The sequence below is a fragment of the Lamprocystis purpurea DSM 4197 genome (genome assembly GCF_000379525.1).
In the GTDB taxonomy this organism is placed as follows: Bacteria; Pseudomonadota; Gammaproteobacteria; order Chromatiales; family Chromatiaceae; genus Thiodictyon; species Thiodictyon purpureum.
In genome coordinates this window covers 1-82803 of the sequence record NZ_KB902494.1, presented here as the reverse complement: position 1 = coordinate 82803, position 82803 = coordinate 1, and the positions used below count along the sequence as shown (strand labels likewise).

The window sequence follows — 82803 nt, the reverse complement described above, 5'->3', positions numbered from 1 at the left end:
GCAACTGCCGTCCGCCGAGAGCGCCTGGGTCATGAACATCGCCAAGGTCTCCGTCGGGGGAAAGGCCCGCTCACGATGGGCCGGCACTAACGCGGCGACCTGATCCAGCAGCTGCGGGCCGGTCAACAAATTGACGAATCCGCCGGTGTCGATCCGACCGGCCTCCTTAACCCATCTTTAACATGACCCCATTGATAACCACCCCTAGATGGCATCTAACCATCTGACCCTTATGTACACGCCTGCCGAAAATCGCAATGTAGTGCCAAGTTATTCAATAGGGTTAGAGTAAAGCCGGTGCTGGGTGTCGTAGAGTACCGGGATGTACATCCGTCGCACCCATACCACGAACAGCGCCACCGGGGAGCGCTACACCACCCACCGCCTGGTGCAGTCCGAGCGCGTGGGCGGCCGGGTGCGGCAGGTCACCCTGCTGAACCTGGGCCGCCAGTTCACGCTGCCCCAGGAGGAGTGGCCGGCACTCTGTGCGCGGCTGGAGGAGCTGCGCAGCGGCCAGGGGGCCTTGCTGGCCGGCGCCGCGCCCGTCGAACGGGAGGCGCAGCGGCTGCTCGCCCGGCTGTTGGCGCGTCAGGGCGTGGCCCCGCCGACCGGCGGCCCCGCGGGCGGCGATGTGCAGGCGGTCGACATCGACTCGCTGGAACTGAGCCGCCCGCGCAGCGTCGGGGTGGAGTCGGTCGCCCTGTGGGCGATGGCGGAGGTGAATTTTGTCGCGCTGCTCCAGAGCTTGGGGCTGAGCGGCCCGCAACGGGCGCTGATCGTCGGGGCGGTGGTCGGGCGCATGGCCGCGCCGGGCTCGGAACGGGCGACCCACCGCTGGCTGGGTGAGCGCAGTGCGTTGGGGGAATTGCTGGAGGTCGATTTCGCGACCCTCCCCCTGGCCCCGTTCTACCGCGCGGCGGACCTGCTGATGCGGCACCGGACGGTGATCGAGCAGACGGTTTTTACGCGCGTCAGTGACCTGTTCGGGCTGGACTGGACCGTCACCCTCTATGATCTGACCAACACCTTCTTTGAGGGGGCGGCGGCGGGTAACCCCAAGGCCCAGCGCGGACACTCCAAGGAGAAGCGCAGTGACTGCCCGCTGGTGACCCTGGGGCTGGTGCTTGATGGCAGTGGCTTTGTGCGCCGCTCCCAAACCTTCGACGGCGCGGTGACCGAGGGCACGACCCTGGACGGCATGCTGCGGGGATTGGGGGCGCCGCGCGGCGCCCTGGTGGTGATGGATGCCGGGATCGCGACCGCCGACAATATTCTTTGGCTGCGCACCCAGGGCTACCGCTACCTGGTGGTCAGCCGCGAGCGCCAGCGCCAGTTCGATGCCACTGCCGCCACGTCGCTGACGACGGCCAGTGGTGAGGCGCTGGCCATCCAACGGGTGCTTGACGACGACGGCGCGGAAGTGCGGCTGTATTGCTTTTCCGAATGCCGGGCCGGCAAGGAGAAAGGGATCTCCGAGCGCTTCACCCAGCGCTTTGAAACCGCCTTGCAAGCCCTGCATGATGGCTTGGCGCGGCCACGGACCACCAAACAAATCGATAAGCTCTGGGAGCGCATCGGGCGCCTGAAGGCCAAGAGTCACGGGGTCGGTCAACATTACCGCATTGAGATCGATGCGGATGCCACGGGTCAGCTCGCTACGGCGATCCGCTGGGAACGCCAGCCGGTCGCCGGGACCATGCTGACCCACCCCGGGGTCTACTGCCTGCGCACCAATGAATTGACCTGGGACGCCGAGCAACTGTGGCGAACCTACACCATGCTCACCGACCTGGAGGCCGTGTTCCGCTCCCTGAAATCCGAATTGGGCTTGCGCCCGATCGATCACCGCACTGAGGCGCGGGTCGACGGCCACCTGTTTATCTCGGTGCTGGCCTATCAATTCGTGCAACTGATCCGTCGCCGCTTGCGCGCGCACGGCATCAGCGAACGCTGGTCGACCCTGCGCGACATCCTCGCCGGCCAGTGCCGGGTGACCGCCACCTTCCGCCGGGCGGACGGGCGCACCCTGCATGTGCGCAAGGCGACGCGCGCCGAGCCGGCGCAGCTGGCGATCATCCAGTCGCTGGGCAGCGATCCCAGCCCGGGAGGGATACAAAAAATGCTTGTCTGAACCGTCCGGTTTCACAGAATTTTACGAATGTAGTGCCACTGACCGATTTTTTCCGCTGTAAGCGGATGATCTTAAGAGAGAAATAATCTGAGGTGTTAAACTTGGGTTAACTGGCATCCGGGGCTGGGGTCCATTCCTTACGGCGCGATGTCGGCGGTGAGCTGCTGCAAGCGCTGACCCTCGGCCCGAGCCTCGGCCAGTAACCGGTCCCAGTTGTCTGGTGGATGGCCGCTTTCCAGCATCTTGCGGAATACCCGGTAGGCGTCGTTGCCGCTCTCGTAGGCGCGCTTGGTGTCCTCGTCGTTGACCCACGCGAGCACGATCACCTTGCTGGGCGCGTGGTAGCGGAAGAACAGCCGGTATTGCTGGAAGAACTTCGCCCGGAGCCAATGCTTGCGATCGTCGCCAAGGGTGCCGCCCTGGCGGTATTCCCGCCGCGCGGGGTCTTGCGGAATGACGTCGAACGCCAATTTAGTGATCGCCGCCAAGCGCTTGCCGGCGTTCTTCTTCGTGTACCCGAGCGGGTCCTTCCGCTTGAGGGCCTCCACCTGCCGGGCCAGCGCTTCGATCTGTGCGAGGAACAGCGGATGGGCAAAGACCGTCCAGCCGTGAACGACCAAGGGTGTGGGCTCGCCTGCACTCATTCATCGTCTGCCGACAGGGCGGCATCGAGATCGATCTCGACTTCGCCGACCAGCGACCGGAGCCGCTGCACGAGGCCGAAATCCACGGCCTGCAGGCGTTCGGGGTGGTTGGCGATGTCGCGTGCCAGGAACCCCAGAAACTGTCCGAGCACCGGGTCGTCTCCCTCGGAGGACTCGGCGCGGGTCAGCACTACCTCGCCGCCGGGGCGGATGGTGTAATGGATTTTGTCGCGCTTGCCGAGCCGAAGAGCCCGACGCACCGTCTCCGGTACCGTCGTCTGGTAGCGATCGGTCAGCGTGGATTCGGCTTCGAGGGTGGTCGGCATGGCGCGCTCCGGTTAAAGCGTGGGACGCCTCGCATGATAGTGCAGTCGCTTTGCCGTGGCAATGCATATGCATTGTCTGCGAGTGTTGCTATTCTGTTTTTTTGTGAATTCGACGGTCCGCGGAGCGAGCGTCGGGTGGTGGTGACGATCATCGCGGACGCGGGCTTGGAGCGTGCTGCGGGCTAGGTTGGCGATCCGGTCGCCCTCGCGTCTGCGCGGCCTTGGTCCTGCTAACGGCCATGGAAGGAACATCAGCCTCCCGAAACAGAAATGTTCCTCGTGGGAGCGGCGTCCCGCCGCGATGCGGTGCCGCGGTGACCTCTAAGGCTGCGGGTACGCGCCCGGCCCGTCGCGGCGGGACGCCGCTCCCACAGAGTCGCTGCGCGACTTTCACGGTCAAGCCTCCAAAACGCCACGCCCCGGCACTGGCTGGAACGATGATTAAGGCTCTGGTGCCGAATTTTTCGCTGTCGCTCAAATTGAAGCCTGCCGGTGTGCCCCGACGTTTACCATAGGGGCGTCCAAGGTCAGAGGATCCTGGGTGCCGCGGTCTTGCGGTGCCCGATCCGGGCCGCGGACCCGACGAATCGATTGGCGCCCCGAGGGTCCGCCGCGCGAACGCTCGACCGTGCCGTCGACTGCATCGCGGCAGCAATGATCAAGGCTCGTCCTGTCTTTTCCTGTTGATTCATTCGCACTGTCGGCCGGCTGCCACCTGATGATGCGGCGGCCGGCCGGCACTGCCTACAAGGGCGACTATGAAAGTTCCAAAAAGTCTCGAAGCGCTGGTGCGCGACGGTCTTGTCGATGAGGTGATCCGGCCACTGAAGAGCGGCAAAGAGGCCGCGGTCTATGTGGTGTTGTCCGAGGGCGCGGTCCGCTGTGCCAAGGTGTATAAGGAGGCGAATAAGCGCGGTTTTCACAAGCAGGTGTTGTATCGTGAGGGGCGCACGGTGCGCAATAGCCGGCAGGCGCGGGCGATGGAAAAAGGCACGCGGTTCGGACGCAAAGAGCAGGAAGAGGTCTGGCAGAATGCCGAGGTCGATGCCTTGTATCGGCTGGCGGCGGCCGGGGTGCGGGTGCCGCAGCCCTATCATTTCCTCGAAGGCGTGCTGCTGATGGAGTTGATCACCGACGAGGACGGGGTGGCCGCGCCCCGGCTGAATGATCTTGATCTGAACGGTGAGCTGGCGCTGCAGTACCACGACCAACTGATCCGGGAAGTAGTGAAGATGCTCTGTGCCGGTTTGGTGCACGGCGATCTGTCCGAGTTCAATGTGCTGGTCGACGCCCAGGGCCCGGTGATCATCGATCTGCCCCAGGCGATCGATGCCGCGGCGAACAATCATGCGCCCCGGATGCTGGAACGCGATGTCGGCAATCTGGCGCTCTACTTCGGCCAGTTCGCCCCGGAATTGCTGAGCACCAGTTACGGCAAAGAGATCTGGCACCTCTACGAGAGCGGCAAGCTGACGCCTGAATCCAAGCTCACCGGCCATTTCAAAGGCCGCAATCTGGAGGCCGACCTCGAGAGCATCCTGCGCGAGATCAATGATGCGCGGGACGAGGCGCTCGCCCGCAAACACGTTGACTGAGGCTTTACCATGAAAGTCGCGCAGCGACGCCGTGGGAGCGGCGTCCCGCCGCGATGGGGCCGGGCGCGCAGCCGCAGCGTTCGAGGTCACCGCGGCGCCGCATCGCGGCGGGACGCCGCTCCCACGGGGGCCTCGATCATCGTTTCGGCCACCGCGAAGCGGCCAGGGCTCGTAGAAGCGCCATCCTGGCGCTTCAAAGCGGCTGGAAGCCGCTTCTACGGCCGGAACGATGATCAAGATTGCCTTTGGCTTCTCGGTCGTTGTTCCACTTATTTCTGACGCGCGACTTCCCTCAAAACGCTCCGAACGTCAGACCCAGGACGATGATGGTGCCCAGCGCGAGCAGGGTGCCGATCAGCATGACGATGGCGACATCGCGGTAGCTGCCCCGATGGGTGGCGCCGCTGATGGCCAGCAGGGTGACCACGGCACCGTTATGAGGCAGGCTGGAGAGTCCGCCGGCGGCAATGGCCGCGACCCGGTGCATGAGTTCGGGGTCGATGCCGGCCTGCGCCGCCAGGGCGACATAGGTCCCGCCGAGCGCTTTCAAGGAGATCATCAGACCGCCGGCGGCTGAGCCGGTGATTCCGGCGATGACGTTGGTGGCGACCGCCAGCGACACCAGGGGTCCGCCGCCCACCGCCAGAAAGGCCGCGCTGATCAGGGCGAAGGCCGGCAGTGCGGCGATGACCGCGCCGAAGCCCACCACGCTCGCGGTGTTGAGCGACGGCAGCACCGAGGCATTGGCGCCGGCATTGATGGTCTTGCGCAGCACCGGCAGGCGTCGCCGATTGACCAGGACCAGGACCAGAATGGCGGTCAACAGGGCGGTCGCCACGGCCCAGATGCCGCCGACCGCGGCCAGCGAGGTCGCGCCCCAGCGCCGTTCGGCGAGATAGCCGTTCTGCAGCCCCGGCAGCACGGCCAGACTCATCGCCATATTGATCCCCACCACCACCAGCATCGGCAACACGGCCAGCCAGAACGGCGGCAGCGCCTCACTCTGGTGACCGCGGGCGGATTCGGCCAGGTCGAAGGTATCGGTCGTCGTGACCCGCTCGCGCGCCAGTTGGTCGCCGGTGCCGACCGCGGAGGTCGAGGTCGGTCCGTAGCCTTCACCGCGCAACCGGGCGCGGCGGGTGACCCGGCTCAGCCACCAGAGGCCGAAGCTCAACATGATGGCGGCGCCGATCAACCCCAGACCCGGCGCGGCGAAGGGCGTGGTGCCGAAATAGGGCATGGGGATGGCGTTCTGGATCGCCGGGGTGCCGGGCATGGCCGTCATGGTGAAGGTGAAGGCGCCGAGCGCCACCGTCGCCGGGATCAGTCGATGGGGGATGTTCGCCTGGCGGAACAGCGCGTCCGCGACCGGCACCACAACGAAGGCGACCACGAACAGGCTCACCCCGCCATAGGTCAGCAGGGCGCAGGCCAGCACCACGGCCAGCACCGCCCGTTCGCGTCCCAGCCGATCGGTCAGGGTGCGGGCGATGGCCAACGCCGATCCGCTGTCGTCCATCAGCTTGCCGAAGACGGCGCCGAGCAGGAAGATCGGGAAGAACTGCGACACGAAGCCGGCGGCGCCGCCCATGAAGATCTGGGTCCAGGACGCCAGCAGGGGTTGTCCGGCGAAGGCCGAGGCCAGCAGGGCCGCCGCGGGGGCGACCAGCAGGACGCTCCAACCCCGGTAGGCCAACCAGATGAGGAGCGCCAGTCCAGATACGATTCCGAGCAGGCCCAGGGTCTCAGGCGTCATCGGACACCTCGCGCGAAATCCTGATAAGGCGGGGCAGGGGGCGTGGCCGGGAGCGTGACCCGGCGGGACAGGCGGCCGTGACCGGCCGCCGGGTGAGGGGTCGCACGGCAGCGCCGGGCCAATCGAAGGGCTTGGTCAAGATTGAAAACACCATTCCGCAGGGCGGCCGGACACAGGGCCTTGGGCCGCATCAAAGCACGCGAGTTAGCAAGAATGATGCCGTACTTGCTCAGGTTTGTGGTCAGGTGTCGGCGGCCGGAGGCGGTGCGCGGTCAGCCTTGGATTTGTTGGCTCGAAAATGCCTGCGGCTGGGCCGGATGCCGCTTGTGGCGGTGATCGAAAGGCAAGGGCCTTGGCGGTTTTCCGACCGGATTTTGTGGATATACCGACAGTAGGCCGACACGCGGGTGGGAGCGGCCTCCGGCCGCGATGCGGTGCCGCGGTGAACATGCCAATCTTCATGATCCCGCGCGGCCCCGCATCGCGGCCGGAGGCCGCTCCCACGGGAGACGACACTTTTTCTCGTTCCCACGCTCCAGCGTGGGAATGCCGTCCGGCCGCTCCAGCGGCCGGTCGCCTTACGTGATCGCTTATCCGATTACGACAACGACAACGACAACGACAACGACAACGACTGTGTTTGACGTGTTACTTGACGACGAGCGGCGGGCGGTTGAGCCGACAGGCGATCGTGGTGCAGGGGTCAGCCTGCCCGTCGTTCGGGGTCTCGCTCCTGGGAGGCGCGTCGGCCGCCGCGTTGACGGCGCACTGCGGGCCGGACAGGGGCAGAAAGATGTCCGGCTCCAGTGGCGGCAGGCCCAGCATGTCGAGTGTCACGGCGTCCAGAACACCGTCCGTTCTGCGCAGGCCGTTGCGCATTTGAAAGGTGTTGAGCGCGGCAACCGTCGTCTGATCCGCTTTGCCGGCGAACGGCACCTTTTTGTAGTCCACATGCTTTTTGCGTTTCTTGTCGCGCCAGACGGACTTCTTGGTCGGCTGTGTCAGTAGTCCCTGCGTGGCCAGCGCCGACTGCACCGCGGCGAGGTGCGGTGATGCCAGCCGCTGGAACTTTTTTGGCATTTTCTTGATGCGGTTCAGGTCGGGGGCCTGACTCGAAGACGCCTGTTGGCCCGCCTGCAGCGCGGCATACCGGCCGATCCGCTGCCCATAGAGTTCCAGCGCGATCCGCTCGGCCGGCATCAGCAGGTTGACCTGCGCTGGATCATCCGGCGCATCCTTACCGACCTTGGCGCGGAACTTCTGCAGGGCATTGCGGACCTCCGGATGGCTGGTGCTGGTCTCCTGCACTTTCGTCGGGAGCACCTTGAGATGATGCAGCGCGGCCAAAGCCTCCGGTGGGAGTGTCTGCGTGGGTTTGTCCTCGCCCTGGTTGACCAGTGCGGCTAAACGCTGCTTATAGCGGCGCGCTTCGTCCGGGCTGAGCGTGCCGGTGACCAGCGCTTCCGGCAGCAGGACGCTTTGTTCGTTCGCATGGCGAAATTCGACCGCGTCGGTGACCTGATCCGGTTTGAAGGCCCGCTCCGGGAGATCGCCGCCCTTCAGGCTGAAGCCGACGCCATACTTGGCCCGTACCAGCGCCGGCTGGCTCTCGGCCCGGACGCGCTTGGCCAGATGGTCCATGAACTCGGCCCAGGTGTAGGGTTGGCTCTGTCCTTTGCCGTCGCGGTAGAACATGCCCAAATTGCCGGTGACCGTGCCCGAGTTGGCGGGCAGTCCCCATTCCGACGACACGGGCGGCGGTGCTTCGGGAATCGCCGGGTAGACCGGGTAGATCAGGGCGGATTCGGTGGTGATCGCGGATCCGGACTGGAGGGCCGCTTCGGCGTTCATCATGGCGATGATCTGATCCTGTGTCGGCAGCGCTGCCGGAGGTTCCAGCGTGCGCCGCGACCACACCAGCGGCGGCTCGCCGGGAGCCGTGCGCAACCCGGCGGCGGGTCCGGCGACCACCAGCGGCCGGGGTGGCGCGGCGGGCTGTAGTGTCGGTGCCGGCGGCAGGCCGGTGGCGATGGTCGGCTCCGGGTTGGTTTCCGGAGCAGGCGTCGGCGCCTCGACCGGTTTGACACAGAGGGTATCGCGCGCCTCGCCCCGCGCCAGCGCCAGTATCCGTCGGCCCTGCTTTTCGCCCAGAAAATGGAATAGATAATCCTCTTCCGGTGTGGTCGCCCCGTTGTCGACGCTCAGGTAGTGCTTGGCAAAGGCCAACACGGCGAAGTTATGACGCAGGAGCTGCAGTTCCTCATCGTCCGCTCCCCGTTTGCCGTCCACCGTGTCCTGAATCAGGCCCCGAACCTGGGTATCGGTGAAAGGCCCGTCGCTCAAGTCCATCTGGTCTCGGCCCGCTGCCGCATCCGCCGCGCTGGCGGCCAGCAGTTGCGTTCCGAACCGCTTGATGATGCCGTGGAAGGTGGCCGGCTGGAACTGCCAGACCCCGGTCGCCGACCCCAGGCTGCCGTTCTTGAGGGTGGGCCGGACATGATCGTTCCAGGTGCGGGCGCTCTCGTGTTCGCCGGTGGCCAGGGCCTGCCCGAGACTGGCCCCGATCCGTTCGGTCACTTCCAGCAGGATCAGCATCTGCCGGGGGGAGATGTCCTGGGTCCGGTCATAGTTGCGCGACTGGCTGGCGGACAGTGCCCGATAGGCCGTCAGCGTCACCTCCGGCGTGCCCCCGTCCGCTGAATAAACGGCAGAGGTCAGCGGCGGGTCGGCCGCCCAAGCCGACGGAAACACGGCAGCGGCGGCGGCCGTGGCGAGACCGGCGAGGAGTCTGCGTTGGTTAATGACTGTTTACCTGAGTGTCTTGTTCATCAGCCGCATACTTTATGGTGCAGTCGAGTCAAAAAACAACGCAATCCCGCGCGGCGCCATCGCGGCGGGACGCCGCTCCCACGGGAGGGGTGCTTCTACGCATCCTGTGGATGGCCTTGGGTTGTCCGGGCCGGTCAAGCAATTCCACCATATCAGTCTATACTGATCAGGCGGCAGCGTTGCGCGCCGCGAACGTGCATAACCGTATGAAAACCGGACGGGATCACGTCGATGACCGAACTTTCGCTGGCGCGCCAGATGCTCCGATGGGACAGGGCGACCAGGCCGGCCGGGATTCATACATTGGCTGGATGAGCCGCGGGTACCCGGCGACTGATCTGATCGACGGAGCCGAAGTCGGCACCCCACAGACCGTGGGGCCGCTATTCCTCCAAGCGGAAAAGGTGATCGATTTCTGATCCGCGCCGCGGGGGCGCGACTCAGCGCTCCCGCCATCGGGCGATCACATGGTCCAGCGAGAGGCGCCCCGGTCCCCGTGCCATCAGGTAGAGCAGGACCGCTGCCCAGACCCCGTGGGTGGGATAGGCCCCTGGGTAGACCAGGAACTGAATCACCGCCGGCACCGTCGCGGTCCTCGGCGAATCCTGCCAGGTGGCTCTCGCCGACGGCGGCCGGCGGCAACGCGGCGATCAGGTCCCAGGGGTCACGCCCATGGTTGACCGCGCTGACGTAGGCGTTGTTGACATCCAGCAGCAGGCCGCAGCCGGTGCGCTGCACGACCGCGGCAAGAAACTCACCCTCGTCCAGTGTCGATGCGGCGAAGGTGACATAGGTGCTGGGGTTTTCCAACAGCAGCCGGCGATCGAGCCGTTCCTGGACCTGGTCGATGAATGGAGAGCGCGAAGCGCTCGCGGATCTGTGTCAAGTGGCGCAGGAAAAGTCCGCCGGGGACCAGATAGTTCTCGGCGTGGACCTCGAAAAAGTCCAGGGGCGCGCCGGCCCCGCAGCAATTCCAAATTTGGGCGGCATCGCGCGATCCCGGTGGATGCGGCGCGCGCGACCGCTGTGCCGGGCCCCTGACACCGAGCAGCGCGCCTTATCCACCCTACAGCGGAGCCGGTTTTGTAGGGTGGATAAGCGCAGCGCATCCACCATCAGCCTCGCGGCCGGCACGCTGTTGGCGGCGGCCACCCAAATTTGGAACTGCTGCCGGCCCCGAGGATCTCCTGGACATGCATCGGCTTGAGGCCGATACCGACGGCGGTTGGGGGGGTGACCATACCGTTCATTGGGAAATCCTCGGGTGGCGCGCCGGCGGTGCGTCTTACTTCGCCTTGAAGGCAGTGAGTTGGCCGTTGCCGGTGGGTGACTTGGGGGAGGCGGTTTGCTCGCAGGTGCCGGCGGGGACGTATTTCCAGCCGCTGTTGCAGCCGCTGTGGACCCGTGCCCAGGCCGGTGACGAGGCCGCTTATCGGGAGGTGCTGATCCAGATCAGCGGCCGGCGCGAGGCGTTGCACGAGCCGCTGGACGACGTGGCGGAAGCTGCACTGCCCGCGGTTTGGGATGAACTGTCGGTGCAGCGTGACCTGGGGGCGCTGCTGGGCGGGCTCCCGGCAGCCCAACAGGCGGCGATCACCCTGATCAAACTGGAGGGCCTGTCGGTGGCCGAGGCGTCGCAACGCAGCGGAGTCTCGGTCGCGGCACTCAAGGTCCAGGTCCATCGCGGCCTGAAGCGGCTCGCCGAACTGGTGAGGAAGATGCTGCTGCCGTGGGGCCGCGGGTACTGCGCTGATAGTTGGCTACAACGGCTGTGGACTCGCGGCGGCCGGCTCGCCCGCCCCCGGGTCGGCCTCCAGTTTCACGGCGATCCAGGCGGTCAGCGGCATCAGCACCGCCCAGCCGACCGCCAGCACGGCGAGGGCCGCGACGGGGTCGGGAAAGCTCACGGCGCCGAGCCGCATGCCGGCGTAAAACGCGAGCGGTCCGCCGATGGCGCCGAACAGGCTCGCCAGCCACCAGCGTCCGAGCAGCCAGCGCATCGAGACATAGAAGGTGGTGGCGAACCCGGCCCACATGGCGATGATCCACACCGGGGCGAGCCAGGGCAGGATCATGCCCGAGGGGTAGACCAGCAGGCCGAGCCCGGCCAGCAGCCCGTCCCAGAGGGCACCGATCAAGGAAACCACGGTGATGAGGGCGGCATCCCGCCAGGGCGCGGGGCTGCCGGCCAACAGGATAGCCACTGCCCCCGCGGTCACGGCCACACCGACCCAGGGCAGCCCATGAGCGCCGCCGAGGACACAAGCGAACCAGGCGACCTGATACGCGACAAAATTCACGATAACACGAGACGACACGGGAACTCCGGTTAGGGCCACAGTCACTTGCTGAACGACGTGGCGCCGGATCCAACGAAAAGCAACATCTAAACCGCGTCCGGCGCGAAATGCGTAATTTTCATTTTGTGTTCGACCTTGAGGATTAAACCAACCTCGGTGGAGACGCGGTTTAAAATTGGTGGCCTTGGTCATCAACCCGGCCATCGCGCGACCTCACGGCCGCCGGTCCGCACAGCGGACCGTACAGGTCACGGCGTTACCGTGGGGTCCGCTGTGCGGACCGTCCGCGGCCGGCCGGAACGATGATCAAGGCCGCGGCGGTGCTGCACCGGGGGAGTTGGGGGGCCGGCAGCACCTGCGGAAAGTGTTGAAATCCATTCGCCAACAGGTGCATTCTGTCAATCTGCACCGTGCGCCGGCAGCAATTCCAAATTTGGGCGGTACCGCGCGACCTCTGGTGGATGCGGCGCGCGCGACCGCCGTGCCGAGTCCCTGAGACCGAGCGGCGCGCCTTATCTACCCTAGTCGCGCAGCGACCCCGTGGGAGCGGCGTCCCGCCGCGAGGGGGGCCGGGCGCGCAGCCGCAGCGTTCGCGGTCACCGCGGCACCGCATCGCGGCGGGACGCCGCTCCCACGGGGGACTTTTTCCGGGGTGGCTTGATGTTCCTTCCAGGGCTGTGATAGCCATCGGACGTGATAACCGGATGTAGGGGCGGGTTTCAAACCCGCCCCTACACCAAGGCGCTGTCCGGATCTGTGGTGTCTGCGCGCCGGACCGGCTAAAGCCTCGACCTCCGGTCGCCGGAACGATGACCAAGGCCGCATCAACGCCGCCGTCCGGCGTGCCCCCAGGTGACTTCGCTGTCCATCAGCCAGTAGATGAGCCCCAGGGCCAGGATGACCGCCGCGGTCGCCAGGACATACATCGGCTCGATCTTGGCGAAATCGAAGACGATGACCTTCCGGGCGATCGCCATCAGCGCGGTGGCGATCACTAGCTTGACGTGTACCACATCGTCGCGCAGATAGAGTGTGATGTTCATGAAGATTTCGATGGCGATCAACACCGCCAGGAAGGCCCCGAAGGTGACGACGATGTCGTGCGTGCCTAATTCCTCGACCGACGGCAGCAACACCTGGAGATAGAGCACCATGACCACGTCGGCCACGCCCCACAGGATGGTCACGACCATCAAGATCGCCAGCACCCGCACCGCGCCGCGAATGATGAAGTGCAGCACATTGATCATGCGGTCTTCTTCATCGACTCCCAGTTCACTTTGACCGATGGTTTTGAAGCGTTCCTTGCGGAAGTGATTCATGAGGCTCTGCACGATGGCATCGTGCTGCATGAGATAGTCGGGATTGAAGTCCCGCTCGCTAAAGTCACGCAGCCCCTCGACGCCCTGCAACTCCTTGGCGGCGACCCGCTTGAACCCCATGCTCCAGTCCGAGTATTGGCGGCGTTCGATCGTCTTGCGGTGCAGGATCTGCAGGTTGGTGTGGCGCGGGTCTTGGCGGATGCGCTCGATCAGGTCATCGATCACCTGCTCGTCGCCCTCCAGCACTTGCAGGAAGGTCGCGTTGCCGTAGAGCAGCATCCCGGTCACGCCGTTGCCGGCGTTGTGTTCCCGGCAGGATTGTAGCAGCCGCAGCAACTCGTCCGTGTGCATGGGCTCCGTGGCGGAACTGATGTAGGAAATCTGAATCATGGTTTTTCCGTTCGGTGGCGGTGGGTCGCGAGCCGCAACTCTGTTCGGCCTTGATCATAAACCCGGCCACCGCGCGATCTGCACGGTCGTCGGTCCGCACAGCGGACCCTACGGATCGCGGCCTTACCGTAGGGTCCGCTGTGCGGACCGTCCGCGGCCGGCCGAAACGATGATCAAGGCCCTCCGTTCGACTGGTCGGGTTATGGTAGCTTAAGCGTACGCTCAGTTTCCCGAGTTGATTCGGGCCGCCCTGCGAACCGGAGACCCTTGCCAACCATGGATTCCACTCAAGATCTGTCCGAGATCGACCTGACGCAGCCGCTCAGCATCGATGACGCCATGCGCCTCGCGATGAGTCTGCACCATGCCGGCCATCACGTGGAAGCCTTCGAGGTGTATAAGCGGGTGCTGGCCCAGGTGCCTGACCATGCGGACGCCCTGCATTTTCTGGGGGTGCTGGCGCACGATCGGGGGTGCGACGAGGATGCGTTGCGTCTGATGGGCCGCTCGGTCGAACTGATGCCGGAACATGCCGGATTTCGCAGTAACCTGGGTAATCTGTTGCTCGATAACCGACGGTTTGAAGACGCCGAACGGGAGTACCGCGCGGCGCTTGCCCTCGACCCGGATCGCCCGGGCGCGCTTCACAACTACGCGGTGCTGTGCAAGGCGCTTGGCCGTTACGCGGATGCGGAGCGCTGCCTGCTGCGTGCGCTCGAGCTGACCCCGGATTTCAACGAGGCCAGGAATGTCTTGGCCGGTCTTTATTTCCGGCAGGGACGGACCGACGAGGGACTCGCACAGGCGTGCGAGGTCTTGGCGCACGAGCCGAGAAATGCCTTGACACGCGAAATGTTGGGTAACGCCAAATGCCGGTTGGGGCACCCCGAGGAGGCTGCGCAGATTTATCGGGAGTGGCTGGCCGACGAGCCCGATCATCCCAAGGCCCTGCATTACCTTGCCGCCTGTACCGGGCAAGGCGTTCCGGAGCGCGCTTCCGACGCCTATGTGCAGTGTACTTTCGATCGCTTTGCCAATAGCTTCGATTCCCGCTTGGCGCTGCTGGAATACCGCGCGCCCACGCTGGTGGGTGAGGCGGTTGCGGCCTGCGTGGGCGCGCCCGCGGCGGACCTGGCGGTGCTCGATGCCGGCTGCGGGACCGGCTTGTGCGCGCCGCTGCTCAAACCCTATGCCGGGACCCTGACCGGGGTGGACCTCTCCAACGGGATGCTGGACAAGGCGCGTGGGCGCAACCTCTACGATGCGCTGGAGCAGGCGGAGCTCTGCGCCTATATGCAGCAACACCCCGGCGGCTTTGACCTCATTGTTTCGGCCGATACCCTGGTCTATTTCGGAACCCTGGTGGACGCCGTGGCGGCGGCGTCGCGGGCACTGCGCCCGGGCGGCTGGCTGTGCTTCACGGTCGAAGCGCTCGGGGAGGGCGAGCCCGGCGACTATCGGTTACAGCATCACGGCCGGTATGCCCACTCACGGACCTATTTGGCGGCGCTTGCGCAGCGGCAGGGCCTGGTCGTTCTGCGTTTGGAGCCGGTGATTCTGCGCCATGACGCGGGGCAGCCGGTCGCCGGCTGGCTGGCGCTGGTCCAACGACCGGGGAACCGCGCTGCGCTTATCCACCCTACAAAATCTGCGCTGTTGTAGGGTGGATAAGGCGCGCCGCTCGGTGTCAGGGACCCGGCACGTCGGTCGTGCGCGCCGCATCCACCATGGGCTGCACGCGATTTTCAAAACTGGAATTGCTGCACCCGCATAACAGCCCGGAGGTCGAGGTTTCAGCCGGCGCGGCGCCGCGCCTCGATCGCCTCCAGTACGCCATCCCAGAAGCGGATGCGCGCACAGATCGCCTCTTCCGCGGCGGTCTCGGCTTCTTCCAGACGCCGGGGGTCGTCGGCGCACAGCGCGGACAGCAACTCCATGGACAGGGGGCCGTGGAAGTCCTCATCCAGATGGATGTGGCGGTTCAGGTAGTAGTGAAAGGCCGGGGCCTGCTCGGGTCCTAACGCCATGCCCTTGAGAAACTCACGGAACATGCCGGGGATCAGGCGCTCGCGGCCCACCGCGAGGGCGGCAGCCACCACATGGGGCTTGTCCTCGTTGATGAAGCAAAAGGTGGTCTCGCTGAAATAGCGGGCGGGCAGCGGCACCAGATCGGAATAGAGCGCCTTGTCCAGGCCCTGCTCCGCGACCCGGGCGAGGAAGCGCCGGGGCAGGTCGCCGTCCGCGCCGATCTCGTTCATGGCCTCGCAGTAGAACTCGAAATGGCTCGCATGGCGAACGCCGCCGTCGGCCGTCGGGGCGGTGTCCGACTCTTCTTCCAGCACCAACTGGTTGATGAAATAACGCAGGCTGGGGTTGCCGGTGGGCCTCCAGGGCACCTGGACGGGTGCCACATGGCGCTGCAGGTACTTGATCAGGGACATGAAATCCCAGACCGAGAAGCAGTGGTGCTGCATGAAGACCCGCAGGTCCGCGAGATCGCGGATGGCCGCGTAGATCGGATGGGCGTTGAGCTGCTCCTGAAGGGGGCGGATATGCTCAAGGTTCGGTGCGGCCATGGTCGGGCTCCTCGTCAAGCGGTAGATCGCCAAATGCTGATGCGGCATCCTGGTGCGACACTATACGGCCTGTCGGGCAGAAAACCAGCCACCCCCGGTCGTCAACGAAGATCGAAGCGGATGGGAACCCGCATGGGCCAACTGGAGCGGCCGATCGCGGCCGGGATGGGCTTGAAGCGGCCCAACCGGTTGAGTGTCGCAACGGCAGCCTGGTCCAGGTCCGGGTCGCCGGAACTCTTGGCGATCCGCGCCTGGGTGATGCGGCCGTCGGCCATGACGACGAAGGCGACCGTCGCGACTCCGGTCTTGCGGCGTTTACGGGCTTCTTCCGGAAAGCGCTGCTGGCGGCTGATGGCGCGTTGGAGTTCGGCGAGATAGGCGCGCTCCGCCGCGGCGCGTGCGGCGGCGCTGGTCGCGCCGGCGGCCGGCCGCGTCCCTGCACCGGCGGTGCTCCCCTCCGCGGACTTGGACCGGGTGCCGATGCCGCTGCTCGCGGCGGCCGGTGCCGTCTGCTTGCGCGGGGATGCGCCCGGCGTGGACGCGGGGGTGGCGGCCTGGCGCGGGCTGGTCTGGGTCCGCGCGGATTCCGGCGGTTTGGGCCGCGGCTCGGAGGCCGGTTCGGCTGCGGACTTGGCTTCCGGTTTCGGCTTGGGTTCCGGTTTGGGTTTCACTTTTGGCGTCGCTTGCACCGGCTTGGGTTTGGTGCGCTTGGGCTCCTGCCGACGCTTGGGTTCCGCCGGGGGCGGCGGCTTGATGGCGCGCACCGGGGCCGGTTGGACGGATGCGACGGGTGCGGGTTGCAGGGCCGGCGGTGTCGCCGGCGCATCCGCGACTGCCGGGGTCGGCTCCGACGGCGCGGGCGGCAGTGCCGGTGGCGCGGGTTGCGGCGGCGCGGCCTCGGGTTGTTCCGGTGTCGGGGCCGCGTCGGACGGCGCTGCTCCGGTCAGAACAGGGTCATCGGCGCCGTCGGCACCTGCGCCGCCGGGCGCGTCCGCGAAAACGGCCAGGTCCAGATCGATGACGATCACGGGCGGTGTTGGCGGGGGCGTCGGTGCCGTCCGCCGTGCCAGGTGCAGCACAGCCCCGTGGATCAGGACAGAGGCGAGCAGGCCGAATGCGAGGCAGTGTCGGCAGGGGTGGTGCTTGGTCACGGTCGGCGGGTGACGATCGACAGCCGTTCCAGCCCCCGCGCCTTGAGCTGATCCACCACGGCGATGAAAGCGGCGAAGCGGGTCGCGGCGTCGACCCGCAGGACGATCGGGGTCCTGGGTTCGAGTTCGGCGAGTTGCGGCGCCAGGGCACGCAGCCCCGGTGCTCCGACGCCCAAGGGCAGCGATTGGAAGTAGAGTTGGCCGTCGGCGTCGATGGCGATTTCGCGCGGCTCGATGGACTCGGGCGCGCCCTGACTGGCCGCGGTGGGCAGCCGAATCTGCAGGCGCCCCTCGACGATGAAGGTGGCGGTGGTCAGCACGATCGCCAGCAACACCAACATGATGTCGATAAAGGGGATGACGTTGATCTGGTCCATTTTTTTCATCATGGATCGGTGCTCACGGCGGCGTCCGCGGCACGCCGTTGGCGGCCCCAGCGGACCTTGAGAACCTCGACCCGGCGCAGCAAGGCGTTGTAGAAAACGATCGAGGGAATGGCGACCAGCAGGCCCAGGGCCGTCGCCTTGAGTGCCAACGCCAGGCCGACCATGACGGCGGCGGTGTCGAGTGTGCCGCCGTGGCCGATATCATAGAAAGTGATGAGGATGCCGAACACGGTCCCGAGCAGGCCGACATAGGGGGCGTTGGCGCCCACGCTGGCGATCACGGTAAGGTGGCGGGTGAGGTCGAGCTCCAGGTCCTCCAGGTGGTCATAGGCGGCCAGATCGATCCGCGCCAGGTGCAGATAGCGCTCGATCACGAATGCGACGGTCAGGAAACTCATGAATCCGAGGACGCCGATGACGCCCAGGTCCAGATTGGCCTTCAGAAACTCCAAGGGAACGACTCCTCAGCTTGGCTGCTGCCTGGTGGAACGGGAATGAATACCGCCTATCTGCTGGCCCTCGCGGTCGGTCTGCTGAGTGCCCCGCACTGCGTGGGCATGTGCGGCGGTATTGTCGGGGCATTGAGTTTCTCGTTGCCGGTTTGCGTGCGTGAACGGCCGGTACGGTTCGGTGCCTTCTTGCTCGCCTATAACCTGGGCCGCATCCTCTCCTATGCCGCCGCCGGTGCCCTGTTCGGCTGGTTCGGCGCGCTGATGCTGGGTCTGAGCAACTACGCCTGGGCCTACGACGGGTTGCGGGTGCTGGCGGCCGTCATTGTGGTGGGCATCGGGCTCTCGATCGGCGGCTGGCTGCCGCGCATGGCAGCGGTCGAGCGGTTCGGCGAGCCCCTGTGGCGGCGCCTCGAGCCCTGGGGTCGGCGCCTGCTGCCGGTCCGCACCCTCCCGCGCGCGCTGCTCTTCGGTGCGGTCTGGGGCTGGCTGCCGTGCGGTCTGGTCTACGGCATGCTGATCAGCGCCCCGGCCCAGGGCGGTGCCGCGGCCGGTGCACTCTATCTGGCGCTGTTCGGCGTCGGGACCCTGCCGGCGCTGCTCACCACCGGGTTTCTGGCCGGCCGGCTCTATGGTTTGGGACAAAACCGCCGCTTCAAGGTCGCAGCAGGATTCCTGGTGATCGCCCTTGGTTTGGTGACGTTGCATTTCCAGGGATACAATGTGGCCAACTAGCAGTCTGTCGGACTTAGCCCCTAGGGTAAGGGCATGAGTCAACATAAAGGCTTTTTGTTGCTCCACAATCTAACGTAAGGTGATTTCCGCGAGAAATCCAACCCGTAGGAGCCCGCTTGCGGGCGACGGGTGGGGGCACAATGACGCGATTCCGGCAGGTCACGTCGCCCGCAAGCGGGCTCCTACGGAGCTTGATTCTTGATAGCGTCTTATTCGGAAATCGCCGAAAGTCCGACAGGCTGCTAGGCGATGTCTGTCAATCTCCCAAGGTCGCTGGCTCACGAGGTGCGCGATGATCGGTGTTTCCCCCGCTTTCCAACGGATGCGCAATGCCGCGCGGATGGTGGCGGCGACCGATGTCGGTGTGTTGCTGCGCGGCGAACCGGGCAGTGGGCGCGAGACGCTGGCCCGCGAGATCCATGCGCTCAGCCCGCGCGCCCAGGCCCCCTTTGTTTCGTTTCATTGCGCCGGCGCACCCGACGGTGCGTTGGTGACCTGCGTCGGCACGGCGACCGCCGGTGGTGCCGAGGCGGGCGTCACCCTCTACCTGGACGAGGTCGGTGAACTGACCGGCGCGGATCAGGCGCGGCTGCTCCATCTCATCGCCGCCGCGGATCGGACCGCCGCGGCCGATGCCCCGCGGGTGATCGCCGCCTCGACCCTGGATCTGCGCAGCGCGGTAGCCGACGGGCGCTTTCGCCGCGATCTCTACCTGCGTCTGTGTGTGGTCCCGATCGAGGTGCCGCCGCTGCGCGAGCGGGTGCTCGATATTCCGGTCCTGACCGCCCACTTCCTGAGTACCGCGGCGACGCGCCACGGCTTGGACCCATGCCGACTCAACGCCGCCGCCGAGCGGCTGTTGCGTCGGCATTGGTGGCCGGGCAACCTGCGCGAGCTCGCCAATCTGTGCGAACGACTGGTGATTCTGTTTCCCGGCCGGCAGGTGGTGCCGGAGGATTTGCCGCGCGAACTGGTCAGCGGGGAGCCGCCCGCGCAGGCCGTCGCCGACTTCCAGTTGCCGCCCCAGGGGATCGATCTCAATCTGCTGGAGGCGGAACTGATCCGCCAGGCCCTGGCGCTGGCCAGCGGCAACAAGAGCCGTGCCGCCCGGCTGCTGGGATTGACGCGCGACACCCTGTTGTATCGGCTGCAGAAGCATCTGGCGACAGGCTGAACCCGTCGTTCCGACGGCTAGGTGCCGCGCGGATTGAGTTGCTGCCTGGAACCGGTGACAATCCCCGGTCCCGGTTACCCCCTGCCTGTCGACCTCAGTCCGCCCATGATCCAGCTCGGAATCGATCGTCTGCTTACCGACCCGGCCGTGCGTCAACCCCTGCACGGCCGGCGTCTGGCCTTGCTCGGTCATCCCGCCTCGGTCACCGCCCAGGGCCGCCAAAGTCTGGATGCCCTGATGGCCCTGGGTGACCTGCGGATCACCGCCGCCTTCGGCCCCCAGCACGGGATGCGCGGGGACAAGCAGGACAACATGATGGAGACCGCCGATTTCCTGGACCCGCGGCACGGCATTCCGGTCTTCAGTCTCTACGGCGCCGTGCGCTACCCGACCCCGGCGATGCTGGAGCAGTTCGATGTGCTCCTGGTCGATCTGCAGGATATCGGCACCCGCATCTACACTTATGTGACCACCCTGGCGTACTTGATCGACGCCTGTGCCGCGGCCGGCAAATCCCTGTGGGTGCTGGATCGGCCCAATCCCGCGGGCCGGCCGGTCGAGGGCAGCATCCTGGAGCCGGGCTGGGAGAGCTTCGTCGGGGCCGGACCGCTGATCATGCGGCACGGACTCACCCTGGGTGAGCTGGCGCGGTGGTTCGTGTCCAGACGCGGCGGGGATCTGGATCTGCAGGTGGTGTCGATGGACGGCTATCGGCCGGATGCGGCACCGGGTTATGGCTGGCCGCTGGCGGAACTGGCTTGGGTCAACCCGAGCCCCAACGCCTCCAGCCTCAACATGGCGCGCTGCTTTCCGGGCACCGTGCTGGTGGAGGGGACTACGCTCTCGGAAGGGCGCGGGACCACGGTCGCGCTGGAACTGGTCGGCGCCCCGGATATCGATTGCGAGCGCATCCTGGCGCGCATGGAGTCACTCTGTCCCGCCTGGACCGCGGGTGTGCTGATCCGGCCCTGCTGGTTCGAGCCCACCTTCCACAAGCATGTCGGCACCCTGTGTTCCGGGCTCCAGTTGCATACCGACACCGCCGCTTACCGGCACGATCAGTTCCGGCCCTACCGGCTGACCGCGCTGCTGCTGAAGTCGCTGCGTCTGGAATATCCGGACTATCCGCTGTGGCGCGTCTTCCCTTACGAATACGAAACCGAACGTCTGGCCATCGACCTGCTGGCCGGCGGCCCCTTGCTGCGTGAGTGGGTGGATGACCCGCACGCCGCGCCGGGCGACCTGGAACAGCGTCTGGCTGCGGACGAGGCGCGCTGGCTGGATGAGACCCTGGGCCTGCGGATTTATCCCTGAGTGCTTTGGCCTGCGGAGCCGCACGGTGGCACAGTCCGTCGGGGCTTAGGGGCGCCTGTAGGGTGGATAAGCGCAGCGCATCCACCATCCACCTGCCCTCGGTGACTCGGAGGCGCTGGATCTGACCTACAAGACCCCAACCGGCAAGGTCGCTAGCGAGCTGCTCTACCGCCACGATGAGCCCCGTCTGGAGCTGGTTGAACAAGGCCGTCCCTGGAGCTTCGATGGCGATGGCGCCCTGTTCCGCCTGGTGTCGGAGGCGCACCGCATTCGCCTCGCCCACCTGTTCGACCCGGTGCTGGCGGTGCATACCTCCATGGTCGACCCGCTGCCGCACCAGATCATGGATGGAGCTTTCGAGTCTGCTTGGCGAGGTCTTCACCCCGGCCGCGTTGGGCGACCGCATCGAAGAACCCAAGGCGCCTTACGGCGCGGGATCGATCCCGCCGCCCACGCCGTCGCCGCACCAGAAGCTGGTCATCTTTACCGAGCACCGCGACACGCTGAACGACCTGGAGGGCCGCATCACCACCTTGCTCGGACGCAAGGACGCCGTGGTCATCATCCACGGCGGCATCGGTCGGGAGGCGCGCCTCAAGGTCCAGGAGTTCTTCAAGCACGACCCGCAAGTCCAGGTCCTGCTGGCCACCGACGCCGCGGGCGAGGGCATCAACCTCCAGCGCGCCAACCTGATGGGTGCCGAGGAGCTGAAGCTTCAAGAGTCCGCGGGCAAGCCCAACGCCCGACTCAACTCCGGCGAGGCGCGCAAGCGTGCGGACATCCTGCAAGGGCGGCTGCAAGAGCGGCTGGAAGATCTGAAGCTTGAGGCCCAGATCTCGCCGCTACCGCCGGTGGTGCTCGGCGGGGTGCTGGTGGTGCCGTTGGGACTGCTCCGTGCGATGACCGGTGAACGCAGGGGCGGGACGCCCCTGCTCCCAGTGGACACCCAGGCGAGCGCCGCCCGTGCCCGCACCATCGTGATGGACATTGAGCGCCGTCTGGGCTTCGACCCCATCGACCGGGAGTTCGACAAGCTCGGCTACGACATCGAGAGCCGCGTCCCCGGCACCGGGAAGCTGCGCTTTATCGAGGTGAAAGGTCGCGTCTCAGGGGCGCCGACGATTACCGTGACGCGCAACGAGATCCTCTACTCACTCAACAGGCCGGATGATTTCATCCTTGCCATCGTCGAGTTTCTGGACGACGACGGGCACCGGGTCCACTACCTGCGCCGCCCCTTCCAGCGGGAGCCGGATTTCGGCGTGACCAGCGTTAACTACGACTTTGCCGAACTGCCGGCACGCGCCGCAGCACCGGGATGACCCAGAGCAACGGCCCTGGCGTCCGATCCGGATCCCGTTGTATAAAGACGCATAGACGTCTATACGCTTAGGAGGCAACATGACCGAAGCAATCCGTTGGACAATCAAGGTGTCGCAAGACACTGATCGAGCGCTGCGCGGTTTCCTTGGTGCACAAGGCATGAAGAAGGGCGATCTCTCCAAGTTCGTCGAGGACGCGGTGCGTTGGCGGATGCTTGATCGCACGGTTCAGGTCGTGAAGGATCGCAATCAGGACATCGCGCCGGATCTGTTGGAGGCGATGATCGACGAAGCCACGCGCGAGGTCCGGGCGGAGATGCGTCGCCAGGGTCAGTAGCGTTGTCCCATGCGCCTCGTTCTCGATACCAACATCTTACTGTCCGCCTTGATGGTTCGCGGTACGCCACCGGACCGGCTCTATGAAGAATGGCGACATGGGCGCTATCAGCTTGCCTCCGCCGAACAGCAACTTGACGAACTGAGGCGGGTCTCGCGCCGCCCGTTTTTCCAGGAGCGGCTCACGGCGAGCGAGATTGGCCGCATGGTCAATGACATTCGCCGACTCGCCAAGATGTGTTCTCCGTTGCCCGACGTGTCCGCCTCGCCGGACCCGAACGATGATTTCTTGTTGGCCATCGCCCAGGCCGCCGACGCTGACTACCTCGTCACCGGCGACAAGAGCGATCTCCTTGCGCTTGGCTCGCATGGGCGGACGCGAATCGTTTCTGCACGGGCTATGGTGCAGTTGCTTAACCCCTAGATTTCTCGCCGACTTGGGTGGTCAATTACGTCTGGGACACCGAAAACTACTTTCGGGCCTTGGCCGCCACCGGTCACCATCGAGGTCGAGGCCGAGATCCCGGCCGGCGCCTCGGACCATGTGGTGCGTGCGGTCACCGAGAACTGCCGGACCTTGAAATTCACGAGTCAGGGGTTCGAGAAAGAGTAGGCGAGACCAGCGTAAACTACGACTTCGCTGAGCGACTGGCGCAATCCAACACACCGAGCTGACCATGACCGAGCAAGCGCTTTACGAATGGGTTTTTCCTGGTTGATACGGAGGGTGCCGTGGATCAAGGACCGGGGCTGCGCTACCAGCCGTTCTATTGTGAAGAGAACGCCTGGTGGCTGTGCGCCGATCCGGCGCTGGGACCCGGCGCGCGTCATGTCGTCTTCCTGGTCAGTCGGGCCGGGCGCTGTCCGCTGCTGCACCAGCACGCGGCGCCGCCGGGGCGGTTGATCGCCTGGGATTATCATGTGGTGGTGGTGGACGGCCAGGGCCGGGTGTGGGATCAGGATAGCCGGTTGCCGCTGCCGAGTCCGGGAGTCACCTGGCTGGATGCGACCTTTGCCCTGGCCGAGCGGCTGCCGGCGATCTATGCGCCGCGTCTGCGCGTGATTCCAGCCGAGGCCTTTCGTGCGTCCTTTGCCAGCGACCGCCGTCATATGCGCGACCGCCGCGGCCATTTCCAGCATCCGCCGCCGCCTTGGCCGACCATCGGTGAGGGGATGAACCTGGCGCGCTATTTGGACCCGGCGGCGCCCCGTCCGGGGCAGGTGTTCGATCTCGCCGCGGCGCGCCGGTGGCTGTCCGGGCTGGCGTCCTAGTCCCCCGTGGGAGCGGCCTCCGGCCGCGATGCGGTACCGCGGTGAACACCGATGTCGCATGTCGATGGCTGCCGAAACCTGCGGATAGCAAGCCGTTCGATCGGCATCACCTTCGGGCCGCGGGGCGCATCATGATCGACCTCGCCGTTGAAGCTCTGAAGGGGACAGGCGATAGTCGGTGACCGAAGGCCGCGGGCCAGCGGCACGCTTGGGCAGAAACCTGTCCTTCATATTCGTGGTCCCGACCTAGGTCTCATCGGTCCGGTGTCGCCGCGGCGATCGGTGCATCGATGATCGAAACCACCAGTCAGCGGTCGAGCAGCAGTGAGGCGCCGACCGCGATCCTGCGGCGGGCGGCCTCGCCGGCCTTGATCTCCAGGATATAACGCACCGCCGCGGACGCACTGGGGTAGATCGGACAGTTGCGCACGCGACAGGGCGGCACCGCGGGGACGATCTCGAGCAAGGTTCCGTCGATGTCGAAATACAGCAGGTCCAGCGGGATCAGGGTGTTCTTCATCCAGAATTCGGCCCGCCCCGGCGGCTGGACGAACAACATCCCCTGATCAGCCGGCAGGGTTTGGCGGAACATCAGCCCGCGTCGCCGTTCGTCCTCGCGTTGGACGACTTCGACCTGAAAATCCGCTCCGCCGACCTGAACGGTCGCCAGTTCAGTGGCCGACAGACACCTGCTCATCGGCAGCAGTGCCGCAAAGAGCCAGCAGACGACCGGGATTGCACGTCGCCAAGGGCGCAGCGATATCAACAGGTAACGAGTCAGCGCCAAGTCAAATACGCACATAATTTGTGGTGCGAACTGCCGAATTTAGGATGAATGGTCCCCGTGGGAGCGGCGTCCCGCCGCGATGCGGTGCCGCGGTGACCGCGAACGCTGCGGCTGCACGCCCGGCCCCATCGCGGCGGGACGCCGCTCCCACGGGGTCGCTGCGCGACTTTTACGGTAAAGCTTCGGCCTCCGGTCTTCCGGTGGGCAGAACGGCGACCAAGGCCATAACCTCGATGACGACAACGACAACGAGACTGCTTCAATGTTGGCATTGCGGGCAATAGAAACTCGACCGCTGCGCGATGCGCACCTGGCGCAACGGCGCGCCACAGCCTGGACAGGGTTCGCCGGTGCGGCCGTAGACGCGCAGCCAGCGGGCGAAATAGCCGGGGTTGCCGTCTTCCTGGACGAAGTCCCGCAGGGTGGTGCCGCCCTGGACGATGGAGGCATCGAGCACGGTCCGGATGGTCTGCGCGAGGCGCCGGTAACGCTCCAGCCCGACGCGGTGACAGGCGCGTGATGGGTGGATGCCGGCCAGATAGAGCGATTCGCTGGCGTAGATATTCCCCACGCCGACCACGACGCCGGCGTCCATGATGAATGATTTGACCGCGACCTGGCGCTTGCGGCTCAGCCGGTGCAGGTGGTCCCCGTCGAATCCGTCCTCCAGCGGCTCCGGCCCCAGGTCGCGCAGCAGGGCGTGGCGGGTCGCGGCCAGCGCGGGCGGGTCCGGCGTCCAGATCAGCAGCCCGAAGCGGCGGGGGTCATGGAAGCGCAGGGCGCGGCCGTCGGAGAGTGCCAGATCGACATGGTCATGTTTCAGCGGCGGGGTCTCGGCGGGCACCACGCGCAGGCTGCCCGACATGCCCAGATGCAGGATCAGGCTGCCGTCCTCGACCTGGATCAGAATGTACTTGGCCCGCCGCTGCAGCCCCAGAATGGCCTGACCGGTCAGGCGCAGGGCCAGGTCCGGCGGAATGGGCAGGCGCAGCCGCGGCTCGCGCACGATCATCCGCGCGATGCGCCGACCCAGCAGGTGCGGGCGGATGCCGCGCAGGGTGGTCTCGACCTCGGGCAGTTCGGGCACCTCAGGGCCTCCGGGCGGGCGGCGCGAGCAACGGCTGCACCTGCCAGGCCCCGCCGGGGGTGTCGCCGGTTTCCGGCGCGGCGGCTTCGGGGTCGGGCGCGAAGGGATCGACACCGAATCCGGTCGGCGGGTCCTTGTAGAGTTCATCCCCGAAGCCCGCCCGGCCTTCCCCCATGTCGTCCGGACTGAGCCTCACCGATGGCGGTGCCCCAGCGCTATCCGTCGGCACCGGGGCGTCCGGATCCGTCTCGGGTGCAAAGGGGTCGGGCGCCGCCGGAGCGGGCGCGAGCGCTTCGCCGGTCAGGGCTCCGGTATCCGACGGCAAGGTCAGGGACGGCGCTGCCGGGGTCTTGGGTCGAAGGTCCGGCGGTGGTGTCGGCGGGGTCGGATCGATCGCGGTGGGGTCCAGTTCCAGGAGCATGCCGTCGGTCAGGACATAGCGCAGCTTCAGATCCGGCCGACTCCAGCGGCGCCGATCCTCCGAGACCAGGAACCGCAGGGCGTTGCCGTCCGCAAACTTGAATTGCACCGGCTCTCCGGACCAGTCGCCGGTCATGGGCTCGACCCGCTCGGCCGTCAGGCCGATGAGTGACTTCAGCGACTTGGCGGCCAGCGGCACCCCATTGAGCGTGGCGAACAGCGGCGGGTGCGCGTGCGGCAGCAGTGCGCGTGAGCAGTAATCGATCGGCGGCGCGATCAGCAGGTGATGAAATCGGTCATCGATCAGGTGCACCAGCCCGTCCGCCATCACGTAACGGCGCTGACCCAGGGGGTCCAGCCCGCCGAAGGCCAGCGTCAGGCCGTCCAGGCGCAGGCGCAGCTTGATTGGGTCCAGACCCAGTTCATCGAGCGCCGCCGAGGGTGCCGGGAAGCTGCGCAGGACCGGGGCCTGAATAATGGTGAGCAATTGGTCGAGCCGACCCGGATCCGCATCCAGGGTCAAGGGTTCCAGCATGCGCCAGCCGTCGCCGGTGCGCTCCAGACGGATGCGGGGCTCGCCGGTGCGTTCCACCTCGATCAGGCGCAGGTCTGCCGCATCGATTCCCGCCAGGGTCTGGGGGAGACGCGCGCCGGTCAGTTCATGGTGAATGCCCAGCGCCAGGAGGCCGAGCATCAAGGCCAGGAGCAGATTCGCGAGCCAGCGTGCCGCCATGAATTAACCTCTCGAACGCGCCCAGCGTATCGTCAGACCAGCCACCAGAAAGAGGCCGGGCAACAGTATCAGCGTCGTCGTTCCCAGCAGCAGTCGATGGTTGTGGTTCAGGGTGAGGCCCGGCACGGGTTGCGGATGCGGCGGCAGGGCCGGCAGTCCGTCCTCACCGCTGAGCCAGCGCAGCAACTGGAGTCCGAGTGCGCGGTTGCCGTAAGCGCCGAGTTGCGCATTGCTCAGGAAATCCCCGTCGCCCACCACCAACACCCGCTGCACCCGGCCGTCTTCCGGCAGGTTGCGGGTCAGGGCCAGGACCACCGGCAGCGGCCCCGCCTGCTCGCCGATCACCTCGTCGCGGAACACCGTGCCGGTCAGGCGTCCGGTCTCGTTCCAGCTTTGCGCGCTGCTGCTGAGGAATCCGGCGAGGGTCCAGCCCGGCGCGGTGCGGGTCTCGAAGCCAACCGCGCCGGGCAGCAGGGCAGGGGCGCTGAGACCCTCCGCCAGCGCATCGGCCGGGAACTCGGCGATGACGGCGACCGCCGGGGTCGCGGACTCGAACCGCGCCGCGTCGGCGTCCACCAGGATGCCCGGCAGGATGCCGATGCCCAACTGATCGGCCAGTGCTTCAAGGCCGTTCTGTTCACCGGGGTCCAGCAGCCACAGCAGATTGCCGCCCTGATCGAGATAGCGGGCGAGCCGCTCGGTTTCGCCGGGAAAGAGCGCGATCTCCGGATGGGATACCAGGGCCAGATGGGTATTGACCGGGATCTCAGTCACCGTCGTCAGATCCAGGTTACGCAGCAGGTAGCCCCGCTCTTTCAGTTCCTGACCGAAGCGACCCAGGTCCGTCGCTCCCTCGCCGTCGATCTTGCGTTCGCCGTGTCCCTCCAGGACCGCGACCCAGGGTGCTCGCGTGGTCCCCAGCCGGGCGATGGCGGCGCTGATCTCACGCTCGCCGAGCTGACTCAGGGTTTCGCGGCGTCCCCGGTATTCCAGCATGATCTGACCGGCCATGGAGACCTTGGCGTCGCGGGCCTGTTCGGGAAAGCGCTGAGGGTCCACGAAACGCACTTCGAGGTCGGGCCGGGCGTGGCGATAGCGGGCCAGCAGACGGTCGATGGTCTTGCCCAAGGGGTTCTGGGCGTCGCTGAACACGGTCATCCGCAGCGGGGCCTCGAGCCGCGCCAGGATGGCCGCGGACTCCGGAGTCAGGGTATTGCCGTGCGCGCTGGTCCAATCCCAATACCGGTCGTTCTGGGCGATCAGCCAGCCGGCGGCGATCACCGTGGCGAACAGCAGCGCCGCGAAGAGCCCGTCTACAAGGGGCCGCTCGAGGCTCTGGAGTGCCGCCCGCACTATGGGGGTCAGGCGTTTCATGAGAGCCGCCGATTCGCCAGCCGGCGATGGGTCAGGGCGAGAAAAATCCCGGTGAACATCAAAAAATAGGCCAGGTCGCTAAGCCGCACCGCGCCCAGCAGGAACCAGAAGAGATGCTCGTTCCAGGCCAGCCAACCGAAGAGCGACAGCCCCTGGGCGGCGAGATCCTGGGCCCGGCCGATGATCGAGAACAACAGCAGGATGCCGAAGGCGGCGAGCACGGCCGTCCCCGGCTGGGCGCTCAGGCTGGCGGCGTAGAGCCCGACCGCACCGAACAACAGCGCCGCGAGCCAGAGCCCCAGGGTGGCCGCCGCGACCAGCCCCCAGTCCAGGTCGGCGGTGCCGGCCAGCAGAGCCAGGTTCAGCGCCGGCAGCAGACACAACGGCGTCAGCAGCACCGCGATCCCCAGAAACTTGCCCAGCACCACGCTGGAGAGGTGGACCGGCGCCGCTCCCAGCAGGTCGAAGCTGCCGTCCCGGAACTCGGCGCTGAGCATCCGCACGGCGATCAGCGGCGCGGCCAGCATCGCCACCACGGCGGCAATGCCGAAGAGATTGAGCGACAGCTCCTGCGACAGGCTGGCCACCCGCTCATCGGCGCCCAGACCGGTGAAGTCCTCGATCACCTTCAGAAAGACCCAGGCCAGGATCACCTGGCCGGCACCGAGCAGCACCCACAGCAGCGGCGTGAGCAGACCGCCGCGCAACTCACGGGCGGCGATGGTGCCGATCATAGTTGTTCCTCCACCCCGATCAGGTCGAAAAAGACCCGCTCCAGGTCACTGCGCTCAGCCCGCAATTCCCGTAAGCCCAGACCCGCGGCCACCAGTTGCCGCGTCAGTTCCTCCGGGCCTTGATCGGGTGCGAGCATCACCCGAAAGCGATCCTCGCGTAGCGGGTTCGCCTCGGCCACGCAGTCCAGGGCCGCGAGCGCCGCGGCGTCCGCCGGGGGTGCCAGGCGCAGGCGCCAGATCAAGGTCGGCGTGTCCGCCCCCAACTGATCGCCGACCACCAGCCGTCCCTGATGCAGGATCGCCACCCGGTCGCAGACCGCCTGCACCTCGGGCAGGATATGGCTGGAGAAGATCACCCCGCAGTCGCGCGCCAGTTCACGCACCAGGCCGCGGACTTCGCGAATCTGCACCGGGTCCAGTCCGTCGGTGGGTTCGTCCAGGATCAACACCCGCGGCCGGTGCAGGATCGCCTGGGCGATCCCGAGCCGTTGCCGGAACCCCTTGGACAGTCGGGCGATCGGCTGCCGCCCCAAATCCTCCAGACCGCAGCGGCGCAACGCCTCGGCCACCGCGGTACGCACCTCGGTGCGCGGGACCCGATGCAGCCGGGCGCAGAAACGCAGATACTCTTCAACCCGCAGGTCCTGATAGAGCGGCGGGCGCTCCGGCAGATAGCCCAGCAGCCGTTTGGCACCCACCGGGTCGCGCGTCAGATCGCGGCCCGCGATCTCCACCCGCCCGCTGCTCGGCGCCAGATTGCCGCTCAGGATGCGCAGACAGGTCGTCTTGCCCGCCCCGTTGGGGCCGAGCAACCCCAGCACCTCACCGCGCGCCAGCGTCAGGTCGACGCCCGCCAAGGCCGTGTGGCGGCCGAAGCGGCGGGTGAGGTCAGTGACGCGAACCAGGGTTTCCATAACCGACGCACGATACCGCCTGAAGGGCGACTTGCCAAAGGAAAGAATGCAGTCATGTAGTCCATCCGGCCAGGATGCCGGTGGCGATCATGGGCCCTGATGAAGACCGCGAGGTCGACTTGGCCCGGCCGGCCTGCGCCGACCGGCCGCACTGTTCGGCTGGGGCTCCTTGATGCCATCGACGAGACCCCTCTACCGGCAACAGCAGGATCGCAAGGCGTTGAAACGCTTTAACCTCCTGATTTTTTTCTGGTGACACCGCTCCCGCGGTGTCACCCAGGTCTGCGCCGCTTTGCGGCCCGCATTCGCTCTTGCCGCCGGTTTTCAAGTACACCGCGCGCCGCGGATTTCCAGATCGTGCGTGGAGAGGGTGAAGCCGGCACCCTCTCGGGGCGCTGCTGGGCGAGTAGGGTGGTCGGCATCTTTGCCAAAAAAGCTTCGTGATAACCGGACCTAGCAGCCTGTCGGACTTAGCCCCTAGGATTAGGGTATGAGTCAACATAAAGGCTTTTTATTGCTCCACAATCTAACGTAAGGTGATTTCCGCGAAAAATCCANCCCGTAGGAGCCCGCTTGCGGGCGACGGGTGGGGCACAATGACGCGATTCCGGCAGGTCACGTCGCCCGCAAGCGGGCTCCTACGGAGCTTGATTCTTGATAGCGTCTTATTCGGAAATCGCCTAAAGTCCGACAGGCTGCTAGGGGCGGGTTTCAAACCCGCCCCTACACGAAGGCATCGCGGCAACTTGGTGTCGTCGGCAAGCCACCTGAGTCGGGTGTCGACCGGCTGAAGCCTCGACCTCCAGTCTCCTTGCGGCTGAGCCGCGGCCGCAACGCTCATCGACATCCGCTGTCCCGACTACGAAGACCTGGCCCGAGCAGGTCCGTTGCTCTACTGCTGCTGGTCATAGGACCAGGGCAACAGCCCGCTGGTCCAGGTCAGCAGTCCGCGCCCGCCGGGGCTAGGACCGGCACGCGGCCAGGGTGGCCTGGGCCTCGGCCAGGTCCGGGGAGCGCAGTCCGGTGTAGAGTGCGACGGCGCGCTCGGCGTGGCAACGGCCCTCGGCACCGCGGCCCTGGCGGGCCTGTGCCAGTCGCTGGCAGTCCCGCGCGATCAATTCCTTACGTCCGAGCGGCTCGGCCAGGGTCAGGGCCTCACGGGCCAGTCGCTCGGCTGCGGGCCAGTCCTCGCGGTCCAGGGCCAGTAAGGCGAGGCTGCTGGTGCAGACCGCAACACTCGCGGGATGGGGCGGGTCGCGGGCGATGGCTAGGGCCTCGCAGTAATGCCTCTCGGCTTCGTCGTATCGCCCGGCGGCCCGTAGCGCGAAGGCGAGTGAGTTCAGTCCAGCGGTGACGGCGAGACTGTGTGGCGACCGGCCACGATCCAGTTCCAGCGCCTCGCGTAGGGCAGCAATGGCGGCTGGATTGTCCTTTGCAAGCCGATGGCCCTCACCGCGCAGCCGGATCGCGGCCGCCCGTTCGCGGGCACCGGCGTTGGCCTGTTGCCAGTGGGCTGCGGCGTGTCCGGCGCAGTCGACCACGCCCTCGGCGTTGCCGCGCAATAGATGGCAGGTGCCGGCGTTATAGGCCCGCCACCCGGCATTGCCGTGGTCGTCGGCCGCCAAGGCCCGGGACTCCGCGGCAAGGCTCAGCTTCAGCCAGTCGTCCCAGCGGCCGGAGAAGTTGAAAAACCCGCTCAGCGCTCTGCAGAGCCTTTGCAACCGAGGGTTGGCCCCGCCGATCAGCACCGGCAGCGCGGCGGCCAGCTCGGGCCAGGCGGCCTCCAGGATCTGGAAGCGGTCGTGTTGCTGAAAGCCGTTCTCATGGGCCAGCGCATAGGCGCGCCCGGCCAGTCGCTCGCCGGTCGTGGCGACCACCTCCGGGCGCACCCGACGCAGATAGCGGGCGGCCAGGGCCGGCAGCAGCCAGGTGCCGTGGTCGTCGTCGGTGAGCAGCAGTGAGCGGTCGCGGAGATCATCCAGCGCGGTGCGGGCGGCGGTCGCGCTCAGCGTCGTCAGGGGCAGCAGCCAGCGCAGCGGCGCGGGCTCGCTGAAGTGGACCAGCGCGGCGAGCACCGCGGTCTCGTCCGCGGTGAAGCCGTCCACCAGGTCGCCGAAGATGAACGCCAGCGGGTCGTTGTGCCGCTGGGCCTGTTGCAGCCGGTCGATGGCGTCATCGACGCTATGGCAGCGGCCCCGGTCCAGCCCGAGTTGGCCGGCGGTCCAGGTGAGCAGCAGCGGGTTGCCCTCGGTCTCGGCATAGAGCCGGGCGCGGTCCGCAGCATTGAGCCGCCCGACCGGCGGCCAGCGCCGGGCCAGTTCGGCCAGCAGTGCGTCGGCAGCGGCGCGGTCCAATCGGTCGAGTGCGAGCCAGTTGCCGGGGCTTGCGCCGCTCGCACGGCGGCTGGTGACCAAGGCGCGGCAGTCGTCGGGGAGGTTGCGCAATAGGTCGAAGACGCGCTGCCGCTCGGCGGTGTTCAGGGTCTCCAGGTTGTCGATGACCAGCAGCACCCGCTGTCCGGCCAGGGCGTGGCGCACCAGGGTCGCGCGCTCGGCGGGATCGCTGCGGGGGATGTCCTCGCGCGCCAGGGCGCGGCCCAATTCGGCGAGCAGGCTGTCGAAGTCATGCACCGGCTGGTCCGGAAGCCTGCGCACGCCGTCCGGGTCCAGTTCACGGCCCTTGGCGGTGACCCAGAGCTTGAGCGGGAAGCGCTCGGCCGGGGCGCGGTGGGCGGCCTCCAGTGCCAGCGCGGTCTTGCCGATGCCGCCGGGGCCGGCGAGACCCAAGCCCCAGGAGCGATCCGTGGGCTCCAGCGCGGCGGCGATGCGGGCGAGTTCATCCACGCGGCCGAAGAAGGGCTGACGCCGCGGCAGGGTCGAGTGCGGGGCGGGCCGGGGCGGAGGGGGCGTTGGCGTGTCGGCGGGGGCGGCGGGGGTAATCGCTGCCGGATCGGGCCGGCGGCGCTGGGTCAGCGGTTCAGGGTGGGTGCCCTGATCCGGTTTCAAATGGAAGTGGTCGTGGTCTGGGATCAGGCGCCACGGGCCGGTCCTGTTGGTCGCGACACGCGGCCACAGCCGCAGTTCCGGCCCACCCTCGGTGAAAAGGACCTGGCCGGCGCAGTAGCCGTGGGCGCGTTGCAACTGGGGCGGTTCGCCGAAGTGCTCCATGCCGAAGACCGAGCAGCCCTGACACAGCCGCACCGCCTCCGGGTTGGCGCCGCGGCGGATCGTCTCCAACCGCGCCGGGTGCATGTGCCCGAACAGGTGCAGCGCAAAGCGCCCGGCGGGGGCGATCTCGCTGTCGCCTAGGGCTTGGGCCTGCGGGGTCAGCCAGTCCGGACCCTGGTGGGTGAGCAGCAGGCAGAGGTCGTGGTCCGCGTGCCAGCGGTCGATGCCGTCCGGACAGAGTGCGTGGACCTGGCGCGGGTCCCAGACCAGCTTGCCCAGATAGTCGCCGGCACCGAGTTGCAGGAAGGCGGTGTTCAGACCCATGAGCCCGATGCGCCGCTCGCCCTTGGTGATCGTGACGGCCAGGTCGCCGGGGATCTCGCCGGTGGCGAGATCCGCGGGGCGGTGTGGGGCACCGGCCCACCAGTCACGCCAGGCGGCGAAGGCGTGGTTGATGACTCGCCGATAGCTGCCGTTCGGCTGGTCCCAGAACTTGGCGGCGATGCGCGTGAACTGGTCCGGGTCCAGCAGGGCGTCGATGGCCGGATTGTCTTCGGCGGCATTGGGCCGGAACAGATCGTGGTTGCCCGGCACTGCGACCAGCACCGCGTCACCTGAGCCGAGACGGGTCAGTTGCTCCCAGAGCGGCCCCAGCACCTGGTCTTGCAACCCCTGGAACTGGGCCGACTGGCCGGACTGGACCAGGTCGCCGGTGAAGAGCACCGCATCCCAGGGGCCGCAGTGGGCGTGCAGCAGGGCCAGGTCATCCAGGAAGGGCTGGCGCAGGGTCGGCCACAGCCAACCCTGGCCCTTGAGTCCGAAGTGCAGGTCGGTCAGGTGCAGCCAGGCGAAAGTGTCAGCGGGCATGGCGCGGCTCCGGCGAATTCCAAAGGGACAGTCTGTTAAATCTCATGCGGGCGTTGGTGATGATTTCCTTGATGTCGCCAATGCACGAGAACTTGACGTCCAGGCCGCGCTCATCGACGATGCCGGAGCGGACGGGGAGTACCCGGTTTCCTGACCAAGAAATCCGGGTCCGAACAGGTCCGTTTCTCTTTCTGCTGTGGTGGGCTAGCCTCGCGCCAGTATCGACTTGGGAAGATCATGATATGCGCACCCTGGTCTTGCAAAACGTCCCGGATGATTGGTACGGCAGGCTCAGGCAGGCCGCCGACCATCACCGCTTCCTGGCACAGGAGGCCATTGTCGCCCTCCAGTCCGGGCTGGAGGGGGCGGCCGACCAGCCGCGCAGCCTCTCGGTAGAGGAAAGTCTCGATTGGCTCAAGGCCGAGGTCTGGACCTTGCCGGTACTCGATCAGCGCACCGACGACCAGATTCTGGGCTACAACGCCGGTGGCTATTGCGATTGATCTGGCAGTCGACACCAGTGCCCTAACCGCTATCCTGCTCGGCGAGCCGGAGGCTGCCGATCTCTTGGCCGTACTGGCTGCCGCAGCCAGGATAGGCCTGTGTGCACCCAACCGCACCGAACTCTTGCTGGTCATCCAATCGCGGCTCGGCGATAGCGGGGTCGAGTGGGCCAAGCGCCTACTCGCCATGCGAGCGTACCCCATCCGTGGCAAAGGTGCTACTTCAATCATGCCAGTACGTCAATCAACCAATCCCAAGCGCCGCATCGCCGAATCCGGCGCCTTCGGCGAGGAACAGCAGGAGCGTTTGCTCGTGAAGGCCAGGTATATTGGCAGTGCAACACACAAACGACGCCCAGCCGACTATGGCTTCCAGCCTCCGACCAATCCTCGCCCTCACAAGTCCTTGTGCGACGATCTGCGGTCTATTCCTGTGGCGGAAGCACGCAAGCTGTTTGCTGCCGGTGTGCGTAAGGGAATGGTCAGCACTTTCTGCGTCGATGGGTTGCCAAAATATGTTTGGGGCGTCGATGATCACGGCGAAGCCTATGAAGCGAAGTGGGATCGCGATGGCTATCATGGCTACAGACTCGACAAAGAGGGCGAAAAATACCAGCGTGACTGCGTATTGAAGGCATGGAGCGAACGATGAGCACCGAACTCACGATCGGCTTCAATTGGGAGCGTCTTGAAGAGGGGCTTCCCGAGGAGAGGTCCTGCTTCGGTATGCTGCAAGTCTGCTTCGGGCAACTCCTGCTGACGGAGGGCCAGGACGGTTTTATCGACTGCACCCGGCGCGGCCCGCTGGTGTCCGGCTACCATCTAGCCGAGTGGATGGCCTGGAACTGGTGGCGTCTTACACGCGAGCCGCGGCCGGATGTCCCCACATCGGAATGGCACTTCGCGCATTGCCTGGGCACGGTCGGTGCCGGATATCTGTGGCCGAATATCACGATCGCTTCCGACCGGCAGCGGACCCTGCTGATCGCGAAGCCAACCCGACCGCAAGGGTTCAGCGCCTTTCGCTTCACGGCCGACTGGACGGTGGTGTTGCCCACGACCCACTTCGAGTCGGCACTTGATCGGTTCATGGCGCAGATTCAAGGCAAGCTGCGCGCCGATCGGGTCGCGCCGACGAACTTCGACCAGAGATGGACGGAGGTCCTTGCTGAACGGGCCGATCCGGACAGTGCTTCGCAACGGGAATTGGAGGCTGTCCTTGGGTACGATCCGGATGAGGGTGATGCGGGCCAGGTTCAGCAATTGCTTGCGGATGCCGGCGCTCTCGGGCACGACGCCATCATCGAACTCTCGGCTGACCATCGGCCAGGTCGTAGCCTTCCTACTGCTGCCGAGATCAAATCCTGGGCAACTGATTTCGGCAGTTCCACGCGCCCCGCCGACATCCCCCGCATCACGGGCTTGGACCTCAGTGGGCGCGCGACCCAGCCAGCTTGGCGACAGGGCTATCATGCTGCCCGCGCACTGCGTGAACAGCACGGACTGGCGTACGAACCGCTGCCGGACCAGCGTCTTGCCGAGCTTTGTGCGGTTTCACCGCTGATACTGCAACAAGCGACACAATCCAGTCCACTCGCCTTTGCGCTTGATGACGAATCACACGGATCGGCGCGTGTCGCGCTCCGGTCCCACTATCCCACGGGTCGCCGATTCGAGCTGGCGCGCCTGCTTGGCGACCGGATTGCGAGCGGCCTGGATGAGCCTATGATTCCGGCCACCAGATCGCACACCTACCGACAAAAACTCCAGCGTGCATTTGCCGCCGAGCTTCTCTGCCCGTTCGAGGCACTGGAAGCCTTTCTGGACGGCGACTATTCGGAGCAAGCGCGCGAAGACGCCGCTGAGCATTTCAGTGTCTCCGAGCGGACGGTGTGGACCCTGTTGGTCAATAACGGCCGGTTGGAGAAGTATGCGCTGGACGACGATGCAGAGACTTTGGGCGCATCGAGAAAACTTGGTCCATACCAATCCCCAACGCTTTTCGGAGGGCTTTGCTCGATGACGATTTCGATACCCTTTGCGTCCCCCTTGGCGGGACTGTCCGATTTCTTTACGGCATGGCAGGGCCTGCACCTAATAGTCCCGGTGCACCCGGTTGCCGAAGTTGCTCCTGAGCTTGCGGATCGACTTGCTGCGTTCTTTACCGCCTGGACGGAGCTACGTAACGCGTTGCCGAGCGATCAACCCGTGCCAGGCCCATTGGCGCCCCTACTCCAGCGATTTTTTACCGCATGGAAACCGTTGCAGACTGGCGTTGAGCCCCAGCGACCAGCTCCGGTGATTGAGGGGGCGGTGCGGGTAGCCGATATGACGCGCTTCTTCCGGAATTTTGGGCCTGCTTTGCAGGCTCGCGCCGAACACCGTCGGCTGGGTTCCGGCATTAATGTGTGGGAAGCCAGCGGTCTTGGCTGGGACGAACTACGCAACAGTAAGGTACTCGCCTGGCTGCTCGACTGTCGGGGCACACACGGCCAGGGGGCCGGGATTCTCGCTGGCCTGCTCGACTGCATCGCAAGGAAATCCAGCGAGTTTCCTGTATCGGCGAACACTGTACTTCCTTATTGGACCCGGATCGAGCTGTGCCCGTGGGGAGAAAACGGCAGCCGGGTAGATATCGAAGTCGACGGTGATGCCCTGTTGCTCTTCATCGAGGTTAAGATCGGCGCGATGGAAACGACCGACCAACTCGACCGTTATCTAGCGATCGGCAGGGCCAAGGCCCGCGACCGGCCTTGGGGCGTAATCTACCTGACTCGTCACGGGCGATTGCCATTGCGATTCATAGAAGCAGGGGCGAATTTACCGCTGATCCCGATCTCTTGGAGCGATGTAAAAGAGGTACTCGAACAGCAGGTCAGAACACTACCTGACTGCTTCGCGCGACATGTGTTACGGCAGTTGGCCGAGCACATTCATTCATTTCGTTGAGAGCACGGTGAGAAAATGGATAACGAAGAAGCGGCAGCCCTGATCATTAAAAATATCGCCATGATCGAAGAAGCCAATAGGCTGCTTCAAGGTGATCTGAGCGAGAAGGTATTTGGCGCTATTGACCAAACGATTCAGTCATGGATGGACGACTTGGAAGGCTTGGAGTGGGTCGGCAGTTTTGATTTTTGGAATAGTAGGTGGGGTACCTATTTTGGGCCAGAACAATGGAGGACAGGCGATGAAGAGGCGGAGCATTGGATTGCGTCATTCGATTTAGGCGCAATTGGTGATGATGACGGAGAAGAATGGCTTACGGCATTATTGGCAGCGCGTCGGCAAAGAATCGGTTTTCGATTTTCTGTTGACCGCAGTCTCCTAAACGTCAAAATTAAAGCATGGAGAACCTTTGCGAGCGAAAAGAATCAAGAATGCCCGGAGATCGAACAAGGGGGTTTTCAGTTTGAACCAAGAGAAGGCACATGGTTCTTGCCCTGGCAGATCAATGCGGATCTCCTCGCCGAAACCTACGTCAATGACGCTATCGAAGATGCCCTGGATCCACTCAAGGAAGCGCTTGAGCGGATTCATGTCGTGTATCCCATATTCGTCGAACTGGTCGAATCCGCACAGCAGCATTTCGGCGTTGATCAAAATGCCTAACGAAAGGCAAGACTCACTCACGACGGCGAAGCGCGGGCTCAGAAGGGGCAACCCTCCTCGTGAGCCTGACACATGAAGGCCATGGTGCGTCCGGAATTGACCACCAGGTCCACCGCCGCAGAAGACGCTCGGTCCCGACGTAGCGTCTGGCTGTCGATCAACAGGTTCTCGTCGGACAGACCGTCAGGCTCCACGTAGGTGTTTATGCAGGACATGCCTGGAATGATAGTTCTGGGCTCATCAGAAAAATGTCGGAAAGGTGCTGTCGGACTGACGTGCAGAATGCGGCGAATCTCGACATCATCCTGTGCGGTTTGCAGGCTATCTTCGGACGCCAGTGCTTCTTTGAATCCCAAGGCGCGCAGTCCGGTCCAGAGCGGTGAGACCACGATCCAGAGTGCGCCGTGGCGGAGATAGCGATCCAGTTGAGTCTGGAGCGCGGTTGCAAGGGTTGCTTGGCCGCCTGCGAGCGTCGCTTGTTGGACTGCTGTAATGGCTGGCCACAACTCGTCCGGGTCGATCAGATAGTTCTCAAGGCAGAAGCGCCGCAGCACCCGCAGGTTGGGTCGGTTGCGCGTGTTCGTTTCAATAGCCGCTTGATCCCATTCGTCCCGGTCCACCAGGCCGAGCCAATCGGGTTCGATCTCCAAGAGACACAGGAGCTTCGCTTTGTTGCCTGCCTGCGCAATGCCCCAACGGGTTTCCCAGTCCGGCACGAAGCGATTCAGCAAGATCTGCCAGGCGCTCACGTCATCGGTGCCTTCGACCAGAAATATGCGCTTCTGTTGTGCGCCAATGACTTCTTGGCGAATGCTGTCCCGCAGCGCCGCGCAGCTCATCGGGTGGCTCCCAGCAGGATGCGTTGCCCAATCGCTTCATAACGGTTCCAGATATCCGGAACGTGGGAGGTGATCAATAGCTGCCCGTCGCGCGCAGCAACCATCTGCTCCAGCCGGGAGAGGAAGCCGGGGATGAGCGACGGGTGCAGGTGCAGGTCAGGTTCGTCGATCAGGACGATGCCGCCGGGTTCGAGCCAGCGGCCGACCATGTAGATCTGGATCAATACCTGATGTTCGCCCGCGCTCAGTTCATCCAGACCATGGACGCTGCCCGCGTGGTCACGCAGTGCGACCCGAATGCGGTTTTCACCCACTCTGATTTCGGTCAGGATCTCCTTGCCCGAAAGAAAGCCATTCATTTCGTGTACCAGGCCGAAAAAGCGTTCCGGTGCCGCGGCCTTCAATGCCAGCAGCGACGCTTCCAACGGCCCTCCCATTGCTCGGAGGCGTGGTAACCGGCGAGCCAGCGCTGCCCAAGGTCTTCCGGCTTGATCTCGCCCAACCCGCGTCGCGGTTTCACCCAGCGCCGCTCTTCGGCGTCCAAGAAAATGACGTTCGACGATCCGCCGCCCTCGGGGGAGACGAGCATCCGGTGACGTGCCTCGGCCCAGTCGTCCAGCCGCAGACCTTGCGGGCGCCAGATCAGTTCGCGACCCGCTGAGCGTCCGTTGGTGGAACGCGGCACGCGTTCGCCGACCAAGGCGTGATCCGGATAGAGCCGGTCCAGGGTGTCGATAAAATCGATGGTGCCGTGGACCAGGAGAAGCGGGGACGCTCCGAAGGGTGTTTGCTCCAGCATCAGCGCAAAACTACCCCACTGCCGAAACCGGTCGTGGTCGCTGGGACGGGCCGGCAGCGGGCTGCGCGTGTGAAGCCAATGGCCGAAGGCTCCCCACAGGGTGGCGGTGGCACGCAGCAACCACGACTTACCGGTGCCGTTGGGACCGCTGAACAACACCCGCGGTGCGACCTCATCGCTCCAGGAATCTTTGAAATCGAAGACTTGGCTGGCGAGCGGACCGGCGTCTTGGGTATGGATGGAGCGGATCTTCATGGGAGGCGCAGTCGCCGCTGGAGGGTTCTGGTGAGTGTAGTCCGCTCAGTCATGCCGAGGCCGAGCCCGACGAGGGATTTCGGCTTTGCGTTGGACTCGACCTGCTAACGGCCATGGCAGTTCTCTTCCCCGGCCCTTCCCAAAGGGGGCGATGAGGAGCGCGTTCCCGGCGCGACGTTCTCCTCGACCTTCAGTGGCCAGGCGTGGATGCTTGATCATAGCCATCTCACCAACGGCGAGGCCGCTGGTCCGCACAGCGGACCCTACGGATCTCACCGTAATTCAAATGGTCCCCGTGGGAGCGGCGTCCCGCCGCGATGCGGTGCCGTGGTGACCTCAAACGCTGCGGCTGCGCGCCCGGCCCCATCGCGGCGGGACGCCGCTCCCACGGGGTCGCTGCGCGACTTTTGCGGTAAGCCTCGGCCTCCGGTCGCCTACCCCACCAACTGCTCCACCACCCGCCCCACCTGCGCAATCCGCTGAGCGGGATCGGTAAGGTCCCGAAAGAACCGCAGCTTATCCCCGCCATCAAGCTTATATTCCTTAGGCTTGGTCTGAATAAGCTTGATCAGCCGCGCCGGATCGACCTTGGTATCGGCCCCGAACAGCACTCGCCCACCCGCCGGTCCGGCCTCGATCTTTTTGATCCCAAACGGTTGGACAATGAGCTTGAGTTCGGTAATCGCCAGCAGGTTCTTGGCCGGTTCGGGCAATAGCCCGAAGCGATCGATCATCTCGACCTGGAGTTCTTTCAATTCCTCCTGGTCCTTGGCACTGGCGATGCGCTTGTAGAGCACCAGCCGGGTGTGCACGTCGGGTAGGTAATCGGACGGGAGTAGGGCGGGGATGCCCAGGTCGATCTCGGCGCCATGGTCGAGCGGGCGGTCCAGTTCCGGGGTGCGGCCGGCTTTGAGGGCCTGCACCGCCCGCTCCAGAAGGTCCATGTAGAGGCTGAAGCCGATTTCGTGGATCTGGCCGGATTGTTCATCACCCAGGAGTTCACCGGCGCCGCGGATTTCCAGATCGTGGGTGGCGAGGGTGAAGCCGGCGCCCAGGTCTTCCATGGATTCGATTGCTTCCAGGCGTTTCCTGGCGTCCTCGGTCATGGACTTGGGGGGCGGGGTGATCAGATAGGCATAGGCGCGGTGATGGGAGCGGCCGACCCGGCCGCGCAGTTGGTGCAGTTGCGCCAGACCCAGTTTGTCCGCGCGGTTGATGACAATGGTATTGGCGCTGGGGACGTCGATGCCGCTTTCGATGATGGTGGTGCACACCAGCAGGTTGAAGCGCTGATGATAGAAGTCGCGCATGATCCGTTCCAGGTCGCGTTCGCGCATCTGGCCGTGGGCGACTTGGACCCGCGCCTCCGGGATCAATTCCTCCAGCTTTTGCGCCTGGTTTTCGATGGTTTCTACTTCATTGTGGAGGAAGTAGACCTGACCGCCGCGCTTCAATTCACGCTGCACCGCTTCCTGGATCAGCCCGTCGTTCCAGGGGCTGACGAAGGTCTTGATGGGATGGCGCTCGACCGGCGGGGTGGCGATGATCGACAGATCGCGCAGGCCCGACATGGCCATATTCAGGGTGCGCGGGATCGGCGTGGCGGTGAGCGTCAGCACATCGACCTCGGCGCGTAGCGACTTCATCTGCTCCTTGTGGCGCACGCCGAAACGGTGTTCCTCGTCGATGATCACCAGCCCGAGGTTCTTGAACTTGACACTGGGCTGCAGCAGCTTGTGGGTACCGACCACGATGTCCAGGGTGCCGTTGGCCAGGCCGTCCAGAATGACTTTCTGTTCTTTGGCGGTGCGAAAGCGCGACAGGCTTTCCACCTTGATCGGCCAGTCGGCGAAGCGGTCGGAGAAGTTCTCGAAATGCTGCTGGGCCAACAAGGTGGTCGGCACCAGCACTGCCACCTGACGGCCGCCGTCGGCGGCGACGAAGGCGGCGCGCATGGCGACCTCGGTCTTGCCGAAGCCGACATCGCCGCAGACGACGCGGTCCATCGGCTTGGGGTCTTCCATGTCGGCCAGCACGCCCTCGATGGCACGCAACTGGTCCGGCGTCTCTTCGAAGGCGAAGGCATCCGCGAAGGCGGCGTATTCCTGCCCCGGCGCGGGGAAGGCGACGCCCTCGCGGGCGGCGCGCCGGGCATAGATGTCCAGCAGTTCGGCGGCCACGTCGTGGGCCTTCTCGGCGGCCTTGCGTTTGACCTTGTCCCACTGATCGCCGCCCAGGCGGTGCAGCGGGGCGCTCTCGGGGGAGGCGCCGGTGTAGCGCGAGATCAGATGCAGTGAACTGACCGGGACATAGAGCTTGTCGCCCTTGGCATATTCCAGGGTCAGGAACTCGGTGGTCATGCCGCCGATGGTCAGTGTCTGGAGGCCCAAATAGCGCCCGACGCCATGGTCCTCGTGGACCACCGGGGCGCCCGCGGTCAGCTCGGTCAGGTTGCGGACGATCGACTCGCCGTCGCGCTCACGCGCCTTGCGGCGGCGCTCCTGGCGGACCCGCTCGCCGTAGAGTTGGGTCTCGGTGACGATCACCAGATTCGGGTCCGGCAGCCACAGGCCCTGCTCCAGGGGGGCGACGGTGATATTGAGCGCTTCCCGGCCGCTCAGGAAAGCCGCCCAGCCGTCGCACTGACGGGGGCGGATGCCGAAGCCGTGCAGATGGTCATTGAGCATTTCGCGCCGGCCCAGACCCTCGGCGACGAACAGGCAACGGCGGCCGGACTCGGCCAGGAAGTGCTGGAGCGCCTGGGCCGGGTGCTCGGCGCGCGCCTGGATGCCGAGCGGGGGCAGGGCGCGGGTGGCAAAGTTGTGGGCTTGCGCATAGCCTTTGCGCCGCTCCTCCAGTTCGCCGCGCTGGTAGAGGACGCCGGACTGGCCGTTGAGCCGGTGGGCCAGCTCGTCGGCGGCCAGCCAGAGCCGGGCGGGCGGCAGCAAGGGCCGCTCCACGTCATGGCGGCGCTGTTCGTAGCGGGCCTCGACGCCGTCCAGGAAGGCGGTGGCCGCTTCCCGGCAGTGAGCGGATTCCAGGGTCAGGACCCCGTCCGGCAGATAGTCGAACAGGGTCGCGGTCTGCTCGAAGAAGAGCGGCAGGTAATACTCCAGCCCGCCCGGGGTGCGGCCTTCGGAGACCTCCCGATAGATCAGGCTCGCCTTGGGATCGCCCTCGAACAGCGCCCGATAGCGCTGACGGAAGCCCGAGATCGCCTCCTCGCTCAGCGGGAATTCGCGTGCCGGCAACATCCGCACCTGGGTCAGGCGCTCGCGGGTGCGCTGGGTCTCGGGGTCGAAGGTGCGGATGGTGTCGACCTCATCGTCCATCAGGTCGATGCGCAGCGGCTCCTGGCTGCCCATGGGGAAGCAGTCCAGAATCGAGCCGCGCACCGCGAACTCGCCGTGCCCCATCACCTGCGAGACGCAGGAATACCCGGCCCGCTCCAGCCGGCGGCGGGTCGCGTCCAGGTCCAGGCGCTCGCCGATCTTGAGCACCAGTGACTGGCCGTCGACATAGTCCTGCGGCGGCAGCCGCTGCAACAGGGTGGCGACGGGCACCACCAGTACGCCGCGCCTGAGGTCCGGCAGGCGGTGCAGGGTCAGCAGCCGCTCCGAGATCAGTTCCGGCAGCGGCGAAAACACGTCATAGGGCAGGGTCTCCCAGTCCGGGAAGCTGAGCAGCGGGAGCGGGTCCGTGCCCGGCGCGCCGGCCAGGAAGAAGGCCAGCTCATCGCGCAGTCGGGCCGCGGCCTGGACATCGTCGACCAGCGCCAGCACCAGACCCGGATGATGGCGCGCCGCCGCGGCAATGGCCAGTGCCGGCGCCACCCCCTGGAGTTTGCCCCATAGCAGGCGCTCGCCGGGGCGAGCCGGCAGCGGCGGGTTCAGGGGCGAGTGCAGGACGGGCTGGGTGTCGGCGGGAGGCTTCATCGGAGGTGCGGGCTGCGGCTGAGGGTCGTCGGGTCGGGATCTTCGCACGGCGCCCCGGAAAAATCGCCCTCGGGGCGATGATTCAGGGGCGGTCGATTGCGGTGACCATGAACCGGTGGTTCAGCACTGACCGCGTCCGACGTTCGTCAGAAAATGTCGCGGCAGCAGGGTGGCCTGGAAGCGGCGGGAAAGCGGTTCCTGTTCACGCGTTCGTAAAGAAATGTAATGCCTTTGGTTGGATTCTGGATCTGCGTCACAGTGAACAATCGCCCGCGTGCCCATTCTTGTAGTGCACGCACAGAGCACCTCGACGGTGCCGCAACGCTAGGTTTCCGGGAGTACCAGAATGTCACCTAAACTCATCCTCTGGCTCGTTTTCTCCGTGGTTTCCACCGCCTGGTTCGCGCTTGATCCCGACGCCGGCGGCCCCTTTTTCAGCGCGCCGAACGTAGTGGCGGTGGCGGACTCCACTCCCGCGCAGATTCCACGGATCGCCGGGAACTGAGGCGATTGGTTGGTGCGGGCAGTTCTCCGCGTCTTGGCATGAGCACCGCGCTGTCCGGGCTGATTGCCGGTTCCAGGTGAACCATACGCGCGAACGCAATAAAAAAGCCAGGCGTTGCCTGGCTTTTTTGCGCACGCCATCCCTGCGTGCCGATGCTCATCCCTGCCGGGCCCGTTACTTGGCTTCGGTCTGAGCCGGCGCAGCGGGGGCAACAGGCGCGACCGGCGCGGGGTAGGGCATGCCGTAAGGGGCAGCGTAGGGAACGCCATAGCCACCGTAAGGAACGCCATAGCCGCCGTAGGGGTAGCCATAGCCGTAGGGCGCGCCGTAGCCATAGCCGCTCCCATAGCCGTCGCCGTAGCCATAGCCGCGACCATAACCACGACCACGACCATAGCCGCGACCGGTCCCGCCGCCGCTCATGCTCATGTTGAAATCGCCGTAGCCATCACCGAACATGTCGCTGAAAGCGTCGCCCATGCCGTCGCCCCAGCCGTTGTTGCCCCAGCCATTGTTGCCGTAGCCGTTGTTGCCCCAGGGGCCCCACCAGGCGGAGGCGGAGGCGGAAACACCCAAGAGGGCGGCGATCGCGGCAGCAGTAGCAAGCTTCTTCATCTTGATCTCTCCAGTTCGATTGTGTTGTTGGCAGCAAGTGGGCCACGTACATCACCACCCACGGACGAAATCATATTAGTAGTTGCTTAAATAGTCAAGTACATTTTTTCCCGGCGCAACGACCGCGAACCGCGGGCGCGAGAGGCTAGGCAATTGCCGGAAATCGCTTTAGTCCGCGCTGTCGCCGAGCCGCTTGGCCAGTGCGGTCAAGTCGTCCCACGCCTTGCCCTTGTGCTCCGGTGACCGCAGCAGGTAAGCCGGGTGATAGGTCACGCGCAGGGGCACGGCGTCGGGACCATAGTCGAACCAGCGTCCACGCAGTCGTCCGACCGGGGTGTCGGTACCCAGCAGGGTTTGCGCGGAGATGCGGCCCACGGACAGCATCGCGCGGGGCCGGATCAGCTCAACCTGCCGTGCCAGGTAGCCCCGGCAGTGTTCGACCTCGTCGGGGCGTGGATCGCGGTTACCCGGCGGACGGCATTTGAGAATGTTGGCGATATAGATCTGGTCGCGTGCGAAACCAATGGCTGCCAACATCCGATTCAACAACTGTCCGGCGCGGCCGACGAAGGGCTCGCCGGCCCGGTCCTCATCCGCCCCCGGGGCCTCACCGATCACCAGGAGACGCGCCTGGCGATCACCGACCCCGAAAACGGTCTGGGTGCGAGTCTCACACAGGGCGCAGGCGCGACAGCCGGCGACCGTCGCGGCCAGGGTGTCCCAGTCCATGCCGGTCGGATCGGGCGGCAGGGTGGCCGCGGTCGGCGGCGGCGTCGGACCAGGCCGCGGCTGGCCGCTGGTCGGCGCGGTCGACGACCGGGCGTCCGCTGGTGCCGGCATGGTGTTTGATGCTGGGGCGGGCTCCCAGTCCGGCTCCCAAACAGGCTCCCATCCGGAGTCGCTCTGCAGTTCGGGCAGTGGTTCGAACAGCACGACCGGCGCCGGCGCCGGTGGCGGCGGCTCGGCGGGTGCCGGTGCTGCCGTGACGCGTTCATTGCCCCCGGCCGCCGCTCCCCGGCGTGGCACCCACAGGTCGATCCCCATGGCGCGCAGGTAGGCGCGGCGTCGTGATTCGTCCATCATCGCGTCCGCACCGCCCCGTTCATGGCCCCGTTCATGGCCTCGTTCACGTCAGGGCTCAGACGTCCCCGGTCTGCGGATGGGCGCGCGTCGGCGCCAGCAGAATTTTGTTGCAGGCATTGAGATACGCCTTGGCGGAGGCGACGACGATGTCGGTGTCTGCCCCCTGACCGTTGACGATGCGTCCGCCCTTTTCCAGCCGCACCGTTACCTCGCCTTGGGCATCGGTGCCGCTGGTGATGGCGTTGACCGAATAGAGCTTGAGTACGGTGCCGCTGTTGACGATGGATTCGATGGCTTTGAAGGTGGCGTCCACCGGACCGCCGCCGATGGCGGTACCGGGTTGTTCCTCGCCGTCGAGCATCAGAATCAGATTCGCCTTGGGGATCTCCCCGGTCTCGGAGCAGACCCGCAGTGAGACCAGCTTGACCCGTTCGTTGGTCGCCTCCAGGCTGGCGTCGCTGACCAGGGCCTGGAGGTCCTCATCGAAGATCTCGTGTTTCTTGTCGGCCAGGTCCTTGAAGCGCGAGAAGGCGGCGTTGAGTTCCTCTTCGGACTTCAGAACCACTCCCAGTTCCTGGAGCCGGCTGCGCAGCGCATTGCGCCCGGAGTGTTTACCCAGGATCATGCGATTGGCATTCCAGCCCACGTCCTCGGCGCGCATGATTTCGTAGGTCTCGCGGTTTTTCAGCACCCCGTCCTGGTGGATGCCGGCCTCATGGGCGAAGGCGTTGGCCCCGACCACGGCTTTGTTGGGCTGAACCGGAAAGCCGGTGATGCCCGACACCAGCCGCGAGCAGGGCACGATCTGGGTGGTATCGAGCCGCACGTCACAGTCGAACAGATCCTGGCGCGTGCGTACCGCCATGACGATCTCTTCCAGCGCGGCGTTGCCGGCGCGCTCGCCCAGTCCGTTGATGGTGCACTCCACCTGGCGGGCGCCGTTGCGCACGGCGGCCAGCGAGTTGGCGGTGGCGAGGCCCAGGTCGTTGTGGCAATGCACCGAGAAGACCGCCTTGTCGGCGTTGACCACCCGCTCGCGCAGCGTGCGGATCAGGCTGCCGAACTGATGGGGGATGTTGTAGCCGACGGTATCCGGGATATTGACGGTGCGCGCCCCGGCGTCGATCACGGCCTCCAGCACCCGACACAGAAAATCGATCTCGGAGCGGCCGGCGTCCTCCGGGGAGAACTCCACGTCGTCGGTGTAGCGCAGCGCGCGGCGCACCGCGTAGACCGCCTGCTCCAGCACCTGATCCGGGCTCATGTTGAGCTTCTTCTGCATGTGGATCGGGGAGGTGGCGATGAAGGTATGGATGCGCCCGGCATTCGCCCCGGCCAGGGCCTCGCCGGCGCGGTCGATGTCCTTGTCGAGTGCGCGCGCCAGACCGCACACCCGACAATCCTTGATGACCGCGGCGACCGCCTTGACGCCCTCGAAATCACCCGGACTCGCGATCGGGAAGCCGGCCTCGATCACGTCCACCTTGAGCTTTTCGAGTGCCTTGGCGATCCGCACCTTTTCGTCGCGGGTCATGGAGGCACCGGGGCTCTGCTCGCCGTCGCGCAGCGTGGTGTCGAAGATGAAGAGATGGTCTTTGCTGCTCATGGCGTGGGGCTCTGGGTGGTCTGCGGGTGGGCGCGCGGTACGTTAGGGCGCTAATCTTCGCAGCAAGGGCGGCGGCTGTCACGGGGACCAGGCGCCTACTTCAGCTTGAGCAAGGGCAGATTTGGCGATCATCCAGAAAATTGCGCAACCGCGCGCTTGCTCGTACTTCGCCCATCTGCGTCACCCTGTTGATGATGTTGGAGAAAGCCGCAGTGGCCCACTGGCCGGGGCGGTGGCGATGAGGCTGAGGAAGTCCGGCAGCGTCATCGGGCGATGGAACAAGAACCCCTGGAACTCGTCGCACCGATGCCTGAGCAGGAAGGCGTGGGCCTCCGGGGTCTCCACGCCCTCCGCCACCACTTTGAGGCCCAGGTGGCGTGCGAGATCCAGGATGGCGGTGACGATGACGGCGGCGGACGCGTCGGAGAGCAGATCGCGCACGAACGACCGGTCGATCTTCAGTGAGTCCACCGGCAGCCGCTTGAGATAGGCAAGCGAAGAGTAGCCGGTGCCGAAGTCGTCGATCGCGAAGCGCACGCCGACGGCGCGCAGCCGCTCCATTTTGGCGGTGGTGTCCTCGATGTCCTCGACCAGGGTGCGCTCGGTGATCTCCAGTTCGATCGCCGAGGGCTCGACCTCGTGGTGGTGCATGAGGAACTCCAGATCCTCGGCAAAGCTCGGACGCCTGAAATAGCGCGGACTCACGTTCACCCCCAGTCGCTGGATACGCGCCCCGCCGGGGGCGGCGCGGATCGCCCCCATGGCCGCGCAGGCCTGTTCCAGCACCCAATCCCCGAACGCATAGACCAGGCCGCTCTCCTCCGCGACCGGGACGAATTCCTCGGGCGACACGTCGGTGAGTCCAGAACCCGGCCAGCGCGCCAAGGCTTCGGCGCCGATCACCCGCCCGGATCCATCGATCTGGGGCTGGAAATGCAGCTCCAGGGCATTGTTGGTCAGTGCGAGGCGCAGCGCACGTTCCAGTTCCATGCGTGCGACCGCGGCCGCCTGCATCTCCGGGAGAAAGAAGCGGACGGCGTTGCGGCCGGCTTCCTTGGCCCGATACATCGCCGTGTCCGCGGCCCGCAGCAGGGCGTCGGGGTCGTCGCCGTCGCTCGGATAGAGGGCGATGCCGATGCTGGCGCTGACATGCAGATCGTGGCCGTCGATCCGGTAGGGTTCGGCCAGCGCCAGGCGGACCTGCTCGGCTGCCTGACGGGCCAGGTAAGCGGCTTCCACCGGATCCTTGGACAGTTCGGTGAAGAGCAGCACGAACTCGTCGCCGCCGAGTCGGCTGGCCGTGTCGCCGTCCTTGATCTCGGCGCGCAGGCGCGCCGCCGCGGCTTGCAGCAACCCGTCCCCGATCTGATGCCCCAGCGAGTCGTTGACGGTCTTGAAGCGGTCCAGATCGAGGAACACGAGCGCCCCCAGGTGGCCGTGGCGGCGCGCCAGGGCTAAGTCCTGATGCAGGTATTCCAGCAGCATCCGCCGATTCGGCAGGTTCGTCAGCGGATCGTGATAGGCTTGACGCACGATGTCGGCCTCGGCCTGTTCACGGGCGTGACGCATCTGCAGGCTGTCGATCAGGGTGCGGTTGTGGCGGACCGCCGAGAAGGCCAGCAACAGCGCATAGAGCAAGCAGGCGAGCGCGACCCCGGATCCCAGTTCGGACTCGGACAGCCACAGGCGTCCGATCAGTGGGCTCAGCACCAGCGCGGTGAACAGCAGCGAGGGCACCAGGAACACCGAGACCGCATTCACCCCGCCCGCGGTGATGCCCGCGATGACGAAGGCGAGCACCACCTGGCCTTCCGGATCGCCCGCGGGGAACAGGAGCAGGCTCGTCGAACCCCAGACCAACCCGTTGAAGACCACACCGCCCAGTGCCCAGGTCAGGCGCAGCCGTTGCGGTGCCTGATCACCCGCGCCGCGGCGGAAGTAGAAATAGCCTAGGAGTCGGAAGGCGCTGAGCGCGAGGGCCGTCGCGAGCCAGGCGAATTGCACGCCATCGGGGGCGCCGCGGGAGATCAGCCAGACGGTCAGGAAGGCCCCGGCGCTAACGCCGAACAGGGACAGGGGCACGGCGTCATAGAGCAGATCGATCCGCTGGCGGAGGATGACCGCCGGTGCAGCGTCGGGTCGGAGTGATTGGTCGGACTGATCCGTGGGCATCGGTGCGCGATCCGTCTGTGGATTGAGGGCGTTGCGGTCTTCGTCGGACGCCGTCGGCCGGGTTCGCGGCCAACCGCGCCGCGGCCTGTGCGCGGCTTGACTCAATCAATATGTTAGCCGATCCGCGCCGGGGTGTGATGGCGGTTTGTCATGGATCACGCGGGTACCGCCGGGTGCCGGGCCCGGCCGCCGGGGCAGCAGTTCCAAATTTGGGTGGCCGCCGCCAACAGCGTGTCGGCAGCGAGGCCGATGGTGGATGCGCTGCGCTTATCCACCCTACGAAACCGGCTCCGTTGTAGGGTGGATAAGGCGCGCCGCTCGGTCTCAGGGACTCGGCACGGCGGTCGCGCGCGCCGCATCCACCAGAGGTCGCGCGGTGCCGCCCAAATTTTGAATTGCTGCCGCCGGGGCGCCGCGGATGGCTGGCGGCGGTTTTTAGGATACCCTGCGGAACTTTCGTGCCGTCGTGTCGGCGGCCCCAGGCCCATCCCCGGAATCTCCATGAGTCTCTTGAGTATCGAATCGGTCGCCCTCTCCTATGGTCTCCCGCCCTTGCTGGAGGACTGTTCATTTGCCATCGACAAGGGTGAGCGGGTCTGTCTCATCGGACGCAATGGGGCCGGCAAGTCGACCCTGCTCAGGATCATCGCCGGCGAAATCCAGCCGGACTCCGGTGCGGTGCGGTGCGTGCAGGGCCTGCGGGTGGCGCGATTGGCGCAGGAGATCCCCCGTCATGAGGACGCCAGCGTTTTCGATCTGGTGGCCGAGGGGCTTGGCGACCTTGGCGCATTGATGCGAGAGTATTTTCACCTGTCGCACCACATGACGGCGGGGGTCCAGGCCGATGATCTGACGCGCCTGGCGCAGATTCAGCAACAATTGGATGACCGCGGCGGCTGGGAAATCGAACAGCGCACCGAGCGGGTCATCTCGCGTTTAGGGCTGAACGCCGAGGCCGCCTTCAACGATCTCTCAGGCGGACTCCAGCGGCGGGTGCTGCTGGCCCAGGCGCTGGTGCTGGAGCCGGATCTCCTGATGCTCGATGAGCCGACCAACCATCTGGATATCGACTCGATCGATTGGCTGGAGGGTTTTCTCAAGGACTTTCAGGGGGCGCTCCTGTTCATTACCCATGACCGGCGCTTCTTGCAGCGGGTCGCCACCCGTATCCTGGAACTGGACCGCGGGTGCCTTACCGATTGGCCCGGAGACTATGCCAACTATCTGCGCCGACAAGAGGAACGTCGGCATGCGGAAGCGCTGGCCAATGCGCATTTCGACCGCCGACTGGCGGACGAGGAGGTCTGGATCCGTCAGGGTGTCAAGGCGCGGCGTACCCGCAACGAGGGTCGGGTGCGCGCCCTGGAGTCGATGCGCCGCGAGCGCATGGAGCGGCGCGAGCAGCAAGGCGCGGCCCGCCTGCGTCTCACCGAGGGTGAGCGCTCCGGCCGACTGGTGGCCGAGGCCGACGGCGTGACCTTCGGCTGGGGCGGTGCGCCGGTGGTGCGGGATCTCAACACACTGATTCTGCGCGGTGACAAGATCGGCATCATCGGACCCAACGGCATCGGCAAGAGTACCCTGATCAAGCTGCTGCTCGGCGACCTCGAGCCGCAGTCCGGAACCATTCGCCGCGGCACTAATTTGCAGGTCGCCTACTTCGACCAGTTGCGCGCCCAGCTCAATCCGGAGTGGACCGTCCAGGATAACGTGGCCGAGGGCAGCGACCAGGTCATGGTGGACGGGCAGAGCCGTCACGTCCTGTCGTACCTGCGCGACTTCCTGTTCAGTCCGGAGCGCGCTCGCCAGCCGGTCAAGGCACTTTCGGGCGGCGAGCGTAACCGTCTGCTGCTCGCCAAGCTCTTCACCCGCCCCGCCAATCTGCTGGTGCTCGACGAGCCCACCAACGACCTGGACACCGAGACGCTGGAACTGCTGGAGTCGCTGTTGGTCGAGTTCTCCGGCACCATCCTCCTGGTGAGCCATGACCGCGCCCTGCTGGACAATGTGGTCACCAGTTCACTGGTCTTCGAAGGCGACGGCCTGGTGCGCGACTACGTGGGCGGCTATGAAGACTGGCTGCGTCAGCGCGACCCGCCGCCGTCCACCGCGGCGGTCAAGACCGCCGGCTTGACGCAAGCCGCCCGGGCCGCCACCCCGCCACCCAAGGCTCCGGCAGCCAAACTCAGCTACAAAGAAGCGAAGGAATTGGCCGAACTGCCGGCGCGCATCGAGTCGCTGGAAGCCGAGCAGGGGACCCTCCAAACCCGCCTGGCCGATCCCGCGCTTTACCAGGGCGGCGAAGCCGCGGCCGTGGTCACCGTGCGGGCGCGCCTCGCCGAACTGGAGACCCAATTGGCGGCGGCTTATGCCCGGTGGGAACTCCTGGAAGACCGGCGTTCCTAAGCATCAATGAACACACCGCTCACTGTCTCGCTCGTTCTCGGCAGCGGCGGCGCTCGCGGGCTCGCTCATATCGGGGTCATCCGCTGGCTGGAGTCGAACGGCTTCACGATTCGATCGGTGGCCGGGACTTCCATGGGCGCGCTGGTCGGCGGCATCTATGCCGCCGGCGAGTTGGATGCCTTTGAGCGCTGGGCGCGGGCGTTGCGTCAGACCGATGTGCTGCGGCTTCTGGATATCGCCTGGCACCCGTCCGGGCTCTTCAAAGGCGAGCGCGTCATCGAGACCCTCAAAGGGCTGATCGGCGACCGCAACATCGAGGAATTACCGATCACCTTCACCGCGGTGGCGACCGATGTGGAGGCGGAGAAAGAAGTCTGGCTCAATCGCGGGCCTTTGTTCGACGCGATCCGCGCGTCGATCGCGGTGCCCACCGTCTTTACGCCGTTCGAGATCAATGGCCGTTGGCTGTTGGACGGCGGCCTGGTCAATCCGATGCCCATTGCACCCACCTTGAGCGACGGTACGGACTTCACCATTGCCGTCGATCTGGCCGGCCCGCGCGAGTTGGTCCCGGCGACCCGGGCCGCGATGACCCCGGTGCCCGTGCCCTCTGAACCGACGGATGTCCTCGCCGGCTATCAACGCCGGATCATCGCCTTCATCGACGAGGTCCAGACCAAGCTCGGGGTTCAGCCCCAGCCATCCGGCCATCAGCCAGCCGGTCAATGGGGTCTGGGCGACGTGATTCAGGGATCGTTCGAAACCATGCAGGGCATCGTCTCCCGCTTCAAGCTCGCCGCCTATACGCCCGACGCCATCGTCACCATCCCGCGCGACGCCGCGCGCGCCTTCGAGTTCCACCGTACCGAGGAACTCATCGATCGGGGTTGGCGGGAGGCCGAGCGGGCCTTGACCCATCTGATCGCACCGCCGCCGGGCTCCGCATAGGCGCTGAGGTGCTCGCGCGTCGGCGCGGGCTTGGGCGGGGGATCAGCGGTGGCGGCGGCGCGCCGGTTGGGGCAACATGAGGGGCCTTGATCATCGTTCCGGCCCGCCGCGGACGGTCCGCACAGCGGACCCTACGGTAACACCGTGACCTGTAGGGTCCGCTGTGCGGACCGACGACCGTGCCGGTCGCGTGGTGGCCGGGTTTATGACCAAGGCCACATGAGGCAGTCCTGTAGGGTCCGCTGCGCGGACCGTCGACCGTGCAGATCGCGCGGTGGCCGGGTTTATGACCAAGGCCCTTGGGCGGACAAGGTGTGGCGGCGGCGCGCCGGTTGGGGCAACATGGGCCAGTATCGGCTTTGGCTGGAGGTGACCGGTGGAGGCGCTGAAACTCAAAACTCTCAATGACTTGGTTCTGTCGCCCGACGAACGGGTCGAGCTGATCGGCGGCGAGATCGTGCGTCGGCCGATGGCGCGGTTCGCCCATGCCGCCGCCCAGGGCAACCTGCGCGGTGAGTTGCACCCGCTCGTCCGCGGTGCCGGCCCCGGCGGCGGCTGGTGGTTCGCGACCGAGGTCAGCGTCGCCTATGAGGTTCACGACTGTCCGTCCCATGACTTGGCCGGCTGGCGTCGGGAGCGGTTGCCGCGGTTGCCGGATGGAGTCATCGAGCTGCCGCCGGACTGGGTCTGCGAGATCGTCTCCCCCGGTCACGAGACGAAGGACACGCGGTACCTGCCGCTGCTGCTCAAGCGCCACCGGGTGCCCTTTTATTGGTTGATCTGGCCGGAGGAGCGGACGCTGGTGGCCTATGCACTGGACGACGGGGACTGGCGTGTCATCGCGACCCTGAAGGACCAGGACCGCGCCCGCATCCCGCCTTTCGAGGCCATCGAACTCGACCTGGCCGACCTGCTCGCGGACGGATAGCCGCGTTCCCTATATCGTCGTCGGACGTGATAACCGGACGTAGGGGCGGGTTTCAAACCCGCCCCTACACCAAGGGTTTGTCTGGATATCAGGTACGAAGGCCATAAACCAACCCATGGCCGAGTCGAGGAGCGATGCGTCCCGTGTTCACCGCACGTCCACGTGTGCTACCGTACGGACTCGGTCAGACCGTTTCCCCTACATTTCAGCCTTCTTCTTGTTACTCAACAACGCGCATCACCCGCACCGCGTTCAGCACGAAGGCATCTGCCCTAAACCAGCGCCCGACCTTCAGAACCTGCCGACTCCGCGGGCGCACGTTTTGTGCCTGGTTCCCTTGCACTTGCTCGGGGCCGCGATCACGAGCCTTCAGTCGAAGGAGACATTGGTGCGCGGCATGATCCATGGCGACAAACGCACGTCAGTTCCTACCTGACGTTTCGCTGACAACCTCGCACAGGCCGCGGTCAGGCGCCCACTGGTAGCCTGACATCCGATCGCGGTCAGGGGTGCCGACTCCCGACCTCTGGCCGCCTTCCCTTCGGCAAGTGCCACGCTGCCGACTGCCTTCGGTTGCGGGCGCTGCCGATTGCCGAGAGGAATAAGCGGGGCGCAGGTCTCGCAGGATAGGCATCATGTCAAACGCAACGCTGGTACTGCTCATCACCATGGCCATCCTGGCCCAGGTCGCGGCCGTCGGCCTGTTCGGGTGGCAGCGCCGGCGCGCCAGACTTCAGCAACTGAATCTGTCAGGCGGGGCGGCTGGAGGTGAGGTCAGGCCGGCTCTGGTCTTGTCCAGGCAGCTTCCTGAAGCTGAACCTGCCTTGGTTGCGGCGGGTGTGTCTCCTGCGGCCTGGTCCGGCTATCGGGAGTTCCGGATCGAGCGGCGCGCCGTTGAGGACGAATGCGGAGCCGTTTGTTCGTTCTACCTGGTTCCCACTGACGGTGGGACTCTGACGCCTTATCGGCCCGGTCAGTATCTCACCTTCCGACTGGAGGTGCCTGACCCTGCCGGCGGTTCGCCCAAGACCCTAGTGCGGTGCTATTCATTGTCGGATCGGCCGCGCGCTGATTGCTACCGCATCTCGGTCAAGCGGGTCCCGTCGCCCCCGGGTCGATCGGACTTGCCGCCCGGCGTCGTTTCGAACTCCCTTCATGACCAACTCCAGGAAGGCGGCACGCTTTGGGCGCGAGCCCCGGCCGGTCATTTCTATCTGACCGATGACGGCGCTGTTCCGATCGTGCTGATCGGCGGCGGAATTGGCATTACGCCGCTGCTCTGCATCCTGAGCACCTTGACCCATCGGGCCGATCCACGCGAGGTCTGGCTGTTTTATGGGGTTCGTCATGGCGCCGAGCACATCATGAAGGAACATCTGGAAGGGCTGAGCAAGGCCCACCCGAATGTTCATCTCCAGGTGTGCTATTCGGAGCCCCGGCCTGACGATCGCTTGGGCACGGATTACCAGCATCAGGGCTTCGTCAACCTCGAGCTGCTGCGGCGGACCCTGCGGTTTGGCCGCCATGAATTTTATGTCTGCGGCCCGCCGGCGATGATGGAGTCCTTGGTGCCCGCCCTTCAGGTCCAGGGCGTGGCTTCGGAGGACATCCACTACGAATCGTTCGGACCGGCATCTTTGAACCAGCGTCAGGTGCCGAATACGGTGGTGGTGACCGACCCGGTCGCCGTGCGCTTCAGCGGTTCCGGAAAGACTGTCGCCTGGGACGGTTGCGCCGGCTCGCTGCTGGACCTCGCCGAAAGCCAAGGCATCTCCGTCGACTCGGGTTGCCGGGCCGGCAGTTGCGGCACCTGTGAGACGCGGATCGAGGCCGGTGAGGTGGAGTATCGGCAGCAGCCGGATGCGGATCTCAAGCCAGGCCATTGTCTGCTGTGCATTTCCACCCCGAAGACCGATCTAACCCTGGCTTTATAGAGTCCAAGATGAATCGTTCCATTCTTCGTAAGGAAGTCCTGCCGTTCGTTCTGATGTTCGGGTCGCTGATCGTCGCGACCGCGATCACCGATGCCTTATTGCACGCTTACGGCCTCTATTGGATCGGCCGTTATCTGGGCATCCCCGGAACCATCCTGATCCTGCTGTCGTTTTTCTATTCCATGCGCAAGCGCAAGCTGATCCACTCCGGTAACCCGAAGACGCTGCTGCAACTGCACGAGGTATTGACCTGGGTGGGGGCGTTGATGATCCTGGTCCACGCCGGTGTCCATGTCTACGCGATCCTGCCCTGGTTGGCGCTGCTGGCCATGCTGGTCACCCTGGCCAGCGGAATGACCGGACAGTATCTGCTCGGCCGCTCACGCCGCCAATTGAGCGAAAAACGGGAGTTCCATACCCGGCACGGGGATAGTGCGGCCGAGGTTGACCGGGAAGTCTTTTGGGATGCGGTGACGGTGGACGTCATGAAGCAATGGCGGACGGTGCATTTCCCCATCACGCTGGCCTTCGGCGTCTTGGGGCTTGCGCACATTCTCAGCATCTTGCTTTTCTGGCAATGGCAATGAATAAGCGGGCCGTCTTCTTTCTGGTTGCCGCCAATCTGGTGGTCCTGTTGCTGATTGCGGTGGTTTGGCCTGAGCACCTGGTCGCGCCCGGTCAGGTCATGCCGGCCCACCGGGCCTTTGCGACCGACTGCTTTGCCTGCCATCAGCCCTTCATCGGCAGCACGCCCAGCCAGTGTGTCAAGTGCCACCAGCCGACTGAGATCGGCCTGGTGACCACCAAGGGCCTGTCGATCGCCGACGAGCGGAAGTTTCCCCCGTTCCATCAGGACTTGACCGAGCAAGACTGTGTCGCTTGTCACAGTGATCACAAGGGCGTGCAGGTCTTTCACCCCATCGGTCGGTTCTCCCATGGGCTGCTGAAAGTCGCCCGCCGCGATCAGTGCAGCGGCTGTCACCAGGCCCCGCTGGACAGCATGCATCAAGGCGTCGTCGGCAACTGCGGTCAGTGCCATGGCCAAGCGGCCTGGACCCCCGCGACCTTCGACCACGAGGGCCTGTTCAGTCTCACGGGTGACCACGAGGCAGCCTGTAATACCTGCCATGTCGGCAACGACTACAGTCGTTATACCTGCTACGGTTGTCATGAGCACACCCGTTCCGGCATTCGCGAGAAACATCTGGAGGAGGATATCCGTGACTACGAGAACTGCGTCGAGTGCCACCGGGGCGGCGATGCCGAGGACGCTGAGCATGCCGACGGGCGTCGGGAAGGGCGGGATGCCGGCGAAGGCGACGATCGTGCGGACGAACACGCACGGGCGAAGCACGACTCCGGGGAGCAGGACGACGATGACGACTGATCGGCTGGTCCGCTGAGTGCCGGCGCCGGCGCCTTGCCGTCGGCAGATCGGCGACGGACGGCCCCAGCGTTATGGTTCTATAGTGTGAGTTTGAACCCTTGGGTGGCCCCTGTCCGCTTAGCGGACACGAGCGGCCACCCGGACTATGCACCACGAGATTGACGAAGGCGAATGATGAAGTACTTGACCCGCACCTTGACTTTGACCCTCACCCTGGCAGCCGCGGCCCCGCTGCTGAACGCACAGACGGCAAATCAGCCGCCACGCGGCCCCATGTCGTTTCCGGCGTTCGATCAGGACGGCAATGGCGTCGTCACCCAGCAGGAGTTTGAGACGACCCACGCGCAGCGTATGGCCGCGCGGGCGGCGGCTGGTGCCCCGATGCGGGGGGCAGCCAACGCACCCTCCTTTGCGGAGTTCGATCTGAATGGCGACGGCAAACTCATGCCGGATGAGTTCGCCCAGGCCCAGCAGACGCGTATGCAGGGACGCGGGATGGGGCCGGGGGCGGGCGCCGGCATGGGTCCTGGCTCTGGCGCCGGCATGGGGGCGGGCGGGCCTGGCATGGGGATGGGTCCCGGCATGGGTCGCAACCTGCCGTCTTTCGCCGACTACGACCTGAACGGGGACGGCAGCCTCACCGAGCAGGAGTTCAATGAGGCGAAGGGCAAGCGCATCCAGGAGCGGGCACAACAAGGCTACGCGATGCGTAACCTGGCCAATGCCCCGACCTTCGGCGCCATCGACAGCAACAGCGACGGTCGGGTCGATCCCCAGGAGTTCACCGCGGCCCAAGCTCAGCATCGGCAGCAAGGGATGCCGCCGCGTTGAATGGGATCGTCGCCTGGCCGGTTCCGTGGTTCGCGATGGGGTGGACGGTTACGCCTGACCGAACCGCGCATTGCCCATCTGGCGGGTGATTCCCTCCAACTGCAATGCGCGTCCTGATCGTCGAAGATGATCCGCTGTTGGGGGCGGGGCTGCGCACCGGGCTGGCCCAAGACGGCATTGCGGCCGATTGGGTGCGGGCCGCGGAGCCTGCCCTGCATGCTCTGAGTCTGGAGCACTTCGACCTGCTGATCCTGGACCTGGGTCTGCCCGGTCGCGACGGGCTCTCGCTGTTGCGTGAGATCCGACGCGCGGGCTCGGTCCTGCCCGTGCTGATCCTCACCGCCCGCGATGCTACCGCCGACAAGGTCTCCGGCCTGGATGCGGGGGCCGATGACTATCTGGTCAAGCCGTTCGATCTCGACGAACTGAGCGCGCGGTTGCGGGCGCTCGCTCGCCGTGGTCGTGGTCATCCCTCGCCGGTGATGCAGGTCGGGGACCTGGCCCTGGATACCTCTCAGCGCGCGGCGACCTTGGGTGGGCAGGCGCTGTCGCTTTCCCCGATGGAGTACACGCTGTTGGAAGCCCTGATCGCAAACCCCGACCGCGTGGTCACGCGCGCCCGACTTGAGGCCGCGGCCCGCGGCTGGCAGGGCGAAGTCGAGAGCAACTCGCTGGAAGTTCATATCCATCACCTGAGGCGCAAACTCGGCCGGGAGCGAATTCTCACGGTGCGCGGGGTTGGCTACCAACTGGTCTGCATCCCAGGGTCATGACGTCGATTCGCCGACGGCTGCTGCTTGCGCTGCTGGGCATCTGGGTCATGGTCTGGGTCGCGGTGGCCCTGATTTCGCTTGATCGATCGGGTCATGAGATCGCGGAACTCCTGGATGCCCAGTTGGCGCAGACGGCCCGGGTGCTGCATGAACTGACCCTGGTCGGCCCTTTGTCCGTCGCCGCTGCTGCCCCCCAAAAACTGTCACCCGTGGGTCATCCCTATGAGTTCAAGTTGAGTTTCCAGCGCTGGCAAGGGGATCGACTCATCGCCAGTTTTGGTGCCGCGCCATCGCAGCCCCTGGCGCCGACCACCGGGTTCTCGGATCAGTCCCTTGGTGGGGCTCAGTGGCGGGTTTTTGGTCTTCCCGGCGCCCTGCCCGGAGAGGTCGTGTTCGTCGCTCAGAATTATACGATCCGCCAGGAGATGATCCGGTTTCTGACGATCCACGCATTGCAGCCCATTCTGTGGTCGCTGCCCTTGACGGTGTTCCTTATCTGGTGGGCGGTGAGCGATGGCCTGCGCCCGTTGCAGCGGGTTGCCCGCGACATCGGACAGTGTTCCGCCGAGCGCCTGGCACCGATCGATGGGCAGAGTGTCCCGACGGAGATTCGACCGCTGACCGAGGCCCTGAACGGTTTGATGGAACGTCTCCATCAGACGCTGGCCACCGAGCGGCGCTTTGCCGCCGATGCCTCACACGAGTTGCGTACACCGTTTACTATCATCCGCACCTATGCCCAGATCGCTCAGCGCAGCACCGCACCGGATGAGCGCAGCGCGGCGCTCGAGCAACTGATCCAGGGCGTGGATCGCGCAACCCATCTGATCGCGCAACTCTTGACGCTGGCGCGCCTCCAGGACGACGAACATGACGTTCATCGCGTGAGTGGGCGCGGTTTCGCGTCGCTTGCCAAAGCCGCGGCTCGGGCTGTGACCGACCGACAGACCGCCGCAGGTGCGCGGACGATCGGCTTGACCGCCGTGTTGCCGGACGGCGATCCCTGTGTGGTACCGGTCCCGGCGACGGTACTGGAGGTGCTGGTCGGCAACCTGATAGAAAACGGGATCAAATACACGCCGCCCGGGGGCCGGGTTCGGGTTGCGGTCCTCCGGCAGCGCGAGCACCTGCTGTTGCGGGTGACTGACTCCGGTCCCGGTATCCCGGAAGGCGACCGGCAACGGGTCTTCGACCGCTTCTACCGGCCCGCCGGCCAGCCCGAGCCTGGCGCGGGGCTCGGGCTCGCCATCGTGCGGCGTATCTGTGACCGTTACGGTATCGAGATCGCCTTGGGCGAGGGCGAGGACGGGGCGGGGCTGCGCGTGGATCTGATCTTCCCCGCGGCTGCCGGAGTCAAACCACATGCTCCGTTGGGCTTAAGGATCTCTTAAGGCGCCTGGTGGTAGCGTTGGTGCGACAGCCGGCCTTGCCCGACACCGACCGCTGGTCTTGTTGGGCTCATCTTCAGGAGGACTTGTCCGGTGATCCACGGAGGTTCCAGCCCGCACCTGAATGAGAGGAGTCCCCCATGACGACCCCCAAACCGTCGCGCGTCCAGCGCACACCACGAACAGTACAGCAGCGATCCCGGTGGCGCCCATGGAGCCTGAGTCTCCTGATTGCGGCGCTGTGCCTGGCGGGGCTTGCTCCGGTCTGGATGCAGACCGCGGCCGCCGCCGTTCTCAGCATCAGCAGCGCGGCATGGAGTAACCAAAATACCTTGGTGCGGGTCATTGGGGTGGGCACGCCACGGACGCGAGTGACGCTGGTCAACGCCTACAACCCAGCCCAGATCTTGGGTAACGTCACCACCACCTCGACCGGCGCCTGGAACATCGCCGCCAGGCAACCAAGCCCCGTTCCGTGCCGGGTGCGTGTCATCCAGGCGGACGGGCAGACAGCCGAGCGCAATGTCAGCAGCGCACCGTCCACCTGTGCACCCAAGGCGCCGAGTAATATCGCTCCGACCGCCAATGCCAATGGCCCCTACAGCGGCACCACGGGCATCGCCGTGAGCTTCAGCAGCGCCGGCTCCAGCGATCCGGACGGCACCATCGCCGCTTACGCCTGGACCTTTGGTGACAACACCAGCAGCACCCAGGCCAATCCCAGCCATGTTTACTCGGCGGCCGGCACCTATACCGTTTCCCTCAGAGTCACGGACAACGGGGGCGGGACCTCGGCCGTGTCCACCACCACCGCGACCATCACGGCACCGGTTGCCTGCACCGCGCCGATCGCGGAGCATTGCAGCATCACGGCCTATACCGGACCCGCGGTGTGTGTCGCCTGCCATGAAGGCGAGGCGCGTGATATGCACGGCTCGGTTCACTACCAGCAGGGCGGCGCCTTCCCCAACGTCACCAATATTCCGACCAACTTCGCGGCGGCCGGCGAGCGGCCGGCCAAGGCGGCGGGCGACTTGGTGGCGACCGGCATGAATACCTACTGCGGCACCCACGAGAACTCCCCGCGCTTCACCTGCGCCGGTTGCCATGTGGGCAATGGGCGGTTCCCCATGGCGCAGTCGCTCTTTGAAGACTTGCCCGTCGGGTCCGCGCAGGCCAATGTCCAACTGGCGAACATCGACTGTCTCATGTGCCATCAGGAAGTCTATAAACGCTTCCCGGACTGGACCGCCGGTGGGCAGGGCTTCAGCAGCTTCAGTCTGCTCAATCTGACCGAGGACGCCGCGGGCAACCTGGTTCGCTCCGATGGCGACACCGTGGTACGCACCGGGTTCCAGGGTATCCCGAACGTTAGCCTGGCCGGCGATTTCCTGTTCAAACCGGCCGGCAGCGACACACTCCCCGCGGCGGTCCCCATGACTCCGATGCCGCTGACCACCCTGGCGGCGGCGCAAAACGTCCATGCCACTACCCGCCAGTCCTGCCTCAACTGCCATGCCGGGGCGGCCGGGGCCGATGGTGCCAAGCGCGGCGATCTGTCGAAGGAGAACATCAATCCAACGGTCACGGTGGACCTGCATATGAGCCCGGCGGGCGCCGACCTGACCTGTTCTGATTGTCACAACGCGACCGGCGCCAATGGTGAAAGCCACCGGGTCCGCGGGCGCGGTCTCGACCTGCGGGCCAACGACGTGCCCGAGCGCTTCACCTGCGAGACCGGCGGTTGTCACTCGAGCCGCCCCCATGGCGACTACAGTGCCACCAGCGGCTCCAGCAAAGACAAGCACGCCATGAAAGTTGCCTGCCAGACCTGTCACATCCCGTCCTACGCCAAGGCGGCGGTCGGTACCGAGATCGCCCGTGACTGGCAGGACCCGCATCCGTCCGATTCGGCCTGTAACGGGCGCGGCGGCTGGCTGCCCCGCGAGGATAAGGGCGGCCTGGGGAGCGCCGCGCTGATTCCCAGCTACACCTGGTTCGACGGCAAATCCGAAGTGGTGTACCTGGAGGAGTCGCTCACCGGCATTCCGACGGTGCCCCTGGACACGACGCTCGCGGCGAACTTTTATCGCGGCCTTGCTCCCGGGGCGCGTGCCTACGCCTTGGGAATGCCCAACGGGGACGTGGCGAGCAGTACAGCCAAGCTCTACCCGATGAAGAAGCACTGGGGCAAGCTGGCACGTAACGACAGCACCAATAGCTTCGTCGGACACTCCACCTTCGAGTTCTTCCGCACCGGCAGTTTCTGCCGCGCGGTCGCGGTGGGTCTGGGTTTGGATGAACCGAACGCGGCGACCAGCACGGTCTGCGGTGGTGTCCCCGGCGCGCTGGAAATGCCGCCCCGCACGACCACGGTTCCGGTGTTTACGTACCAGACCATCAACCACGGGGTCGAGCCCGAGGACAACGCGCTGGGCGGCGAGAACGCGGGCTGCGGTTCCTGCCATGCCGCGCTCACCGGCGGACCGGCGCGGATGGTCATGAAGGATCTGGGCTATGGTTTGCGCACCGCTCCGAGCGCTGTCATCGGCACCCGCGTGACCACACTCAACGGCAATTTGGATGCCATCTGTGGTCAGTGCCACAGCAACAAAACCGAGGGCCGCGCCTTCGCCTCGGTGCACAACCGTCACGTGCAGGACAAGAAGAAGGACTGCGCTGCCTGCCACAACTTCACGCGGCCGGAGCGTGCCTTGAGTCTGAGTCGGAACTAACTGTCCTGCCCTGCGTCTTACGGTGGTTTCCGATAATTTGGATACCGGTGTGTAGGTGCGACTTCAGTCGCACCTGCGTCCGAATCGGTGCGACTGAAGTCGCACCTACATCCGAGCCGATGGTTGGCGGTATCCGGTGTTCCGGAAATCACATAAGCCCCCGGTCAATCCGGGGGCTTTTTTTGAGCGGACAAGCGGGTCGCCCGATCCCTGGTCAGCCGAGGTCGCCCTGCATTACCATCCTGCTGCTTGAGCACCGCCGTGCCTTTGCGGTCAACGGCGCCATCCACCCACGCGAAGCAGCCCTATGAAGTTTACCGTCGAGGAATTCCGAGCCTGGCCTCATAAGTGTGTCACCCTGCTCGGCATGTCCGGGGTTGGCAAGACCTTTTTGTCCGCCCTGTTGCGGCGCAGTGACTGGTTCCATTATTCGGGGGACTACCGCATCGGCACCCGTTATCTGGACGAGCACATCCTTGACCTGATCAAGGCCCATGCCATGCGCGATCCCTTCCTGCGCGACCTGCTGCGCAGCGACTGGATCTTCATTCGTAACAATATCAAGGTGAACGATCTGGGCCCGGTCCTGAGTTTCGTCGGCAAGCTTGGTAACCCGGAACTCGGCGGCTTGCCGCTCGCCGAGTTCAACCGCCGTCAGGCGCTCTACCGCGAGGCGGAGATCGCCGCCATGTTCGACGTGCCGGATTTCATCCGCAAGGCGCAGGAGATCTACGGTTACGCCAACCTGGTCAACGACGTGGGCGGGAGCCTGTGCGAGCTGGACGAACCGCGGGTTATCTCGCTGCTCGCCAGGCACAGCCTGATCCTCTACATCCGGGTGCCCGAGGCGGATGAGATCAAGTTGATCAAACGTGCTCAGGCGGACCCCAAGCCGCTGTATTATCGGCCGGAGTTCTTGAGCGCCGCGCTTGCGGAGTACCTGCCGGCGCGAGCGCTCGAGTACGTGGCCGAGATCGATCCGGATGATTTCACCCGCTGGGTGTTCCCCCGCCTGTTCCATTCGCGGGTGCCGCGTTACGAGGCGATTGCGCGGCCCCATGGTTACACGGTCTCCTCGGAGGAAGTGGCCCTGATCCGCGACGAAGAGGATTTCCTGGAACTCCTGGAACGGGCCATCGCGCGCGCGGACAGCGTGCCGACGGACGCCGGCTGATCCAGCCGGGGCTGAGCATTCACGGACGCGGTCCGTCCCGGAATCACCGCCTCCAGACCTGAGTCGATCCCCTTCAGTGAGCCGCCGCCATGCCTATCGTTGCCCATAACGAACTTCCCACCTTCAGCCACCTGCGGGCTGCCGGTCACCAGATCCTGGACCCGGTGCGGGCCGCTCAGCAGGACATTCGGGAACTGCACATCGGCCTGCTGAACATGATGCCCGACGCCGCATTGGAGGCGACCGAGCGTCAGTTCTTCCGGCTCATCGGACACAGCAATCAGATCGCCCAGTTCTACGTGCACCCCTTCACCCTGGATGCCTTGGCGCGGGCGGAGACGGCGCGCGCCCATATCCAGCGTTACTACAGCACCTTTGAGCGGATCCGCTCCGAGGGGTTGGATGCGCTGATCATCACCGGCGCCAATGTAACCGGTCCCGATCTCTCTACCGAACCCTTCTGGGGGCCGCTGATCGAGGTCGTCGACTGGGCTTGGAATAACGTCAGTTCCACCCTGTGCTCCTGTCTCGCGACCCATGCGGTGCTTCAGTTTCGCTACGGTCAACGCCGGGAGCCGCTGGGCGAGAAACGGTGGGGGGTCTTTCCGCATCGGGTGGTCAATCGTGCCCACCCCTTGGTCGGCAACGTCAACACCTTGTTTGATGTTCCCCACTCGCGTTTCAATGAGATCAGCCGCGCCCAGTTCGACGCTGCCGGATTGCGGGTGCTGGTGGAGGGCGAGCGGGCCGGGGTCCATCTGGCGGTCAGCGCCGACGGCATTCGTCAGGTCCTCTTCCAGGGACACCCCGAGTACGACACCATCTCGCTGCTCAAAGAGTACAAACGCGAGGTCAACCGCTTCGCAGCCGGCGCGCGGCGCGACTATCCACCCTTCCCTGAGGGTTACTTCACCGTGCAGTCCCAGGCCATTCTCGATGAGCACGCGCAGCGCGTCCGCGCCGCCCTGGCCGCCGGCCGCGAACCGCCGCGCCTGCCCGAGGACCATATCGTCTTCCGTCTCGACAACACCTGGCACGATACCGCGGAGGGCGTGATCGGCAACTGGATGGGCTTGGTCTATCAGATCACCCACAGCGACCGGTGCTTACCCTTCATGGATCATGTGAACCCGGCCGATCCGCTGGGGTTGGGGTGGAATCGCGCACCGGCTTGAGGTCTTGATCATCCCTGACGCGGTGCCGTGACGGCAGCAGTTCCAAATTTGGGTGGCCGCCGCCAACAGCGTGTCGGCAGCGAGGCCAATGGTGGATGCGCTGCGCTTATCCACCCTACAGAACCGGCCCCGCCGTAGGGTGGATAAGGCGCGCCGCTCGGTGTCAGGGACCCGGCACGCCGGTCGAGCGCGCCGCATCCACCAAGGGGGCTGCGCGATGCTGCCCAAATTTGGAATTGCTGGCCGTGACGGCGTGGCGCCAGCTTAGGTCCCGAATTTGGGATAGACTGCCGACTGCCTCCATCTTATTTCCTCAGGAGGAATGCATCCCATGGGTTCTGTCGTCGAACTGTATGAAGCCCTGGCCAGTGCGCCGGACGAGCGCGCGCGGGCGCGGGTGATTGCCGCGGCCTTTGAACGTCTGGAGGAGCGTTATCCGCACCTGCCGGATCTCGTCACTAACCAGCAGTTGCGTGAGACCGAACTGCGGCTTCAGAAAGAGATCGAGCAAGTGCGCGCGGATCTCACGTTGCAGGTCGAGCGATTGCGCGGCGAGGTCAAAACCCAAATCGAGCAACTACGCGGCGAAGTGACGACCGCCATTGAGCGCAGTCGCAATAGCCTACTGATGTGGCTGATTCCGCTGATGTTTGCTCAGGTCGGCGTGATGGCCGCGCTGGTCAAATTGCTGTGAGTGATTGTTCGCTTCGCTCAGTTCGGCCGCCCCCTACCCGCGATCTGAGCCACGTCCTGGGCCTCGAAGTCGATGCCGACGGGGAGGCCTGGATTGAGGCTGATGGCATAGCCGATGCCAAGCTTTTCCAGTATCCAGGTGAAGTCCGCGACCAGACCGCCGCCGTAGCCCGGATAGTCCTTGACGAAGCCCTTGGCCCGCTCCGGGCTGGTGAAGAGGACCAGGATCTCGTTGCCGTCCTCCCCGGTGAGCTTGAGCGGTTGGGCGGCTTGCTGAGTCTGGAGTCCGCCGATCTGGTGTTTCTCATAAACGGGCATGAAGACCTCCGAACCCACCAGGGTCGCGATGAATTCCTCGGGCGGGATCTGGCCTTCCTGAGCGGCGATGAGTCGGCGTTCGAGTTCGTTCTGGGGGGTGAAGTCGTCTGGCATGGGGCGGTCCGGTGGGTGAGTGACCGGGCAATGCTTGGGGTTGGGGCGGCAAACTCAAGGTGAGGACTCGAACCCGGACTTCGGCCGTATTCGCCGTGCTGCCGGCCGCGCGGGCGCGACAGCCGCGGATCCGCGGCTTTCCTGTGACGCCGGTCGCAGTTCGAAGGAGTCATCCTTGAGGGACTGGGGGGAGTCGTCCAGACTCATAGGGTCGGGCGGTGCCAGGGTGTGCAGCGCCCGTGATAGACGCCTAAGCCCGCGAACAATCATAAGAATGGGTGCCCTCATGAATTCCGATCGGCGCGTTTTTCCCGCCCGCCGGGTGGTGTCCCGAAGTCGGTCGGAAGCCCCTCGTGCGCCCGCCGTCGCGGTGCCGGCAGCACCCGGGGCGCGGCCATGACCGTCTCTCTCGAACGGCCGCACCCACGCGAAGCGCGCGCCGCACCGCCCCCCGCCTTGCTCGCGCTGTACCAGATTCGTGACCAGGTCATCGCGCCGGAGCTGCGCCTCGCCATGCTCCGTGACCTGAAGGATGAGGTCGATGCGATCCAATCCGTTGGTCCCCGGTCCGGTTTCTGTGCCGGGCGGCCCCGTGACGCGGGTGGGTTCACCCCGTCGGCCGGGACCGCGAACCAGACCCCGGCCCTGACCCGGTCGCTCACCCCGGAACAGCGCGTGATCTGTTCCTGGTGCGGCAATCTTCAGCGCCTTCTGGTGGACCTGGGGCAGCCCCGTTATGCCGGCCAGGCGAGCTTCGGGGTCTATCGGGAGTGGGTGCTGCGGCAACTCCTCAAAGGGTTGGGGAATGCGGTGGAGTCTGCGGTCCGCACCGGGGAGTCGGCGCCGCCCGGAACCTGGAAGTCCCTGCACGATCTGTTCGTCTATCTCGACGGCCGGGACGAATTGGCCGGCACGGCCGCTTACGGGCGCGCGGGTTTCCATCCGGAGGTTGACTACAAGCGGTTGCTGCTGATGGGTGCCCTGGCTGAGTATGTCAGCGCCGCGCGGATTCTCGAGGCGATTGGTCCCAGGCTGCGTGAATGGGCGTTCGACTCCCAGGTGCGGCCCGATGTGCGCGTGGTGGGGGAGTCGGCGCTGCTGCGGCTCACGCTGAGCGAAGATGCCCCGCCGCGCCATGCGCGTCCAGGGGATGCGCAGCCGTACAACGGTTGGGTTCTGGAGCCGGCCCAAGCCTACACCGATTACCTGGCCGACTATGCGCTGCGTGCACGTCGCAAACCCGTCTTGATCTTCTGAAGCGGGGTTTGTTGGCCACACCAGGGTACCTCAGGGTACGTCAGTCCGATGCCCGGCCGCGCGCCAGCAATTCCAAATTTGGGCGGCATCGCGCGATCCCTGGTGGATGCGGCGCGCGCGACCGCCGTGCCTGGCCCCTGACACCGAGCGGCGCGCCTTATCCATCCTACAGCGGAGCCGGTTTTGTAGGGTGGATAAGCGCAGCGCATCCACCATCAGCCTCGCGGCCGGCACGCTGTTGGCGGCGGCCACCCAATTTAGGCGGCATCGCGCGATCCCTGGTGGATGCGGCGCGCGCGACCGCGGTGCCTGGCCCCTGACACCGAGCGGCGCGCCTTATCCACCCTACAGCGGAGCCGGTTTTGTAGGGTGGATAAGCGCAGCGCATCCACCATCAGCCTCGCGGCCGGCACGCTGTTGGCGGCGGCCACCCAAATTTGGAACTGCTGGCCGCGCGCCGCGGTGCATCGCGCGCCCGGCTGCTTCGGTTATCATCGCGACTCTGCCATCCTCTGGTCCCGCTCATCGATTGGGAGCCCACCATGCTCGTCCTGCGCGGAGCCCCTGCGCTCCCGGATTCTCGACTCAGTCAGCTCGCGGGGCGGATTGCCGCGGTGCTCGGCAGGCCCGTGACCTTGTATGCCGAGTTCGTGCACTTCGTCGATCTCGACCGGCCGCTGGATCCCGCGGAACTTGTGGTCCTGGAGCGCTTGCTGAGCTACGGCCCAAGTCTGCCGGGCCAGGCACCGGTCGGACAGTTGATCCTGGTGGTCCCCAGACCCGGAACCATTTCGCCCTGGTCGTCCAAGGCGACGGATATCGCGGCCAATTGCGGGCTCGCGGCAGTACGCCGGCTGGAGCGGGGGACCGCCTTCTACCTGGATTTGGATCAGCCGGCCATGGCCGCGGCGGACCGTGCGCGGGCGGCGGCCGTGCTGCACGATCGCATGACGCAGACCGTCATGGACGATCCGGCGGATGCGCAGCGCCTGTTCGAACACACGGTCCCGCGCCCACTCACGCGGGTAGGGCTGCGCGCCGGCGGACGTGCCGCCCTGGTGCGCGCCAACGGCGAACTCGGCCTGGCCCTCTCCGACGACGAGATCGACTATCTGACGGCGAGCTTTCTGGCGCTCGGGCGCGACCCGACCGATGTGGAGCTGATGATGTTCGCCCAGGCGAACTCGGAGCACTGTCGCCATAAGATCTTCAACGCGGACTGGACCATCGACGGATTGCCTCAGTCACACTCGCTGTTCCGGATGATCCGCCACACCACCGAGTCGGCGCCTGCCGGCGTGCTCTCCGCGTACCGCGACAATGCCGCGGTGATGGAGGGCTGGGACGGGCGGCGCTTCCTGCCGGACCCGCAGACCGGGGTCTACGGTGAGCACGAAGAACCCATCCATATCCTCATGAAGGTCGAGACCCACAACCACCCGACCGCGATCGCCCCGGACCCGGGGGCGGCCACCGGCTCGGGCGGTGAGATTCGCGATGAGGGTGCCACCGGGGTCGGCGCCCGGCCCAAGGCCGGTCTGTGCGGGTTTTCGGTCTCCAATCTGCGTATTCCGGGCTTCGAACAGCCCTGGGAGCAGGATCACGGGCGGCCCGAGCGAATCTGCTCGGCGTTGGAGATCATGCTGGACGGACCCATCGGAGCCGCCGCCTTCAACAACGAGTTCGGGCGGCCCAATCTGGCCGGCTATTTCCGGACCTATGAACAATCGGTGCCGGGGCCGGAGGGTGCTCCGGAGCCGCGCGGTTACCACAAACCGATCATGCTGGCGGGCGGTATCGGCAACATCCGCGCCGAGCACATCGCCAAGCGGCCGGTGCCGGCCGGCACACCCGTGGTGGTGCTCGGCGGACCGGCGATGCTGATCGGCCTGGGCGGCGGGGCAGCGTCCAGCATGAGCTCGGGCAGTTCGGCCGCGGATCTGGATTTCGCCTCGGTGCAGCGCGCCAACCCGGAGATGGAGCGCCGGTGTCAGGAGGTCATCGACCGCTGCTGGGCCCGCGGCGAGGCCAACCCCATCCTGTTCATCCACGACGTGGGCGCCGGGGGACTGTCCAACGCCTTGCCGGAGCTGGTGCACGACGCCGGGCGCGGCGGCCGCTTCGAGCTGCGCCTGGTGCCCAATGCCGAGCCGGGCATGACACCGATGCAGATTTGGAGCAACGAGGCCCAGGAGCGCTATTGCCTGGCCATCGCCGCCGAGCAGTTGGAGACCTTCAAGGCCATCTGCGAACGCGAGCGGTGTCCTTATGCGGTGGTCGGTGAGGCGTTGGCGAGCGACCATCTCAGTCTGACTGACGCGCATTTCGGCGATGCTCCCATCGACCTGCCCATGCAACTGCTGTTCGGCAAGCCGCCGCGGATGCATCGTCAGGTGGAACGGGTGACGCCGCCGCGCACGCCGCTCGCGCTGGCGGCCATCGCCCTGGACGAGGCGATCAGCCGGGTGCTCGCGCTGCCCGCGGTGGCGGACAAGACCTTCCTGATCACGATCGGGGATCGCAGCATCACCGGCCTGGTGGCGCGCGATCAGATGGTCGGGCCCTGGCAGGTGCCGGTCGCCGACTGCGCGGTCACTGCCAGCGATTATCGGGGGTTCACCGGCGAAGCCATGGCGCTGGGCGAGCGCGCGCCGCTGGCCTTGCTGGACGCCGCGGCGTCCGGGCGCATGGCGGTGGCGGAGGCCATCACCAACATCGTCGCGGCGCCCATCGCGCGGCTCGGCGATATCAAGCTGTCCGCCAACTGGATGGCCGCCGCCGGTCACCCGGGGGAGGACGCCCGACTCTACGAGACGGTGCGTGCCGTCGGCCTGGAACTCTGTCCGGCACTCGGGATCAGCATCCCGGTAGGCAAGGATTCCATGAGCATGAAGACGGTCTGGACAGGGCCTGATGGCGCGGCGCGCTCCATGACCGCGCCCCTGTCGCTGATCTGCTCGGCCTTCGCCCCGGTGACCGATGTGCGGGCCGTGCTGACGCCGCAGTTGCGCACCGATCAGGGTGACACGGACCTGATTCTCATCGATCTGGGTCAGGGGCGGAATCGGCTGGGCGGCTCTGCCTTGGCGCAGGTCTACGCGCAGCTTGGCGATCCCGTCGGCGATGGCGTACCGGATCTCGATGACCCGGACCTGTTGCGGCGTTTCTTCGATGCGATTGCGGAGTTGCGTGCCGAGGGTCTGATCCTCGCCTATCACGACCGCTCCGACGGTGGTCTCTTCGTCACCCTGTGCGAAATGGCCTTCGCCGGCCGCTGCGGGTTCGAGTTGGACCTGGCGCCGGTTGGGCCGGACGACCTGGCGGCCCTGTTCAGCGAGGAACTGGGAGCGGTGATCCAGGTCTGTCACGCCGATACCGATGAGGCCCTGCTGATCCTTTCCCAGCATGGTCTGGGGGACGACAGCCTGGTCATCGGCACCCTGGACGAGGGCGATGCGATTCGCGTCCACCGGCGTCAGACCGAGGTCTACCGCGCCACGCGGGCGAGCCTCCAGGCACGCTGGTCGCAAACCAGTCTGCGGCTGCAGGCGTTGCGCGACAATCCGGAGTGCGTCGCCGAGGCGCAGGCGCGGATTGCGGCCCCGGACCCGGGTCTCAACGCCATCCTGACCTTCGATCCGGAAGACGATATCGCGTTCACCTACCTGGAGCGTGGGGCACGGCCGCCGATTGCCATCCTGCGCGACCAGGGTGTCAACGGCCAACTGGAGATGGCGGCGGCCTTCCATGCCGCCGGTTTCGCGTGTGTGGACGTGCATCTGTCCGACATCATGGCCGGGCGGGTCGACCTGGCCGGTTTCCGCGGCCTGGCCGCCTGCGGCGGCTTCTCCTACGGCGATGTCCTTGGGGCCGGCGAGGGTTGGGCCAAGACCATCCTCTTCAGCGCGCGGGCACGGGATCAGTTCCAGGCATTTTTCGAGCGGTCCGACACCTTCGCCCTGGGCGTCTGCAACGGGTGTCAGATGCTCTCCAATCTCCACGAGCTGATCCCCGGAACCGGCCATTGGCCGCGGTTCGTGCGCAATCGCTCCGCGCAGTTCGAGGCGCGCACCCTGCTGGTCGAGGTGGCGGACTCCCGCTCGGTGTTATTGGCCGGCATGGCGGGTTCACGGATGCCTATCGCCGTCGCCCATGGGGAGGGCCGGGCGGAGTTTCGCGATGCCGCGCAGTTGGCGGCGGCCCGTGCCGGCGTGGTGATGCGTTATGTGGAGAATGACGGTGCGGTCGCCGCGACCTACCCGGCCAACCCGAACGGTTCACCCGAGGGGGTTGCCGGCCTCACCAGCACGGACGGCCGGGTGACGATTATGATGCCCCATCCGGAACGGGTCTTCCGCACGGTTCAGCACTCCTGGCGGCCGGACGACTGGGGCCCGGACGGGCCCTGGCTGCGGCTCTTCCGAAACGCGCGGGTCTGGGTTGATTGAGGTCGCGATATCTCCGGTGTTGATGGCTTTAGCCCTCAGCATCCCTTGTGTACCATAAGGGCGCCCGCAGGCCGATGTGCATTGCCGAAACCGTCCCCCGAGAGACCCGACCATGATCAAGGTACTCATCGTCGATGACCACGCACTGTTTCGTGCGGGGTTGCGGCTGATCCTCAAAGAGCAGGACCAGATCGAGGTGGTCGGCGAAGCCGAAAGCGGCGAGGAGGCGCTCAAGCAGGCGAAGCAACTGATGCCGGACATTTGTCTCATGGATCTGCAGATGCCGCACGGGATGGGCGGGATCGAGGCGACCCGCCGGATCTTGCGGCTACTGCCGAGCTGCCGGGTGATCGCCCTGACCGTGCTCGGTGATGACCCCTTTCCGAGCCAACTGCGCGAGGCCGGGGCCATGGGCTATCTCACCAAGGGCTGTCCGGCCGACGAGTTGGTGAAGGCGGTGCGGTTGGTGGCCGGCGGCCGTCCGTACATCGACTCCACGGTCGCGCAGGCGCGCATGTTGGCGGATTGGCAGGGCGGGACGGCCAGCCCTTTCACCGAGTTGTCCTCGCGGGAGTTTCAGGTCACCCTGATGATCCTGGACGGTCGCCGCACGCAGGACATCTCAGACACACTCTCGCTGAGTCCCAAGACGGTCAGCACCTATCGCCAGCGTATCTACGATAAGCTCGGTGTGCATACCGATGTCGACCTGACCCGGTTGGCCTTTCGCTATGGCCTGATCAGCGATCAGCCGGGCGGTGCCGCCACGGGTCATGGCGGCGGCTGACTTGGATGCGGTGCCGGAGCCGGTCGGCGCGCCCGTGGACCTGCGTGAACGGCTGGCGCAGATTCCCCAGAGCCCCGGTGTCTATCGGATGCTGGACGCGGCCGGCACCGTCCTCTATGTCGGCAAGGCCAAGAACCTCAAGCGCCGGGTCGGCAGCTATTTCAGCCGGGCGCTGAACCAGCGTCTGGTGGTCATGGTCGGTCAGATCGCGGACATCGAGGTCACCGTCACCCGCACCGAGGGCGAGGCCCTGCTCCTGGAGAGTAACCTCATCAAGTCGCTGAAGCCGCGCTTCAACGTCCTGTTGCGTGATGACAAGAGCTACCCCTACATTCACCTGAGCACCCAGGACCCCTTTCCGCGCCTCGCCTTTTACCGCGGCTCGCGCAAGGGGCCGGGGCGTTTCTTCGGACCCTATCCCAGCGCTTCGGCCGTGCGCGAGACCCTGCAACTCCTGCAGCGGCTGTTTCCCGTCCGCCAGTGTGAGGACAGCTTCTACCGCACCCGTTCGCGGCCCTGCCTGCAATACCAGATCAAGCGCTGCACCGGACCCTGTGTCGGATTGGTGAGCGAGGCGGTCTATGCGGAGGATGTCGCCTATACCATCAAGTTCCTGGACGGGCGCACCCAGGAAGTTATCGGCGAACTGGCCACCGCGATGGAACAGGCAGCCGCCGATCTGGCTTTCGAGCGGGCCGCGGTCCTGCGCGACCAGATCGCGACTCTGCAGCGGATTCAGGAGCGCCAGTATGTGAGCGGGGAGGGCGGCGACCTGGATATCATCGCCGCGGCCCAGGAGGGCGGCGTTCACTGTGTGCAGGTCTTCTTCATCCGCGGCGGACGCAATCTGGGCAACAAGGCGTTCTTTCCTCTGGCGCCGGAGGAGACCGATGAGGGCACGCTGATCGCCGGCTTCCTCACCCAGTTCTATGTAGACAAGCAGATCCCGGTCGAACTGGTCTGTTCGGCCGAGCCCGACGATCTGGATCTGCTGGAATCGGCCCTGGCCGAGCAGGCCGGGCACCGCGTCCAGATCAAGTCGCGGGTGCGGGCGGAGCGCGCCCGCTGGCTGGAGATGGCGCGGGGCAACGCGCAGGTGGCACTCAAGTCCCGGCTCGGCAGTCAGGCCGGCTATGCCCGGCGGCTCACCGCGCTGCGCGAGGCCCTGGACCTGCCGGAACTGCCGCGGCGCATGGAGTGTTTCGACATCAGCCACACCCTGGGGGAGCGCACCGTCGCCTCCTGCGTGGTGTTCGATGACGCCGGTCCGCGCACCTCCGACTACCGGCGGTTCAACATCGCGGGCATCGTTCCCGGTGACGACTATGGAGCCATGTCCCAGGTACTGACCCGGCGCTACACGCGGGTCAAGGAGGGTGAGTATCCGGTGCCGGATTTGGTGTTCATCGACGGCGGGCGGGGCCAACTGGGCGCGGCGGCGCAGGCTGTCGAGGAGCTGGGGCTGGGTGCCATCCTGCTGGTCGGTGTGTCGAAAGGACCGGACCGGCGTCCCGGTACCGAACAGCTTTGGTTGTTGGGGCAGGGGACGCCCGTTATACTCCCGGCAGATTCACCGGCCATGCACCTGGTGCAGCAGATTCGCGACGAGGCCCACCGGTTTGCGATCACCGGCCACCGCCAACAGCGGGCCAAGGTCCGGACCGCCTCGGTTCTGGAGGAGATCGCCGGGGTTGGCCCCAAGCGTCGGCAACAACTGCTCCGGGCCTTCGGGGGTCTGCGCGGCCTGGCGCGAGCGGGGGTCGAGGACATCGCGCGGGTCGCGGGCATCAGCCGCGAACTGGCGGCGCGCATCCATGACGCCTTTCACCTGGACACTCCCGGACCCTGAGTGCGACTGCGAATGTGGAATACTCCTAACCTGTTGACCTTGCTTCGGATCGTCCTGATCCCGGTGTTCGTCGCCGTGTTTTATATCAATGCGCCCTGGGCGCCCTACGCGGCGACCATGACTTTCGGCGCGGCGGCCCTCACCGACTGGCTTGACGGCTACCTGGCGCGGCGCCTGGGTCAGACCTCGCCGCTCGGAGCCTTTCTTGATCCGGTCGCCGATAAGTTGATGGTCGCGGTGGCCTTGGTGCTGCTGGTCCAGGCGGACCCGCGGGCACTGCTCGCCTTGCCCGCTATCGTCATCATCGGCCGCGAGATCACCGTCTCGGCCCTGCGCGAGTGGATGGCCGAAATCGGTGCCCGCGCCAAGGTCGCGGTCTCGGCCGTCGGCAAGTTCAAGACCATTGCCCAGATGGTCTCCATCTGCCTGCTGTTGCTGCATGACTCCATCGTCGGTTCGCTGGCCTACGGCCTCGGGCTGGTCCTGCTTTATGTCGCGGCGGTGCTGACCCTCTGGTCCATGGTCCTTTACCTGCGTGCCGCCTGGCCCAGTCTGTCCGGGCAGGTCACCCCCCGCCCCGAGGAGAAAGAAAAAAATCGCGCATCGGGCTTGACAGGCTCAAGTTAACTCGTAAAATAACGGGCTCTAAAGCGGGAATAGCTCAGTGGTAGAGCACAACCTTGCCAAGGTTGGGGTCGCGAGTTCGAGTCTCGTTTCCCGCTCCAAATAAAAAAAACGGCGGCCTCTGGGCCGCCGTTTTTTTTTCTGTCCGGCGCGCCTTGAAGGCGGACGAAAATCCTTCGCGATTTGGTATAGTATTTTTCCGGCAGTCGTCTGAGGCGAGAAGCCATTTCGCAGAACGCAGCCAGAACCCGCTCGGAGGTCTCATGCTTTATCTCGATATCCCAACCGCGAATGACTATGCCGATCTCGCCGCCTGGCGTGGGGACATCGGAGTCTCCCTGTTCCTGCCGACCACGCCGGTGACCCTGGACACCGACGCGGACCGCATCCAGTTGAAGAATCTGGCGAAGGAGGCGATCAGCCAACTGGAGGCCGCGGGCGCGGATAAGCGCCGGGTTGGCCCGCTGGCCGAGGAGCTGGACGATCTGGTCGACGACGACGACTTCTGGCGCTACCAGGCCAAGGGTCTGGTCATCTTCGCCACTCCGGACAACCTGCGCACCTATCGGGTGCCGAATACCCTCGAGCCGATGGTCAAGGTGTCCGACCGCTTTCACCTCAAGCCGCTGCTGCGCTCGACGAGCTTCTGCAATGCCGGCTATGTGCTTGCTCTGGCGGACGGCAGCGTGCGGTTGGTCGAGGTGTCCGGCGATCTGCCGGCGGTCGCGGTTCCCGTGTCCGGAATGCCGACCGACGCCGCGTCCTCGGTAGGGAAAGCCAGCATCGCCACCCGCTCCTATAGCGGTCGCATCGGCGGCAGCGAGGGCAAGAAGGTGCGCCTGCGCCAGTACGCGCGCCAGGTGGATGCCGCCCTGCGCGGGCTGCTGGCCGGCAGCGGCCTCCCGTTGGTGCTGGCCGCGGTGGAGGGTTTGGGTGCCATCTACCGCTCGGTCAACACCTATCCGCACCTGGTCGCGCAGGGTATCGAGGGGAACCCCGAACGGCTCAGCGACGCTGAGCTCGCGACTGCCGCCCGCGAAGTGTTCGACGCGCTCCACCAGTCGCAGATCGCCGACTGGCAGGACCTGTATCGTGCCCGCCTCAACGAGGACCGGGCGACCTCCGACCTGGTGCGAGCCGCGCGGGCAGCCACCTACGGTGCGGTGGGGAGCTTGCTCGTCGACATGGATCAGGCAGTCCACGGAACCGTCGACGAGACCGATGGCCGTGTCGTCTTTGCCGAGTCGGCGGGTGCCGACAGCTATGGCGTCGCCGACGAAGTCGCGCGGCGTGTGCTCGGCTCCGGCGGCCAGGTCCTGGCCGTGCGCGCCGCCGACATGCCGGAGCCCGGCCAGCCGGTCGCCGCCATCCTGCGCTGGGCGCTCTAAGCCGTCAGGGAGCGCCTTCGGCGTCCCGGTCGTTGTCGTTGTCGTTGTCGTAATCGTAATTCGGTGACGATCCCCGCGAGGGGCCTTGATCATCAGTTCGCCTATGTTTCTGGGAGCGCGGGCCCACTGGCCCGCACGCGGGCGAGACGCCCGCGCTCCCGTGCGTGGTGATCGAAGTGGGACAACCGCGCGCGGCGACCCCGTGGGAGCGGCCTCCGGCCGCGATGGGACCTCGCAAACTGCGCCAGGGTCGCCGGTGACCGCGGCCTCGCATCGCGGCCGGAGGCCGCTCCCACGGCGGACTTTCTACTTCGGGGGTGGCTGATGCGCTTTTCCATGGCCGTTAGCCGGTCAATCCTTGCTCGGTCTCGGAGCGGTATCAGGCTTCCCATGGATTGAAGAACGCCACCCCCGCCGCGGCGAATTCGCCGGTGTTTCGCGTCACGACAGTCAGCCCGTGCTGGGCCGCCGTGGCGGCGATGAGGATATCCGGGTGGCTGAAGGGTTGGCCGCGTTTGCGTCCGACCTCGATCATCAGGCGCCATTGCCGGAGGATGTCCTCCGTGACCGGTAGTGCCCGCCGGTCGAACAGCGGCCGCATCCGCTGGGTCAGCCAGTGGTGCAGCTCGGCGCGCCGTTCCGCGGATGCTCGAATTCGACCTCCGCAAGGGGCGATTCCGCGAGCAGCTTCACCAGTTCATGCCCCGAGCGGTGGCCCGTGAGACGGTCGTACTCCTGGGCCGAGACGACCACGGCGCGCTCCTCGCCGTTGACTGTCACATGCTGAGGTTCCTGCTCCACGGCCCGGCGAACCACATCTCTGAACCGGGCCTTGGCATCCTGAAGTTGCCAATAGCTCGAATTGCCCCGGCGGGAGGGTCCGTCTGCGCCAGTGCTGTTCATCGCTTCACCTGTTGTCTAGTCAGTCTGACTAGAATTTAGCGCCTGGTGCGACACCGGTCAACAGTACTCCAGCAGACGCAAGAACTGACCTACGTGTTCGAGTCGCCGGACAAGCTGGTTCAAGACTTTCTGCGTGAAGCAAGGAAAATCCATCGTGAAGACCGTGATTCTTGATGTCCGCGATCCCGAAGAAGCGATGCAGGACTTCGTTGATGTGTGGAAGACCGGCAAGGCGAAGGAGGAGGCCCGCATTTCCTTTGCAACGCCGGAGCTATTGTGGAAGGTCCTCACCGCGAAACGATGGGAGTTACTGAAAGCGCTGTGCGGTGCGGGGCCGGTCACAGTCCGCGAGGCGGCGAAGCGGGTGAACCGCGATATCAAGGCCGTTCACAGTGATCTCACCGCGCTGCGCAAGGCCGGAGTGATCGATCGTACCGCGTCGGGACAGGTCGAGTTCCCATACGAAGCCGTCAAAGTTGAGTTCATGCTCAAGGCGGCGTGAGCGACAGCGTGACGCCTAAGGTGATTTCCGAAGAACTCGGGGCCGGTCACAGTCCGCGAGGCTGCGAAGAAGCGGGGCAGGGGCTTCGATCATCGTTCCGGCCGGGCGCGTCGGTCCGCACAGCGGACCCCACGGTTAGACCGCGATCCGTAGGGTCCGCTCCGCGGACCATCGGCCTCGCTGCAGCGCTACGCGCCGAGACTACTATGCGCCGTTTCTCGCTCGCGCCTTGATGGTCGCCATATCAAGTGGTACCGTGTCTAAAGACGAACAACCCGAAACGAGGCGACCATGGTTGCAACCTCAACCCGATCGGCCGTTAAGGTGATCGGCGCGAAGGGCCAGATCTTGCTCGGCAAGAAATACGCAGGCCGCCAAGTGCTCGTCGAAGAACAGGAACCCGGCGTATGGCTGGTGCGCACCGTCACGGTCCTACCGGACAACGAGCGCTGGCTGCACGAGTCCAAAGCCGCCGCCGACCTGGAGCGCGCCCTGGCCTGGGCGACCGCCAATCCCCCCGATGATGCAAATACCGAGCAACTGTTGGAGAAATTGGCCGATGGGCAGGGATAAGGCGGATGCCTGCGTTATAACAAAATGATTTACATCGGGCATCTGCTTAGGTCGGTGCCATTAGAGCCTGGCTCCCATTCCCCTTAATACTGATACCGGCGCTGGACGATCACCAATTCGTCATCCATGAACGTGTAAAGCAGCCGGTGCTCGTCATTGATGCGGCGTGACGAGAGTCCGGAGAACTCGTGCTTCAGTGCCTCGGGTTTGCCGATTCCAGCGGCGGGATCGCGCTCGATGTCTCGAATCAAGGTATTGATGCGTTTAAGGATCTTGCGGTCGGTCTGCTACCAATAGAGATCGTCGGACCAGGCGCGCTCACGAAAGCAGATCATTGCTCGATCAGATCATGGTGGACCAAACCGCGCCGCTCGCCAAGCTCGGCGAGTGCTTGCCGCAGGTCTGCGGCATTTGCCGGGGAACGCAGCAAATAGGCAGTCTCTTGCCAGGCATCGAAGTCTTCCTGAGAGATCAAGACTGCATTCTTGCCGTTTGCCCGCGTGATGACGACCGGCTGGTGGTCGTCTATCACTCGGTCCATGGTCTCGCCGAAGTGTTTACGTGCTTCGGTGTAGGTGATTGCAGCCATGGCAATATCCGGAAGGTTGGGTTGGAGCGAGTTTAGCAACTGCCGGGGCCTGCCGCGTGGATCGACTGAACCCGGTAGCGGTCTTGATCATCAATCCGGCCACCCCCGTACCGGACGGACCGGCGCAGCCGACCGGGCGTAGGAGCGGTGGGCATGGCAGCCGCTAAGTGTTTCAGGTGGGTTGCGAGTGCTGCAAGGCGCGGCACACCCCGTCAGGATCATGGGCAATCACGGTCAAGTAAGCGCGTGTCGGTTGATCCGGCTCCGTGCGGCCTTGTTCCCAATCGCACAGCATCCCAAGCGGCACATGGTAACGTTCCGCAAACTCTTCTTGTGTGAGTCCCAAGGCGCGGCGCAGCGTCTTGATTCGGGGAATACGCCGGGCCTTTCTTAGTTCGTCCGCGGTCATGGGGCGCGCATCGGGATCGGCTGCCGCCGCGGCCTCAATCTCTGCCTCTGTCATGGGGCGCATCGGTTGTTCCGGAAACGCGCGTTCACTTCCGTCCGCAAGCACTTCGACAACCGTGCCGTCAGAACGCATTTTCGCTGTATCAAAAAGATCGTCCTGCATGATGGTGCCGGTTACCAGTTGTCATTTGTTTGTCTCAGCGTTTTCATTGATGCTGGAATCCGTGGCCGTCTTTTCCCGTCCGGGGCGTACTGTGACTTCATCCCAGACTGGCGGCGGGCGCCTCAACTTACAAGGGTCCGACCGCTTCCCGTGCGCTCTACGCAACATCCGTGTCTCAACCTTCGTTGTCAATCCCTGGGAACAGAACATACAAGAGTCCGCTGTGCGGACCAGCCGCCTCGTTGTCGGCGAGGTGGCCGGAATGATGATCAAGGCCGGCGGGCTTGGGGACACGCGGTCGTCGGTGCCGCACGGGTGGAAGCTGGGAGACACGGGCGAGCACCAACTCGAACAGCAGCGGGTGGCTACGACCGAAAAAGCGTTCGGCGGCGGTCGGGAATTCCAATTCTGGGGACAGTTTACTCAACTCGGTCCCTGTGCCAGTCGGAGAGATATGTAAACTGTCCCCGGAACTCGGAACTCGCAGTGACACGGGACGCCCAGCCTTCAGGAACCCTTCAACGCGACGGACATACCAAGGGCGCATCCGCTCCGGATGCAGGGTCGGATGGCAAGCGCCCGGCGGAGGTTTGCCTGGAATCTAGCGTTTTACATCAGGTATTTGCGGAAACTATGATCCAGATCACAAAACGCCCCTTGCAAGACAGCAGCGAGACGCAGAAAGTACACATCGAAGGGCGATGGGCTGTGCGTGGACCGGCAGCCGATGTGCAACACCGAGCTCCTGGGCGGCCTCGGCAGGGCGCGGGTGGGGCACTTGCGGTGAGGCGATGTGCCTGGGCGGTCGGCGGGATTCAGCCTAGAACCCTAGTGGCCCGTGGCGGGCTTGCACGTCGCTGGCCCGTGCCAACCTAGAACACGTTAGGGGCTCACATATGGATCGTTATGAAGAAGCGGTAATGCACTACCTGACTGCCAACAGAGCAACCTTTGTCGTGCACCAGTGCTCCATTGTTGACGATAATGGGGGTGAGTTTGCTTGTCCAGATTTCGTTGCTATTCGTCCATTAGATCAGTTGGTTTGCGTCGTCGAGGTTTCCACGGCATGGGATCTGGCCGCTCTTGTGCCACGCATCAACAATCGCCAAGTGCAGTGGTGGAATTTTCTAATTCCTCATTTGCAGCAGCAACATGTGATTGCGCATGACTGGCAAAAACGCGTAGCAGTATTTGTTCGCCAAAACCGAGTTGCGTGGCTCCAAGACGCTATTGAAAATCCACCAGATGTATCTGTAATCCCATTGGAGCCAGTCTTGGCGGCATGGAATTGGCCTGAGGCTGTTTGGACGCCCGAGTTTAACCCATGCGCCCCCTAACCTTCGGCCAAAGAGCGAGCGCGCGCCATCGGGGTTCGTAGTAACTGGCAGGCATCGTGCATTAGGCGCAACAACTGAGAGACAGTCATGAAGGTTTACAGAGGCCCCAGCACAAAGCCGTTTCATGATGACACTCATGAGCATGTTTCAACGGTATCTGCCGAAGAATTGGAGAAATCTCTCGCAGAAGGGTCTGTGATAAGTTTTAACATCACTAAAGAAGTCAACGAACGACAAGCGATTTGCACAACATATTTTGAAAGTCAAGATGTCATACCCATGATCAATGGTATTATCTCGCGGCTCTTGAGGCAGCAAGAGGCACTGTCCGAGATCAAGAAAATTGCGAAGAAGAAAAAGCTCGATGCTGCCGGAAAGATCGAAGCCATCCAAGCGATTATCGACGAACTGTGAGCGAACTCCGGGACAGTTTACTTAATTCGATCCGCCATGAAGAAGAAAAGCCTAACCTTCGGCTCAAAAACGAGCGCGCGCCGCTTTTAGCCTGCACGTTAGGCCTGAGAATCCGCAATGGTATTCAAGACATTCGAGCGTATTGCCTTCGCGATTCTGCTATCGGCAATGTTGGCGACATTTGTAGCTACTTTCTATTTTCTCGGTATTGGAGCAGCCACAGCGGGGAAATGGTTTGCGTCCACCGGCTTGTTGGCAACTGCGGCGGGAGNTTTTCAGCTAGAGGTAAGCGGCCTCTTCCAAAAGATCATGGACTTCTACGCAGATGAAGAAAGGTTGCCCTACGGGCCGCCGTCGCACATCACACGCCAACTATGTGACGATGCGGACCATCCGGTCAGATCACGGATTCGTGATGCACTATTTTTCAATGTGTCAACGGGATTTTGGCTCAGGCTCAATATAGGTTCCGGACTGTCCCCGAGTTGTTATGACACGAGCAATGCCAACAGCGGAGTCAGCAACCCTTTTCCGCGAATCCGTGTATTGTGGACGAACTGAAAGAAGCCCAAGTAGAGCGGTAATTTCTCCTGCGAGATCCCGCGATGGGGTCGCAGCCAGGAACGCAGCAATGACCAGAAGCCTTCCATCGTGTTGACATGGATCTCATGGAAGCCGTCACCGTCCTCGTCACGGGCATACTCCCCGCGGCTGTGGCAGACGGTTTTGTGTTCGTATCCCC

At 65.3% G+C, this 82803-nt stretch carries 72 protein-coding genes, 1 tRNA gene and 4 pseudogenes; 40 read left to right on the top strand and 37 right to left on the bottom strand.

The genetic code is table 11. The features are described from left to right. Positions 1-153, bottom strand: a pseudogene (locus tag A39O_RS42680) (IS4 family transposase); the annotation flags it as partial. Between the two features lie 169 nt (positions 154-322). Here A39O_RS42680 and A39O_RS0113270 point away from each other — a divergent pair. Continuing rightward, positions 323-2131, top strand: coding sequence for an IS1634 family transposase (locus A39O_RS0113270; protein ID WP_020505148.1), 1809 nt, complete (start codon positions 323-325; stop codon positions 2129-2131). A gap of 137 nt (positions 2132-2268) precedes the next feature. On the opposite strand, the gene A39O_RS0113265 is transcribed toward A39O_RS0113270, so the two are convergent. Beyond that, on the bottom strand, positions 2269-2751 hold the full coding sequence (locus A39O_RS0113265; RefSeq protein WP_211211580.1) for a type II toxin-antitoxin system YhaV family toxin: 483 nt from the start codon (positions 2749-2751) through the stop codon (positions 2269-2271). A gap of 20 nt (positions 2752-2771) precedes the next feature. Then, positions 2772-3101 (bottom strand): type II toxin-antitoxin system PrlF family antitoxin, encoded by a 330-nt coding sequence (locus tag A39O_RS0113260; protein ID WP_020505146.1) that lies wholly within the window; start codon positions 3099-3101, stop codon positions 2772-2774. Positions 3102-3859: 758 nt separating this feature from the next. On the opposite strand from A39O_RS0113260, the gene A39O_RS0113255 reads away from it, so the two are divergent. Beyond that, complete coding sequence (locus A39O_RS0113255; RefSeq protein ID WP_020505145.1) at positions 3860-4696, top strand: PA4780 family RIO1-like protein kinase; 837 nt, start codon at positions 3860-3862, stop codon at positions 4694-4696. 292 nt (positions 4697-4988) lie between these two features. Here the strand turns inward: A39O_RS0113255 and A39O_RS0113250 are convergent, their stop codons facing one another. The 5 genes and pseudogenes from A39O_RS0113250 to A39O_RS43555 all read right to left on the bottom strand — a co-directional run bounded on the left by A39O_RS0113250 (position 4989) and on the right by A39O_RS43555 (position 10230). Further along, on the bottom strand, positions 4989-6452 hold the full coding sequence (locus tag A39O_RS0113250) for a GntP family permease (protein WP_020505144.1): 1464 nt from the start codon (positions 6450-6452) through the stop codon (positions 4989-4991). A 648-nt stretch (positions 6453-7100) separates the two neighbouring features. Then, positions 7101-9203, bottom strand: a complete 2103-nt coding sequence (locus A39O_RS0113245) for a peptidoglycan-binding domain-containing protein (RefSeq protein WP_020505143.1) — start codon at positions 9201-9203, stop codon at positions 7101-7103. 518 nt (positions 9204-9721) lie between these two features. Then, the gene (locus tag A39O_RS39905; protein ID WP_020505141.1) at positions 9722-9865 is read right to left on the bottom strand and encodes a hypothetical protein; all 144 of its coding nucleotides are present in this window, start codon (positions 9863-9865) and stop codon (positions 9722-9724) included. 70 nt (positions 9866-9935) lie between these two features. After that, positions 9936-10091, bottom strand: a pseudogene (locus tag A39O_RS42675) (multinuclear nonheme iron-dependent oxidase); the annotation flags it as partial. Next, positions 10036-10230: a multinuclear nonheme iron-dependent oxidase gene (locus A39O_RS43555; protein ID WP_407635636.1), complete on the bottom strand. Its 195-nt coding sequence runs from the start codon at positions 10228-10230 to the stop codon at positions 10036-10038. The gene A39O_RS43555 and the pseudogene A39O_RS42675, both read right to left, overlap by 56 nt. Positions 10231-10474: 244 nt before the next feature. Here A39O_RS43555 and A39O_RS38435 point away from each other — a divergent pair. Continuing rightward, positions 10475-10969, top strand: a pseudogene (locus tag A39O_RS38435) (sigma factor-like helix-turn-helix DNA-binding protein); the annotation flags it as partial. A gap of 72 nt (positions 10970-11041) precedes the next feature. Here the strand turns inward: A39O_RS38435 and A39O_RS33360 are convergent. Both A39O_RS33360 and A39O_RS0113215 read right to left on the bottom strand, forming a co-directional pair. Beyond that, a complete protein-coding gene (locus A39O_RS33360; protein WP_040527797.1) occupies positions 11042-11599 on the bottom strand; it encodes a DUF2878 domain-containing protein in 558 nt (185 codons plus the stop codon). An 806-nt stretch (positions 11600-12405) separates the two neighbouring features. Continuing rightward, entirely contained in the window at positions 12406-13293 is an 888-nt protein-coding gene (locus tag A39O_RS0113215) for a phosphate-starvation-inducible PsiE family protein (RefSeq protein ID WP_020505137.1), read from the bottom strand. A gap of 276 nt (positions 13294-13569) precedes the next feature. Here A39O_RS0113215 and A39O_RS0113210 point away from each other — a divergent pair, with 276 nt between their 5' ends. Beyond that, positions 13570-14955, top strand: coding sequence for a tetratricopeptide repeat protein (locus A39O_RS0113210; protein WP_020505136.1), 1386 nt, complete (start codon positions 13570-13572; stop codon positions 14953-14955). 131 nt (positions 14956-15086) lie between these two features. Here A39O_RS0113210 and A39O_RS0113205 read toward each other — a convergent pair whose 3' ends face one another. The 4 genes from A39O_RS0113205 to exbB form a co-directional block, all read right to left on the bottom strand. Then, a complete protein-coding gene (locus tag A39O_RS0113205; RefSeq protein ID WP_020505135.1) occupies positions 15087-15869 on the bottom strand; it encodes a DUF3050 domain-containing protein in 783 nt (260 codons plus the stop codon). Positions 15870-15970: 101 nt separating this feature from the next. Beyond that, on the bottom strand, positions 15971-17020 hold the full coding sequence (locus A39O_RS0113200; RefSeq protein ID WP_020505134.1) for an energy transducer TonB: 1050 nt from the start codon (positions 17018-17020) through the stop codon (positions 15971-15973). Beyond that, a complete protein-coding gene (locus A39O_RS0113195) occupies positions 17017-17409 on the bottom strand; it encodes a biopolymer transporter ExbD (RefSeq protein ID WP_245561890.1) in 393 nt (130 codons plus the stop codon). The genes A39O_RS0113200 and A39O_RS0113195 overlap by 4 nt, the downstream gene beginning before the upstream one ends. After that, positions 17406-17858 carry a TonB-system energizer ExbB gene (gene exbB, locus A39O_RS0113190; RefSeq protein WP_020505132.1) on the bottom strand — a complete coding sequence of 151 codons (453 nt, stop codon included), beginning with the start codon at positions 17856-17858 and terminating at the stop codon, positions 17406-17408. Before exbB ends, A39O_RS0113195 begins: the two co-directional genes overlap by 4 nt. A gap of 42 nt (positions 17859-17900) precedes the next feature. Here exbB and A39O_RS0113185 point away from each other — a divergent pair, with 42 nt between their 5' ends. The 7 genes from A39O_RS0113185 to A39O_RS0113155 all read left to right on the top strand — a co-directional run bounded on the left by A39O_RS0113185 (position 17901) and on the right by A39O_RS0113155 (position 24008). Further along, positions 17901-18590 carry a sulfite exporter TauE/SafE family protein gene (locus tag A39O_RS0113185; RefSeq protein WP_020505131.1) on the top strand — a complete coding sequence of 230 codons (690 nt, stop codon included), beginning with the start codon at positions 17901-17903 and terminating at the stop codon, positions 18588-18590. A gap of 292 nt (positions 18591-18882) precedes the next feature. After that, positions 18883-19764, top strand: a complete 882-nt coding sequence (locus A39O_RS0113180) for a sigma 54-interacting transcriptional regulator (RefSeq protein ID WP_040527796.1) — start codon at positions 18883-18885, stop codon at positions 19762-19764. A gap of 105 nt (positions 19765-19869) precedes the next feature. After that, on the top strand, positions 19870-21078 hold the full coding sequence (locus A39O_RS0113175; protein WP_211211579.1) for an exo-beta-N-acetylmuramidase NamZ family protein: 1209 nt from the start codon (positions 19870-19872) through the stop codon (positions 21076-21078). A 347-nt stretch (positions 21079-21425) separates the two neighbouring features. Beyond that, the gene (locus tag A39O_RS0113170) at positions 21426-22400 is read left to right on the top strand and encodes a protein NO VEIN domain-containing protein (protein ID WP_020505128.1); all 975 of its coding nucleotides are present in this window, start codon (positions 21426-21428) and stop codon (positions 22398-22400) included. Positions 22401-22479: 79 nt separating this feature from the next. After that, the gene (locus tag A39O_RS0113165) at positions 22480-22737 is read left to right on the top strand and encodes a ribbon-helix-helix domain-containing protein (RefSeq protein WP_026199383.1); all 258 of its coding nucleotides are present in this window, start codon (positions 22480-22482) and stop codon (positions 22735-22737) included. A gap of 9 nt (positions 22738-22746) precedes the next feature. Next, a complete protein-coding gene (locus tag A39O_RS0113160; RefSeq protein WP_020505126.1) occupies positions 22747-23160 on the top strand; it encodes a putative toxin-antitoxin system toxin component, PIN family in 414 nt (137 codons plus the stop codon). 308 nt (positions 23161-23468) lie between these two features. After that, positions 23469-24008 carry a protein N-terminal glutamine amidohydrolase gene (locus tag A39O_RS0113155; protein WP_020505125.1) on the top strand — a complete coding sequence of 180 codons (540 nt, stop codon included), beginning with the start codon at positions 23469-23471 and terminating at the stop codon, positions 24006-24008. A gap of 307 nt (positions 24009-24315) precedes the next feature. Here A39O_RS0113155 and A39O_RS0113150 read toward each other — a convergent pair whose 3' ends face one another. From A39O_RS0113150 to A39O_RS0113120, 7 genes are all read right to left on the bottom strand, one after another. Continuing rightward, the gene (locus tag A39O_RS0113150; protein WP_020505124.1) at positions 24316-24810 is read right to left on the bottom strand and encodes a DUF192 domain-containing protein; all 495 of its coding nucleotides are present in this window, start codon (positions 24808-24810) and stop codon (positions 24316-24318) included. A gap of 244 nt (positions 24811-25054) precedes the next feature. Beyond that, positions 25055-25882 (bottom strand): bifunctional DNA-formamidopyrimidine glycosylase/DNA-(apurinic or apyrimidinic site) lyase, encoded by an 828-nt coding sequence (gene mutM / locus A39O_RS0113145; RefSeq protein ID WP_020505123.1) that lies wholly within the window; start codon positions 25880-25882, stop codon positions 25055-25057. A gap of 1 nt (position 25883) precedes the next feature. Next, complete coding sequence (locus A39O_RS36575; protein ID WP_020505122.1) at positions 25884-27035, bottom strand: hypothetical protein; 1152 nt, start codon at positions 27033-27035, stop codon at positions 25884-25886. A 3-nt stretch (positions 27036-27038) separates the two neighbouring features. Then, on the bottom strand, positions 27039-28409 hold the full coding sequence (locus tag A39O_RS0113135; protein WP_020505121.1) for a GldG family protein: 1371 nt from the start codon (positions 28407-28409) through the stop codon (positions 27039-27041). Continuing rightward, entirely contained in the window at positions 28406-29143 is a 738-nt protein-coding gene (locus tag A39O_RS0113130; protein WP_020505120.1) for an ABC transporter permease, read from the bottom strand. Before A39O_RS0113130 ends, A39O_RS0113135 begins: the two co-directional genes overlap by 4 nt. Next, entirely contained in the window at positions 29140-30057 is a 918-nt protein-coding gene (locus tag A39O_RS0113125) for an ABC transporter ATP-binding protein (protein WP_020505119.1), read from the bottom strand. The genes A39O_RS0113130 and A39O_RS0113125 overlap by 4 nt, the downstream gene beginning before the upstream one ends. 962 nt (positions 30058-31019) lie before the next feature. Further along, on the bottom strand, positions 31020-34091 hold the full coding sequence (locus A39O_RS0113120; RefSeq protein ID WP_026199381.1) for a tetratricopeptide repeat protein: 3072 nt from the start codon (positions 34089-34091) through the stop codon (positions 31020-31022). A 242-nt stretch (positions 34092-34333) separates the two neighbouring features. Here A39O_RS0113120 and A39O_RS0113115 point away from each other — a divergent pair, with 242 nt between their 5' ends. Genes A39O_RS0113115 through A39O_RS33345 form a run of 4 tightly spaced genes read left to right on the top strand, consistent with a single transcriptional unit; the run spans position 34334 to position 38206 of the window. Further along, positions 34334-34594 (top strand): hypothetical protein, encoded by a 261-nt coding sequence (locus A39O_RS0113115; RefSeq protein ID WP_020505118.1) that lies wholly within the window; start codon positions 34334-34336, stop codon positions 34592-34594. Further along, entirely contained in the window at positions 34578-35246 is a 669-nt protein-coding gene (locus A39O_RS42175; RefSeq protein WP_020505117.1) for a type II toxin-antitoxin system VapC family toxin, read from the top strand. Before A39O_RS0113115 ends, A39O_RS42175 begins: the two co-directional genes overlap by 17 nt. Further along, complete coding sequence (locus tag A39O_RS36570) at positions 35243-37543, top strand: PDDEXK-like family protein (protein WP_157640056.1); 2301 nt, start codon at positions 35243-35245, stop codon at positions 37541-37543. Before A39O_RS42175 ends, A39O_RS36570 begins: the two co-directional genes overlap by 4 nt. Positions 37544-37558: 15 nt before the next feature. Further along, on the top strand, positions 37559-38206 hold the full coding sequence (locus A39O_RS33345) for a hypothetical protein (RefSeq protein ID WP_020505115.1): 648 nt from the start codon (positions 37559-37561) through the stop codon (positions 38204-38206). A gap of 38 nt (positions 38207-38244) precedes the next feature. Here A39O_RS33345 and A39O_RS33340 read toward each other — a convergent pair whose 3' ends face one another. The 4 genes from A39O_RS33340 to mfd all read right to left on the bottom strand — a co-directional run bounded on the left by A39O_RS33340 (position 38245) and on the right by mfd (position 44034). Further along, entirely contained in the window at positions 38245-39045 is an 801-nt protein-coding gene (locus A39O_RS33340; RefSeq protein ID WP_020505114.1) for a DUF4435 domain-containing protein, read from the bottom strand. Next, positions 39042-39470 carry an AAA family ATPase gene (locus A39O_RS36565; RefSeq protein WP_051088811.1) on the bottom strand — a complete coding sequence of 143 codons (429 nt, stop codon included), beginning with the start codon at positions 39468-39470 and terminating at the stop codon, positions 39042-39044. Before A39O_RS36565 ends, A39O_RS33340 begins: the two co-directional genes overlap by 4 nt. Then, complete coding sequence (locus tag A39O_RS36560) at positions 39446-40099, bottom strand: hypothetical protein (RefSeq protein ID WP_051088810.1); 654 nt, start codon at positions 40097-40099, stop codon at positions 39446-39448. The genes A39O_RS36565 and A39O_RS36560 overlap by 25 nt, the downstream gene beginning before the upstream one ends. A 434-nt stretch (positions 40100-40533) precedes the next feature. Further along, positions 40534-44034, bottom strand: coding sequence for a transcription-repair coupling factor (gene mfd, locus A39O_RS0113075; RefSeq protein WP_020505113.1), 3501 nt, complete (start codon positions 44032-44034; stop codon positions 40534-40536). 346 nt (positions 44035-44380) lie between these two features. Between mfd and A39O_RS40760 the strand changes: the two genes are divergently transcribed. Beyond that, entirely contained in the window at positions 44381-44539 is a 159-nt protein-coding gene (locus tag A39O_RS40760) for a hypothetical protein (protein ID WP_020505112.1), read from the top strand. Between the two features lie 174 nt (positions 44540-44713). Here A39O_RS40760 and A39O_RS0113065 read toward each other — a convergent pair whose 3' ends face one another. The 4 genes from A39O_RS0113065 to A39O_RS33330 form a co-directional block, all read right to left on the bottom strand. Beyond that, a complete protein-coding gene (locus A39O_RS0113065) occupies positions 44714-45154 on the bottom strand; it encodes a sulfur globule family protein (RefSeq protein WP_020505111.1) in 441 nt (146 codons plus the stop codon). Positions 45155-45322: 168 nt separating this feature from the next. Then, positions 45323-46237 (bottom strand): uracil-DNA glycosylase, encoded by a 915-nt coding sequence (locus tag A39O_RS0113060; RefSeq protein ID WP_020505110.1) that lies wholly within the window; start codon positions 46235-46237, stop codon positions 45323-45325. Positions 46238-46292: 55 nt separating this feature from the next. Then, complete coding sequence (locus A39O_RS0113055) at positions 46293-47843, bottom strand: 2-isopropylmalate synthase (protein ID WP_020505109.1); 1551 nt, start codon at positions 47841-47843, stop codon at positions 46293-46295. A gap of 180 nt (positions 47844-48023) precedes the next feature. Next, positions 48024-50015 carry a putative bifunctional diguanylate cyclase/phosphodiesterase gene (locus tag A39O_RS33330; protein WP_020505108.1) on the bottom strand — a complete coding sequence of 664 codons (1992 nt, stop codon included), beginning with the start codon at positions 50013-50015 and terminating at the stop codon, positions 48024-48026. 501 nt (positions 50016-50516) lie between these two features. On the opposite strand from A39O_RS33330, the gene A39O_RS0113045 reads away from it, so the two are divergent. The 13 genes from A39O_RS0113045 to A39O_RS0112985 all read left to right on the top strand — a co-directional run bounded on the left by A39O_RS0113045 (position 50517) and on the right by A39O_RS0112985 (position 66388). Beyond that, on the top strand, positions 50517-52421 hold the full coding sequence (locus tag A39O_RS0113045) for an ATP-binding cassette domain-containing protein (protein ID WP_020505107.1): 1905 nt from the start codon (positions 50517-50519) through the stop codon (positions 52419-52421). Between the two features lie 6 nt (positions 52422-52427). After that, complete coding sequence (locus A39O_RS0113040; RefSeq protein ID WP_020505106.1) at positions 52428-53369, top strand: patatin-like phospholipase family protein; 942 nt, start codon at positions 52428-52430, stop codon at positions 53367-53369. A 376-nt stretch (positions 53370-53745) separates the two neighbouring features. Further along, entirely contained in the window at positions 53746-54297 is a 552-nt protein-coding gene (locus A39O_RS0113035; protein ID WP_020505105.1) for a Uma2 family endonuclease, read from the top strand. A gap of 635 nt (positions 54298-54932) precedes the next feature. Then, positions 54933-56231, top strand: coding sequence for a 2Fe-2S iron-sulfur cluster-binding protein (locus A39O_RS0113030; protein ID WP_020505104.1), 1299 nt, complete (start codon positions 54933-54935; stop codon positions 56229-56231). 8 nt (positions 56232-56239) lie between these two features. After that, complete coding sequence (locus tag A39O_RS0113025; RefSeq protein WP_020505103.1) at positions 56240-56818, top strand: hypothetical protein; 579 nt, start codon at positions 56240-56242, stop codon at positions 56816-56818. Then, complete coding sequence (locus tag A39O_RS0113020; RefSeq protein ID WP_020505102.1) at positions 56815-57618, top strand: cytochrome c3 family protein; 804 nt, start codon at positions 56815-56817, stop codon at positions 57616-57618. Before A39O_RS0113025 ends, A39O_RS0113020 begins: the two co-directional genes overlap by 4 nt. Before the next feature lie 174 nt (positions 57619-57792). Next, the gene (locus A39O_RS0113015) at positions 57793-58449 is read left to right on the top strand and encodes an EF-hand domain-containing protein (RefSeq protein ID WP_020505101.1); all 657 of its coding nucleotides are present in this window, start codon (positions 57793-57795) and stop codon (positions 58447-58449) included. 104 nt (positions 58450-58553) lie between these two features. Next, entirely contained in the window at positions 58554-59222 is a 669-nt protein-coding gene (locus A39O_RS0113010) for a response regulator (protein ID WP_020505100.1), read from the top strand. After that, on the top strand, positions 59219-60613 hold the full coding sequence (locus tag A39O_RS0113005; protein WP_020505099.1) for an ATP-binding protein: 1395 nt from the start codon (positions 59219-59221) through the stop codon (positions 60611-60613). The genes A39O_RS0113010 and A39O_RS0113005 overlap by 4 nt, the downstream gene beginning before the upstream one ends. 137 nt (positions 60614-60750) lie before the next feature. Continuing rightward, positions 60751-63345, top strand: a complete 2595-nt coding sequence (locus tag A39O_RS0113000; RefSeq protein ID WP_083924662.1) for a PKD domain-containing protein — start codon at positions 60751-60753, stop codon at positions 63343-63345. Positions 63346-63652: 307 nt separating this feature from the next. After that, on the top strand, positions 63653-64519 hold the full coding sequence (locus A39O_RS0112995) for a hypothetical protein (RefSeq protein WP_020505097.1): 867 nt from the start codon (positions 63653-63655) through the stop codon (positions 64517-64519). A gap of 89 nt (positions 64520-64608) precedes the next feature. Further along, positions 64609-65694, top strand: a complete 1086-nt coding sequence (gene metA, locus A39O_RS0112990) for a homoserine O-succinyltransferase MetA (protein WP_020505096.1) — start codon at positions 64609-64611, stop codon at positions 65692-65694. Positions 65695-66025: 331 nt separating this feature from the next. After that, entirely contained in the window at positions 66026-66388 is a 363-nt protein-coding gene (locus A39O_RS0112985; RefSeq protein WP_020505095.1) for a hypothetical protein, read from the top strand. A gap of 17 nt (positions 66389-66405) precedes the next feature. On the opposite strand, the gene A39O_RS0112980 is transcribed toward A39O_RS0112985, so the two are convergent. Next, on the bottom strand, positions 66406-66819 hold the full coding sequence (locus tag A39O_RS0112980) for an SseB family protein (protein WP_020505094.1): 414 nt from the start codon (positions 66817-66819) through the stop codon (positions 66406-66408). A 396-nt stretch (positions 66820-67215) separates the two neighbouring features. Between A39O_RS0112980 and A39O_RS0112975 the strand changes: the two genes are divergently transcribed. The 7 genes from A39O_RS0112975 to A39O_RS0112945 all read left to right on the top strand — a co-directional run bounded on the left by A39O_RS0112975 (position 67216) and on the right by A39O_RS0112945 (position 77172). After that, positions 67216-68076 carry a hypothetical protein gene (locus A39O_RS0112975; protein ID WP_020505093.1) on the top strand — a complete coding sequence of 287 codons (861 nt, stop codon included), beginning with the start codon at positions 67216-67218 and terminating at the stop codon, positions 68074-68076. A 542-nt stretch (positions 68077-68618) separates the two neighbouring features. Continuing rightward, positions 68619-72524, top strand: coding sequence for a phosphoribosylformylglycinamidine synthase (gene purL, locus A39O_RS0112970; protein ID WP_026199378.1), 3906 nt, complete (start codon positions 68619-68621; stop codon positions 72522-72524). 112 nt (positions 72525-72636) lie between these two features. Then, entirely contained in the window at positions 72637-73311 is a 675-nt protein-coding gene (locus A39O_RS0112965) for a response regulator (protein WP_020505091.1), read from the top strand. Continuing rightward, entirely contained in the window at positions 73298-75160 is a 1863-nt protein-coding gene (uvrC, locus tag A39O_RS0112960) for an excinuclease ABC subunit UvrC (protein WP_020505090.1), read from the top strand. Before A39O_RS0112965 ends, uvrC begins: the two co-directional genes overlap by 14 nt. 12 nt (positions 75161-75172) lie before the next feature. Continuing rightward, positions 75173-75787: a CDP-diacylglycerol--glycerol-3-phosphate 3-phosphatidyltransferase gene (pgsA, locus tag A39O_RS0112955; protein WP_051088809.1), complete on the top strand. Its 615-nt coding sequence runs from the start codon at positions 75173-75175 to the stop codon at positions 75785-75787. A gap of 23 nt (positions 75788-75810) precedes the next feature. Next, a tRNA-Gly gene (locus A39O_RS0112950) sits at positions 75811-75885 on the top strand. A gap of 162 nt (positions 75886-76047) precedes the next feature. Continuing rightward, the gene (locus A39O_RS0112945) at positions 76048-77172 is read left to right on the top strand and encodes a baeRF11 domain-containing protein (RefSeq protein WP_020505088.1); all 1125 of its coding nucleotides are present in this window, start codon (positions 76048-76050) and stop codon (positions 77170-77172) included. 379 nt (positions 77173-77551) lie between these two features. Here the strand turns inward: A39O_RS0112945 and A39O_RS0112940 are convergent, their stop codons facing one another. After that, positions 77552-77773, bottom strand: coding sequence for a PIN domain-containing protein (locus tag A39O_RS0112940; protein ID WP_020505087.1), 222 nt, complete (start codon positions 77771-77773; stop codon positions 77552-77554). Positions 77774-77781: 8 nt separating this feature from the next. Further along, complete coding sequence (locus A39O_RS0112935) at positions 77782-78075, bottom strand: type II toxin-antitoxin system Phd/YefM family antitoxin (RefSeq protein ID WP_020505086.1); 294 nt, start codon at positions 78073-78075, stop codon at positions 77782-77784. A 154-nt stretch (positions 78076-78229) separates the two neighbouring features. On the opposite strand from A39O_RS0112935, the gene A39O_RS0112930 reads away from it, so the two are divergent. Beyond that, the gene (locus tag A39O_RS0112930; protein ID WP_026199376.1) at positions 78230-78577 is read left to right on the top strand and encodes an HVO_A0114 family putative DNA-binding protein; all 348 of its coding nucleotides are present in this window, start codon (positions 78230-78232) and stop codon (positions 78575-78577) included. A 291-nt stretch (positions 78578-78868) separates the two neighbouring features. Beyond that, positions 78869-79150: a hypothetical protein gene (locus A39O_RS0112925; protein ID WP_040527795.1), complete on the top strand. Its 282-nt coding sequence runs from the start codon at positions 78869-78871 to the stop codon at positions 79148-79150. Between the two features lie 83 nt (positions 79151-79233). Here A39O_RS0112925 and A39O_RS33325 read toward each other — a convergent pair. The 4 genes and pseudogenes from A39O_RS33325 to A39O_RS40755 all read right to left on the bottom strand — a co-directional run. After that, a pseudogene (locus A39O_RS33325) lies at positions 79234-79425 on the bottom strand (Txe/YoeB family addiction module toxin); the annotation flags it as partial. Between the two features lie 56 nt (positions 79426-79481). Then, the gene (locus A39O_RS0112915; RefSeq protein WP_020505082.1) at positions 79482-79739 is read right to left on the bottom strand and encodes a type II toxin-antitoxin system Phd/YefM family antitoxin; all 258 of its coding nucleotides are present in this window, start codon (positions 79737-79739) and stop codon (positions 79482-79484) included. Between the two features lie 172 nt (positions 79740-79911). Then, complete coding sequence (locus tag A39O_RS0112910) at positions 79912-80310, bottom strand: helix-turn-helix domain-containing protein (protein ID WP_020505081.1); 399 nt, start codon at positions 80308-80310, stop codon at positions 79912-79914. Between the two features lie 175 nt (positions 80311-80485). After that, positions 80486-80737: a hypothetical protein gene (locus A39O_RS40755; RefSeq protein WP_157640052.1), complete on the bottom strand. Its 252-nt coding sequence runs from the start codon at positions 80735-80737 to the stop codon at positions 80486-80488. A gap of 469 nt (positions 80738-81206) precedes the next feature. Between A39O_RS40755 and A39O_RS40750 the strand changes: the two genes are divergently transcribed. Then, on the top strand, positions 81207-81647 hold the full coding sequence (locus A39O_RS40750) for a hypothetical protein (RefSeq protein WP_157640050.1): 441 nt from the start codon (positions 81207-81209) through the stop codon (positions 81645-81647). A gap of 87 nt (positions 81648-81734) precedes the next feature. Further along, entirely contained in the window at positions 81735-82061 is a 327-nt protein-coding gene (locus A39O_RS40745; protein ID WP_157640048.1) for a hypothetical protein, read from the top strand. Positions 82062-82549: 488 nt separating this feature from the next. Here A39O_RS40745 and A39O_RS0112895 read toward each other — a convergent pair. Further along, positions 82550-82803, bottom strand: a 254-nt coding sequence (locus A39O_RS0112895) for a transposase (RefSeq protein ID WP_020505078.1), incomplete at its 5' end; no start/stop codon positions are given.

Coding starts and splice junctions, on each gene's coding strand:
- A39O_RS0113270 (WP_020505148.1), top strand. CDS start 323: ATGTACATCCGTCGCACCCATACCACGAACAGCGCCACCGGGGAGCGC.
- A39O_RS0113260 (WP_020505146.1), bottom strand. CDS start 3,101: ATGCCGACCACCCTCGAAGCCGAATCCACGCTGACCGATCGCTACCAG.
- A39O_RS0113255 (WP_020505145.1), top strand. CDS start 3,860: ATGAAAGTTCCAAAAAGTCTCGAAGCGCTGGTGCGCGACGGTCTTGTC.
- A39O_RS0113250 (WP_020505144.1), bottom strand. CDS start 6,452: ATGACGCCTGAGACCCTGGGCCTGCTCGGAATCGTATCTGGACTGGCG.
- A39O_RS0113215 (WP_020505137.1), bottom strand. CDS start 13,293: ATGATTCAGATTTCCTACATCAGTTCCGCCACGGAGCCCATGCACACG.
- A39O_RS0113210 (WP_020505136.1), top strand. CDS start 13,570: ATGGATTCCACTCAAGATCTGTCCGAGATCGACCTGACGCAGCCGCTC.
- A39O_RS0113205 (WP_020505135.1), bottom strand. CDS start 15,869: ATGGCCGCACCGAACCTTGAGCATATCCGCCCCCTTCAGGAGCAGCTC.
- A39O_RS0113195 (WP_245561890.1), bottom strand. CDS start 17,409: ATGATGAAAAAAATGGACCAGATCAACGTCATCCCCTTTATCGACATC.
- A39O_RS0113185 (WP_020505131.1), top strand. CDS start 17,901: ATGAATACCGCCTATCTGCTGGCCCTCGCGGTCGGTCTGCTGAGTGCC.
- A39O_RS0113180 (WP_040527796.1), top strand. CDS start 18,883: ATGATCGGTGTTTCCCCCGCTTTCCAACGGATGCGCAATGCCGCGCGG.
- A39O_RS0113175 (WP_211211579.1), top strand. CDS start 19,870: ATGATCCAGCTCGGAATCGATCGTCTGCTTACCGACCCGGCCGTGCGT.
- A39O_RS0113170 (WP_020505128.1), top strand. CDS start 21,426: ATGGAGCTTTCGAGTCTGCTTGGCGAGGTCTTCACCCCGGCCGCGTTG.
- A39O_RS0113165 (WP_026199383.1), top strand. CDS start 22,480: ATGACCGAAGCAATCCGTTGGACAATCAAGGTGTCGCAAGACACTGAT.
- A39O_RS0113160 (WP_020505126.1), top strand. CDS start 22,747: ATGCGCCTCGTTCTCGATACCAACATCTTACTGTCCGCCTTGATGGTT.
- A39O_RS0113150 (WP_020505124.1), bottom strand. CDS start 24,810: ATGTGCGTATTTGACTTGGCGCTGACTCGTTACCTGTTGATATCGCTG.
- A39O_RS36575 (WP_020505122.1), bottom strand. CDS start 27,035: ATGGCGGCACGCTGGCTCGCGAATCTGCTCCTGGCCTTGATGCTCGGC.
- A39O_RS0113135 (WP_020505121.1), bottom strand. CDS start 28,409: ATGAAACGCCTGACCCCCATAGTGCGGGCGGCACTCCAGAGCCTCGAG.
- A39O_RS0113130 (WP_020505120.1), bottom strand. CDS start 29,143: ATGATCGGCACCATCGCCGCCCGTGAGTTGCGCGGCGGTCTGCTCACG.
- A39O_RS0113125 (WP_020505119.1), bottom strand. CDS start 30,057: ATGGAAACCCTGGTTCGCGTCACTGACCTCACCCGCCGCTTCGGCCGC.
- A39O_RS0113120 (WP_026199381.1), bottom strand. CDS start 34,091: ATGCCCGCTGACACTTTCGCCTGGCTGCACCTGACCGACCTGCACTTC.
- A39O_RS0113115 (WP_020505118.1), top strand. CDS start 34,334: ATGCGCACCCTGGTCTTGCAAAACGTCCCGGATGATTGGTACGGCAGG.
- A39O_RS36570 (WP_157640056.1), top strand. CDS start 35,243: ATGAGCACCGAACTCACGATCGGCTTCAATTGGGAGCGTCTTGAAGAG.
- A39O_RS33345 (WP_020505115.1), top strand. CDS start 37,559: ATGGATAACGAAGAAGCGGCAGCCCTGATCATTAAAAATATCGCCATG.
- A39O_RS33340 (WP_020505114.1), bottom strand. CDS start 39,045: ATGAGCTGCGCGGCGCTGCGGGACAGCATTCGCCAAGAAGTCATTGGC.
- A39O_RS36560 (WP_051088810.1), bottom strand. CDS start 40,099: ATGAAGATCCGCTCCATCCATACCCAAGACGCCGGTCCGCTCGCCAGC.
- mfd (WP_020505113.1), bottom strand. CDS start 44,034: ATGAAGCCTCCCGCCGACACCCAGCCCGTCCTGCACTCGCCCCTGAAC.
- A39O_RS40760 (WP_020505112.1), top strand. CDS start 44,381: ATGTCACCTAAACTCATCCTCTGGCTCGTTTTCTCCGTGGTTTCCACC.
- A39O_RS0113065 (WP_020505111.1), bottom strand. CDS start 45,154: ATGAAGAAGCTTGCTACTGCTGCCGCGATCGCCGCCCTCTTGGGTGTT.
- A39O_RS0113060 (WP_020505110.1), bottom strand. CDS start 46,237: ATGATGGACGAATCACGACGCCGCGCCTACCTGCGCGCCATGGGGATC.
- A39O_RS0113055 (WP_020505109.1), bottom strand. CDS start 47,843: ATGAGCAGCAAAGACCATCTCTTCATCTTCGACACCACGCTGCGCGAC.
- A39O_RS33330 (WP_020505108.1), bottom strand. CDS start 50,015: ATGCCCACGGATCAGTCCGACCAATCACTCCGACCCGACGCTGCACCG.
- A39O_RS0113045 (WP_020505107.1), top strand. CDS start 50,517: ATGAGTCTCTTGAGTATCGAATCGGTCGCCCTCTCCTATGGTCTCCCG.
- A39O_RS0113040 (WP_020505106.1), top strand. CDS start 52,428: ATGAACACACCGCTCACTGTCTCGCTCGTTCTCGGCAGCGGCGGCGCT.
- A39O_RS0113030 (WP_020505104.1), top strand. CDS start 54,933: ATGTCAAACGCAACGCTGGTACTGCTCATCACCATGGCCATCCTGGCC.
- A39O_RS0113025 (WP_020505103.1), top strand. CDS start 56,240: ATGAATCGTTCCATTCTTCGTAAGGAAGTCCTGCCGTTCGTTCTGATG.
- A39O_RS0113020 (WP_020505102.1), top strand. CDS start 56,815: ATGAATAAGCGGGCCGTCTTCTTTCTGGTTGCCGCCAATCTGGTGGTC.
- A39O_RS0113015 (WP_020505101.1), top strand. CDS start 57,793: ATGAAGTACTTGACCCGCACCTTGACTTTGACCCTCACCCTGGCAGCC.
- A39O_RS0113010 (WP_020505100.1), top strand. CDS start 58,554: ATGCGCGTCCTGATCGTCGAAGATGATCCGCTGTTGGGGGCGGGGCTG.
- A39O_RS0113005 (WP_020505099.1), top strand. CDS start 59,219: ATGACGTCGATTCGCCGACGGCTGCTGCTTGCGCTGCTGGGCATCTGG.
- A39O_RS0113000 (WP_083924662.1), top strand. CDS start 60,751: ATGACGACCCCCAAACCGTCGCGCGTCCAGCGCACACCACGAACAGTA.
- A39O_RS0112995 (WP_020505097.1), top strand. CDS start 63,653: ATGAAGTTTACCGTCGAGGAATTCCGAGCCTGGCCTCATAAGTGTGTC.
- metA (WP_020505096.1), top strand. CDS start 64,609: ATGCCTATCGTTGCCCATAACGAACTTCCCACCTTCAGCCACCTGCGG.
- A39O_RS0112985 (WP_020505095.1), top strand. CDS start 66,026: ATGGGTTCTGTCGTCGAACTGTATGAAGCCCTGGCCAGTGCGCCGGAC.
- A39O_RS0112980 (WP_020505094.1), bottom strand. CDS start 66,819: ATGCCAGACGACTTCACCCCCCAGAACGAACTCGAACGCCGACTCATC.
- A39O_RS0112975 (WP_020505093.1), top strand. CDS start 67,216: ATGACCGTCTCTCTCGAACGGCCGCACCCACGCGAAGCGCGCGCCGCA.
- purL (WP_026199378.1), top strand. CDS start 68,619: ATGCTCGTCCTGCGCGGAGCCCCTGCGCTCCCGGATTCTCGACTCAGT.
- A39O_RS0112965 (WP_020505091.1), top strand. CDS start 72,637: ATGATCAAGGTACTCATCGTCGATGACCACGCACTGTTTCGTGCGGGG.
- uvrC (WP_020505090.1), top strand. CDS start 73,298: ATGGCGGCGGCTGACTTGGATGCGGTGCCGGAGCCGGTCGGCGCGCCC.
- pgsA (WP_051088809.1), top strand. CDS start 75,173: ATGTGGAATACTCCTAACCTGTTGACCTTGCTTCGGATCGTCCTGATC.
- A39O_RS0112945 (WP_020505088.1), top strand. CDS start 76,048: ATGCTTTATCTCGATATCCCAACCGCGAATGACTATGCCGATCTCGCC.
- A39O_RS0112940 (WP_020505087.1), bottom strand. CDS start 77,773: ATGCGGCCGCTGTTCGACCGGCGGGCACTACCGGTCACGGAGGACATC.
- A39O_RS0112935 (WP_020505086.1), bottom strand. CDS start 78,075: ATGAACAGCACTGGCGCAGACGGACCCTCCCGCCGGGGCAATTCGAGC.
- A39O_RS0112925 (WP_040527795.1), top strand. CDS start 78,869: ATGGTTGCAACCTCAACCCGATCGGCCGTTAAGGTGATCGGCGCGAAG.
- A39O_RS0112915 (WP_020505082.1), bottom strand. CDS start 79,739: ATGGCTGCAATCACCTACACCGAAGCACGTAAACACTTCGGCGAGACC.
- A39O_RS0112910 (WP_020505081.1), bottom strand. CDS start 80,310: ATGCAGGACGATCTTTTTGATACAGCGAAAATGCGTTCTGACGGCACG.
- A39O_RS40750 (WP_157640050.1), top strand. CDS start 81,207: ATGGATCGTTATGAAGAAGCGGTAATGCACTACCTGACTGCCAACAGA.
- A39O_RS40745 (WP_157640048.1), top strand. CDS start 81,735: ATGAAGGTTTACAGAGGCCCCAGCACAAAGCCGTTTCATGATGACACT.